General features: G+C 68.7%; 84 protein-coding genes and 14 pseudogenes. 63 read left to right on the forward strand and 35 right to left on the reverse strand.

The genetic code is table 11. The features are described from left to right. Positions 1–245: 245 nt before the first annotated feature. From ACZ5XS_RS33770 to ACZ5XS_RS33790, 5 genes and pseudogenes are all read left to right on the forward strand, one after another. Positions 246–821 carry a transposase domain-containing protein gene (locus tag ACZ5XS_RS33770; protein ID WP_468657961.1) on the forward strand — a complete coding sequence of 192 codons (576 nt, stop codon included), beginning with the start codon at positions 246–248 and terminating at the stop codon, positions 819–821. A 250-nt stretch (positions 822–1,071) separates the two neighbouring features. After that, positions 1,072–1,666: pseudogene (locus ACZ5XS_RS33775) on the forward strand (hypothetical protein). Positions 1,667–2,548: 882 nt separating this feature from the next. Then, a complete protein-coding gene (locus ACZ5XS_RS33780; RefSeq protein WP_468657809.1) occupies positions 2,549–2,923 on the forward strand; it encodes a hypothetical protein in 375 nt (124 codons plus the stop codon). A gap of 752 nt (positions 2,924–3,675) precedes the next feature. Beyond that, on the forward strand, positions 3,676–4,854 hold the full coding sequence (locus tag ACZ5XS_RS33785) for an NAD(P)/FAD-dependent oxidoreductase (protein WP_468657811.1): 1,179 nt from the start codon (positions 3,676–3,678) through the stop codon (positions 4,852–4,854). 73 nt (positions 4,855–4,927) lie between these two features. Then, entirely contained in the window at positions 4,928–5,821 is an 894-nt protein-coding gene (locus ACZ5XS_RS33790; RefSeq protein ID WP_468657813.1) for an RNA polymerase sigma-70 factor, read from the forward strand. Between the two features lie 1,368 nt (positions 5,822–7,189). Here ACZ5XS_RS33790 and ACZ5XS_RS33795 read toward each other — a convergent pair. Beyond that, positions 7,190–7,594 carry a hypothetical protein gene (locus ACZ5XS_RS33795; RefSeq protein ID WP_468657815.1) on the reverse strand — a complete coding sequence of 135 codons (405 nt, stop codon included), beginning with the start codon at positions 7,592–7,594 and terminating at the stop codon, positions 7,190–7,192. Between the two features lie 164 nt (positions 7,595–7,758). Then, positions 7,759–7,907, reverse strand: a pseudogene (locus ACZ5XS_RS33800) (SulP family inorganic anion transporter); the annotation flags it as partial. Between the two features lie 356 nt (positions 7,908–8,263). Here ACZ5XS_RS33800 and ACZ5XS_RS33805 point away from each other — a divergent pair. From ACZ5XS_RS33805 to ACZ5XS_RS33815, 3 genes are read left to right on the forward strand one after another with little or no spacing between them, the layout of a single operon-like run. Then, positions 8,264–8,881 (forward strand): hypothetical protein, encoded by a 618-nt coding sequence (locus ACZ5XS_RS33805; RefSeq protein WP_468657817.1) that lies wholly within the window; start codon positions 8,264–8,266, stop codon positions 8,879–8,881. Between the two features lie 30 nt (positions 8,882–8,911). Then, positions 8,912–9,268, forward strand: coding sequence for a hypothetical protein (locus ACZ5XS_RS33810; RefSeq protein WP_468657819.1), 357 nt, complete (start codon positions 8,912–8,914; stop codon positions 9,266–9,268). Further along, a complete protein-coding gene (locus ACZ5XS_RS33815; protein ID WP_468657821.1) occupies positions 9,265–9,438 on the forward strand; it encodes a hypothetical protein in 174 nt (57 codons plus the stop codon). The genes ACZ5XS_RS33810 and ACZ5XS_RS33815 overlap by 4 nt, the downstream gene beginning before the upstream one ends. A 539-nt stretch (positions 9,439–9,977) precedes the next feature. Here the strand turns inward: ACZ5XS_RS33815 and ACZ5XS_RS33820 are convergent. Continuing rightward, positions 9,978–10,652 carry a polysaccharide pyruvyl transferase family protein gene (locus tag ACZ5XS_RS33820; RefSeq protein ID WP_468657823.1) on the reverse strand — a complete coding sequence of 225 codons (675 nt, stop codon included), beginning with the start codon at positions 10,650–10,652 and terminating at the stop codon, positions 9,978–9,980. 58 nt (positions 10,653–10,710) lie between these two features. On the opposite strand from ACZ5XS_RS33820, the gene ACZ5XS_RS33825 reads away from it, so the two are divergent. Both ACZ5XS_RS33825 and ACZ5XS_RS33830 read left to right on the forward strand, forming a co-directional pair. Beyond that, entirely contained in the window at positions 10,711–11,037 is a 327-nt protein-coding gene (locus ACZ5XS_RS33825) for a hypothetical protein (protein WP_468657825.1), read from the forward strand. Between the two features lie 658 nt (positions 11,038–11,695). Beyond that, positions 11,696–12,037, forward strand: coding sequence for a hypothetical protein (locus ACZ5XS_RS33830; RefSeq protein WP_468657827.1), 342 nt, complete (start codon positions 11,696–11,698; stop codon positions 12,035–12,037). 219 nt (positions 12,038–12,256) lie between these two features. On the opposite strand, the gene ACZ5XS_RS33835 is transcribed toward ACZ5XS_RS33830, so the two are convergent. Then, entirely contained in the window at positions 12,257–12,619 is a 363-nt protein-coding gene (locus tag ACZ5XS_RS33835) for a hypothetical protein (RefSeq protein WP_468657963.1), read from the reverse strand. Positions 12,620–13,034: 415 nt separating this feature from the next. On the opposite strand from ACZ5XS_RS33835, the pseudogene ACZ5XS_RS33840 reads away from it, so the two are divergent. Continuing rightward, positions 13,035–13,253: pseudogene (locus tag ACZ5XS_RS33840) on the forward strand (transposase); the annotation flags it as partial. A gap of 22 nt (positions 13,254–13,275) precedes the next feature. Here ACZ5XS_RS33840 and ACZ5XS_RS33845 read toward each other — a convergent pair. Both ACZ5XS_RS33845 and pruA read right to left on the reverse strand, forming a co-directional pair. Then, positions 13,276–14,279 (reverse strand): annotated as a pseudogene (locus tag ACZ5XS_RS33845) (IS5 family transposase). A gap of 285 nt (positions 14,280–14,564) precedes the next feature. Next, positions 14,565–16,211 carry an L-glutamate gamma-semialdehyde dehydrogenase gene (gene pruA, locus ACZ5XS_RS33850; protein WP_468657829.1) on the reverse strand — a complete coding sequence of 549 codons (1,647 nt, stop codon included), beginning with the start codon at positions 16,209–16,211 and terminating at the stop codon, positions 14,565–14,567. Between the two features lie 384 nt (positions 16,212–16,595). Between pruA and ACZ5XS_RS33855 the strand changes: the two genes are divergently transcribed. The 5 genes and pseudogenes from ACZ5XS_RS33855 to ACZ5XS_RS33875 all read left to right on the forward strand — a co-directional run bounded on the left by ACZ5XS_RS33855 (position 16,596) and on the right by ACZ5XS_RS33875 (position 18,595). Further along, the gene (locus ACZ5XS_RS33855) at positions 16,596–16,985 is read left to right on the forward strand and encodes an IclR family transcriptional regulator (protein WP_468657831.1); all 390 of its coding nucleotides are present in this window, start codon (positions 16,596–16,598) and stop codon (positions 16,983–16,985) included. Further along, positions 16,982–17,377: an IclR family transcriptional regulator gene (locus ACZ5XS_RS33860; protein ID WP_468657833.1), complete on the forward strand. Its 396-nt coding sequence runs from the start codon at positions 16,982–16,984 to the stop codon at positions 17,375–17,377. The genes ACZ5XS_RS33855 and ACZ5XS_RS33860 overlap by 4 nt, the downstream gene beginning before the upstream one ends. A gap of 23 nt (positions 17,378–17,400) precedes the next feature. Next, positions 17,401–17,721: pseudogene (locus ACZ5XS_RS33865) on the forward strand (aldo/keto reductase); the annotation flags it as partial. A gap of 114 nt (positions 17,722–17,835) precedes the next feature. Next, positions 17,836–18,042 (forward strand): annotated as a pseudogene (locus ACZ5XS_RS33870) (aldehyde reductase); the annotation flags it as partial. 343 nt (positions 18,043–18,385) lie between these two features. Next, positions 18,386–18,595: a hypothetical protein gene (locus ACZ5XS_RS33875; protein ID WP_468657835.1), complete on the forward strand. Its 210-nt coding sequence runs from the start codon at positions 18,386–18,388 to the stop codon at positions 18,593–18,595. A 450-nt stretch (positions 18,596–19,045) separates the two neighbouring features. On the opposite strand, the gene ACZ5XS_RS33880 is transcribed toward ACZ5XS_RS33875, so the two are convergent. The 3 genes from ACZ5XS_RS33880 to ACZ5XS_RS33890 form a co-directional block, all read right to left on the reverse strand. Continuing rightward, on the reverse strand, positions 19,046–20,584 hold the full coding sequence (locus ACZ5XS_RS33880; protein ID WP_468657837.1) for a carotenoid oxygenase family protein: 1,539 nt from the start codon (positions 20,582–20,584) through the stop codon (positions 19,046–19,048). A 30-nt stretch (positions 20,585–20,614) separates the two neighbouring features. Beyond that, positions 20,615–22,078, reverse strand: coding sequence for an aldehyde dehydrogenase family protein (locus tag ACZ5XS_RS33885; protein ID WP_468657839.1), 1,464 nt, complete (start codon positions 22,076–22,078; stop codon positions 20,615–20,617). Positions 22,079–22,159: 81 nt separating this feature from the next. Then, on the reverse strand, positions 22,160–23,845 hold the full coding sequence (locus ACZ5XS_RS33890) for an MFS transporter (protein ID WP_468657841.1): 1,686 nt from the start codon (positions 23,843–23,845) through the stop codon (positions 22,160–22,162). Positions 23,846–24,074: 229 nt separating this feature from the next. Here ACZ5XS_RS33890 and ACZ5XS_RS33895 point away from each other — a divergent pair, with 229 nt between their 5' ends. The 14 genes from ACZ5XS_RS33895 to ACZ5XS_RS33960 all read left to right on the forward strand — a co-directional run bounded on the left by ACZ5XS_RS33895 (position 24,075) and on the right by ACZ5XS_RS33960 (position 38,130). Next, positions 24,075–24,569 (forward strand): VOC family protein, encoded by a 495-nt coding sequence (locus tag ACZ5XS_RS33895; RefSeq protein WP_468657843.1) that lies wholly within the window; start codon positions 24,075–24,077, stop codon positions 24,567–24,569. Positions 24,570–24,609: 40 nt separating this feature from the next. Continuing rightward, positions 24,610–26,382, forward strand: a complete 1,773-nt coding sequence (locus tag ACZ5XS_RS33900; protein WP_468657845.1) for a bifunctional 3-(3-hydroxy-phenyl)propionate/3-hydroxycinnamic acid hydroxylase — start codon at positions 24,610–24,612, stop codon at positions 26,380–26,382. Further along, complete coding sequence (locus tag ACZ5XS_RS33905) at positions 26,379–27,224, forward strand: fumarylacetoacetate hydrolase family protein (protein WP_468657847.1); 846 nt, start codon at positions 26,379–26,381, stop codon at positions 27,222–27,224. The genes ACZ5XS_RS33900 and ACZ5XS_RS33905 overlap by 4 nt, the downstream gene beginning before the upstream one ends. A 55-nt stretch (positions 27,225–27,279) precedes the next feature. Then, complete coding sequence (locus ACZ5XS_RS33910; protein WP_468657849.1) at positions 27,280–28,068, forward strand: IclR family transcriptional regulator; 789 nt, start codon at positions 27,280–27,282, stop codon at positions 28,066–28,068. Between the two features lie 393 nt (positions 28,069–28,461). Beyond that, entirely contained in the window at positions 28,462–28,887 is a 426-nt protein-coding gene (locus ACZ5XS_RS33915; protein ID WP_468657851.1) for a hypothetical protein, read from the forward strand. 162 nt (positions 28,888–29,049) lie between these two features. Beyond that, on the forward strand, positions 29,050–29,877 hold the full coding sequence (locus tag ACZ5XS_RS33920) for an ABC transporter ATP-binding protein (RefSeq protein WP_468657853.1): 828 nt from the start codon (positions 29,050–29,052) through the stop codon (positions 29,875–29,877). A 16-nt stretch (positions 29,878–29,893) separates the two neighbouring features. Continuing rightward, a complete protein-coding gene (locus ACZ5XS_RS33925) occupies positions 29,894–30,748 on the forward strand; it encodes an ABC transporter permease (protein ID WP_468657855.1) in 855 nt (284 codons plus the stop codon). A 109-nt stretch (positions 30,749–30,857) separates the two neighbouring features. Beyond that, entirely contained in the window at positions 30,858–31,982 is a 1,125-nt protein-coding gene (locus ACZ5XS_RS33930) for an ABC transporter substrate-binding protein (protein WP_468657857.1), read from the forward strand. Between the two features lie 79 nt (positions 31,983–32,061). After that, positions 32,062–33,123: an LLM class flavin-dependent oxidoreductase gene (locus ACZ5XS_RS33935; RefSeq protein ID WP_468657859.1), complete on the forward strand. Its 1,062-nt coding sequence runs from the start codon at positions 32,062–32,064 to the stop codon at positions 33,121–33,123. Then, on the forward strand, positions 33,123–33,782 hold the full coding sequence (locus ACZ5XS_RS33940) for a cysteine hydrolase family protein (RefSeq protein ID WP_468657861.1): 660 nt from the start codon (positions 33,123–33,125) through the stop codon (positions 33,780–33,782). Before ACZ5XS_RS33935 ends, ACZ5XS_RS33940 begins: the two co-directional genes overlap by 1 nt. Then, positions 33,761–35,113: an NtaA/DmoA family FMN-dependent monooxygenase gene (locus tag ACZ5XS_RS33945; protein WP_468657863.1), complete on the forward strand. Its 1,353-nt coding sequence runs from the start codon at positions 33,761–33,763 to the stop codon at positions 35,111–35,113. Before ACZ5XS_RS33940 ends, ACZ5XS_RS33945 begins: the two co-directional genes overlap by 22 nt. A gap of 1 nt (position 35,114) precedes the next feature. Continuing rightward, positions 35,115–37,085, forward strand: a complete 1,971-nt coding sequence (locus ACZ5XS_RS33950; RefSeq protein WP_468657865.1) for an MDR family MFS transporter — start codon at positions 35,115–35,117, stop codon at positions 37,083–37,085. Positions 37,086–37,099: 14 nt separating this feature from the next. Further along, positions 37,100–37,591 carry an NADPH-dependent FMN reductase gene (locus ACZ5XS_RS33955; RefSeq protein WP_468657867.1) on the forward strand — a complete coding sequence of 164 codons (492 nt, stop codon included), beginning with the start codon at positions 37,100–37,102 and terminating at the stop codon, positions 37,589–37,591. Beyond that, complete coding sequence (locus ACZ5XS_RS33960; RefSeq protein ID WP_468657869.1) at positions 37,588–38,130, forward strand: flavin reductase family protein; 543 nt, start codon at positions 37,588–37,590, stop codon at positions 38,128–38,130. The genes ACZ5XS_RS33955 and ACZ5XS_RS33960 overlap by 4 nt, the downstream gene beginning before the upstream one ends. Before the next feature lie 90 nt (positions 38,131–38,220). Here the strand turns inward: ACZ5XS_RS33960 and ACZ5XS_RS33965 are convergent. After that, positions 38,221–38,313, reverse strand: a pseudogene (locus tag ACZ5XS_RS33965) (IS5/IS1182 family transposase); the annotation flags it as partial. Positions 38,314–38,386: 73 nt separating this feature from the next. Here ACZ5XS_RS33965 and ACZ5XS_RS33970 point away from each other — a divergent pair. From ACZ5XS_RS33970 to ACZ5XS_RS33985, 4 genes are all read left to right on the forward strand, one after another. Next, positions 38,387–38,797, forward strand: coding sequence for a Rho termination factor N-terminal domain-containing protein (locus ACZ5XS_RS33970; protein WP_468657871.1), 411 nt, complete (start codon positions 38,387–38,389; stop codon positions 38,795–38,797). 158 nt (positions 38,798–38,955) lie between these two features. Further along, a complete protein-coding gene (locus tag ACZ5XS_RS33975; RefSeq protein WP_468657873.1) occupies positions 38,956–41,196 on the forward strand; it encodes an MMPL family transporter in 2,241 nt (746 codons plus the stop codon). A gap of 237 nt (positions 41,197–41,433) precedes the next feature. Beyond that, positions 41,434–42,639, forward strand: coding sequence for a sensor histidine kinase (locus tag ACZ5XS_RS33980; RefSeq protein ID WP_468657875.1), 1,206 nt, complete (start codon positions 41,434–41,436; stop codon positions 42,637–42,639). Further along, entirely contained in the window at positions 42,636–43,304 is a 669-nt protein-coding gene (locus ACZ5XS_RS33985) for a response regulator transcription factor (RefSeq protein ID WP_468657877.1), read from the forward strand. Before ACZ5XS_RS33980 ends, ACZ5XS_RS33985 begins: the two co-directional genes overlap by 4 nt. Before the next feature lie 118 nt (positions 43,305–43,422). Here the strand turns inward: ACZ5XS_RS33985 and ACZ5XS_RS33990 are convergent. Further along, positions 43,423–43,609: pseudogene (locus tag ACZ5XS_RS33990) on the reverse strand (response regulator transcription factor); the annotation flags it as partial. 167 nt (positions 43,610–43,776) lie between these two features. Between ACZ5XS_RS33990 and ACZ5XS_RS33995 the strand changes: the two are divergent. From ACZ5XS_RS33995 to ACZ5XS_RS34005, 3 genes are all read left to right on the forward strand, one after another. Beyond that, entirely contained in the window at positions 43,777–44,040 is a 264-nt protein-coding gene (locus ACZ5XS_RS33995; RefSeq protein ID WP_468657879.1) for a hypothetical protein, read from the forward strand. 523 nt (positions 44,041–44,563) lie between these two features. After that, entirely contained in the window at positions 44,564–45,991 is a 1,428-nt protein-coding gene (locus tag ACZ5XS_RS34000) for an FAD-dependent oxidoreductase (protein WP_468657881.1), read from the forward strand. A gap of 836 nt (positions 45,992–46,827) precedes the next feature. Beyond that, positions 46,828–47,397 (forward strand): DUF6328 family protein, encoded by a 570-nt coding sequence (locus tag ACZ5XS_RS34005; RefSeq protein ID WP_468657883.1) that lies wholly within the window; start codon positions 46,828–46,830, stop codon positions 47,395–47,397. Between the two features lie 91 nt (positions 47,398–47,488). Here the strand turns inward: ACZ5XS_RS34005 and ACZ5XS_RS34010 are convergent, their stop codons facing one another. Continuing rightward, a complete protein-coding gene (locus ACZ5XS_RS34010) occupies positions 47,489–47,674 on the reverse strand; it encodes a hypothetical protein (RefSeq protein WP_468657885.1) in 186 nt (61 codons plus the stop codon). A 579-nt stretch (positions 47,675–48,253) separates the two neighbouring features. On the opposite strand from ACZ5XS_RS34010, the gene ACZ5XS_RS34015 reads away from it, so the two are divergent. From ACZ5XS_RS34015 to ACZ5XS_RS34030, 4 genes are all read left to right on the forward strand, one after another. Next, positions 48,254–48,487 (forward strand): hypothetical protein, encoded by a 234-nt coding sequence (locus tag ACZ5XS_RS34015; RefSeq protein WP_468657886.1) that lies wholly within the window; start codon positions 48,254–48,256, stop codon positions 48,485–48,487. Between the two features lie 159 nt (positions 48,488–48,646). Next, positions 48,647–49,219, forward strand: coding sequence for an SMI1/KNR4 family protein (locus ACZ5XS_RS34020; RefSeq protein WP_468657888.1), 573 nt, complete (start codon positions 48,647–48,649; stop codon positions 49,217–49,219). Positions 49,220–49,652: 433 nt separating this feature from the next. Then, on the forward strand, positions 49,653–50,228 hold the full coding sequence (locus tag ACZ5XS_RS34025; protein ID WP_468657890.1) for a GNAT family N-acetyltransferase: 576 nt from the start codon (positions 49,653–49,655) through the stop codon (positions 50,226–50,228). Positions 50,229–50,321: 93 nt separating this feature from the next. After that, positions 50,322–50,570 (forward strand): DUF6207 family protein, encoded by a 249-nt coding sequence (locus ACZ5XS_RS34030; RefSeq protein ID WP_468657892.1) that lies wholly within the window; start codon positions 50,322–50,324, stop codon positions 50,568–50,570. Positions 50,571–50,607: 37 nt separating this feature from the next. On the opposite strand, the gene ACZ5XS_RS34035 is transcribed toward ACZ5XS_RS34030, so the two are convergent. After that, the gene (locus ACZ5XS_RS34035; RefSeq protein ID WP_468657894.1) at positions 50,608–50,748 is read right to left on the reverse strand and encodes a hypothetical protein; all 141 of its coding nucleotides are present in this window, start codon (positions 50,746–50,748) and stop codon (positions 50,608–50,610) included. Between the two features lie 212 nt (positions 50,749–50,960). Between ACZ5XS_RS34035 and ACZ5XS_RS34040 the strand changes: the two genes are divergently transcribed. After that, entirely contained in the window at positions 50,961–51,155 is a 195-nt protein-coding gene (locus ACZ5XS_RS34040) for a hypothetical protein (protein WP_468657896.1), read from the forward strand. 121 nt (positions 51,156–51,276) lie between these two features. On the opposite strand, the gene ACZ5XS_RS34045 is transcribed toward ACZ5XS_RS34040, so the two are convergent. Then, on the reverse strand, positions 51,277–53,049 hold the full coding sequence (locus ACZ5XS_RS34045; protein WP_468657898.1) for a family 43 glycosylhydrolase: 1,773 nt from the start codon (positions 53,047–53,049) through the stop codon (positions 51,277–51,279). A gap of 51 nt (positions 53,050–53,100) precedes the next feature. Here ACZ5XS_RS34045 and ACZ5XS_RS34050 point away from each other — a divergent pair. Next, a pseudogene (locus ACZ5XS_RS34050) lies at positions 53,101–53,589 on the forward strand (transposase); the annotation flags it as partial. A 130-nt stretch (positions 53,590–53,719) separates the two neighbouring features. On the opposite strand, the gene ACZ5XS_RS34055 reads toward ACZ5XS_RS34050, so the two are convergent. Further along, a complete protein-coding gene (locus ACZ5XS_RS34055; protein WP_468657900.1) occupies positions 53,720–54,343 on the reverse strand; it encodes a TetR/AcrR family transcriptional regulator in 624 nt (207 codons plus the stop codon). A gap of 135 nt (positions 54,344–54,478) precedes the next feature. Next, positions 54,479–54,643: a hypothetical protein gene (locus ACZ5XS_RS34060; RefSeq protein ID WP_468657902.1), complete on the reverse strand. Its 165-nt coding sequence runs from the start codon at positions 54,641–54,643 to the stop codon at positions 54,479–54,481. A gap of 108 nt (positions 54,644–54,751) precedes the next feature. On the opposite strand from ACZ5XS_RS34060, the gene ACZ5XS_RS34065 reads away from it, so the two are divergent. Continuing rightward, positions 54,752–55,003 (forward strand): DUF4982 domain-containing protein, encoded by a 252-nt coding sequence (locus ACZ5XS_RS34065; RefSeq protein ID WP_468657904.1) that lies wholly within the window; start codon positions 54,752–54,754, stop codon positions 55,001–55,003. Between the two features lie 306 nt (positions 55,004–55,309). Further along, positions 55,310–56,971, forward strand: coding sequence for a GH35 family beta-galactosidase (locus ACZ5XS_RS34070; RefSeq protein ID WP_468657906.1), 1,662 nt, complete (start codon positions 55,310–55,312; stop codon positions 56,969–56,971). A gap of 194 nt (positions 56,972–57,165) precedes the next feature. On the opposite strand, the gene ACZ5XS_RS34075 is transcribed toward ACZ5XS_RS34070, so the two are convergent. The 5 genes from ACZ5XS_RS34075 to ACZ5XS_RS34095 form a co-directional block, all read right to left on the reverse strand. Beyond that, positions 57,166–57,447, reverse strand: a complete 282-nt coding sequence (locus ACZ5XS_RS34075) for a hypothetical protein (RefSeq protein WP_468657908.1) — start codon at positions 57,445–57,447, stop codon at positions 57,166–57,168. Positions 57,448–57,843: 396 nt separating this feature from the next. Further along, positions 57,844–58,665, reverse strand: coding sequence for an SDR family NAD(P)-dependent oxidoreductase (locus ACZ5XS_RS34080; protein WP_468657910.1), 822 nt, complete (start codon positions 58,663–58,665; stop codon positions 57,844–57,846). Continuing rightward, on the reverse strand, positions 58,547–60,313 hold the full coding sequence (locus tag ACZ5XS_RS34085) for a glycoside hydrolase family 3 C-terminal domain-containing protein (RefSeq protein WP_468657912.1): 1,767 nt from the start codon (positions 60,311–60,313) through the stop codon (positions 58,547–58,549). The genes ACZ5XS_RS34080 and ACZ5XS_RS34085 overlap by 119 nt, the downstream gene beginning before the upstream one ends. A 55-nt stretch (positions 60,314–60,368) precedes the next feature. Beyond that, positions 60,369–62,993 carry a family 78 glycoside hydrolase catalytic domain gene (locus ACZ5XS_RS34090; protein ID WP_468657914.1) on the reverse strand — a complete coding sequence of 875 codons (2,625 nt, stop codon included), beginning with the start codon at positions 62,991–62,993 and terminating at the stop codon, positions 60,369–60,371. An 86-nt stretch (positions 62,994–63,079) separates the two neighbouring features. After that, complete coding sequence (locus tag ACZ5XS_RS34095) at positions 63,080–63,667, reverse strand: TetR/AcrR family transcriptional regulator (RefSeq protein ID WP_468657916.1); 588 nt, start codon at positions 63,665–63,667, stop codon at positions 63,080–63,082. A 102-nt stretch (positions 63,668–63,769) separates the two neighbouring features. Here ACZ5XS_RS34095 and ACZ5XS_RS34100 point away from each other — a divergent pair, with 102 nt between their 5' ends. The 6 genes and pseudogenes from ACZ5XS_RS34100 to ACZ5XS_RS34125 all read left to right on the forward strand — a co-directional run bounded on the left by ACZ5XS_RS34100 (position 63,770) and on the right by ACZ5XS_RS34125 (position 73,332). Next, positions 63,770–65,194, forward strand: coding sequence for an MFS transporter (locus ACZ5XS_RS34100; protein ID WP_468657918.1), 1,425 nt, complete (start codon positions 63,770–63,772; stop codon positions 65,192–65,194). Between the two features lie 32 nt (positions 65,195–65,226). Further along, positions 65,227–67,692 (forward strand): glycoside hydrolase family 2 TIM barrel-domain containing protein, encoded by a 2,466-nt coding sequence (locus tag ACZ5XS_RS34105; RefSeq protein WP_468657920.1) that lies wholly within the window; start codon positions 65,227–65,229, stop codon positions 67,690–67,692. A gap of 70 nt (positions 67,693–67,762) precedes the next feature. Next, positions 67,763–70,084 carry a glycoside hydrolase family 3 N-terminal domain-containing protein gene (locus ACZ5XS_RS34110; RefSeq protein ID WP_468657922.1) on the forward strand — a complete coding sequence of 774 codons (2,322 nt, stop codon included), beginning with the start codon at positions 67,763–67,765 and terminating at the stop codon, positions 70,082–70,084. Continuing rightward, positions 70,081–71,325: a family 1 glycosylhydrolase gene (locus tag ACZ5XS_RS34115; RefSeq protein ID WP_468657924.1), complete on the forward strand. Its 1,245-nt coding sequence runs from the start codon at positions 70,081–70,083 to the stop codon at positions 71,323–71,325. The genes ACZ5XS_RS34110 and ACZ5XS_RS34115 overlap by 4 nt, the downstream gene beginning before the upstream one ends. Positions 71,326–71,704: 379 nt before the next feature. Then, a pseudogene (locus ACZ5XS_RS34120) lies at positions 71,705–72,008 on the forward strand (transposase); the annotation flags it as partial. A gap of 196 nt (positions 72,009–72,204) precedes the next feature. Continuing rightward, complete coding sequence (locus tag ACZ5XS_RS34125; RefSeq protein WP_468657926.1) at positions 72,205–73,332, forward strand: PP2C family protein-serine/threonine phosphatase; 1,128 nt, start codon at positions 72,205–72,207, stop codon at positions 73,330–73,332. Between the two features lie 539 nt (positions 73,333–73,871). Here the strand turns inward: ACZ5XS_RS34125 and ACZ5XS_RS34130 are convergent. After that, the gene (locus ACZ5XS_RS34130) at positions 73,872–76,589 is read right to left on the reverse strand and encodes a SpoIIE family protein phosphatase (RefSeq protein ID WP_468657965.1); all 2,718 of its coding nucleotides are present in this window, start codon (positions 76,587–76,589) and stop codon (positions 73,872–73,874) included. Between the two features lie 465 nt (positions 76,590–77,054). Between ACZ5XS_RS34130 and ACZ5XS_RS34135 the strand changes: the two genes are divergently transcribed. Both ACZ5XS_RS34135 and ACZ5XS_RS34140 read left to right on the forward strand, forming a co-directional pair. Beyond that, positions 77,055–79,082 (forward strand): SpoIIE family protein phosphatase, encoded by a 2,028-nt coding sequence (locus ACZ5XS_RS34135; RefSeq protein ID WP_468657966.1) that lies wholly within the window; start codon positions 77,055–77,057, stop codon positions 79,080–79,082. A 60-nt stretch (positions 79,083–79,142) separates the two neighbouring features. Continuing rightward, positions 79,143–81,593 carry a SpoIIE family protein phosphatase gene (locus ACZ5XS_RS34140; protein ID WP_468657928.1) on the forward strand — a complete coding sequence of 817 codons (2,451 nt, stop codon included), beginning with the start codon at positions 79,143–79,145 and terminating at the stop codon, positions 81,591–81,593. A gap of 226 nt (positions 81,594–81,819) precedes the next feature. Here the strand turns inward: ACZ5XS_RS34140 and ACZ5XS_RS34145 are convergent, their stop codons facing one another. From ACZ5XS_RS34145 to ACZ5XS_RS34160, 4 genes and pseudogenes are all read right to left on the reverse strand, one after another. Continuing rightward, the gene (locus ACZ5XS_RS34145; RefSeq protein ID WP_468657930.1) at positions 81,820–82,464 is read right to left on the reverse strand and encodes a dihydrofolate reductase family protein; all 645 of its coding nucleotides are present in this window, start codon (positions 82,462–82,464) and stop codon (positions 81,820–81,822) included. Positions 82,465–82,806: 342 nt separating this feature from the next. Next, a pseudogene (locus tag ACZ5XS_RS34150) lies at positions 82,807–83,543 on the reverse strand (dienelactone hydrolase family protein). A 225-nt stretch (positions 83,544–83,768) separates the two neighbouring features. Continuing rightward, complete coding sequence (locus tag ACZ5XS_RS34155) at positions 83,769–84,368, reverse strand: lysozyme family protein (protein WP_468657932.1); 600 nt, start codon at positions 84,366–84,368, stop codon at positions 83,769–83,771. Positions 84,369–85,369: 1,001 nt separating this feature from the next. Further along, on the reverse strand, positions 85,370–88,495 hold the full coding sequence (locus ACZ5XS_RS34160) for an AfsR/SARP family transcriptional regulator (protein WP_468657934.1): 3,126 nt from the start codon (positions 88,493–88,495) through the stop codon (positions 85,370–85,372). 268 nt (positions 88,496–88,763) lie between these two features. Between ACZ5XS_RS34160 and ACZ5XS_RS34165 the strand changes: the two genes are divergently transcribed. The 3 genes and pseudogenes from ACZ5XS_RS34165 (at position 88,764) to ACZ5XS_RS34175 (ending at position 90,756) form a co-directional block, all read left to right on the forward strand. After that, complete coding sequence (locus tag ACZ5XS_RS34165; RefSeq protein WP_468657935.1) at positions 88,764–89,213, forward strand: DUF2690 domain-containing protein; 450 nt, start codon at positions 88,764–88,766, stop codon at positions 89,211–89,213. 324 nt (positions 89,214–89,537) lie between these two features. Continuing rightward, a pseudogene (locus ACZ5XS_RS34170) lies at positions 89,538–90,337 on the forward strand (maleylpyruvate isomerase family mycothiol-dependent enzyme). Positions 90,338–90,567: 230 nt separating this feature from the next. Beyond that, a complete protein-coding gene (locus ACZ5XS_RS34175) occupies positions 90,568–90,756 on the forward strand; it encodes a hypothetical protein (protein WP_468657937.1) in 189 nt (62 codons plus the stop codon). Between the two features lie 7 nt (positions 90,757–90,763). Here the strand turns inward: ACZ5XS_RS34175 and ACZ5XS_RS34180 are convergent, their stop codons facing one another. Beyond that, positions 90,764–90,946 carry a hypothetical protein gene (locus tag ACZ5XS_RS34180; protein ID WP_468657939.1) on the reverse strand — a complete coding sequence of 61 codons (183 nt, stop codon included), beginning with the start codon at positions 90,944–90,946 and terminating at the stop codon, positions 90,764–90,766. Between the two features lie 209 nt (positions 90,947–91,155). Between ACZ5XS_RS34180 and ACZ5XS_RS34185 the strand changes: the two genes are divergently transcribed. After that, positions 91,156–91,893 (forward strand): hypothetical protein, encoded by a 738-nt coding sequence (locus tag ACZ5XS_RS34185; RefSeq protein ID WP_468657941.1) that lies wholly within the window; start codon positions 91,156–91,158, stop codon positions 91,891–91,893. A gap of 745 nt (positions 91,894–92,638) precedes the next feature. Beyond that, complete coding sequence (locus ACZ5XS_RS34190; protein WP_468657943.1) at positions 92,639–94,699, forward strand: glycoside hydrolase; 2,061 nt, start codon at positions 92,639–92,641, stop codon at positions 94,697–94,699. Positions 94,700–94,830: 131 nt separating this feature from the next. Here ACZ5XS_RS34190 and ACZ5XS_RS34195 read toward each other — a convergent pair whose 3' ends face one another. Both ACZ5XS_RS34195 and ACZ5XS_RS34200 read right to left on the reverse strand, forming a co-directional pair. Then, positions 94,831–95,349 (reverse strand): hypothetical protein, encoded by a 519-nt coding sequence (locus ACZ5XS_RS34195; protein WP_468657968.1) that lies wholly within the window; start codon positions 95,347–95,349, stop codon positions 94,831–94,833. Positions 95,350–95,359: 10 nt separating this feature from the next. After that, positions 95,360–95,545 (reverse strand): annotated as a pseudogene (locus ACZ5XS_RS34200) (hypothetical protein); the annotation flags it as partial. Between ACZ5XS_RS34200 and ACZ5XS_RS34205 the strand changes: the two are divergent. Together ACZ5XS_RS34205 and ACZ5XS_RS34210 are read left to right on the forward strand one after the other, a co-directional pair. Beyond that, a complete protein-coding gene (locus tag ACZ5XS_RS34205) occupies positions 95,530–96,345 on the forward strand; it encodes a hypothetical protein (RefSeq protein WP_468657944.1) in 816 nt (271 codons plus the stop codon). The pseudogene ACZ5XS_RS34200 and the gene ACZ5XS_RS34205 overlap by 16 nt on opposite strands. Before the next feature lie 332 nt (positions 96,346–96,677). Then, a pseudogene (locus ACZ5XS_RS34210) lies at positions 96,678–97,070 on the forward strand (DDE-type integrase/transposase/recombinase); the annotation flags it as partial. A gap of 129 nt (positions 97,071–97,199) precedes the next feature. Here the strand turns inward: ACZ5XS_RS34210 and ACZ5XS_RS34215 are convergent. Then, on the reverse strand, positions 97,200–97,700 hold the full coding sequence (locus ACZ5XS_RS34215; RefSeq protein WP_468657946.1) for a peptidylprolyl isomerase: 501 nt from the start codon (positions 97,698–97,700) through the stop codon (positions 97,200–97,202). Between the two features lie 396 nt (positions 97,701–98,096). Next, positions 98,097–98,438, reverse strand: a complete 342-nt coding sequence (locus tag ACZ5XS_RS34220) for a lamin tail domain-containing protein (RefSeq protein ID WP_468657947.1) — start codon at positions 98,436–98,438, stop codon at positions 98,097–98,099. A 21-nt stretch (positions 98,439–98,459) separates the two neighbouring features. On the opposite strand from ACZ5XS_RS34220, the gene ACZ5XS_RS34225 reads away from it, so the two are divergent. Then, positions 98,460–98,666, forward strand: a complete 207-nt coding sequence (locus tag ACZ5XS_RS34225) for a hypothetical protein (RefSeq protein ID WP_468657949.1) — start codon at positions 98,460–98,462, stop codon at positions 98,664–98,666. Between the two features lie 310 nt (positions 98,667–98,976). Here ACZ5XS_RS34225 and ACZ5XS_RS34230 read toward each other — a convergent pair whose 3' ends face one another. The 3 genes from ACZ5XS_RS34230 to ACZ5XS_RS34240 form a co-directional block, all read right to left on the reverse strand. Beyond that, positions 98,977–100,197, reverse strand: coding sequence for an alpha/beta hydrolase family protein (locus ACZ5XS_RS34230; protein WP_468657951.1), 1,221 nt, complete (start codon positions 100,195–100,197; stop codon positions 98,977–98,979). A 341-nt stretch (positions 100,198–100,538) separates the two neighbouring features. Beyond that, positions 100,539–101,306 (reverse strand): alpha/beta hydrolase family protein, encoded by a 768-nt coding sequence (locus tag ACZ5XS_RS34235; protein WP_468657953.1) that lies wholly within the window; start codon positions 101,304–101,306, stop codon positions 100,539–100,541. 805 nt (positions 101,307–102,111) lie between these two features. Continuing rightward, on the reverse strand, positions 102,112–103,047 hold the full coding sequence (locus ACZ5XS_RS34240) for a dihydrofolate reductase family protein (RefSeq protein WP_468657955.1): 936 nt from the start codon (positions 103,045–103,047) through the stop codon (positions 102,112–102,114). 2,040 nt (positions 103,048–105,087) lie between these two features. Here ACZ5XS_RS34240 and ACZ5XS_RS34245 point away from each other — a divergent pair. Continuing rightward, positions 105,088–105,501 (forward strand): cupin domain-containing protein, encoded by a 414-nt coding sequence (locus ACZ5XS_RS34245; RefSeq protein ID WP_468657957.1) that lies wholly within the window; start codon positions 105,088–105,090, stop codon positions 105,499–105,501. Between the two features lie 505 nt (positions 105,502–106,006). On the opposite strand, the gene ACZ5XS_RS34250 is transcribed toward ACZ5XS_RS34245, so the two are convergent. Beyond that, positions 106,007–106,558, reverse strand: a complete 552-nt coding sequence (locus tag ACZ5XS_RS34250; RefSeq protein WP_468657958.1) for a TetR/AcrR family transcriptional regulator — start codon at positions 106,556–106,558, stop codon at positions 106,007–106,009. Between the two features lie 238 nt (positions 106,559–106,796). Between ACZ5XS_RS34250 and ACZ5XS_RS34255 the strand changes: the two genes are divergently transcribed. Continuing rightward, on the forward strand, positions 106,797–107,909 hold the full coding sequence (locus ACZ5XS_RS34255) for a glycosyltransferase (protein ID WP_468657960.1): 1,113 nt from the start codon (positions 106,797–106,799) through the stop codon (positions 107,907–107,909). The last annotated feature ends 232 nt before the right edge of the window (positions 107,910–108,141 follow it).

The raw sequence follows: 108,141 nt of genomic DNA on the forward strand, positions 1-108,141 counted from the left end.
CAGCCCGTTTCCGCACACGGGAAGACGTCGCCAGGTTCCTCGGCCCCGACAAGACCGAGATCAAACCGACGTGTTGATTCCCGGCAAGCCCTTAGATGCAATACCGGTGACTCTGGGCTTTCCGGGTCGTTGAGTGGGGTTTGCCAAGGCCCGGACAGGTGAAGTCGTCAGCAGGTGTGCAGTTCTCGGATCGGATCGCGCTCGGGGTGCTCACGCGAGCATTCCCGCCCGAGTTGGTCGATGAGGTGGTTGCGGAGTGCGGGCGGGTCGAGCAGCGCCGAAGGCTGCTGCCCGCGCGGGTGGTGGTCTACTTCGTGCTCGCGACGTGCCTGTGCTCGGGCCAGGGTTATGAGGAGGTCGCACGGCGTCTCACCTCCGGGCTTCACGACGAGCGGCGGTGGGAGGGGACCTGGCGGGTCCCGACCACGGCGGCGATCGGCCGGGCGCATCTGCGGCTGGGCCCCGAACCACTCAGGAGTTGTTCGCCCGGGTGTGCCGACCCGTGGCCACTGAGACGACGGCCGGGCCTGGTACCGCTCCTGGCGGCTGGTCACGGTGGACGGCACCACCTTCGACCTGCCCGATACGCAGGCCAACGACGCGTTCTTCGGTCGTCCCGGATCCTTGCGCGGGCCGGGGCGCGTTCCCGCAGGCGAGGGGGGCCGGGGTGGTCGAGTGCGGCACCCACGCGGTCTTCGCCGCCGAGGTCGGCCCGCTGGCCGAGCACGAAACGATCCTGGCCCGGCACCTGTTGCCCCGCCTGTCGGCGGGGATGCTGCTGGCCGACCGAGGCTTCGTCGGGCGCACACACTGTTCGATGAGAGCACGGCCTTCCCCATCGAACTCGCAGTCGCCGCTTGACCGTTAACCACCTGAGGTGTCTGATGCGGCACCAGGTGAACGGACTGGCCATGCAGCAAACGGGCACTGCAGTCATCCGCTGGTCGCACCACTTCGTCGGCCGTCAGACGGAGCCGAGTCGGCCCTCAGAGCGACGCTCGGAGCCCCCGTGACTGGGATCTTCATTACTGAACGGGCCGAACAGCAGTTCATCCAAGCCAAGGACCGCCAATGCAGCAGATCCAGCACGCCAAAGAACCCACCGTCCACCCCGGACGATTACGCGCCGCATGGCGGGCGGCCCACAAGCCCGTTGCCGGAGTGTCACGACGGATTCGACTCCTGGCTTACGCCGTGCCCTTGGCCGTCCTTACCTTCCAGTATCTGGCGGCTCCCGGCCGCGTTCGGCGACGGTCGCGGACTCGGCGAACGGACGTACGTCGTCTTCCTGTCGGTTGTGTCCGAAGTCTTCGCGTTCGCTGCGATCGGTCTGATCGCCCGCTGGGGTGAGGTGTTCCCGCGCTGGGTCCCGTTCCTTCGCGGCCGCCGGGTTCCGAAAAGGGCGGCCGTCCTCCCGGCCACCATCGGGGCCGCGAGCCTCACCCTCCTGTTCACCCTTTTGTTCATCGCCTCCGAGGTCAGGGGTACCACGATCCGAGGTGGCGACCTGCCGGCCGACTACCCCAGCCAAGCCGGCGGCTGGGAAGCTGCCTGGTTCCATTTCTGCTACGCGCCGCTGACCCTGTGGGGGCCGCTGCTAGGCGTGCTGACCGTCGCGTACTGGAAGCGCCGTTCCGCGGCCGAGAGGTCACCTGCAGCAACGTGAGATCGCCGTCGCCTTGATGCTCACTCCGGAGATCAGAGCCGTAGGCGAGCAGTGCCGAGAACTCGCTTCGGCAAGCGTCTGCTGGCGGATTACTTGTTTCCCGGCCTCCAGGGCCACGTGTGGCATCAGACATGACCGTCGCCAGCCACCCTGACGGTCGGCTGACTGTTCCGCGCTGGCGGCCACAACAGTGCCGTCATTTGTCGCCGCCATCCATGAGCCGGCTGGTCACCGACTGGCGACGCAACCCGTCGAAGCGCGAAACAGCTGGCACGCGCCTGCGCTTCTCAGTCTGCCGAGTCGGTGGTGGACCTTTTGCGGGCCCTGCACCGTGATGATGCTGCTTCGGAGGCAGGCTGGCTGATCGATGAAGCGGCCTGCCCGACTGCCGCCGTAAGGTCCTGGTCAGGCTTCTGCTGGAGCACGAGGAGCGCGCCTACGCCCGCCGTCACAAGCTGATGACCGGGCCCTCGACAAGAAGGGCCTCAAGGTCCTGGACACCGCCGACATCTACGCCGCCGGTGCCAGCGAGCGCATCGTCGGCACCTGGAATGCGACTCACCCGGACGCGGACGTCCTCATCCAGACGCAGACCGGCGTCACGGCCGAGGGCCCGAACCGAGTCGACTCAAAGGGGTGTCAGACGGGGCTTGAGTGGGTGTCAGGTCCATCATGCCTGTTCGGAGGCGTTTCAGGTAGGACGCATGGCACGTCCGTTCGACCTTGTGGCCGCTGGTACCACGCGCCAGACTCGTCGTCATCCACTCTCCGGCCAACCTGTCGGCAACCTTTATCGGTTGTCGGCGAGTTCGCTGTGCTGTCTCGCCGTGTGACGTGCACCGGTCGGGGATGGGGGGACGAAGGGGATCGATGGATCGGGACATGGTTGTACTGGCGAGGGTCAGGCTGCTCAGTGCCAACAGGCGGGTGGTGCGCGGTGCCGAGGGGCTGTGGATCTACCGCCTTCTGACACAGGTCGAGCCGGAGACGTACGGGTCGAAGCTGGCGTATGTCCTGGTGGAGGCGAGCGCGTCGCCCCTGGTGCGGGAGTTGCCTGAGCGACGGTTGGCCCTGTTGGACGAGGCCGTGGAGGTGGCGAAGGCCCTCGGTACGTCGAACCCCTACCGGGCGAAGATGCTGGCGAGGGCCCTGGCCGCCAGGCAGCGGGAATTGGAGGGCCGCCCGGCGCAGCCGCTCGCGTCCGATCGGCGGGAGCATCGGGTGGCCCTCCAAGAAGAGCCGCAAGAACGCGCATGACCCGGTGGGTGTCGGGCGTTGACTCCCTGGACGGTGAGGAAGGGAAGGGCCCAGCCCCGCTGTCTGGATGGAGCGGCGCCTGATTCCTCGGATGTGCAGCTCGGGGTGTGGGGGCCCGACCAGAGTCGGGCCCCCACACCCCCGATGCCTGGCACTGGGGGTAGGGGCCGTACTTACCTATCGGCAGGTACGGTTCGATGAACGTCCATTGCTCGTCGAGTCCTGTGGCGCGTCCTCCGCCGCCCTGGAAGTAGATCTTCTCCGGCAGCGGCTCCGGGTCGGGCACTGAGGCGGCAAGCATCGGTTCCGGCAGTGTCCACGTCACAGCCGCGTGCCATCCGCCCCGACCGGCAGGTCCGCAATTGGAGCGCGGGCACCCCCGACCAGGCCCGGCCAAGGCAGGTGAGCTCCCGGGGCGGCGCGATGCGGCCAGCATGTGAGGCGAGATGGACGACCTCGGAGCTCACTGGGCCAACGCGCGGTCTGCGCACTCCGAGATGGGGATGAGAGGTGCGTCGGGGCGTCGTCGGATACGCGCTGGCTTGAGCGGCAGTCGGAGCCTGTCTTCCTCGATGTCCTGCTCTGCTTCGGCCGGGCTTGGTACGGCGAGGCAACCTAGGGTTCCTGCCCGCACACTAACGGTGCGCGCGGTGTGATGTGGTTCACATCGGCAGCCTGTCACGTTCGGTGCGGGTTGCTTGTCCCATGGGCGTCACCGGTACCGAAGCCGGTGTTCGACCTTGGGAGATCCGATGAACAACGGCCACCACATCGTCGTCCTCGGCGCCGGCTACACGGGCTTGTTCAGCGCCATCCGGCTGGCCCGCCGCACTCGCCGGACCGGCGTGAAGATCACCCTGGTTAACCCCTCGAGCCGCTTCGTCGAGCGGCTGCGGATGCACCAGATCGCCGCCGGGCAGGAGCTGGCCGACCATCAGATCCCCGACCTGCTCGCCGGGACCGGCGTCACGTTCGTCCAGGGCACCGCCACCTCCATCGACCCCGAGGCCCGGCAGATCACCGTCGACGGTGCCGGGACCCTCGGGTACGACACGCTCGTCTACGCGCTGGGCAGCTCGACCGACACCGGCAAGGTCCCCGGCGCCGACACCCAGGCGTTCACCCTCGACAACCCGGAGATCGCCGGCCGGTTTGCCGCGCGCCTCACCGAGGTCGCCGCCTCTGGCGGCACGGTCACTGTCTGTGGCGGCGGCCTGACCGGCATCGAGGCGGCCACCGAGATCGCCGAGAGCCACCCCGGCCTGGACGTCACGCTGATCAGCCTGGACGAGCCCGGCGGCATGATGGGCGCCAAGGCCCGCACCTACCTCTACGACGCGCTGGATCGCCTCGGCGTCACTCTTGAGACCGGCGCCCGCGTCACCAAGGTGCTGCCCGACGCCGTCGAACTGGCCGACGGCCGGCTCGTCCGCTCCGACGCGTGCCTGTGGACCACCGGCGTCAAGGTGTCGCCGCTCGCCGCCAACGCCGGGATCGCCACCGACGACCGCGGCCTCATCCTGGTCGATGCCACCCTGCGTTCGGTTTCCCACCCGGAGATCCACGCCATCGGCGACGCCGCCGCCGTCCGCCTGGCCTGGGGACAGATCCACGGCACCTGCCAGAGCGGCCTGCCCACCGCCCAGTACACCGCCGACACCATCGCGCGGCTCGTGCGCGGCAAGGCCGTCAAGCCGTTCCGCTTCGGCTACTTCCACCAGCCGGTCAGCCTCGGCCGCCGTGACGCCGTCATCCAGTTCACCAAGGCCGACGAAACCCCCCGCCGCATGCACCTCACCGGCCGCAGCGCCGTCGCGTACAAGGAGATGGTCAGCGGCAGTCCGCTCACGACCTACCGATTCAGCAAGCGTCTGAACGTCACCACCATCGTCTCCAAAGGCGGCCGCGCCACCCGCAAGCCCGCCGCATGACGGGCGCATCGGCTCCCAGCGTCATGATCTCGGGGCCTTGCCGTCCTGGTTGCGGCGCTGGCAGCATGAGTTGATGGTCGACGCCAGGGACGAGCAGGACCCGTACATCGAACACCGCAGGCTCATGTTCGCCACCGCCTACCGCATGCTGGGCAGCGTCACCGATGCCGAAGACGTCCTCCAGGACACCTGGCTGAGCTGGAGCACCGCGGACCGCGACAAGATCCGCCACCCCAAGGCCTACCTGGTGCGCACGGTCACCAACCTCTCGTTGAACCGCCTCACCTCCGCACGGGCAACCCGCGAAACCTACATCGGGCCGTGGCTCCCCGAGCCCTTGCTGACCTCCCCCGACATCGCCGCGGAGGCCGAACTGGCCGACAGCGTCTCCACCGCGATGCTGGTCGTCCTGGAAACCCTCAGCCCCGTCGAACGCGCCGTCTTCCTGCTTCGCGAGGTCTTCGGCTACTCGCACGCCGAGATCGCCGAAACCCTCGAACGTCCCGAGCCGACGGTCCGCCAGATCGCCCACCGCGCACGCGAGCACGTCCAGGCCCGCCGCCCCCGCTTCGACGCCGACCAGACCCAGCGCCGGCAGGTCACCGCCCAGTTCATAGAAGCCTGCGCGGGCGGCAGCCTGAACGCCGTCATGGAGCTGCTCGCCCCCGAGGTCACCGCATGGTCCGACGGCGGCGGCAAGGTCACGGCCGCCCGCCGCCCCCTCCACGGCACCGACCACGTCGCGCGCTGGATCGTGGGTTTCCTGGCCAAGCCCGAACTGGCCGCCCTGACCATGGAGCCGGCCGTCATCAACGGTGAGCTCGGCGTCCTGGCCATCCTCAATGGACACACAGTCGGCGCCCTCTCGTTCGACCTCGTCGACGGCTGCATCCAGAACCTGCGCTTCCAGGTCAACCCCGAAAAGCTCAGCGGCCTGACCCCCGACAACAGCTTGGCGCTGCCCTGACGGTTTTCAGGGCTCTGGCCGCAGTTCCGTGAATCCCCAGGTCAGCGAAGTGAGCGAGCGAGCGTTTCGGCAGAGTATGTCCCGGCATGGCGAGCAAGACGGTCGAGGCCGTGCTGTTTCCTGGGATTGACAGCACCTTCCGATGGGCCCTGCACATCTGGCCCCGGACGTGTCCTGCTTCCAGTGGTCCCGGGCCGCTGTGGAGGCACTGGACGCCGACGCCATCTGGGCCGCGATGCCCTCCCCGCCGATCTCCGAGGGCTCGGCGGCGGACCGGATCGCCGACGCGCTCGGCACCCCGAACGTGATCGGTAAGAAGGCGAACGTGACGGCCTTCGTGGTCCGGCGGTTCGTCGGCCGGAAGCTGCCCACCGACCTGAGCGCGAACCCGGGCCGGCACGCTGCACCACCCTGGCCAGGTCACCGAGGTCTGCGCACGCAAGGACCTGGCGGACCTGGTCACCGCCGACACCCCGCTGGGACCGGAGCAGGCCGCCGCGCGACTCGGTCTGCGCAGGATGGAGTTCGACTGGGGGCAGCTGCGTACGGTCGGGAAAGGCCGGCGCTCCTCGCTCGCGACGCTGGCGAAGCAGGCCGCCGTGGCGTGACGACGACGGGCCCCGTTCGTTGAACGGGTCTGCGGAGCAAGAGACAAGCCTCCGGGGCCGGTTGAGCCCCGGAGGCTTCGTCGTCCCGTCGTCCCGTCGTCCCGTCGTCCCGTCGCCCCGCCGAAAGGACCGCCTGCCGCGCTCCGGGGCCGTTGAGCGGTACGGGCGCGGGTTATCCACAGGCCTCTACGCGATCAGCGGTTCCTTCGTACGCTGCCCGAGTCGATCACACGGGGATGCGGTACGGCGTAGTGGTGGAGGAGCTCGCGGTGGACGTCATGGCGCGGCTGCCGTACGACCGAGCCCGGAAGGAGGTGCTGGCGCTCCTGGAAGTCACGCTGATGGATCCGAGGGGCCTGGCCCGATGTCCACGATCCGGGCCTCGGTGATCTCCCGCAACTTTGGTGCGGTCAGCGAGGGTTGGGTGACGGCGTCGGCCGCCTGACTACAGTGTGGCCCACTGGAGGCCGCGATGAGGACGTCTGTCACTTCTGGGCATGACGCGACCGCCAGGACGCACGCGTGTGCGGTGGTCAGGCCCGGCCGGATGAGTCAACGATCTCAGGGTTCCGTGCATACCTGACCCGTGGAATCCCTGTGGATTCGTGCGATGGCGAGGATTGGCCGGAAAGAACCCCGGGGTCCCCGGCTTATCGGTCCGGACCATTGACCGACTGCCGCCGTGCCGGGACGCTGTTGCACGCTGCCGGACCGGACCCGGTGCGTGAATCACGTTCACTCATATGAACATCCGGCCCGTCTACACCGACACTTCAGCCCCACTGACCTCCCCAGCCCCCCACCTCTCGCGGACCAAGGCCTCGGACATCATGTCCCGGCGGACACAGAATGTGTAGTGCTTACGGTCCCGGCTGACCTTGACGCCGAAGGTACCAAGCGGCAGCAGGGCAGGGTCCACGAGTTCGTAGTGGGTGCGGAACTCTGGCTCGGCGGCCGCCAGCTCCGGGCGCAGCTCGAACGCCTCCGTATTGGACAGGTGCCGAAAGTATTCGTCCAGATCCTGCAGCAGGTCGGGATGGACGTGGCTGGCGACGATGAGTTGCTTGGCGCGGATGCCGCTGGGAACAGATGTCCAGCGCGTGAGTATCAGGTGCGCATCAGGCAGCTCATCAGCCTTCCCCCAGGAAGTGCTGAATCGCGGCATACGCATCACGCTGCGCTAATAGTTCATGTTTGTCCAGTGTGGCCCAACGCACGTGGGGCGGAGCCGGGCGCGGAGCGTTGGTGGTGAGGGCGATCTCCGGGCGGGGCTGGAGCGGCGCCGGTCCTGGGTGTCGTACTGGTAGGTGGTCTTGTACTTGGTGAGGTTGTCCCCTTCATCGGTTCGGCGGACGTGACCTTCACCGGCTCGATATCGACCACGCCTGCCGTTCGGCCCAGTTCCGCAGGGCCGTACGGCAGGCGTGGTCGAGGTGGTGCAGACCAGACAGGTCCAGTTCGATGGGGCGGTCCTGAGGTCTCCGGCATGCCCGGCCCTCATCAGTTCGGTCCCTAAAGGCTGCCCACTGCCTTCCGTGGGCCTTGGCTGGGTGAAACCGATCAGGAGGAGGAGCGGCGATGCGGCGGGACCTGTCCGTGTCCGGCGCCCCAAGGGCGGACACGCCTACGTTCGACGACCGACACACCCCTCCGGCTCGGGCCGCACGGCCGTGGTGACCCTGGTCGGCGGCAGTCGCCTCGGTATTCACCCTCGCCCAGCTACTGTTCGTCCCGCCGGGTCTGAGCCTGGGCTGGGACGAGGTCATCTACGTCAGCCAGCAGCTCGCACTCGCCGGCCACCGCTTTCAACGCCCCTCGTGCCCGGGGTGTGTCCGTGCTGGTGTGGCCGGTCGCCGCCTGGACCTCGTCGACCACAGCGCTGCGGGTCTACCTGACCGTCGTTTCCGGGCTCGCGCTCTTCCTCGTAATGCGGGTGTGGCGCGGAAGGCGTCCGCCTGGCGTTCCAGCGTTTGCCGGCCTGCTCTCCTGCAGCCTGTGGGTCACCGCCTTCTACGGCCCGCAGGCCATGCCCAACCTCTGGGTGGCCCTCGCCGGTCTGGGCACGGTCGGCTGTTTCCTGCGCGCGGGGGCCGACCGCGCCGCACTGTGGGGGCTGGCCGCGTGCGCCGCCGTCATGGCGTTGATGCGGCCCACCGACGCGGTCTGGCTCGCCGTGCCGCTCACCGCCGCCTCCCTGCTGGTACGCCGCTGGCGCCGCCCGGCACTGTTCGCGGCCGTTCTGCTCGGGCTGGTGGCGGGCGGGGCCCAGTGGGTCGTCGAGGCGTACACCAGCCAGGGCGGACTGACCGCACGGTTGGAGCGGGCCAGCGAGATCCAGGGCGGCCTCGGCTGGAACGTCGCGGTCGGTGACCGGCTGCGAACCCTCGCCGGCCTCAGCATCTGCCGACCCTGCAACGCGCCCTGGCCGAACCCCGCCCCGGTCGAGTGGTGATTCGCCCTGCCGGTCATCGCCGCGGGCGGCGTGGCGCTCGCCGTCAGGTACCGCAGAGCCCACGACACCCTGCTGCTCACGGCGTGCGCGGTGACGTCGGCCGTTCCGTACCTCTTCTTCGTCGGCTACGCAACCCCCCGCTTCCTGCTGCCCACCTACGCACTGCTCGCCATCCCGGTCGCGGACTGCCTGGCCATCGGCGCCGCCCGCCGCCGGTGGCGCCCCGTCACCCCGTCACTGGTCGCCCTGGCAGTGATCGGGCACCTGGCCATCCAGTACGTCGCCCTGTCTCACCTCGCCGTGCGCACCGAGGCCCGGCACCGTGACTGGGCGCACATCGCGGACGGCCTGCACCCGAGCTGGGCATCCGGCCTCCCTGCCTGGTGAGCGGCCCGGCGACGGTCCCGATCGCCTACTACGCCAAGCGCCTGTCCATCGCCACCCACGGGCCGAACGTCACCATCACCGTCGCCGGTATCCGGGCCGCCGCACAGCACCAAAACATTGCCGTACTGGTCCCTCCCACAGACAGTCCGCCCGGATACGCCGCCAACTGACCCTGGCGCCCACTGCCCGCGCCGCCGGCGCTCGCCGGATACCGCGTGTGTACGCCGCCGAAGACGACGGTCTCATCAGGCTCCTCCACCGGCTGACAGGTCAGCCAACTCACGTCACGGAGCAAGATCACCTCAGGGGTTCGGTGCGGCCTCGTCCTCTTCTGGCCGGCGGACCGAGGATTGCTACCGAGGATTGCTGTGCCCGGCCACAGTCGGGCCGTGCGGATCGCAGCGGCGAACCGGACGGCCTGGCCTTGATCTGGACGTGATCGCGTGGAGCCGCACGGCCACTCGGCCGTCGGACGCATTTTGGTGGGCGCTGTGCTCAGCAGACCTGGAGATACGCGGTGTCCTCCGCGTTCCGAAGCGTCACACCGTCACGGATGTCGTGGCATGAGAACCGCTCCGGTACCGCCGTCGCAGACCGCCGCGTACGCGTGCGGGATGTCGTCGCGTTCCATCGGGCGGAGACGACGTGCGCGTCCAGCCGGTGGACGAGGAAGTCGCCCACACTGGCAAGGAGTTGGTGGTAGCCCTCTTCATCCAGGTGTTCGGCCGCATGGCCGGGCTCCCAGACTCACCCCCACCAGCAGCAGCGCCGGGTCGGCGGTGACCGAGACTGGCCGGGACAGGCCTGCCTCCTCCAGTACCAGCTTCGACTCCTCATCGCGCGCCGTCACCTCGGTGGCGTCGGAGAGCGTCGTACGGACCCACGCGCAGTCCGCCTCGTCGGTGAGCGGACCGGCGCCCACGGCATAGGCGAAAGCGGGAGCGCCGAGATCCTGGGCGGTACGGGCCAGCCGCAAGTAGCGGCGCGCCTCGGTATCGTAGAGGATCCCGCCGCCCCCGAGTACGAGCACGCTGAGCCGGCCCAGATGCCCGGAGATCCGCTCCCGGCACACGCCTTCCCACCCGACAACCTCAATGTCCGGATGGACACTGCGGCTGTGCCCGGGGTCGCGGGAGAAACCCACGACGTGGGCGTCCGGGCGCCCAGTGATGGGGATCTCTGAACTCAACCAGTGCCGCTCGTCACCCCACTCGCTCCGTCGTTCAACAGAGTGGGGAAACCTTGGAGTCACCACCCCACTGCAAGGCAGTCGCCTGTTCGGCGGCCGCCAACGCCAACCTGTCGCGGGCGCGTTGCATGCGCGGAGCGGGCGGCGTGGGGGCATCGGCGAGGAAGTTCGGGTGTTACGGTGCGTTTGACGCATTTAGGGTGTAGTTACTGCAAATATCTCAGTACGAGCGTGCGAGTAAAGAGGAGGAGCCATGTCTGTGATCATGACGGTGGAGGTCACCGCTAGCGATCCGAAGGCGGTGGAGCAGTACGCCTCGGCCAACACGGAGAAGATGCAGGCTGTCCTCGAAGCGGCGAAGCGTCATGGCCTCATTGCCCACCGCTTCTACGGATCCGACGACGGCGGCAGCTTGATGGTGCTCGACGAGTGGCCTGACCGGCAGAGCTTCGAGTCGTTTTTCCGGGAGCAGGAGTCCGAGATCCGGCCGATGTTCGAAGCCGCAGGAGTAGCAGCGCAGATTGAGCCGGCATTCTGGCGGGAACTCACGACACACGACGCCTATGGTTGGGGCGTCTGACCTCGGCAGCACCATCCAGGCCCGTGCTCCACCAACTCGGCTGGCGGCCCCCCACGGCAGGTCAGCCAACGTGTTCGCCGTGGTGAGTGCGCTGACTTCCCTCAGCCGCCGATCCTGCCCTGTGTCTGTGTGGCGGTGAGTCCTCCGCAGCCCGTCGTACTTCTGCCAATTCGTGACGCCTTGTGGCGTCCGCTCGCGGTCAGGTGCCAGATGAGTGGGGTGATCCACTGAGCAGGTGTGGGTCATCCCGAGCAGCGGGTGGGCCGTACTCAACGAACCCCATCACCAGCCCGGATGCGGTCCAGCATGGCGGTGAGGATCGCCTCACCGCCCAGATTCCGCCCATCGTAGGACCCCGGAATCCTGCGGTCACACTGCTGCGGTCATCCATCTCATACCCTCGTGTGCATTCCTGCCACCAATAACGGCACCACAGGCGAAGCGACGGCCCCGACGGTTCCGTTCCTCCTCGAACTGGCCGGAGCCCAACATGTGCCATGTAAGGCCGAGTTGTTGAAGCTGCTGGCAAGCATCTGTTGGCGGCCGTCACCGCCGCGTTGTGGACCGCGGTCGGCACTGCCGCCTCCACCGGTTCCTTCCTGGTCTCCCAGGCCATTTTGGACGGGCGCCATACCGGCGTTCCGCTCACGCACCCCGGGTGTCCCGGGCGCTGGTGGCATCCGCGTTGCTGGCTCCGGTCTGCACCCTGGTCGGCCCGGGTCTAGGCGTTCTGCTCCGGCATGCCGCCGGGACCATGGTCACCAGCGTCTTCACCCTGCTGATGCTGCCCACCATGTTCTCGGAGAGCAACCGCTGGTCGGCAGACATCAAGCACGCGATGGTGTCGGCCGCCTGGAAGCGCCTGGTCCAAACCTGGGGGCCGGATCCCGGATCCCTGGGCTACACCACCACGGTCCCCGGCTCCTGGATTGTGTACACGCTGTGGCCGCTGATCACGGTCGCACTCGCCGTTCTCGTCGTGAGGCGCCGCGACGTGTGAGTGTGCCTCCAGGCCGCGACATGTGAGTGCAGCAGGCCGACGGCCCGCCGCCTCGTCCACGTCGCGTACTGGCCGGCCCACACAAACGGAAAAGTTGGCACGTCACCGACACGTGTGGTGTGGGTTGCCAACCAATTCGGGCTCCAGCGGCAGGGGCACCACGGGAGCGGAACAAGACGATCACCTGCCTCATCCTCGCGGACCAGAAGATGATCAAGGTTATTCGGCGCCGCCTTCCGCCTTGTTCAGCATCTGCGCCAACAGCAGGGCTCCCCCTGCCACCGCCCCCGCGGCCAGGAAACCGCGAGAGGAGCGCCAGGACAGCACCGACCACCGCGACTGCGCGGAGAACAGCGATCCCGTGCTGAGCCACGAGCCGGTTGAGACCAGCGACAGGGCAGATCCGATCGAGCCGACCGACAGAGCGCTTCCGATCGAGCCGATCGACAAGGCCGAACCGACGGACCCCACAGACAGTACCGATCCCACCGAGCCGATCGACAACACGGAGTCCTGGGACCACAGCGACAGCACCGAACCAGAAGAGGCACAACCGATCGACCGCTCGGGCGTATTTGTCATGAGGCCATCCTGCCCGATGGTCACCCTGTCTCGCTGTTCCGGCCGCCGTCCTCAGGTTCTGACCGTCAGGTACAGCCACCCCCCAAGTACTGACATTCGTCGTGTCCTGGGAAGCATCTTCGTATTCGGCGGGACTCAACCGCACCACATCGTCGACGACCCGTCCGACCCCTTCGGGGCCACCGTCTCCAGCCCGGCAAGCTTCCCCCGGGCCCGGAGCCCCACACTCAGCGTCCCGGCACCACCCGACCCACTGCACAGGAGGACCCCGTGGCATCGGAGGTCAACAAGCCCGCGTCAGGGCAGACCGGCTCAGCCGGGGTGGGAGGTTGGAAAAGGCTGAGTTCAATAGCAGCCGGCTCGGTGCTGATGGCCGTCTCCAGGGCGGCAGTTGAGCGTTCGGCCAGGTGGGGGGATGTCGCCGTGGATCGTGTCAGATGAGCTGTGGGAGCGTCTGGAGCCGCTTTTGCCGCAGCGCGGGCGGCGCTTTCGGTACCCGGGTCGCAAGCCGTTGCCCGACCGGGATGCGCTGCGCGGGATCTTGTACGTGCGGCACACTGGGATCCAGTGGGAGTACCTGCCACAGGATCTCGGTTTCGGCTCGGGTATGACCTGCTGGCGCCGACTGCAGGACTAGGGCCTGTGTGACGTCGTGATCAATCAGTCGTCTTCAGCAGGTCGTTGATCCAGATCATGGAGGCCCGGAGGTGGAGGCCGGCGAGGTAGCTCTCGGGTGTCTTGTCGTATCGGGTCGCGATGCCCCGCCAGGCCTTCAGCTTGTTGATCAGGCGCTCGACGGTGTTCCGCTCCTTGTAGAGATCGGCGTCGTGGCGTGTGGGCCGGCCGCCGCGACTGCCCTTCTTCTTCCGGTTGGCGGCCTGGTCCTTCTTCTCCGGGATGACGGCCTTGATGTTGCGTCTGCGCAGGTAAGAGCGGTTGGCACGCGATGAGTAGGCCTTGTCCGCGGCGACAGCGTCAGGCCGGGTCCGGGGACGACCGACCGGCAGAGGGATCCGCACCTTCTGCAGCACGGGGACGAACTGCGGGCTGTCGGCAGCCTGTCCCGCGGTCAGGACGAACGACAAGGGACGACACTTGCGGTCTGCGGCGAGATGAACCTTGCTCGTCAGCCCGCCACGGGATCTGCCGAGCAGGGCTTGCTTCAAGCGGAGCTTGCGCCGTCGTCTGATGTGCCGCCGCTCTTCCCCCTCGGGGTCGTGACCTGCTTCCTGTCCGTTCTGTTCTGGCGGGCCGCCCCCTTTTGCCGGGCCCGCTCCTGCTCGGCGGCGGCATCCTCGAGGGCGTCCATGACCTCCTTGCCGATGCACATCCCGGCGGCGTCGTGGTGGGCCCGGGCGGTCGTGGAGTCCACGCTGACGAGGGACAAGTCCGTCTGCCCCTGACGGGCGGCCTCAGCGATCACGCCTTCCAGCAGCGCGGTGAAGACCCCGGCGTCCCTCCACACCCGGAAACGACCGTAGACCGTCGGCCACGGGCCGAACTCGCCGGGCATCTCCCGCCACTGGCTGCTGGTGCGGAACCGCCAGATCACCCCCTCGAACTGCTCCCGCAGCCGCTCGGGGTACGGGCCGTACTCGCCAATCGGCAGGAACGGCTCGATCAACTTCCACTGCTCGTCGGTGAGTTGCCTGCGCGTCACGATTCTCTTCCTACCGGATCCGCCTTCCATGCGGATCCGGATCGGCAAGATTGATCACGACGTCACACAGACCTAGGCGGCGCACACGCGGCACCGGTGTCGCGCGATGACAATGCGGCGCTCGGGACCCACCCCCGGTGCGCGCCCCGCCGGACGGTCACAACTCGCCGGCGCGGTCATCAGGCATGGCCGGTTCGCATGTGCGACAGCAGGGACCACTGCGGCGAGGGCCACAGACGAGCGCCGCGGTGATGTGTCGTGGCCAGCCACCACGGGGCGATGGCGTCACCGCTGGAGGTACGGGTAGGTCCAGGCCGTGGCGGGGGTGAGACTCTCCTTGATGAACCGCGGCGAGATCCAGCGCTGTAGTGCCAGGCGCGAACCGGTTCGGTCGTTGGTGCCCGAAGCCCGGCCGCCGCCGAAGGAGACCTGGCCCATGAGCGCACCGGTCGGCTTGTCGTTGACGTAGGTCATGCCGGCCGTGTTGCGGAGCGCGTCGAGGGCGCTCGAGATCGCCCGGCGGTCGGAGGCGAAGACGGACAGCGTCAACGCGTAGCCGCTGGCACGGTCGACCTCGCGCAGGACCGTGTCCCACTCGCAGTCCTCGTAGACGTACACGGTAAGCAACGGACCGAAGAACTCCTCCGACAGGGTGAACGCCGTCGGGTCGGTCGTGGTGTAGATCGTCGGGTCGACGAACCAGCCTGTCGAGGTGTCAGTCCTGCCGCCCACCAGGAGCTCGTGGGTGTCGAGCGCGTTCGCGCGGTCGAAGGCCGACTGCAGGCGGTCTGCGGCAGTCCGGTCGATCACCGCGCCGACGTACGTCTCGTGCTTGGTCGGGTCACCGACAGGCAGTTCGCGGACGATGTCGACCAGCTCGTCACGGAGTTTGTTCCACACCGAGCGCGCGATGTACGCGCGCGAGGCCGCGGAGCACTTCTGGCCCTGGTATTCGAAGGCCGACCGGACCAGCGCGGTGCGGACAGCGTCGATGTCCGCCGTCGGGTGTACGAGGACGGCGTTCTTGCCGCCGGTCTCGCCGACCAGCCGGGGGAAGGAACGATAGGTGTCGATGTTGTCGCCGATGGCGCGCCACAGGCTCCGGAAGACCGCCGTGGAGCCCGTGAACGTCAGGCCGGCGAAGTCCGGGTCCGCGATGGCGGTGGACGACACCGTGGCGCCCGAACCGTGGACCAGGTTGATGACACCGGGCGGCAGTCCGGCCTCCCCGAGGACCCGCATCGTGACCTCGGCCGCGAGAGCCGCCTTCTCCGCGGGCTTCCACACGACGGTGTTACCCATGAGGGCGGGAGTCGTCGGGAGGTTGACGCCGATCGCGGTGAAGTTGAACGGGGTGATCGCGAGGACGAAGCCCTCCAGCGGACGCTGGTCGAGGATGTTGATGTCACCGGGGAGCGACGCCGGCTGGTCGGCGAAGATCTGCTGCGCGAGGTGCGCGTTGAAACGCATGAAGTCGGCGAACTCGCTTGCGGCGTCGATCTCGGACTGGTGGAACGTCTTGGACTGGCCCGTCATGGTCGCGGCGACCAACTCGTCGCGATACTTCCCCGCGGCCAGGTCACCCGCGCGCAACATGATCGCCGCGCGCTCCCACCAAGGAGTGCGGGACCACTCGTGCGCTGTCGCGAGGGAGGCCGCGATCGCCTTCTTCGTCACGGTTTCGTCCGCCATGGCCAGGGTGCCGATAACGCTCTGGTGGGCGTGTGGCTCGACGACGTGCGTGGTGTCGGCGGTCATGATCCGCTCGCCGTTGACGACGTGTGGGATCTCCCGCGGGTTGACGCGGATGTTCTCGATCGCGGCTGTTACCGATCGCGACTCCGGCGATCCGGGCACGAAGTCCCGCGACGGTTCGTTTTTCGGCGCGGGCATCTGCGGGTTCGCGGCGATGCTGACGGGTGTGGCGGACATGAGGGTTCCCTTTCAGGTGGGTTGCTTGGCCTACGGCCGGCGGTGCTGAGGTCAGTGAGCGACGAGCTGGTTCTCAAGACGCCGGCGAGCGCTCGCGAGCGACCGTCGGGTGATCGCGATCGCCGCGTCGAGGTCTCGCTCCTCGAGCGCATCGATCAGTGCCAGCTGGGGCTCGGCTGCTGTCTCGCTTTGCGAAACGAGTGTGCAATGCGGTACGCCGATGTCCCGGCACCGAGCGGTCCGTCCAGGCCCTCGCGAGGAGGAAATGGGAAATTAACCCCGGCCGTCATGGCAGGCCGACGCAGCGTGCGGCGGTAATGCCGGCGTGAAGACGGGCGGTCGGGGGCCCGGGGATGGCGTCTGCCGCTCGGCTACTCTTCCGCCATGACCAGCAACGGGAGCCGCCCACGTGACCACTCGGTGCAGTCCGTCGAACGGGCAGTGTCGATCCTGCAGGTATTGGCCAGCCGGGGCCCCAGCGGCGTGACCGAGGTCGCCGAGAACCTGGGCATCCACAAGTCGACCGTGTTCCGGCTGCTGGCGACCCTGGAGTCCCGGGGCATGGTCGAGCAGGACACCGAGCGTGGGCGGTACCGCATCGGCTACACGATGGTCGAACTCGCGGCCGGGGCGAGCAAGGTGAACGACCTTTCCGTGCTGAGCCACCCCATCTGCCAGGAACTGGCCGCGGCCGTGGGCGACACCGTGAACGTCGCGGTCCGAGACGGGGACGACGTGGTCACCATCGACCAGGCGATCGCAAGTCGATCATGAGCATCGACTGGCTCGGCAAGAGCTCGCCGATACATGCCACCTCGGCGGGCAAGCTCTTCATGGCACACATGACCCCGGACGAAGTCGCGGAAATCCTCGCGGAGCGACCGAAGAAGTACACCCCGCACACCATCGTCGATCCAGTGCACTTTGCGGCGGAGCTGGAAGCGGTCCGCGAGCGGGGATATGCCGTCACCAGCGAGGAGCACGAGATCGGACTGGCCGCCATCGCCGCTCCCATCCGCTCCCTCGACGGAAAGGTCATCGCCGCCGTGACGCTGTCCGGGCCGACCTTCCGCATCAACGAGGACACCATTCCCGACCTCGCCGAACAGCTGATGGGAGCCGGCACGAAGATCTCCTGGCGCCGGGGCTACGTCAAGCGCGAATGAACATCACAGAGAGCCGACACGAGCTCTACGCGCCGGCCGAGGAGGCATCCAACCGAGCGATCATCGACGCGGTCGGGCACGTCGCGAACGCCCACGGCGTCAGCCGCGCACAGGTCGCGCTCGCCCGGCTGCGGCGCCAGCCGGTCGTCACCGCGCCGCTGGTCGGCGCCGGCTCGATCCCGCAGATCGACGAGGCCGTGGCCTCCCTCGGCATCGAGCTCACCGACGACGATGTGCGCGCCCTTGAGGCCCCGTACGCCCCCCGCTACGGCTGGCAGGGCGTCTCGGACGAAGCCGAGATGGAGGCCATCCGCAGGCGCGTCCCCGGAATGGCTCTCCCGTGAACTCCATCGTCCGTTCCGATTTCGCTGCCCGCGCCGGAGCCCTCCTCATCCTTCTCGGCCCGCTCGTGTCCTGGGTCGCCGAGTTCATCACCGCCGCCGCATGGCAGGACCCCGCCATACGGCTGGGACGCTGCCGTCGCCGATTGCGACTTCGTCCTCCACGTCGCCTCGCCGACCCTGCGCCACACGCCGTCCAACGACGACCTGGTGGTACCAGCACGCGAGGGCGTCCTGCGGGTGCTGCGCGCCGCCCGCGACGCAGGCGTGCGCCGGGTCGTCCTGACCAGCGCCTTCGGTGCCATCGGCATCGGGCACCCCCCGCTGGGCGAGGCAGAGCACGGCCGCCGCGGCCGGCCCAAGCCACCGAAGTGGGTCCTCGAACTGGGCATCGGCACCGAGCACCCGCCTGTTCAGATCCACAAAGGCGACTGCTACATGGCGGGCAAGCGCCGCCGCCCCGTCGACCGCGACGAAGCCCGCCGGCTACTCACTGAAGGCCTGCGATCGTGCGTCACTGCCAGCCGGACACCGCGCTGGGCATCCTCGACTTATCCGCCCGCCCGGCCCTCTTCCCCGCGGCGCATTGATCGAACATTTGTGCCGTCCGATCCTTATGCTGCGTGCGGTGGTCCACCCCACATCACCAGAAACCAGGACCCTGCTCATGACCAGTACTCCCCCGCCACCGATCACCGAGCCGGACCCCTCCACCTTCGCCTGCCCTGGCAGCCTGGTCGGCCCCTGCTCCGGATGCCAGCGCCCCACCCACAAATACGGCAGCGGTGGCAGCCCCCTGTGCCAGTGGTGCATGGCCCCCGTGCAGGAGAAGTGGGGCAACGGCGTCCGCTACACCAGCACCCGCCCGCGGGGCTGACCGCGACGCCCGGCACAGAGCGCGGCACGAGCAGGAGCGATGCAGTACCCGGACGGCGGACTGCCGGCGGGGAAGGCATGGCGCGTGACGTGGACGCTGCCGGAACCGATGCCAACCGCCCCCACGCCCCGCACCGAGCTGAGGCCGGGGTGAGCCGCGGAGCCGAAGTGGGACGGATACCGGGCCCTGCTCTTGGTCGATGCGGGACGGGCGTGTTGCGCTCGCGGCGTGGCACCGAGATGGTGCAGTCGTTCCCGGAGGTCGCGGCCGGCGCCGCCCGGTTGCCGAATGCGAATCAAACGCCCTCTCAGAGGCCAGGCCGCTGGGCTTGCCGGGGCAGCCTGCAGCCATGCTGCTCGGCTGTCCGTTGATCACGGATTTCCATTGGACACCGACAGAACCAGTACTTGCCCACTGGCCACAGCCCCAGATCGCCAGTTTCCAGCCGATCTACCTCTCGGCCAAGGGCTGCCTGCCGTTCCGCTGTGCCGCTACAGCCCTCTCGAGAGTGAGGTTGTCGGCCCAGCTGCCGTGGAAGCCGAACGGCACCCGGCTGGGCAGCTTGACCCGGGCGAGGGGAGTCCGGCGCAGATCGGCGGCGTCGTGGACGAGCAGCTCGCTGAGTCCGGTGTCGCGGTTCCACCACAGGGAGAGCAGATAGCCGTCGTCCTCCGCGCATGCGTCCTCACGGGCCACGAAGACCGGCTCGCTCGGGCTGGTCAGCCCGTCCGGTCCCTCGATCACCGTGGTGGTGTCGAGCAGGTTGTCGTGGCGGGCCAGGCCGTCGGACATGGTGTCGTCTGTCAGTCCGCGCGTGGTGACGAAGTAGCCGTAGCGGTTCTGCAGGCCGGTGTACGCGTCGTTGATCTTGGGGAACTCACCGGCGATGCCGCTGACCATCTCCTCCTTGACGCGTCCGGTCGTCAGGTCGATCCGCCAGCGGTAGGGCAGCGCCGGGAGGAACCACTCGTGCGAGCTCAGGGGCGTGTCCGGTTGAGATACCGGGTTGCCGAGCCGTTCGATGCGATGCCCGTCGACGACGAGCTCGCCGGCGAGTTCATACGTGTTGAAGAAATGGGTGTTGGCGAACTGGCCGCCGGCCTCGTGCCAGGTGATCTCATGGGTGCGTCGGTCCATCAGCACGATCTGCACTCCGTGCGGCAGCGCGTTCTCGTCCCACACGACGCCCGGCCGCCCCTGCGCCAGGAGGTCGAGCCGGAACTGGGCGGGCGTGACGAAGAAGACGGCGTAGTTCTCACTGACCGTGAAGTCGTGCATCAGGACCGGCACACCGATGTCGAACGTGTGCGAGTCGATGACCCGGCCGGTCGCCACATCGGCCCGGTACCAGGTGATCGACGGTCCCATCGCGGCGAAGAAAAGCATGTCGCCGGTGTTCGGGTCGATTTTGTAGTGGGCGGCGCAGACCAGGTCGATGCCACCGTGGAAATCGTGGGTTCCCAGAGTCCTGAGGCTCTCGGGGTCCATCCGGTGCGGGAGCCCGCCCTCGTAGTAGACGAGCAGATCGTCGCCGAAGACGCCCACGTTGGTGTTGGCGAGGTTCTTCCCCTGCGGGGCATCCTCCGGCAGGCTGCCGGGGACACCACCGTTGACGAAGCCGCTGTAGAGAGCCTCCCCGGCCTCGACCTCGACCTTCATGGAGTCGGTCTCGACCCAGCGGGTGCGGTAGGCGGCCTTCCCCTCGCGCAGGTAGACGGCACACACCATGCCGTCGCCCTCCCACCAGTGGTAGCGGTCGAGGTCGCGGGGCTGGAAGCGCGGGTTGGACGCGACGCGGAAGAGCGCGCCGGCGAGGTCGGGCGGGATCTCGCCGGTCACCTCGAGGTCGTACGCATCGTTCTCCTCCGTCCACGGGGCGAAGGGACCGGCCAGAAACTTGTTGTCGGTTGACGAGGCCGCGCCCGGGGCTGGGCGTGCGTCGGCCTTCGCTGCCTGGTGGGCTACTACGTTCATCGGCTGCGCGGGCATGAATGTGCTCCTAACGAGACAGGGCCGGGGTCAGAACGGGTAGTGCGGGAGATCTCCGCGGACGGTGACCCACTGCTGCTCGGTGAAGGCTTCGAGGTTGGCGGCCCCGCCCCCGTGGCGGGAGCCGTTGCCCGAGTCTCCGACTCCTCCGAAGGGGATGGTGGCCTCGTCGTTGACGGTCTGGTCGTTGATGTGGATCAGACCGCTGGGGACCCGCTCGGCCAGAGCGAGGCCCTTCATGACATCACGGGTCAGTATGCCGAGCGAGAGTCCGTACTCGGTGCCGGCGGCCAGTCGGACGGCCTCGTCGAGGTCGCGGAACGGGACGACCGGGGCGACGGGACCGAAGATCTCCTCCATGTAGGCGCGTGCCGTGAGCGGGACGTCGGCGAGCACGGTGGGCCGATAGAACAGCCCCTCGTACGAGCCGCCCGCCGCGATCCGGGCACCGGCGTCGGCGCTGTCGGTGACGATCCGGTGGACTTGGTCGAGCTGGCCGCTGTCGATGAGCGGGCCCATGGCCACGTTCTCACCGACGGGGTCCCCGACCGGCAGCGCCTCGGCGTGCTCGGCAAGGAGAGCCGCGTAGTCGTCGGCGATCGCGGCATGAACCAGATGGCGGCTGCTGGCCATGCAGATCTGCCCGGAATGGACGAACGAACCGTACGCGCCCACCGACACGGCCTTCTCCAGGTCCACGTCGTCCATGACGACGAGTGCGGAGTTGCCGCCGAGTTCCAGGTGGACGCGCTTGAGGCGCTGCGCCGCCGCGGTCGCGATGGCGCGCCCGGCCCGGGTGGAGCCCGTGAAGGCGATGACCGGGATCCGCGGGTGCTCCACCATGGCCGCGCCCACATCCGCACCGCCCGGCAGTACATGGAGTAGGCCCGTGGGAAGGCCCGCTTCCTCGAACACTCGGGCGAAGGTGACCCCGCCGCAGACAGCGGTACGGGGGTCGGGCTTGAGGATGACCGCGTTGCCGAGGGCGAGGGCCGGGGCGACGGCACGCATCGCCAGGATGACCGGCGCGTTGAACGGAGCGATGACACCGACGACACCTACGGGGAGCCGGCGGGCGAAGGACAGCCGCTGCTGCTGGGAGCGCAGCAGTTCCCCGTACGGGGCCGAGGCGAGGGCGGCGGCCTCGTAGCACTCCTCCGCACCACCCCCCAGGGTCTGGAATGCGGCGAACGGGCGGATCGCTCCCGACTCCCGCATCACCCAGGACTCGATCTCCTCGTGGTGCTGCTCGAAGAGTCGCGCGGCACGGCGCAGGACCGCCGCGCGTTCGGAATGGGGCAGGGCGGCCCACTCCCGCTGGGCCTGCACGGCCCGCTCAGCCGCCTTGTGCACATCCGCGGGCGTCGCCGAGCCGACTCGCCCCAGAGTCTTTCCGGTGGCCGGCTCGACGGCGCTGTAATCCTCGCCCGAGCCGTTGAGCCACTCGCCGGAGAAGATCCGGCCTTCCCAGGTGCTGTTGTCCAGAAGAGTCACGATGTCCTGTCTCCGCTTGTGTGTGGTGAACCGCCGGCCCGTCAGGCACGTGGCGGCTGGTGTTCCGGTGGCGCCCGGACGTCATCGCGGCTTCGTGAGCGCCGTCGCCGGTGTGCCGGCCGGCACGGCGTCATCCGCCTCCGCATCAGAGCCCGCCGGTTCCGGCTGAGCGCCGCTCTTGGTGGCGGTGTGCGTCTTCGTGGGTGCGCCGGCGGCATGGCCGTGGCGCAGCGCGATCGCGGCGATGACCAGGGCGATCAGAGTTGCCCCGGCACTGAGGTAGAGGCTGAGGTCGAGGCCCTGTTCCATGGCGGCACGGGCGAGCGGGACGACGGTATCGGACAACTTCCCCAGATCTGCGTTGGCGACGGCCAGCGCACCGCCCTGGTCGTTGACCGTGTTCGCCACGCCGAGCGCTTCCGGGGGGAGTCCGGAGTGCGCGAGTTTCTGGGTGAGGGCGCCGCCGGCGGTGCCGAGGGTCACGGCACCGATGACCGCTGGGCCCAGGCTCTGACCGGTCTCGCGGACGAGGCTGGTCACGGCGCTGGCCATGCCGGCGTACTCGATGTCGACGGCGCCGACCGCGACGGCGGTCAGCGAGGAGAACATGGTGATGAAGCCGGCGCCGAGCAGCAGGATCGGGCCGGTCATGGAGGCCAGGTCGGTGGCGTCGCCGGGAAGCAGCGCCATCCAGCTCTCACCTGCGGCCAGCGCGAGGAGTCCCGAGACCAGCAGGGTGCGGGGGTGCACCCGCTGCAGCAGTTTCGGCAGGAAGGGAGTGAGCAGCAGCGGAACCGCCTGGATGAGCGCGAAGGGGAGAGCCGCGTCCAAGGGCGAGAGGTGGTACACCGCCCCAAGTTTGATGCCCAGGGCGTACGCCGTGCCCATGAATCCGAACAGAGCCAGCAGACCGATGGCGGCGGCAGCGGCGAAGGCCGGCACCTTGAACAGTTCCAGCCGGAGCATCGGCGCCCGAGATCTGCGCTCCGCCACGAGGAAGGTCACGAACGCGACCGCCGCGACGGCGAAGGCGATCACGATGTGCGGGCGCGAGTACCCGTCGTTGGCGCCCTCGATCACCGCGTAGAGCAGCGCGAGCAGGGACAGTGCGATGGTGATCTGTCCGGGCCAGTCCAGTCCCCGCCCGGCCGGGTGCCGGGAGTCGACGACGAAGCGGGCGCTGACGGCCGCGGTGACCAGACCGCATACGGCCAGTGGCACGAAGGCCCAGCCCCAATGGGCGTGCTCGGCGGTGAAGCCGCTGAGCAGCGGGGAGATCATGGCACCGAAGGCGAGACTGAGGGCCCAGTAGGACAGTGCCTGGGCACGCGCCACGGCCTCCGGTGTGCCGGCCACGATCACCGCGAGCGAGGAAGGGAAGATCGCCGCTGCGCCAAGGCCGGCGACTGCCTGTCCCGTGATCAACTGGGTCATCGATCCCGCGGTGGCGGCGACGAGAGCACCGACGGTGATCAGCAACCCGCCGATGACGAGCAGGCGCCTGCGTCCGAAGAGGTCACCGAGGACGCCGTAGTTCAGCTCCAGGATCGCCGTGGGCAGGATGAACGCGGCGGGGATCCAGGCCAGCGCCGCGGCCGACGCCCCGAGGTCCCGTTCGATCACCCCGATGATCGGGGAGACGAGCGGGACGCCGATCTGGGCGACACAGATGGCGAGACAGGCGGCGATCAGAGTGGCCCGGTTCAGTGGAACCGGGCCTTTCTCCGTGTCCGGGGATGCGGTTCTCCCGGCAGCGGAACGGGTCATGAGGGGTGCCTCCAGGAGAGCTCGGTGAGAGTCCACGGGGATGGGACCGAGTGACGCCGCGACGATGTCCTGCAAACTCGGACGTCAGTTTCGCTCCGCAGGACGTTGCACCCGTAGGGCGTTCCCGGTCAAGAGGGAGGACGTGAGACTTTTCGCTGCGTTGACGCATGCCGACGGGTCCACCTATTGTCCTGATGAGCAAAAACGCAGTCCTGAAATGGAGGACAACATGGCGATCATTGGCCTCGGTCACACCGGCTTCTGGGTCCACGACCTCGAGAAGATGCGCGACTTCTACACCCGGGTCATGGGACTGGCGGTGACCGACGAGGACGAGGAACAGGGCATCGTCTTCTTCTCCTCACGTCCCCAGGAGGAGCACCACGAGTTCGTGCTCCAGCGCGGCCGTACCGCGCCGCCCGGTGCCAAGCTCACCCACCAGGTGTCGTGGCGGGTGGACTCGCTGGAGACGGTCCTCGAGTTCCACCACCGGTTCCGCGCCGAGGGCGTCGAGGTGCAGCAGGAGATCACCCACGGCAACGCGATCGGCATCTACTTCTTCGATCCCGAAGGCAACCGCAATGAGGTGTATCTGCGGATCGAGCGCGACGTACAGCAGCCGTTCCGCAAGACCCTCAACCTCGACCAGGACCCGGCCGACGTGCTGCACGAGGCGCAGCGACTGCTGACCGACGGCGGCCCGGCGTACCAGCCGGTCCAGTAGCCGGCGTGCCCCGCATCCCCGCGATCGAGGAGATCCCCTCATGACCGAAGCGGCACCGGAACCACAACCGAGGTCCCCGGCAGCCGAGGCGCCCGCCGTGCTGGTCGTCGGGGCCGGTCCCACCGGGCTCGCGGCCGCCCATCTGCTCGGCTCCATGGGCGTACGCGTACTGCTGGTCGAGCGCAACGCCACCACGAGCGACGCCGCCAAGGCGATCAGCCTCGACGACGAGTCGCTGCGGACCCTTCAGCTGGCCGGTCTCGACGAGGCGATCTACCCGATCATCGTCCCGGGCACCGGCACGAAGTATTTCGGCAGCGGTGGCCGGCCGCTCGTACACGCCCGCGGTTCAGGCGACCAGCCCTTCGGGCACCCCTTCAAGAACCCATTCGCCCAGCCCGACCTGGAGCGGGTGCTCCGCGAAGAACTGCGGCGCTTGCCCAGTGTCGAAACCCGCTTCGGCACCCGGCTGTTCTCCCTGGCGCAGGACACCGAGCAGGTACGGGTGGCCATCGGGCCGGCCGATGAGCCGGGCCCCGCCGAGCAGTTCGACGTCTCCTACGTCCTCGGCTGCGACGGCGGCCGCAGTACCGTACGCGACCAGCTCTCCATTCCCATGCGGGGCCGCAGCTTCCCCGATGTCTGGCTGGTCGCCGACACGCTCGGGGACCCGCACGACCAGCGCTACGGCATGCACCACGGCGAGCCCGGCCGCCCGACCGTCATCGTCCCGGGCCGCGAGGGCCGGTGCCGCTACGAGTTCCTGCTGAAACCCGGCGAGTGCGAGCCCGGCGAACCGCCTCCGCACGAGCTGGTGCGCGAGTTGCTGACGCCGTACCGGGACATCAGCCCGCAGCAGTTGGAACGCGCGGTGGCGTACAGCTTCCACGCCCTGCTGGCCGACCGCCTGCGCGAGGGACGCTGCTTCCTCCTCGGCGACGCCGCGCACATGATGCCGCCCTTCGCCGGGCAGGGCCTCAACTCCGGTTTCCGGGACGCGGCCAACCTCTGCTGGAAGATCGGCGAGGTCCTGTCCGGCCGGGCCGCCGACGCACTGCTCGACACGTACGACGATGAGCGCCGCCCGCATGCCCGGGCCGTGATCGACCTGTCCGTACGCCTCGGCCGCATCGTCATGACCACCAGCCGCGGCCGCGCCCGGCTGCGCGACCTGCTGGTGCGCGCCACCATGCGTACCTCCCGCGGACGCCGCTACCTCACCGAGATGCGCTACCGCCCCGACACGCGCATACGGTCCGGCGCCGTCGTCCATCTGAACGGACGAAACCAGCCGCTGGTCGGCAGGCCGCTGCCGCAGCCGCGAGTCCTGCGCGGTCCGCACCACCGGGTCACCCGGCTCGACGACGTGCTCGGGCAGGGCTGGAGTCTCCTGGGGGTCGCCGTGACCGACGCCGACTGGGCGGCCGCCTCGCGTGCGGGTCTGCCCGTCGGCACCCGGGTGGACGTCGTTCTCGACGACCGCGCGCCCCGCGACGGCGCGGGCCGTGCCGGTGTCGCGGACGCCGACGGCCGACTGGACGCCCTGTTCAAGAAGCTGACCGGTCACTTCGTCCTGGTGCGGCCCGACCGACTGGTCGCGGCGGTCTTCCTGCCCGACGAGTCAGACCACGTCGGTCTCAGCCTCCGTCGCTTCGCACCCCGCCCTGACGCCGACAGCGGCTCGTGGGATTCCACCACTCCCGCCGCGGGACAGGACGCCACGAGCGCGGGCGGGCGCCCCGACCCGCGGCGACAGCCCGCTCCAGATCCTCTCCGTTCCGACACCCCCGATACCCAAGGAGTACACCGATGAGACTCAGCACCGTCCGCCTTGTCACTGACCACCGCACCACCACCGCCGCCGCGCGCCACGAGGGGGACGAACTCGTCCTGCTGGCGTACTCCGACGTCGGAGCGCTGCTCGCGTCCGGGGACGACTGGCGGGACCGCGCCGACGCCGACGGCGAACGCATCCCGCTCGAGGGCGCTTCCCTCGCCCCCGTCGTCCCGCATCCCAACAAGATCGTCTGTCTCGGGCTGAACTACGCCTCGCACATCAAGGAGATGGGCCGTCCCACACCGGCCCATCCCACGCTGTTCGCCAAGTACGACGGCTCCCTCATCGGAGCGCACGACGCCATCCGGATGCCCGCCGTCAGTGACGACGTGGACTGGGAGGCGGAGCTCGCAGTCGTGATCGGCCGTCCCGCACGCAATGTGACCGCCAGTGAGGCCCTGGAGTACGTCGGCGGTTACACCGTGCTCAACGACGTCACCGTCCGGGACTGGCAGCACCGTACCCGGGAGTTCCTGTCCGGCAAGACGTTCGAGGCAACGACGCCCGTCGGGCCCGCGCTCGTCACCCCGGACGATCTGCCGCCCGGCGCCTCCGGACTGACGATCAGCTGCAGCGTCGACGGCCACACCATGCAGAAGTCAAACACGGAGGACCTGTTGTTCGACGTCGCTCACACCATCGCGTACGTCAGCACCATCATCACGCTGCTGCCCGGCGACCTGATCGCCACCGGAACACCGGGCGGAGTGGGCGCGGGACGCGATCCCAAGGTCTTCCTGCGACCCGGGCAGACACTCCTCACAGTGATCGAGGGCGTCGGCGAGCTGCGCAACACCGTGGTCAAGGAACGGGTGTAAACGCTCAGTCCCGCGCAGGCGCGCCCCGCGGCGCCAAACCGATAGGGTGTCTCGCATGTCAGGAGCAGCGTCCCCCGCATACCGTGAACGTAACTCTACGGCCGATCGGGCACTGGACATCCTGATGATGTTCACCGACACCCAACTCGTCATCTCCGGCAGCGCCGTCGCGGAACGACTCGGTGTCGCACGCTCGACCGCGTACCGATACCTGCAGTCCCTCGTCAACAGCAGGTTCCTCGAAGAAGCCCCGGGCGGTGGGTTCCGTCTGGGGCTGCGCGTGATGGAGATCGCACGGCTGGCACGACGCAGCTACGGCCTGCCCGAGATCGCGCTGCCGGCGATGACGGCGCTGTCCGAGGACATACAGGAGACGGTGCTGCTGACCCGGCGCGCCGGGGATCTCGTGGTGTGCGTGGAACGTGCGGAGGCCGGGACACGCGCCGTGCGGATCTCCTACGAGCGTGGCAGCTCTCTCCCCCTCAACGCGGGCGCCTCCGCCCTCGTTCTCCTGGCCTGGAGCCCCTCGGACGAGGCGCGGCGACTCCTGGAGGCGACCGAGCTGCGCCGGTTCACCTCGGCCACGCTCACGGACGTCGACACCCTCATGGACCGCCTCTCCCGTATCCGCCGCACCGGGTACTCGGTCACCCGCGGCGAACTCGATACCGACGTGGTGGGAATCGCCGCACCGATCCATGACGAGAGCGGACAGGTGGTGGCGGCGGTCAGTGTGGCGGCCCTGTCCTCCCGGGTGTACCCCGAGGCCGAGGCGGAGATCATCGGAAAGGTGCTGACCACGGCACGCGACATCAGCGACCGGATGACCGCCCTCAGCGGGTGACCGTGCCGTGTCCTGACACCCCGGAGCGCCGCGCCGTAATCCTCCACCAGGACGCGGATCACGACCGCCGGAAAGGTCGGTGAAGCGCTCCCCGCGACACGAGCCGATCCGCTGGCCGTTGCGCAAGATGCGGTACTTCGAGCCAGAGTGGCCGCCCAGAGCAGCAGTCCCACCCGCAAGATCAAGACAACAGGGTAATGATCGTCAGACCCTTTTGAGGCGCGCCTGACCGTACGGGTACACACGCGGTGACTCGCCGTTACGGCCATTCAGCAGGCCCGGATAGCCGGTCACGGCAGTTCTGCAGACGGGGCAGGTGAAGCCGCGGCAACTGGTGGACGACACCGACAACATGAAACACGTGCGAAACGGGTGATTCGTAAACTCCGGAACGTGCGCCTGAGAGTACTTGAAGCCCCCAGCGAGTGGAGTCGGTTCACCGAGGGTTCCGTCGAACGCCGCATGCTGCTGGCCCTCGGCGACCGGCTCGGCACGAGTCTGCGTCCGAAGCCGCTCATGCTGCCCGACGGCAGCCGTGTCGAGGTCGAGGGAATCGACACCGCGGGCCGCGTGCTCGTCCAACTCGTCAGCAATCAGGGCGCCTACAAGCCCGCCTACCGCAACAAGGTCATGGCGGACATGTTCAAGCTGCTCTGGCTGCGGGACTCGGTGCCGACCGCCGAGCGCACGGTGCTCCTCGTCACCGAGCTGATCGTGCAGGCGCTCGGCGGCTGGGTGGCACGTGCGGCGGTGGACCTCGGCATCGAGGTCTACGTCTTCGACGGAAGCACGGTCGTAACTCTGCAGCGCAGCACGTAAAGCCCGCGAAACACAACAGGGCGGGGCGCCGAAACGCAGCATTCCTAGAGTCGGGAGCACCTAAGCGGATTTCCGCGTGGCAGCCTCCCCGCACTCGCTACGCACGCTCTCCGACTTCCAGGATCGGGCCTTCGTGCTCGCGACATGGATGGGAGCGTGAAGGTGACTGGCACGCCAGCACTTGAGTTGCGGTCGGTACACCGGGTCTACGGATTCGGGCCGTCCGCGACGAATGCCCTCGACAACGTGGATCTGACGGTGCCGCCCGGCCGCTTCGTCAGCCTCATCGGTCCCAGCGGCTGCGGCAAGTCGACACTGCTGCGCATCGTGGCCGGCCTCGAGCAGCCCGACCGGGGCGAGGTCCGGGTGCACGGCGTGCCCCCGGCGCAGGCATGCGCCGCCAAGATGATCGGGCTCGTGCCGCAGAGCCCGGCGTTGCTGCCTTGGCTGTCCGTGCTGCGGAACGTCTCACTGCCGCAGAAGATGAACAAGGGTGCCGCCGGCCGCCGCGAGCGCATCGCCGGCTTCGCCGGGCGGGGGGCCACAGCGGATTCCGACATGAGGGATCTCCTCGTCAAGGCGGGTCTCGGTGAGGCCATGGACAAGCTCCCGGCAGAGCTGTCCGGCGGCATGCAGCAGCGTGCCGCGATCGTGCGCGCCTTCGGCCTGCGGCCCGACGTGCTCGTCATGGACGAGCCGTTCTCCGCACTCGACGAATTCACTCGCGAGAGCCTCCAGGACCAACTGCTCGACCTCTGGGACGAGCTGAAGACGACCGTCCTGTTCGTCACCCACTCCGTCCCCGAGGCCGTCCGGCTCTCCGACACCGTAGTCGTCATGGCCCCGCGCCCCGGCCGCGTCGTGGACACCATCGACGTCGACCTGCCCCGGCCGCGCGGTGAGCGCCTCTTCGGGGAGCGCCGTTTCCACGAGTACGAGGACCTGATCCGAGACCGCCTTCGCCGTGCCTGGCACGGCGAAGCCGCCTGAGTGGGAGCGCGGAGAGATGACCGTAGCCGACGAACGCACCACCCTGGCGACCGAGACGGCGCCGCCCGTCGAGCCGTCGCGCTTCAGCCTCAGCCACCCGAGGTCCCGGATCGCGTGGATCCGCCCGTCCGTCTGGTCGCCTCTTCTCGTGATGCTGGCGATCCTCGCCGCCCTCTGGCAGTGGGGAGCCGACGAGCTGCCGTACCTGTTGCCGACGCTGCCGGACATCGGCCACTCGCTCGCCACACAACTCGGCTACTACGTCGACAACGCCCTGGTCACCCTGGGCGAGGCGGTGCTCGGCCTCGCGATGGGCTTCGTCGCCGCGTTCGTTCTCGCGGTGCTGACCAGTGAGCTCCCACTGGTACGCCGGGCGGTCATGCCGATCGCGGTTGTCCTCAACGTCACTCCGCTCGTGGCCATCGCACCGGCGCTGGTCGTGGCCTTCGGCTTCGGCCCGCTGCCCAAGCTCGTCATCGCCGGCCTGATCTGCTTCTTCCCGCTCCTGATCAACACCGCGATCGGTCTGCGGTCCGTGTCGCAGCAGGTGCTGCAGGTGTACCGGACGATGGACGCCGGCCGCGTCGAGTTGCTGTGGCACGTGCGCATCCCCAACGCGCTGCCGTTCTTGTTCGCGGGTCTGCGCATCGTCTTCCCGCTGTCGCTCGTCGGCGCCGTGGTAGCCGAGATGTCGGCGTCGGGATCGGCCCGCGGCCTCGGCACCGTGATCAGCGTGGCCTCGTCCATGAACCAGTTGCCGGTCGTATACGCGGCGATCCTCGTCCTCGCGGTCATGGGTGTGCTGCTGCTGCTCGCCGTGACGCTGGTCGAGCGCCGCGTTCTCCACTGGCACGACAGCGCCCACAACTGACTCGGTTCATCTCCCTGCACAGCCCGGGGCCCGCGATCGTCCGGGCTCTGGCGACCCATGCCCTCATCCGCACCGTTCCCCGGCGGCCACCGCCAGTTTGGAGTCACCCATGTCACCCTCGCAGTCCCGCCTCATCAGATCCGGGCTCGCATCCATCGCCGCGATTACGCTGACGACCGGCGTCGCGGGATGCGGCTCGGAATCCGACGCCAGCACCTCGACCGGCTCGGAAGGCTCCGCCATCTCCGCGAAGCGGTGCGCCGAGAACAAGGCCGCCGGCAAGATCACCTACCTGTCGGGCTACCAGTACCAGTCGTCGGTGTCGATCCTCGAGTACGTCGCCGCAAGCAAGCTCGGGTACTTCAACGACCTCTGCCTGAACGTGGCTCTCCAGCCCGGCACCGGCGATACGGCGCAGAACGCCAAGCTGCTTGCCAGCGGCCAGGCGACCGTGAGTCCCGTCGCCCAGCAGGACCTCATCCAGGCCCGGGCCAACGGGATCGACATCACGGGTATCTCCTCGTACTCGGACGCCGGCCTCGAGATCCTGATGACGAACAAGGACATCACCAAGCTGACCCAGCTCGACGGCAAGGTCGTCGGCCACAAGGGCCACGTACCCGCCACCGTCCAGGCGATGCTGGTCAAGGCCGGAGTCAAGTGGGACTCGCTCAAGCTGGTCAAGCAAGGCTACGACCCTTCCGTACTGCCACGCAGGCAGGGCGGGCTCGAAGCCCTCACCGGGTTCGTCTCCAACGAGCCCAACCAGCTCAAGGCGGCCGACGACGCCGTCACGGTGTGGAGGCCGATCGACTACGGCGTCCCGAGCTCGCTCGGCGCGATGGCGGTGAATCCGGCGTTCGCCAAGGCGCACCCGCACGCCGTCGAGGACATCCTGCGCGCCGCGCTGCACGCCTACGACTACTGCTCGGCCGACGACCAGCACATCGCCGAGTGCGTCGGGTATGCGGCCCAGCTGTCCGGACCGACGTACGACAAGAAGCTCAACACGGCCATCTGGAAGACCGAGACGCAGGTCGTCAAGGAAAACGCCACGGCCGGACAGCCGATGGGCGGCATCGATCTCAAGAACGTCGCGGCGCTCGTCGACATGCTGCACCAGTTCAAGACCGTGCCCGACAGCGTGACTTCCGCCCAGGCCAAGGGTTGGTTCGACGCTTCCCCCGTGAAGAACATCTACGCCGCCGACAAGCTCGTCTGGCCCGCCCCGTAACCGCATCGCGCCGGGCCGGCCCCGCTCGGTCCCCGGCGCCTGCCGCAGCATCAGCAACCTCATGGAAAGGCTTACCAACGTGCCCGCGAAAGAATATGGAGTGTTCCTCCCCATCGCGAACGGGGGCTGGATGCTGTCCACGACCGCGCCACACCCGGAGGCGGCCTACGGGTGGAACAAGCGCGCGGCCCTGCACGCGGAGGCCATCGGTCTCGACTTCATCATGTCGATGGCGAAGTGGCGCGGCTTCGGCGGCAGCACCGACCACTGGGGCCGCTCGCTGGAATCGATGACGATGATGGCGGCGCTCGCCGAGGCGACCAGCCGGGTCAAGATCTGGGCGACCGTGCACACCAACGTCCACAACCCCGCCATCGCGGCGAAGATGTTCACCACCCTCCAGGACATCTCCGGCGGCCGCGCCGGCATGAACATCGTCAACGGCGCCTACGCGGAAGAGTTCGAGCAGTACGGGGAGTGGGACCCGCGGCTCAGCCACGAGGACCGCTACCGGATGACGGACCTGTGGACGGAGGCGGTCACCCGGCTGTGGACCGAGGACTCCGTCACCATGCACACGCCCTACTTCGATCTCGTCGACTGTGAGTCACGCCCGCATCCGGTCAGCCGCCCGACCATCATCAACGCGGGCAAGTCACAGGACGCGCGCCGATTCCAGGCCACCTACGCCGACGGGGCCTTCCTCGGCGCCGCAACCCTCGACGACATGCGGACGCTCTCGGCAGACGTACACGGACGGGCGAAGGCCAACGGCCGGGTCTGCAAGACCTACTCGATGCTCACCGTCGTCCAGGACGAAACCGACGAGCTGGCCGCCAGGAAGGTGAAGGAGTGGGGCGCGGGTCTCGACCGCGAGGCACTCACCCACATGCGCCGCACCTGGGGCGTGCCCGAGGACCAGGCCCGTGCGTGGGCCGAGGGCGCCGACGGCGAGGCGGCGTTCCAGACCGCGTACGTCGCGGGATCGGCGCGAACGGTCACCGATCACATCGAGTACATCGTGCGCGAGGCCGACCTGGACGGACTCATGCTGATCTTCCCGGAGTACGACAAGGACATGCTGCTGTTCGGCGAGACCGTACTGCCGGCCCTGCGCGACCGCGACGAAAGGGCGGTCTGATGTCCGACCTGCGCGACAGACAACTCGCCCACCTGACCCGGCCCGGCAGCAGGCCCGCACTGGTCGTGGTCGACGTCCAGTACGACTTCGCCGATCCGGACCGCATGGGGGAATACGGCCTGACGGATGCCGCCCTGGTTGCTCTCGACCAGGCGGTCACCCGCATCGGCGACCTCGTCGACGCCGCCCGTGCGGCAGACGTGGCCGTCATGTGGGTCGAGTTGGGCAGTGCCCCCGCGCGGCCGTGGCGGTCGGGCAACTGGCTGCGCGGAGGCGACTACGACGCGCCCATGAGCCAGGCCGAGCCGTGCGTCCTCGGTACGCCCGGGGCCGAGTGGTACCGCGTGCAGCCTGCCGAGGGCGAAACGCGCGTAGTCAAGCGCGCGTACAGCGGCTTCCTCGGCACCGACCTCGACGCGCGGCTCCGCGCGGCCGGCTGCGACTGGCTCACCGTCGTGGGCCTGACGAGCGAGTGCTGCGTCCAAGCGACCGCCCTGGACGCCATGCAACTGGACTGGCCCGTCGTCGTCCCCCGGGACGCCACGGCCGCCTACGACCTCGACGTCAACGCCGCGGCCCTCGCGCAGATGGGACTCAACGTGGCCGTACTCAGCGACACCGACGAAATCGTCGAACTGTGGAAGAAAGGCGTGCGGTGAACGGCATGCACATCGGCTTCGACCTGTCCTTCACCCACACCGAGGGCGCGTGGGCCCGGCAGGGCTCATGGGTCGGGCGGGACTTCCCGGACGTACGCATGTACATGGAGCTCGCGCGGACGGCCGAACGCGCCGGCGTCGGCATGCTGTTCTTCGGCGACGGCAGCGGCATCCCCAGCACCTGGCGGGGGAACATCGAACCGGCCGTGGAGTGGGGCATCCAATGGCCGCGCCACGACATGTCACCGGTCATCGCGGCGATGTCCACCGTGACCGAGAAGATCGGCTTTGGACTCACCTACTCGTCGACGTTCATGCACCCGTTCTACGTCGCCCGGCTGCTGAACTCGCTCGACCACGTGACGAGTGGGCGCATCGCCTTCAACGTGGTCGCCTCGACGCGCGGCGCGGACGCGGCCAACTACGGATTCGCGGAGCTGATGGACCACGACCTGCGCTACGAGCGGATGGAAGAGTTCCTCGCGGTCTGCCGCGGGCTGTGGGACTCGGTGGCACCCGACGCCATCGTGCGCGACCGGGAGACGGGCCGGTTCGCCGACCCCTCGAAGGTGCACCCGATCGATCACCAGGGGCGCTTCTTCACCGTCAAGGGCCCACTCGCGTCGGTACCCAGTCCGCAGTACCACCCGCTCATCGTCCAGGCGGGCAACTCGCCCCGCGGCATCGCCGCGTCAGCCCGGTTCGCCGATCTGGTCTTCGGCTTCGGCGGCAACATCACGGCGCAGCAGAACCATCGCAAACTGCTCGACGAGGCACTCCTCGCCGAGGGGCGTGACCCGGCCCGCACCGGCATCCTCTGGGCCACGCAGGTCATCGTCGGCCGCACGGCGGCCGAAGCACGGGCACGCCGCGACGCTGTGCAGGAGTTCTGGAACGAGGAGGCCGTCGCCACCTACCTGTCGCACAACGCCGGCTACGACTTCTCCACGCTGCCGCAGTCGTTCCGCCTGGCCGAGCTGCGCGACGAGATTGTCGCGGCCAACGCCAGTCCAGGGGGCCTCATCGGCTCGCTCGTCGCCGAGTTCGGCGAGGACCACACGATGAGCCGCGGCGAGTTCTTCACACACGGCCGCGGGAGCGCGACGGGACTGGACCACAGCATCGTAGGTGACTCCGCCACTGTCGCCGACGCCTTGGAGGAGAACTTCGCCGCGACCGGATCACGCGGCGGCTACATGCTCTCCTGCCCGCTGGCCATGCCCTCGGGCTTCGCCGAGATCAGCGAGCTGCTGCTGCCTGAGCTGCGCCGCCGCGGCGCACTCTCACCGGCCTACACCGGCGCCACGCTGCGCGAGAACCTGGCGGTGTGAGATGACTGCAGGGAGCGAGCGACGTCACTGGCTCGCCCTCGGCAGCCTGTGCGCGGGGTTCTTCATGCTGTTGCTGGACAGCACTGTCACCTCGGTCGCGCTGCCCGCGCTGATCACCGGCCTGCACACCAGCGAGACCCTCGCGATCTGGGTCAACAGCAGCTACCTCATCGCCTATGCGGTGCCCCTGATCGCCGCGGGACGGCTGGGCGACCGCTACGGCCACCGGCGTGTCCACCTGCTCGGACTCGCGGCCTTCACGTTCGGTTCACTGTTGTGCGCGCTGGCCCCCACCGTCGAGGCACTCATCGGATGGCGGATGGCACAGGGCGTCGGTGCAGCGCTGATGACGCCGCAGTGCCTCACCCTCATCAAGGCGTTGTTCCAGCCGCCGCGTCTGGCCGTCGCACTCGGCATCTGGGGCGCGGTCGGCGGAGCTGCGGTGGCCGCCGGGCCGCTCGTGGGCGGCCTGCTCGTCGCCGTCGGAGGCTGGCCCGCGGTGTTCTGGGTCAACGTCCCGGTCGGCGTCGCGGCGATGGTCGCGGTGTCCGTGTTCGTGCCCGCCCTGCCCCGTCAGGAGGTGGGCATCCCGGTGTGGGCGTTCTGCGCGAACGCGACCGGCGTGGGCACACTCGTCCTCGGCATCCAGGGCACGGACGCCGCGAGCGCCTTCGTGCTGGGCGTCCCCCGCTGGCTGCTGACCGTCACCGGCGCGCTGGTCGTCGCGGCCGTGGTCTGGCTGCAGCGTCGCGACGGGCAGCGCGCGCTCGTGCCGGTCGCGTTGCTGCACAGTCGCGGATTCGTCATCGCGGCCTGGGGCGGCGCCGCCGCGGCCTTCAGCGCTGGCTCGGTCATGATCCCGCTGATGCTGTACCTCCAGCAGGAGCGCGGGCTCGCCCCTGGAGCGGCGGCGCTCACCCTCGTACCGATGGGCGTGCTGTGCCTGCTCGGTGCTCCGGTCTCGGCCCGGCTCAACAACGGAATCGGACCACGCGCCGTCGCCGTCATCGGATCGTCCGCGCTCGTCCTGTCCATCGGGGCCTCGGCGGTACTCGTCGCGACGGACGCACCGGTCCCCGCACTGACCACCGCCTTCGCGGTGTACGGAGTGGCCAACTCGTTCGTCTGGTCACCCTTGTCGATCGCGGCGGTGACCACGGTCGCTCCGGACGAGATTGGGGCAGCGTCGGGAACCTTCAACGCCATGAAGCAACTCGGCGCGGTGCTGGGCAGCGCGGCCTGCGCCGTTCTCCTGGCCGGGTTCGGCTACGCCCCCACCCTCGGCGGACTCGCCGCCGCCGGACTCCTCTGCCTCCTCGCGTCCGTAACCCTCCGAATCGACCACCCCGGGGCCGGATCCCCAGCAGCATCCGTTGCCGCCCCTCCCACCTACAGGAATCGCCTGATGAAAGCTGTCGCCGAAATCGGCAATCCCAAGGCCGGCTCACGCACCCACGATGCCGCGGAACGCCTCGCGGCGGGCTCACCTGAACATGGCGGTCCGGGGCCGGACTGCAGGCGCGTTGGGGAATCGAGCCCCAGCAGCGTCCTCTCCCGAGCAACCGGTCGAATCGTCCACGGCGCGGCCAGGGGGAAGGAACTGGGCTTCCCCACGGCGAACATCGATGTCGACCCAGCGGCACCGATTCCCGACGACGGCGTCTACGCGGGACGGTTCACGATCCTGCAGGGGGCCGACCCGGATGACGCCCGGGCTTTCGCCGAGCCTTGCCCAGCGCTCGTCTCGATCGGGCCGAACGTCACGTTCGACGCCACGACCCGGACGATCGAGGCATACGTCCTCGACTTCGACGAGGACGTCTACGGGTGCCTGGCCGAAGTCCGCTTCGAGTGGTTCATCCGACCCCAGATCAAGTTCCAGACCGCCGACGACCTCATCGCCCAGATGAAACAGGACGAGGCGCGTGGGCGCCAGTACTTCCAGTCGGACAAGATGCGAGGTGACCAATGAGTGAAGTCCGGATCGTGACCCTGGTCGGCAACCCCAAACCGGGTTCCCGTACGAGGGACGCGGCGCACCGTCTGGCCCAGGGGCTGGGAGGCGAAGACACGGTCATCGAACTCTCGCAGTTCGGCGCATCCCTGCTGGACTGGACCGACACGCAGGTGCAGGCGGCGATCGACATCGTGGCCGGCGCAGACGTGCTGATCGTGGCTTCGCCCACGTTCAAGGCGACCTACACAGGCCTGCTCAAGCTCTTTCTCGAACGATTCCCCGGCCAGACCGGACTCGCCGGCGTCGTCGCCATTCCGGTGATGCTCGGTGCGGGGCCCATGCACGCGATGGCACCGGAGGCGCACCTCAAGCCGCTCCTGGTCGAGCTCGGCGCGATCTGCCCCGCCCCGTCCCTGTACATGATCGACAGCACCTACCGAACCGACGGCTCCCTGGAGCACTGGATGGACTCATGGCAAACCGTCATTCTTCGCAGCACAGCTGGGAGGCAGCGCCCGTGACCAGGCCCTACAACGACGATGCCCAGGCTCTCCGCAGGGTGTTCTCCGGTTTTCCCTCTGGGGTCGCGGCACTCGCGGCTGTCGTCGACGACGACCCGACCGTCCTGGTGGTCTCCTCGTTCAGCGTCGGGGTCTCCCAGGATCCCCCGCTCGTGCTCTGCGCGGTCCAGCGGTCGTCGACGACCTGGCCCGTGCTTGCGAAAGCCCCGGTGATCGGCGTCTCCGTCCTCGGCGAGGGACACATGGAAAATGCCCGCCAGCTCGCCTCCCGTGACAAGGACACACGACTCGACGGAATCGACACCGTGGTGTCCGATTCGGGGTCGGTACTCCTGAATGGTGCCGTGATCTGGCTGGAATGCTCGATCGAAGATGCCCACGACGCCGGTGATCACGAGATCATCGTCCTACGCGTGCTGGGCTTTCAGGACGACTTCCCGCACAGGCCCCTGATCTGGCACCACTCGGCATTCACAACGTTGACCTCCCGCGGACCGAACACGAGCCGTGTCCTGACCGCGGGTGAGACCGTCAGCTGACCAAGAGCCCGAAGGAGAACGGCGACGGGTTCGGCGGTGGACGCCATCATGAAACGGGCAGTCGCTCCGGTTGAGCGCGGTCACGCGCTGCGCAAGGTTGTCCGGATGGGCAATGCCGGTCGTGTGCTGGACGCCCTCGCCCTTCAGTCGGCAGTCGTGGAGGATCTTCCAGGTCTTCATCCGCGGTGGCCGGTCGTGGTGGACCGGGCGAGACAGATCGTGGAGGGGTACGCGCCGCGACGCGCCTACGACGACGGTGATCATCGAGGCAACGCGCACCGTCCTGCGCGCGAGCGCGGACGCTGCTGAGGAGTGCAAGGGCACCCCGTACTTCGAACTGTCCGCGAAGGAGTGCCGCGAGACGGAACGGCTGCTGGGTCGGCTGGCCGAGCAGATGGGCTCGAGCGGCGCCGACGAGGGGTACCCCACGTCACCGCCCAGCGCGACGACGCCTGCCGGAGCCTCCATGGGCGGCGGGGCAGAGGCGTCTGGAACGTCCGAGGCGTCCCAGGAGGTCTCCGAGGAGGAACTCCGCGAGATGCACATGGACGAGCTGCGCGACATGGCCCGCGACAAGGGTCTCAGCGGTGTTCACGACATGCGCAAGGAAGAGCTCATCGACGCGATCAGCGGGAAGCGCGGGCGGGCATTCTTCCGCCCGATCTGATCGCGCCCCATGGGGCGTGTCATACCTGAGGAGGAGAAGCGACGGAAAGCCTCGTGCCGTTTCAGCAGGCCGGTTGCCAGCAGGCGCACGACGACCTGAGAGCCCTGTTCAGCGAGTGTTAAGTCCTACCCCAGACCAGATGTGGAGACTCCTGACTCGTGGCTACCATCCTCTATCGCCTAGGCTGCATGGCCTTCCGACGGCGCTGGACCGTGCTCCTGGTGTGGGCGGCCGTCCTCGTGGCCGTCGGCGCCGCGGCGGCTACGGCGCCCGCTGCCAAAGACGAGGGCTCGTTCATGCCCGGGATCGAGGCGCAGAGGGCCTTCGACCTCATGGAGCAGCGCTTCCCCGGATCCGACTCCGAGGGCGCCAACGCCCGGATCGTCTTCGTGGCACCTGACGGCCAGAAGATCACTGCGGCCGAGAACCGGGCCGCCGTCGAGGAACTGGTCGACGAGGTCGGCACAGGCTCCCAGATCGACAGTGCGGTGAGCCCGTTCAAGGCGAAGGCGGTGAGCGAGGACGCCTCGACCGCTTACGCGACCGTCACTTACAAGGTCCAGGCCGCTGACCTGACCGATGCCACCAAGAAGACGCTGGAAAGTGCCATCGACGTCGCTAAGGACAAGGGCCTGACCGTCGAGCTCGGCGGCACCGCTCTGGCGACCCAGCCTGCCGCAGGTGGCATGGCCGAAGGTGTGGGTGTCGCCCTCGCCGCGGTCGTGCTGGTGATCACTTTCGGTTCGCTGGCGGCCGCCGGGCTGCCGCTGCTCACCGCGATCATCGGTGTCGGCATCAGTCTGGCCTCGATCCTGGCCCTGGGCAGCACCTTCGGTCTGTCCATGACGACCGGCACCCTGGCCACGATGCTTGGTCTCGCGGTCGGAATCGACTACGCGCTGTTCGTCGTCTCCCGCTACCGCGAGGAGCGTTCCAAGGGACACGCCCCGCAGGAAGCAGCAGCATTGGCTGCTGGAACCGCCGGATCGGCTGTCGTCTTCGCCGGGCTGACGGTGGTCATCGCACTCGCCGGCCTCACGGTGATCGGCGTTCCCATGCTGACCAAGATGGGACTGGCCGCCGCCGGCGCCGTCGTCGTCGCGGTCCTCATCGCCCTGACCCTGGTCCCGGCGCTGCTCGGCTTCTGGCCCCACTCCGTCCTCTCGCGCGCCACGCGCAAGAACGCCACGCGTAAGAAGACGGGCAGGTACAGCGGCGGCGAGCAGCCTGATGGTGTGGCGCAGGAGAACGGTGGGACCCGTTGGGCCCGGTTCGTGCTGCGGCGCCCTGTTCCGGTTCTGCTGGCGGGTGTCGCGGGTCTGGGTGTGCTCGCTCTGCCGGTGACCGATCTGCAGATGGGCATGCCGGGTGACGAGGCCAAGCCCACCTCGACCACCGAACGCCGCGCCTACGACGCACTCGCCGACGGCTTCGGGGCCGGCTTCAATGGCCCGCTGACCATCGTGGTGGATGCCAAGGGCGCCTCCGACGCGAAGGCGGCCGTCGCCACCGTCACCAAGGAGATCGGCGGCACCCAGGGCGTCGTGTCCGTCTCCCCCGCGCAGTTCAACGTTGCGGGTGACACCGCGATGTTCTCCGCGGTACCCGCTGACGGCCCGAACGAAGCGACTACGAAGGACCTCGTCCAGACCATCCGCGACGAACGCCCCGCCACCGAGACGGCGACCGGAGCCACGTTCGAGGTGACGGGCAGCACGGCGATGAACATCGACGTCGCCCAGGCGCTGCAGAGCGCGCTGCTTCCCTACCTGGCGGTCATCGTGGGCCTGGCCTTCGTCCTGCTGCTGGTGGTCTTCCGCTCCGTACTCGTCCCCATCAAGGCGGCCCTGGGCTTCCTGCTCTCCGTCCTGGCGGCTCTCGGCGCGGTCGTGGCAGTCTTCCAGTGGGGCTGGGGCGCCGAGTTCCTCGGGATCGAGCAGACCGGACCGATCATGAGCCTGATGCCGATTTTCCTCGTCGGCATCGTCTTCGGGCTCGCCATGGACTACGAGGTCTTCCTCGTCGCCCGCATGCGGGAGGCCTATATCCACGGTGACAGGCCTGCCCAAGCCGTGGTCACCGGATTCCGCCACAGTGCTCGCGTCGTCGTCGCGGCTGCCCTCATCATGATCGCCGTGTTCTCCGCGTTCGTCGCCTCACCGGAGTCGATGGTCAAGACCATCGGATTCGGCCTTGCCATCGCGGTACTCCTCGACGCCTTCGTCGTCCGGATGGCCCTCGTGCCCGCCGTGCTCGCCCTGCTCGGCCACAAGGCATGGTGGCTGCCCCGATGGCTCGACCAGGCAATGCCCAACGTCGACGTGGAAGGCGAAGCCCTCCAGGCCCGGCCCGTCAACGACCAGCCGGACCACGACACCAAGCAGCTGACCCACTTGTAACCGACCGCTCGAAGGGTTGGGACGGCTGCACGCCGCTCCACCCCCCAGTTGCACCCGGCCGGCATGTGCGCGGCTCGAACGCCCGTGCCCCGGCATCGACTTCTCGATGCCGGGGTACGGGAGCGTTCAGCTTGCGGCCGGAGAGCAAGACTGTACGGCAGGATCTCGGAGTGGCCACCGCCTCCCTCACGGGCCACCTCTTCTCCCCGTGGTCCTCCCTTGACGAGAGAGAGAACGATGAGTGCTCCCTGGCGGGGCAGTATGGAGTCCCATCCCCGTGGGACGGACATCGGGCTGGCCCTGGTGCTGTTCGCCTTCTCCGCCGCCGGAAGCGTCTTCAGCAGCAACATGCTCGACGAACGGCTCGCGACCTGGCCCACGGTGCCGTTGACCGCGCTCTCCTCCGCAGCCCTGCTCCGGCGCCGGACCAACCCCCGCACGGTGGTGGCCGTGACCGTCTTGTGCGCGGTGGTGGAAGCGGCACGTGGATATGTACTCACTCCGCTCACGCAGGCCCCGCTGATCGCCGCCCTGTACTCCCTGGGCCTCTTCAGCGACCGCAAAACCACTCGCATCTACGCCACCCTCACCATGCTCCTGCTGGTCGCCACAGGTCTACTCACGTCACGGCACGACTACGGAACACTCCTGCTCACCGTGGTCAACCCCGTCGCCTGGGTTCTCCTGCCTGCGGTTCTGGGCGGTTCAGTCCAACTTCGCCGCGCCTACATCGACGCGGTGCACGCCCGAGCCGAACACGCCGAGCAGACCCGCGAGGAAGAGGCCCGCCACCGGGTGGCGCAGGAGCGCATGCGCATCGCCCGGGAACTCCACGACGTCGTCGCCCACCACCTGGCGCTGGCCAACGCCCAGGCCGGCACCGCAGCCCACCTGGTGCGGGCCCGCCCCGACCAGGCGAGTGCCATGCTCGACAATCTCGCCGAGACCACCGCGGCCGCGTTGCGCGAGATGAAAGCGACCGTGGGGCTCCTTCGCCAGGACAACGACATCGACACGCCCCTGAGCCCCGCCCCTGGGCTTGCCCGGCTCGCGGAACTGACCACGGCCTTCACCACCGCAGGCCTCGACGTCTCCACCGACATCGAGGGGAACCCGCGCCCCCTGCACTCCGGGGCGGACCTCAGCGCCTACCGGATCGTGCAGGAAGCCCTGACCAACGTCACCAAGCACTCCGCCGACAAAACGGCTCGCGTACACCTCGTCTACGCCTCGGACCGGCTGACTGTGACCATCAGCAACGACGGAGCCGCCACCGCCACTGCCTCCGCCGCCGGGCAGGGATTCGGTCTGGTCGGCATGCGGGAGCGCGCCCAGTCCGCCGGTGGAACCTTCTCGGCGGGCCCTCGCCCGGAAGGCGGCTTCGACGTCACCTGCACACTGCCGCTCCCCCCTCAACAACCCGAGAGAGAATGGGCCACATGAGCACCATCCGCGTTCTGCTCGCCGACGACCAGGCCCTTCTGCGAGCCACATTCCGCGTTCTGATCGACTCCACCTCGGACCTCAACGTCATCGGCGAGGCCGCCGATGGGGACGAAGCAGTCGAGCACGCACGCGCCGAACGCCCCGATGTCGTCCTGATGGACATCCGCATGCCAGGGACCGACGGTCTTGCGGCCACCGCGGCGATATGCGCCGACCCGGACCTGGCCGACACCCGCGTCCTGATCCTCACCACCTTCGAGAACGACGAGTACGTCGCCCAAGCTCTACGGGCCGGTGCCAGCGGCTTCCTGGGTAAGGACGTCACCGCCGACGTGCTTCTGGACGGCATCCGTACCGTCGCCGCCGGAGACGCCCTTCTCTCCCCTATCGCGACCCGCGCCCTGGTCACCCGCTTCCTGGCCGTTCCGGAACCCGAGGCCCGGCTCGTCTCCCCGGAGGGCTTAACCGTCCTCACCGATCGCGAGCGGGAGATGATGGCACTGGCCGCCCTCGGAAAGTCCAACGCCGAAATCGCCGACCACCTCTTCCTCAGCCCGCTGACCGTGCGCAGCCACATCCAGCGCGCCATGACGAAACTTCACGCCCGCGATCGCGCACAACTCGTCGTCATCGCCTACCAGAGCGGCCTCGTCCAAGCCTGAACGTCCACTGCGAGGCCTGCGGGACAACGACACCGCGCTCCCGACGCAGTGGGCTGCGAAAGGCGGAATACTCGCCAGGCGCCAAGCCGTTCGACCGGGCCGCGGCAGATCCGACCAGTCAGTGCTGGTCGGCAAGAACGACGATCTGAGTGCGACTCCGTGCGCCGAGTTTCGTCCGAGCGCGGTTGACATGGGTACGTACGGTCAACGGGCTCACGGCGAGGCCGGAAGCGATCTCCGTGTTGGTCTTCCCCGCTGGCTATGAGCGGGATGACCTGCCTCTCACGAGCGGTGAGGGCCCTGAGGGTGAACCGCTCCGGAGCCTCCATCAGACCCGGAGCGGTTCAGGGTGACCACCATCATTACGGCCGGGTCGGGGCGGTCGCCGACGGCTCATTCGTGGTGCTTCCACCTTGCGACTTGGTCCGGCGCTCGGTGTGAGCGGAGTGCGCTGCCGACCGGCCCTCCTGGGATGGTGCGGTTGCTGATCCGTACCACCGACGTCAACACCGCACCATTGTCGAATGCGTTGGCCACCATCACCGCATTCGCTCATCCAGCAAATGTCGACACCGTTTTCGTGGCCGGGCAGGTCCGCAAGTTCCGCGGCGAACTTGTCGGCCAGGATCTGGGCAGGATTCACGGCCTGATCGAGACGTCTCGCGACTACCTGTTCGCTGCAAGCGGCCGGCGGCCGGACGTCCTGGCCTGCCAAGGCAGCACCCAGGTCGGATAGCGACCGTCGGGCACCAGGCGCGGGTACCGTCTGCCCCCGACGGTACCCGCTTCGGCGCGGACCGCGCCGCAGCAGCGTGATTGCCGGCTGTGGGCCCCGGTGCCCCTCGGGTGATGAATGGAGAGGGGGCGGGAGTCGGCTGTCGCCGCTTTACCGTTCGGCGAGCGCGTCGAATCCATCAACAGCACCGCCCCGGCCTGCAAAGCCACGGGCGCGGCCGCCGCTCTCGACACGGACCGGCGGGTACGACCGCCTGCGCTGCTTCATCCGGAGGCGCTCATCCCTCGGCGACGAACAGGACCTCCGGCGAAGCTCATCGCCTCAGTTCAGAGGCAATTCTTCGCGCATGTGACCAAGCCTCGGACACCTACCTTCGCGAAAGCGTGCGGCTAGAGTCCTTGACCCACGCCAGGGGCGTTTCACCCGGCATTGGAGCAGTTGTTGGACAGGGAATGGCCTGGCTCTCATCGGTGCGGCCGCGTGAGTCTGGATCGCATCTGTTTCGCCTTTCAGGAGAACGACCATGACTCAAGTGCTGGTCCTCGGCGCCGGTCCCACCGGGCTCACGACCGCGATGCTGCTCGCCGCCGACGGCTACCGCGTCACCGTGGTGGAGCGGAACCCCGACGAGCCGCACGGCGACGCCGCCGGGCTGTGGGAGGGGTGGGAGCGGCGTGGGGTGAAGCAGTTCCGCATGCTCCACATGGTCATGCCTCGCTGGCGGATGGAGATGGAGCATGAACTCCCGGAGACGGTCTGCGAACTGGAGACCCTCGGCGGCACCCGGATCAACCTGATCCAGTTCGCGGACTTGCCGGCGGAGGCTGCCGGGGCCCGCCCCGGGGATGAGCGCTTCGACAGCATGGCGGCCCGCCGCCCGGTGTTGGAGGCGGCGATCGCGCGCGTTGCGTCCCGGACGCAGGGTGTCACCGTCTTGCGGGGCGTGCACGTCACCGCGCTGGTCACCGCCTCGGCGACGCAGAGCGCGATTCCGCGGGTGGGCGGGGTGGTGACCGCCAACGGTCAGGTGCTCCACGCGGACTTAGTGGTCGACGCGAGCGGCCGGAACTCCGCCGTCCCACAGATGCTGGACGCCATCGCAGACCGCGCGCCCGTCGTGGAGAGCGAGCCGAACGGATTCGTCTACTACTCCCGCTACTTCCGGGTGCCCCAGAACAACCGGCCGGCGTACCAGGGCTGGGTGCTGGAACATCACGAAGGGCTGACGGTCGGCAAGTTCGCCTGCGACAACGACATCTGGGCTGTGGGACTCTATGTCTCCTCCCGGGACCGGCAGTTGCGGGCCCTGCACGACACCGACACCTGGCAGCGGGCGGTCGCGCTCTTCCCCGATGTCGCCGAGTGGGCGGCCCATGAGCCGGTGGGCGGTGTGCGAGCGATGGCGGGCACCCAAGGCGAGTACCGCCGCCACGTCATCGAGGGTCGGCCGGTGGTCACCGGCTTCGTGGCGGTCGGGGATGCCTGGGCGACCAGCAACCCGGCGCGCGGAGCGGGCCTCAGCACGGGGGTACTGCACGCCCAGGCGCTGCGCGACACACTGCGTGAGGTCGGCCCCGCCGACGCCGAGAAGTTGGTGCTCCGGTTCGACGAGCTCACCGAGGCTCGCCTGACACCCATCTACCGGAGCATCACAAGCTGGAGCCGCCACCGGCTGGCGGAGATCGACGGGGACATCACCGGCGAACCGTACGAGACAGCGGACCCGAGCTGGGTGATCGGCAAAGCCCTTGACGCGGCCAAGCTCCGCGATCCGGACGCGCTCCGCGCGTTGGCCGACCTGGCGATGCTCCAACTCCCGGCCCAAGAGGTACTGGCCGCCCCCGGCCTGACCGAAAAAATCATGACCCTCGGCGGCAATCAGCCGCGGTACCACGCTCCCGGCCCCTCACGCCCCGAACTCCTGGCCGCCGTCGGCGCCTCGCGCGACTGAGCCAAGACACCTCGATTACCGGATTCACCGAGGCGACGGGGGCGGGTGCGATGACGGCCATGTCCGTGGTCACTCTGCCTCGGCCAGACTGTGCGCTGAGGGGCTGGTCGACTGATCACGTTGCCGCAGGCCGGACGCACGCGTGTGTGGTTCCCCATCTCGTACGGCGTACAACTCGCATCCGGGTCGCCCGATATGCGCGAGCACCGGCCCTCCAGGACCGTGTCCGATCCGACCGTCGTACGGCTGAAGGCTGGCAACACGATGACCGTGACCGAGACCGCCCTCGTGGTACCAAGCCGGCGTCACTCAGCTGCGTCTGGTCCGTCGTGCCGTCGGAGGACGAACCGGCTCGCCGTACCGCGACTTCAGAGGTGAACTGCCAGTAGCCGCACGACGACGGGAGTGGGCCCGCACGGGGAGCGTGGGCGGCGTTCGAGGACCGGCCCTCCCGCATTGCGTTCGGCGGTCAAGACGCGAAGTGCCAGTCATCGCCTGGCGTCCGACAGGGGCCGATCGCGCTGCGCTGGGTCATGTGTTCGCGTGAGCTGCTCGCCTGCTTCCTCTCGGGCTCCCGTACTGGGAGGCAGAACATCGATGAGAACTCGTACAGGGCTCGGGGAGGCGGCAGTCTTCTCGTGTGCGGCGCTCTTCGCCGCGGTCGGGGTAGGCCGTAACAGCGACGGCGATGCCGCGTCGTCCGTCTCCTGACGCCCGAAGTCGTCCCTCCGGTTGTCGTCCGCCTACGGGCCGAGGGACCGTCCCTTCCCTGCACCGGACGTGCATCGAAGAGGCCCCGACGGGGCAGCCGGTTTGCCTGGACCTTGGAGGATGCCATGACCATGACGGAGCAGCCGGTCGAGCCGGCGGGGGAGGACACCGCCTGCTGCGCGCGCCACGACAGCCGCAGCCCGAAAGGCGGTACTGAAGCGCCGGAGACAGCGCGTGAGCGGGTCAACCGCCGTTGGAACGAGATCCTGCAGGAGACGCGGGTCACCCAGACGGGTGTGCAGATCCTCTTCGGGTTCCTGCTCAGTGTGGCCTTCACCCCATTGTTCCGGGAGTTGGCAACGTTCGACCGCGTCATCTACGTCACCACAGTGGTGCTCGGCGGAGCGGCCACGGGAGCGCTCATAGCACCCGTCTCCATCCATCGCTTCCTGTCCGGCCAGCGCATGAAGGACGAGTTGGTGGAGACCGCCGGCCGCTTGATGATGTGCGGCATGGTCCTCCTCGCGCTGACCATCGGCGGAACTCTCCTGCTGATCCTGCGTGTGGTGATTCCCGGCGTCCTCGCAGAGGTACTCGCCAGCGCCGTCATGCTGTGGTTCGGCCTCTGCTGGTACGCGCTACCGCTGTACCTGCGACGCCGCGCCGCTCGGCGCTCCCGCACCGGTGTGGCATAGCGCGCCTGGGCGTGGGACGGGCACGACGTCGTGAACTGACGCGGACAACGGCGCGTACCGGTCAGCTGGAGCAAGCGCTCGACAGCAGGACTCACCCGGCCGGACCCCAGAAGCGCACGCCGACATCGCGACTGTGGCCGCGGGCTGCCAGCAGGACGTTCAGCCCGGCACAGTTGCTGAAGTCAGCGGCGGCGGAGTTCGTCGGACCTGTGCCGGAGCTGGTCTTTGGGGTGAGGTTGTCGCCGCGGGCCGCGGTCTGGCGCAGGTGGGCGCTCACAGGCGGTGTCCTCTTGGAGCAGCGTGCAGGCGTAGCGCGTGGCAGCGTCGAACCCTTCCGGAGCACGTCCCCAGCCCTTCCAGTCGAGAATTCTCAGCGGCGCAGTGACGTCTGCCCAGTGCAGGTCGGAGTGGGCGGCGCTCCAGCAGGTCACGGCCAGGGCCGGGATGCCCACGAACTCAGGGATCGCCCGGTCCATGTACTGCTGCCGTACGGCGATGCGGTCGGTGCCGGCGGCCGCCGCCTTCTCCAGCGTCCCGGTGAGGTCCTGCCGGCAGTAGTCCGGTAGCTCGAGGTCGTGCTGGAGGGCCGGGTCGTCGGACAGGACCGGCTGGTCGACGCAGGGTCGACAGCTCCGCCCAGTAGGCGGGGGTGTCGTCGACGGCGTAGTGGACAGCCAGGAGGGCGGGCCGACGCCCGTTTGTCCCCGAAGACGTGCTGGGCCTCGAGGACCGGGACCGTCGACGTCGCGCTCTCCCGGTGCGCCGACGTCGACGCGCTGCCAGCTCGAAGGCGGTCGGCCGTTCTTTCGTACGCTGCTGCCCGAGTCGATCGCACCCGGGGTATGCGGGATGCGGGATGCGGTACGGCGTAGTGGACGAGTTCGCGGTGGAGGTCATGGCGCAGCTGCCGGACGACCAGGCCCGCCAGGAGGTGATGGCACTCGTGGAGGTCCCGCGGATGGATCCGAGGGCCTGGCCCAATGTCCGCGATCCGGGCTCCGTGGAGGAGATCCGGGAGCCGTTCGGACAGCGCTGCTGGATCCAGTGCCTGCCACACGCCGGTGTGCTCGAGGTCCGTGACATCGGCTGATGAACATCGACGCCGCCGTCTGCTTCCACCACGACGGCGACACCGAGCAGGCGTGCCGCCGTACCGTCGCTGCCCTGAGAAACCATCCTTGAATTCCAGTGGGTGTCCTCGCCGTTGATGAGTGGGATCCTTGGCCTCCGGCCGGGTGGAGGAGGGCGCGTGAGTGTAGAGGAGTCGTGGGGCAAGATCGAGCGCTGGATAGCCCAGCATGCGCCGGAGGAAGACCCATTGCCGGCTCCGTGTACTCGCGCAGACCTGGAGGCCTTGTACGAGTCTCTCGGAGGGCAGCTGCCGGATGATGTCGAACGCTCACTGCTACGTCACAACGGGTCAGGCCTGACCGTGATTCTCCCGCCCGGGTTCACGCTACTGAGCGTCGAGGACATCCTCGAGAAGCGTGCGACCTGGTTGAAGTACGCGGCACCTGATGACTCAAACCTGGCAGAAGGAGACAAGCCCTTCCTCGTCCCATTCGCAACGTTGAGCGTTATCCAACTCCTGGTCGACATCAGGACAGGCCGTATTGGCGAGTGGGACATCCAGCAGGGCTTCGCCTGGGAACGAGATCCCCTCTGGCGCTCCTTCACCAGTGCCCTGGACTTCGTCGGGAACCTGCTGGCCTCGCCGCCTCCTTGGATCGCGATACTGCCGGGCGACGACGAGTGGGAAGTAACCGACAGGGACCCGGATTTTCCCGGGACGCTCGTATGGACCGAAGACCCCGTCGACTGACCTCTACTGACTTTATTGGCGTGATGTCATAGCTGGCGAGGGTAGTTGCTGCGACAGGCCGGTTGTATGAGGTACGCGCAATGCCTGGGCGATCGAGGTCCGTGACATCGGCTGGGCGGGCTGATCGACCCCCACCGGTCACCCAGAACAGGACCACCTCGTAACCACCACTCCCGCTCCCCCGATCACGGAACCGGACCCCTCCGCCTGACCTGCCCCGGCGGCCTGGTCGGCCCCTGCTCCGGATGCCAGCGCTCAACACACAAGTACGGCAGCGGAGGCAGCCCGCTGTGCCAGTGGTGCGTGACCCCGGATCTGGTCCGGGTGTTGGTCGCAGGCGTGCATGCTGGTAGGCGGTGCCTTGGCCGTGAGGACCGGACCGGGATCGGATAATCGGTGTTCTGCCCGCCCGTGAGGTCGCAGCATGGTGCGCATGACTCTGGCCACCCCCGTACTACACACCGCTCGACTGCGGCTGCGGCCTTTCACCGACGCCGACGCGGACTCCCTCTTCGCGCTGCACAGCAGCACCTACGTGATGCGCTACTGGGACTCCCCGCCGTGGACGGAACGGGCCCGCGCCGAGCGCTTCATCGCGATGTGTCGGAAGATGGCCGACGAAGGCACCGGGGCACGGGTGGCCATCGATCGTGCTTCTGACGGGGCCTTCGTCGGCTGGTGCGGCCTGACCGGATGGAACCCGGACTACCGCAGCGCGTCGTTGGGATACGTCCTCGACGATGCGGTGTGGGGCCACGGCTTCGCGACGGAGGCCGCGCACGCCGTGCTGCGGTGGGCATTCGACGCACTGGACCTGAATCGAGTTCAGGCCGAGACCGATACGCGCAACGTGGCATCTGCCCGGGTCCTGGAGAAGATCGGATTCGTGCGTGAAGGGACGTTGCGGGAAGACTGTGTGGTGAACGGCGAGGTATCCGACTCGTGGGTGTTCGGGTTGATCAAGCGGGAGTGGCGGCCGTCGGCTGTGCCGACTCCATCCCGCTATTAGAAACAGGTCAGTAACCAGGCCCGGGGCGCACTCGGTCGGGTGAAGGCGTCAAGATCAGAGAACTTCTGCCGCCGCCGGCACGTAAGGCCGTCCATGAGGCCGATCAGCGAAGCACATGTGGCAGTTCCGGGGCTGGCCGTGGTGGAGGTCGCCGCTGCCGATGACGCATCCGCGTTCGCGGTCGAGGAGCTGCTCGCCGCGTGGTGGGCCATCGCGGCGGCGGACCGCACGACCCGGGAGCCCGCAGAGCCGGTCGCGCGACTACGCTGCACCTGGACCTGCGCCAGGAGCCCGACTCGTAAAATCGGCGAAGCAGCTGCCCAGCGGCCATGGACCAGGTGAGCGGTCCTCGATCCGGGCCACAGCGCGGCCGCTGTGGTCAGGCGCTGCGCGGTCGGCGTCCCGACGTCTTCTTCGCCGCCGTCTTCTTGGTGGCCTTCTTCGCAGCGGCCTTCTTGGCCAGCTGCTGCTTCGCGGCCGGCTTCTTCTTCGTGGTCTTCTTCGCCGGCAGGTCGTGCACTTCGGCTTCCGTGCCTTCGCCACGTTCAGAGAAAAGCACGCTTGCATCACCCGCGCACGCCAGTTGGGGCTGGTCGGGCTCCTGGCTGGTGGGCCCGCGGTCGAGATCCTTGCCGATGCCGGTTACCAGGGGCTCGGCGCCCAGACCGGCGGACGTGTAGTGACACCACCGCACCGCAAGTTCAAGAAGAATGCCCGGACTGGTACGAGGAGATGTACGAGCGCCAGCGCAAGGCACATTCCTCACGCCGTATCCGGGTCGAGCACGGCATTGCACATCTCAAGAACCGGCGGGCACTGGCTCGCCACCTCGGCCGCCGCGAGCACATGAGCGACACGGTGCAAGCCATCGCCGGCCTGCTGTCCCACCAGCAGACCGCGGACCTGACATCGGCTCAGCAGATGTGAACCCCGGGCCCCACCGAAGTCCTCGATGTCTCACCGCCAACCATGCACGAGCTCGTTAGGCACGGAACATGCCTGCGCCGGTGCTCATTTCGGTATTCAGGGCGGGGCCGGCTTTTTCGACCTATTTCACAGACACACTCTCGCCCGATGCGATACCGGATTCGCCGAACGCGTCTACGGCGACCCAATACTCCGCGCCCGCGTTCAGTGACCGCAAGTCGAGTGCCGTTCGCTCGTACACCAGCCAGCTGTGATAAAGCTTTTCCGGGTGTCGGCCGTAGCGAATGTTATAGCCGATGGCCCCCGCGACAGCGTCCCACTCGATCCTGGCGGTGCGGTCATCCACACGGGAGGCCCGAGCGCGGACTGGGCACGGAGCGTCGCAGTCGCCCGCCCCGAAGACCCGCACACCGCTGATGGCGAAGACACCATCGAACGGCAGTCGGCCGCTGGTCACCCGAACGAACCGTGTCTGCTGCGGCGCGTCAAGGACGATGAAGGCGTGCGGAGCGTCGCCACCCGCGCTCCGGGAGTCCCGCACGACGGTCCACTCCTGACCGTCCTTCGAGATCTCGACCACGATCTCCGCCGGCTGATGGCTTGGAAATATGCCTCGCCAAGAATGACCCATGTCGGCTCCTTCGGAAGCCTGGGGTGCGACGCCGCTCAACTCATGATCTGCCAGATTGATCTGCAAGGAGTGCACGGTCTTGCACACGCGCAGGTCGACGGTCAGAGACTCGCCAGGTTCGCGGCTGGCGGCCGCCCACCAAGTGCGGACGTTTTCGTCAACGGCCGACGCCGGGTCGTGACCGGACGCCGAGGACGAAGCGACGACATCCGCCTTGTACGAGAGCAGCATCCAGGCGGGAGGCGTCCACGGATCGAACGGTCCGTCCGGGACCACCAACGGGAAGTCAGCAAAGTTCTGGTTGCAGAACAGCACACCGTCGTCGTCGAAGCCTGCAGGGAAAATGCCGATGCGTCGCTCGAACACGTCATTCACCGAGATGCGCATGGTCGCCGCATGCCACCAGTTTCCATGACGATCCTGGAAAGTGCTGCCGTGTCCTGCTCCGGTGATGAACCCTCCCGGTTTGGAGGAGAAAGGGCTGTCAAGCGAGTATTCAAAGGGCCCCAGGGGGGAGGTGGCCGTGTAATACCCGTCGGCATAAGTGTTCAGCTGTGTGCCGGGCGCTGCATACTGCAGATAATACGTCCCTTCATGCTCGGTCATCCACGGACCTTCGATGTACGGGTCAGTACCCACGACCAGGGCGACGCGTTTCTCCCGCTCCGTCTGTGGTGGTACGACAACATAGTCCTCGCCGAGTTGCTCCCAGCCGTGAGCAGAGACATCGGACCTGATCAGAGGCGACGGGTCGCCGATCGGGCTGAAGGTGTCCGAGAGCCGGACTCCGTAGAGGGGCGTCTTGTTGTCACATCCCCAGTAGAGGTACACGGAGTTGTCGGTGTCCTGGAACAGGTTCGGATCCCAGAAGGGAAAAGTACCGGGCGTGACCTCGACGAAGTCATCAGACAAGGGATCGGTGCTCCGGAAGAAAGGACAGTTGTCCTCCTTGCGGGACGCGCTGATGTAGAGCGCTCCGTCGATCTCCCGGACATCCGGCGCGTAGTCAAGGGCCGGCAGCTTGGATGTCGCGCGGTACTCCCACCGCACGAGGTCCTCAGAGTGCCAGAACCCTCCGGACATCGACACGAACATGTAGTAGCGGCCCCGGTACAACACGATGGACGGATCCGCTGCCTCCCGATGCACGCTTCGCCGCGGCTCACCGAGCTTCATGCCATTGACCGTGCCAGAGAAACGGATGTCCTGGTACCGGTAGGCAAGGTCGAGCGGATTACAGATCACGCGTTCAGCAGAGGCCATCGGGCATCGTCCTGTCGGTCGGTTTCTTCAACTCGGCTGCCGGGCTGCTCAGTTGTGTCTCGGGAGGACCGTGCCCAGAAGCTGGTACTCGACCCGGCCCACCTGCTCCTGGCGCTGGATGAACGGATCAAGGACAACGACCGAGAGATCCGCGACACTCTCCGCACGGATGACCGAGCCGAGATCATCGAGTCGGTGCTCGTCATGGGCCCCATTCTGGGCGCCGAGTTCGTCACCGTCGTCGGCGATCTGTCCGGCTACCGTGATGCCGGCTGCCTGGCCTCGCACGCGGTTTTGCTCCCCGTGCCCCGCGACTCCGGTCGCTCCACCGGCAACCATCACCGGCCCGAACGCTACAACCACCGTCTGCGCCGGCTGTTCTACAGGTCCGCGCAGTAGTACCTCAAGAAGCGAGCCGACGGGATGATCCGCACCCGGGCGATCGTCTCGCTCGCCCGTTGCCGCGCGAAAGTGCTCTGGGCAATGGTGCGTGACACGAGGCGGTTCACCTCCGCCCCGCCGGCCACGCAGGTGGGTTGACACGATCGATTCAGATTCTCCCTGACTGCGCGTGTCTGATCGGCGAACCGACCGCCTCAATCCTTGAGTTAGCTTCGTATTTCGAGATCGTTTTGGACGCTAGCACACGGCTCACGTCGGGTGGAAGCTCTCAGGCCACGTCGTCAACCACCCCTGCGAGGAAGGCCTCGATGCCTGTCGATATGTCCACCGCGCCTGGGTTGTACAGCCACTGGATCTGGAGTCCATCGAAGACGGCGACGAGCAGGTTCGCGAGGACGTCCGGCTTCGTGTCCACCTTCAGGCGTCCGCGACCGCGCAACTCTGCAAAGATCCGGGTCAGGTGGAGGCGCAGGTTGTCGTAGCGGGCCCGGTACAACTCGTGCGCGGGATGCTCGCTGACCGTGGCCTCACTCGAGATGATGCTGTGCAGCTGAATCAGCCCTGGTCGGGTCTCATTGGCGTGCGCGACCCGCAGTTGAGTCTGCAGTACGTCCAGGTCGTCGGCTTCCCGGACGATCGCGGCCGTCTCCCGTTCGTGTGCGGCGAGCACCTCGACCAGCAGTTCCGCCTTGCTGTCGAAGTGGTGCAGCAGTCCGGTCTGGCTGATGCCGGCTCGCTCTGCGATCTCTTTCATGGTGGCGCCGTGGAATCCTCCGGCCCCGAACGCCTCGATGCAGGCGTCGAGGATCTTCTGCCGCACCTCGGCGGTCTTCGCGTAGGCCCCCCGGGGGCCGCGGGCCCCGATGCTCGCTGCCTTCGTCTGCTTTGTCACAGGTCGAGCATAGGGCCGATCCCAGCACCTGTCTCAATTTAGAATCACACTTCTCTTTTAGGCGTAGGCGCGGCTACGGTTGGCGCATCCATCCGGTACCGACGTCGCAACCCGCGTGTGCCCCCAGGCGTCCGGTCATACCCGTCCCATGGAGACCTTGTCACCACGATCCAGCCCGAACTCCTTTTGGGGGTGCGACACGGCGAGCCAACGGGTGGAGGGCGACAACACCAGCAGCAACCGGGAGCTGGCGAAGAACGCACGCTCGGCGTCCAGCCCGGCGGCGAGGCCGCCGCTCACGACCACCGTTACGACGAGGGCGCGCCGCTGTCGGCCAGGGGCCCTCTCAACCCCCGTCGACGCGGTGGCGAATAGACCGGCGTCGGATGGTCGAACAAAGAGGATCCCGTGCTCCGCTCCGCATTCAACGACAACTGGCAGGCCCGCCCCAAGGGTGAGGGGCACCGCTTCCGCACCGCCTTCGAGACCGCCTACCAGCCGGGCGAACTGGAAGCCATCGCCTACCGCGGCGGCGAACCGGTCGGCCGCATCTCGTTGCGATCCGCCACCGGTCCGGTCCGGTTGCGCGCCGAGGCCGACCGGCCGACGGCCACCGCGGACGGCGGGCGACCTCGTCCATGTCCCCCTCGCCCTGACTGACGCGGACGGCACCCTCCATGCTGCCGCCGACCGGATGGTGAACCTCGAAGTCACCGGCGCCGGCACCCTGCTGGCGTTCGGCAGCGCCGGATCCCTGCACCGAAGAGCGCTGCGACGCCAAGGACCGCCGCACCTACCAGGGGCGCGCGATCGCCGTCATACGCCCCACCGGCGTCGGCGAGATCTGGATCACCGCTACGGCGCCGGGCCGCGACCGTGGCCCAGACCACTGTCACAGCCACATGACGAGCACCCCATGGCCGACCCCGATGCGCCGCTCCGAGTCCACCGACTGAGAGAAAGACCATGACTGCAGCTATCCCCGGACAGCCCACCCGAGTGCGACTGGAAGGGCTGGACCTGCTCATCGACGGTGCCCCCTTCGTTCTCCTCGGCGCCGAAGTACACAACTCCAGCTCCAGTACCCCGCAGGCCATCAGCACGGCCTTCGACAAGGTCAGCGCTCTGGGCGCGAACACGGTCCTCGCGCCCGTGGCCTGGGACCTGTGGGAGCCGTCGGAGGGAACCTTCGACACCGCCCTGCTCGATAGCATGATCACCGCGGCCCGGGAGCGCGGCCTGAAACTGGTGCCGCTGTGGTTCGGATCGTGGAAGAACGCCATGTCCTCGTACGTCCCGGCATGGGTCAAGCAGGACACCGACCGCTTCCCCCGGGCCCACACCACGACGAGCGGCCGGATCGAACACCTGTCACCGTTCGCCGCCGAGTCACGCGATGCCGATGCCCGCGCCTTCCACGCACTCATGGACCACCTGCGGGACGTCGACCAGCAACAGACCGCGGTAATGGTCCAGGTGGAGAATGAGGTGGGACTCCTCGGCGACTCCCGCGATCGCAGCCCGCTGGCCGAGAAGGCATTCCACTCCACGGTCCCGCCTGCCGTCGTCGAAGCCATCGCACGGTCTGGCCACATGCCGGTGCACCAGGACTGGCTCGCGGCGGGATCGCGCCGCGAGGGAAGCTGGCCCGAGCTACTCGGCCAGGGGCCCAACGCCGACGAGGCGTTCATGGCCCACGCCTACGCCGCCTACATCGAGCACGTCGCCTCCGCCGGGCGGAAGGCCAACGACGTGCCGCTGTACGTCAACGCCTGGCTCGACGCCCCCCTGGAACTGGACCTGCCCACAGGCCCGAGCCGCGAGCAACCCCCGCAGGACACCGCGCCCGAGACAGCCGGCACCGTCGCCCTCGCCGGCGGCCAGCAGCCCGGCACCTACCCCAGCGGCGGACCGCTCCCACGCGTCGCCCCGATCTGGCAGACCGCCGCCCCCACACTCGACTTCCTGGCCCCGGACATCTACTTCGGCGACACCAACGCGATCTGCCGCGACTACACCCAGGCGACCGGTCGGCTCTTCATCCCCGAAATGCGCCGCAGCCCGGCGGGCATCGGCCTGATGTTCACGGCAATCGGCGAGTACGGCGCGCTCGGCGTCGCCCCGTTCGGCGTCGACTCCCTGCCTGCCGACACCCCGGACGGCGTAGCTCTCGCCGACGCCTACCGCCTGCTGACCGCGGCGACCGACCGCACCCGCGCCGGAGCGAGGCGAGTCACGGGATTCATGCTCGACCACGAGCGCCCCACAACCCAGCACTCGGCCGACCCGTACACCCTGGCCTTCGACGCCCCAGGTCCGTTCAGGCAGTCCGGCGGCCCCGCCTACGGGCTGGTCCTGCAGGAGGAACGGGACCAGTTCCTCCTGGTGGGCCGCGGTTTCACGACGAGCTTCACGGCAGCTCAGGACGCCAGGGTCGGCATCCTGTCCGTCGAGGAACTGGACTTCGACGGCCGATGGACCGTCACCCGCCGACTGGGCGGCGACGAGACCTCGTCGGGCGCCTCAGTGCGGCTGCACAGCCTTGACGCTTCCCAGCCGGCCTTCTTCCCGATCCCTCTCCCGCTGGCCTCCACCGGGATCGTCCGCGTCCGTCTTTACACCTACTGAGCGGACAAGGCCGTCCCCGAGGGGCCTTGACCCTTGATCCTGGACACACGAGACACTGATCCTGGGGATCTGAGAACGGACATCTCGTGGTCGTGAAGAACTGTGCGCCGGAGTTCAAGGCGGACGCGGTCGCGCTGTACCAGTCGCGGCCCGAGGCGACGATCCGGCAGGTCGCTGCAGATCTGGGGATCAATTCACCGCGCGGTTGTCGGGGCCGCGGTGATCTTCTCTCCCTCCGGGGCGACGAACGCGATTCGGGCACTGGTGCCGTTCGCGGCGGTTCCAGGAAGCCGCTGTTCCATCAGGTCGAACGCCTTCTGCGCCTCGACGCCCGGCATGGAGTGCGAGTCCTCCGGGGCGTCGGCGGCCGTGGCGGCCCCGAAACCGGAGCCAGCGAGGACCGCCACCCACAGCAAGGTCACCGTCCAGCGCCGATGAAAGGCCAAACGGCCAATGCGATACAAGAAGTCGGCCACGGCAGGAAGCACGCTCCACATTCAGATTCGGGTACCGAACCGCCGTGCCAGCCCCGCCACGTCGTCGTGCACATGCTGGCTTTCTCCCGTAGTGCCAGCCCAGTACAGATCGGCCATCCACTGATGCGAGAAGACCACGTCGTGGCCCCTACCAGCGCGCCCGGCAGAGGACATACGAACGAGAAGGTCGTGCGGCTGTCGGCCACCCAGGGGCGACATCAGGAGGGCAGCGCCCTGCCTGGTCAGCGCACCGCCCGCGGCTTGAGCCACGGCGCCAATGCCGTCGATATCGCCGTGACCAGGCCTACCTAACCGTCTCGGCAACAGCACCGCCTCGGCTTGCGAGGCCCCCGGCCACCGCCCTCGACGCGGACACATGCGTACAACCCGATACGCTTACCCACCTGCAGAGCTGTCGTCAGCTGCGAGGTCGGCCAGCAGCCCCCCGATCCGGGCACGAGCCCGGTCGGCGACGCCGCTTCCGGGGGCGGAGTGCACGCGGTCGGCCTCGATGGCGGCAAGGGCGGCCTCGGCGACCGCCCTCGCGGACATGACCCCGGGCAGGCCCTTCATGGTTGAGCCGTCAACGCCGGGTGGAAGCGCGGCGACACCGAGCGTCGCCGAGTTCTGGCCCAGGGGGGTGTCGACCAGGCCGGGGCAGAGCACGGTGGCGCCCACCTTCCGAGCCGCGCGTCGCAGTTCGGCGTCGAGGGTCTCGGTGAGACCGACCACCGCGTGCATCGTGCCCGTGTAGGGGGTGCGGTCAGGCAGGGGAGCCAGACCGCCGGACGAGGCTGTGTTGAGGATGTGGCCGCTGCCCTGGTCGATCAGGTGGGGAGCAAAGCTGCGTACGCCGTGGATGACTCCCATCACCTTGATGTCGATCATGCGGTGCCACGTGGTGAGTTCCTGCTCCCACATCGGCGCGGCGGGCGATACGACGCCCGCGTTGTTGCAGACGAGGTCCACTCGGCCGTAGGCGTCGATTGTCTGCTCGGCGAGCCGGTCGACAGAGGCCGCGTCGGTTACGTCGGCGACGACGCCGATGGCGTCCACGTCGCCGGCGCCCAGCCGCGCGACGGCCTCGTTCAGGCCGTCCTCACGGACGTCGGAGAGGACGATGCGTACGCCGCGGGCCGCGAGCGCCTCGGCCAGGCCGTACCCGATGCCGCTGGCGCCGCCCGTGATGACAGCGACCTGTCCCTTGACGATCTTCATGCTGTGTCGGTTCCTTCCACCATGGGATTGTGCGGGGTTGGGGATGTGGGCAGATCAGTTGGGCTGGACGCCCACCGTCAGGACTGATGCGTCCGCGTTGGTGGCGGGCCGCGTGCACCGTGAAGAAACCGGCCTCGACCCGCCAGTCGTGATCTTCGGCCGACCAGTGCGCGAACAGCCGTCTGGGAACGGTGATGTGCGCGCTCACGGTCTCGCCAGGGGAGGCGTGGACGATGGCGCTGCCCGCGAACCAGCGCGGCGGACGGGCCAGTTGCGACTCGCGTCGGCTGAGATACACCTGCACGACCTCGCGGCCCGGCCGATCACCGACGTTGGCCACCTTGACGCGAATCCGCGCGTCCCCGCAAGGAGCGGTGTAACGCCACGTGGTGTAGCCCTGTCCCGCGCCGAACCAGTGAGCCGGTCGAGCCCCCGGAGCGCAGCCAGGCGCGGCAGCCGATGTCGCCGGCTCACCAGCAGCGCACGCGCACCGTCGGTGCACGCGGTGAGCACAGGAGCACCCGAGTTGATGACGAAGGCCGTGCTCGAGTTGGCCGCCACGACCGCCCGGACCAGCTCGTCCCTGGTCGGCAGGCAGCGACAGCGAGGTGCGGTCGAACCCCTCGTTCTCGACCGTCGCGTCCGTTCCCACCACCACGATCAAAGCGTCCGCCGAGGCGGCGAGTTCCACCGCCTCGGCCCGCTCGTCCGCCTCGCTCCGACGTGGCTCACGGGCGCAGACGGCGAGGTTGACGGCGTGCATGCCGGTGACCGCCGCCCCGGCGCGAGCTTCGTGGGTACGGGTGAGCACAAGCCGGTACGCGGCCTTCCGCCCGGCCGCCAGATCGCGCCCCACCCAGCGCTGCGGCGTGTGCGGCAACGCCTTGGTCAATTCGTCGGTGACCGGTGCGACCTCCTCATCGATGACCGTATCTCCGTCGAGTTCGACGCGGACCGGACCGACGTCGGCGAAGCCGATGCGCTGCACACCGGACTCGGCCGGCCGGTAGCGGCAGGTGACCTCGACCGCGTAGGTGTCGGCGAGTTGGGGCGCACCGATGTACAACAGCGGCCCGTCGGTGCGCACTTCGCTGTACACCTCGTCCCCGGATGCGCCGAGAAAGCACACGCGAGACCCGCTCTTGCCGGCGACCGGTTCGGTGAGCTGCACTTTCCTCACCACCATCACTTGGCCGGGCCCGTACACGCCCGGCGTGTGGACCACATCGACGCCGTGCGCGGCGAGCGCAGAGGTCAGCCCGCTCAGTGGCGCAACGGTGGAGGGCGCGTTCACGAAGGCGCTGCCGCCGCCCTGAGTGCGGCCTTCGCGCGCGTTGGGGCCGATGAAAGCGACGCGGCGGCCGGCACCGGTGTCGAGGGGCAGCAGATCGCCCTCGTTGCGCAGCAGGACGGTGCCGGCCGCAGCCGCCTCACGCAGCAGAGCGGCGACCTCCGTGTCCGTCACGGGGCGACCTCCTGTGGCTCGTAGCCCTTCAGCGCTCCGACGCGAGAGGCGAGCCGCAGCAGTCGAACTTGGCCCGCAGCACCCGGCGGACGCAGACATCCACGGCACGCTCGTCCACCGCGCCCCGGCGTACCTCCTCGACCAGGGTGCTGCCGTCCTCGCCTCCCCCGCCGCCGGCGACATCAACGGGGTCGTGCTGCCGGTCGACGACGGCTGGGCGGCCGTCTGTGGGACGGCGTCACAGCTTCCGCCGGTCCGCGAACCGGCCTTCCCCGGCGGTGACCTCCTCGCCGCCGGGGAAGACGACGGTCGCCCTCGACCCGGGCGGCACGTCGAGGATGATCAGCAGCTCCTCCCCCTCGATGTGCCACTCGACCGCGATGAGCCCCTGCGGACCGTCGAACGTCCCGCGTGCCCACGTGATCGAGGCGTGGGGCACCGGCGCGACGACGAACGACTCCCACGCCACCGAGCCCACGGCCTGCCGCAGGCCGAGGGTGTGGGTGTGCAGGAACCGGACGACCGCGCCCTTGCTGTAGTGGTTGAGCGACGCGTGCGCGGTGCCGTCGGCGTCGACGCCGTCCCAGTCTTCCCAGATCGTCGTCGCGCCGCGGTCGAGCATGCCGAGCCACGACGGGTACGTGCGCTGGAACAGCACCTCGTAGGCGACGTCGGCGTGGCCGTGGTCGGCGAGCACGGGCAGCAGGTCGGCCGTCGACAGGAGCCCGGTGCCCAGGTGCGTGCCCGCTTCCCGGACCAGTTCGACCAGCCGCGCCGCGGACGCCGTGCGCAGGTCGCCGGGCACGAGTCCGAAGTGGAGCGCCCGGACGTAGCTCGCCTGCGTGTCGGCGGCGGTGCGCCCGCTGTCGTCGAGGAATTCGGTGCGCCACGCGTCCTTCACCCGGTTCGCCAGTTCCGTGTAGCGGGCCGCGTCCTCGGTCCGGCCGAGGACCTGCGCGGTCGCGGCCAGCGTGGCCGTCGACCGGGCCAGGTAGGCCGTCCCTACCTCCCCCTTGTCGGCGGTGAACCAGCCGGCCGGGTCGGCCTGCACCGGGTCGATGAGCGAGCCGTCCTCCGCGCGCGCCTTCGGCTCGATCCATTCACCCCAGTGGAATGAGCCGTCCCAGAGGAATTCCTCGTGTGGCAACGGCTCGGCCGACCGCTCCACCCGCGACGGGTGCCGCGAAGTCCGTGCCGTCGCCAGTGCCCATTCGACCCAGCGGACCATGGCGTCCCAGTTCTCGGCCAATGCCTCGCGGTCGCCATACGTCTCGTACAGCAGCCACGGCACGAGCGCGATGGCGTCGCCCCAGCCGGACGAGCCCGTCATCCTCGCGAACAGGACGTCGGGGTGCTCCTTGATGCGGTGCCCGTCCGGGGAGAAGTTCGCGACGCGGCCGTCGGGCAGCTGGTCGTCCCGGACCGAGCGCAGCCACTTGCGCGTGAACCCGGCGACGTCGTAGAGCCGCACCGCGGTCGGGGCGAAGACCTGGTAGTCGCCCGTCCAGCCCAGCCGCTCCCGGTGCGGGCAGTCGGTCGGCACGTCGACGGCGTTGCCGCGGAAGCTCCAGCCGGCCGCCTCGTGCAGCCGGTTGAGGTCGTCGTCGCCGCAGGCGAAAGTCCCGGTGGGACGCAGGTCCGTGTGCACGACCTGCATGACGATGCCCGCCGGGTCGAGCGGCACGCCACCGCGCTCGAGCCGCGCGTACCGGAAGCCGTGCACGGTGTGCCGCGGCTCGAAGACCTCACCCGGCGCGCCCGAGGAGAGCACCTCGTCCCGCTGGACGAACGGGACCGGCGGCTCGCCCGGGCGGGCCGCGTCCAGGTGCGACGTCGTGAGATCGCCCGCAGGGTCGAGGTGCTCACCGTAGTCGAGCACGGTCCTGGTGCCCGCCGGGCCGAGGTCGGTGAGGGTGACCCAGCCCGAGGCGTTCTGGCCGAAGTCGGCGATCCAGGCGCCGGTGGGCAGCTGCGTGACCGACACGGGCGGCCGGCGTTCGACGCGCCGCACCGGCGGGGCGGGCGACCAGCCGATCGGTGGGGCGGTGACCGCGTCGAGGAGCACCGGGCGTTCCGGGCCTCGCGGGGCGACGAAGTCGGTGGTCTGCCCGGCCATCAGGTCGGCGCGGGTGATCCGGCCGGGGCCGCCGGTCCAGTGCTCGTCGGTGCCGGCGACGCGGGTCGAGCCGTCGGCGAGAGCCAGGTGGAGCTCGAGCCGGGCGCCGAGGCGCGGACCCCAGTCCGCGGGTTCGCGGAAGGCGCCGACCTGGCCGCGGAACCAGCCGTCCGACAGGACGATCTCGATCGTGTTCGCCCCGGGCCGCACCACCGCGGTGACGTCCGACGCCTGCGCGTAGAGGGTGCGGTCGTAGGAGGTCGAGCCGGGCGTGAGTTCGGCGGTTCCGGCGCGCTCGCCGTTGACGAACGCCTCGTAGACGCCCAGCGCCGTCGCGTAGAGGCGGGCGCGGGTCACCCCCGCGGGCACGGTGAACGAGCCGCGCAGGATCTGCGCGGGCCGGGCTCCGGGCTCGGTGTCCCCGGCTTCGGCCGGAGAAATCCAGCAGGCGGTCCAGTCCTCGTCGAACAGCCCGGCCTCGAAGGCGTGCCACTCGCTCCACGGCGACGTGCCCGTCCGGACCCGCCAGCGCGCCTGTTCGCCGCTGCGCAGCGGCCGGACCGGCCACGCGACCCACCGGTGTTCCCGGGTGCGGGCGACTTCGCGCACGCTGTCGCCGATCAGGATTTCCACGTCGTAGCCGGCGCCCGGGGGCACCTCCGCGGGCGGTTTCCACGACAGCCGCGGCCGCGGCCCGGACACCGGGAACCGGTCGCCACCGAAGTCGACCGACAACGCATAAGGCACTGAGCTGACCATGAAAGCAGTGCTCCGAGGATCGAGGTGTGCAGGGCGCGTCGCACGGCGACGTCGTGTCGTTCGTCAGGTGATGCTCAACTGATGGTGAAGAAGCGCTCGGCGAAGGCGTCCCACACTTCGAGCATGTCCACCGTGGGATCGGCGACCCAAAGCGCCTCCAATCCCGTCCAGAAGGAGTACAGCTCCCGCGCGGCGAGCATCGGCTTCGGTTTCCAGGACAGCGCCCGCGCGAAACCGTCGAGCGCCCGCTGCTCCCTCTCCAGGAAGTAGCCGTGCGCGGGGTGACCGACATCCAGAGCCTCAGCCCGGAGCACGACGTAGAGCCGGACCAACTCACGCTGCTGCTGGTTGTGCTCCACCGAGCTCCGGAACACCTCGTTCACCGCGGCAGGGTCGGCGAAATCCTCAACCTCGTGTCGCACGGGGTAGGACAGTTCGTCCCGGTGAGCGAGGACAGCCGCGAGGAGATCGGCCATGGACGGGAAATGGTGCAGCACCGACGGCTTCCGAATGCCGCACGCGTCCGCGATGTCTGCCAGGGACACCGCGTTGAAGCCGGCAGCAGAGATCAGCCGCGCTGCCTCCAGGACGATCTGACGGCGCCGCACTTCGGGCGCCAGCCGTCGCTGGGCGCGGGGAGCGCTGCCAGTTGCTGCATTCATCGATCTCCTCGGGTGGGTTGACGACGGTCTCCACGAATCCTAATCTACCACCCGGTAGGCGCAACCTATCGATCGGTAGATTAGCCGAACAAGGGAGTTCGCATGACCGAGCGTGAGTCCGCGGCCACGTCCGGCCACCGGAAGGCCGACACAGTTCCCACGCTCGTCAGCGAGGAGGGCGGCGAGCCGGTGGATGGTCCGGCGCCCGTCGCCTCCCCCTCCTCGCCTGCCTTCAACGAGGCAGCGATGATTGCGGAGCAGCCCACAAGTCAGACAACCCCGGGCGAGGACCGTCCCCGGGTGAGCGCTGCCTACATCTGGCTGGTCGTACTGGCGACGTTCGGCTCCATAGTGGCGCTCGTCGGACCGATCGGATACTCGCTCTCCGTTCTGCTCGCGCGCATTGCGCCCGAGAACCAGGAGTTCCTCGGCTACGTCACCGGAGTGGGGGCGCTCGTCGTCGTGCTCGCCGGTCCGCTCGTCGGCATTCTCAGCGACCGCACGCGCAGCCGGCTCGGACGTCGACGTCCCTGGCTCATCGGCCTCACCATGGTCGGCTTTTCCGGACTGCTGATCGTCTCCGTCTCCCCGAACGTCTGGATCGCGCTCCTCGGCTGGGGAGTCACGCAATTCGGCTTCGGGATCGCCGGCCTGCAGGTGACGAGCTCGATGGGCGATCGTCTTCCGGAGTCCCAGCGCGGCAAGGTGGCCGGCCTGACCGGGGTGGCGACGATGGTGGCCTCTATCGCGGGTGTCGGCCTGGCCAGCGCGTTCGCGTCCTCGAACCTCCTGATCTTCCTTTTTCCGGGTCTGGTCGGAGCGACCCTCATCCTCCTGTTCGCTGTCTTCGTCAAAGAGCCCGACCTCCGGAACGCGGCTGCGCCCGAGAAGGTGACGATGGGTTCGCTGCTCTCCGGATACGGCTACAACGTGAAGAAGTACAAGGACTTCTCCTGGAACTGGCTCGGACGGTTCCTGTTCAATTTCGGCGTCACGCTCTCCAGCACCTTCACGACGTTCTTCTTCGCCGCCAAGCTCGGCCGTCCCGTCAGTCAGATCGGAGGAATTGTCGCGATTGCCGGCCTGCTCGGCATCGTGTGCACCGTGGGAGGCGCGGCGCTCAGCGGATTCCTCTCCGACCGGCTCAAGCGGCGCAAGCCCTTCATCCTTCTCGCCGGAGTCCTCTTCGCGGTGGGCGCGGTCATCGCCTGGCTCGCTCCGGATCTGCCGGTGCTGCTGATCGGGCTGAGCGTCCTGCAGATCGGCCTCGGCATCTTCTCCGCCGTCGACCAGGCCCTCTACCTGGACGTGCTCCCCGAGCAGGACACCCAGGCGGGGCGCTTCGTCGCCATCACCCAGTTCTCGACGTCCATCCCACAGGTCGCCGCACCCCTGCTCGCGCCCGCTTTCCTCCTCCTCGGAGCCGGCTCCGCAAAGGACAACTACGGCCTCCTGTACCTGATCTCCGCAGGCTTCGCCCTCATCGGGGGATTGGTGATCCTTCTGCGCGTCAAGAGCGTCCGATGAGTAGTGGCCACCGCGGCAAACCGAGGAGCAGCATGACAAGAACGTCCTTCAACCGCGGCTGGCGCGTCCGACCCAAGGTGAGCCCGTTCGCTCAGCTCCAGGCCGGCGCCGGGAACGCGACATCCGTAACCCTGCCGCACGACGCCGTCGCAGCCCTTCCCCGCAGCGCCGACGCGCCTTCCGGAGGACGGACCGGCTACTTTCCCGGTGGCACGTTCGAGTACCTCAAGGACTTCGAGGTTCCCGAGCAGTGGCGTGGCAAGCGGGTCACGCTGGAGTTCCAGGGCGTCTACCGCGACGCCATGGTCTATGTGAACGGCACCTTCGCGGCTCAGCGACCCTCCGGCTACTCACCGTTCGACGTGCCCCTCGACCCGTTCCTGCGCTACGGCGAATCGAACACCATCCGTGTCGATGCCCGAACCCACGACGACTCCCGGTGGTACAGCGGCGCGGGCATCTACCGGAATGTGACCCTGCGCGTCACCGACCTCGCCCACCTCGGCGAAGTCCGGATCGCGACGCCTGACATCGACGCCGATCGGGCGGTCGTGGAGGTGGCGACAAGGGTGGTGAACGAGAGCGTCGAAACCCGCACGCTTCGAGTTCGCACCGAAATCCGCTGTCCTGACGGCGAGGTGGTCACGCGCGACTCCGCACCCATCACCCTGCGCGCGGGCGGGTCCGGGGTGGTCCGCCAGCGGCTGTACGTACCGAATCCGGCCCTGTGGAGCGTGGACAGCCCGACCCTCCACACGGCCCGCACCGAGCTTGAGAACTCGTATGAGCTCCTCGAGGAGGAGACCACGCCTTTCGGGATCCGTCGCCTTCAGCTCGATCCGATCACCGGCCTGCGCATCAACGGCGAATCCGTCAAGCTCCGCGGCGCATGCATTCATCACGACAACGGGCCTCTCGGCGCGGCCACCATCGCGCGCGCCGAGGAGCGTCGGGTCGAGCTTCTGAAGCAGGCCGGTTTCAACGCCCTGCGCAGTTCCCACAACCCGCTGAGCCCCGCAATGCTCGACGCCTGCGATCGCCTCGGCATGCTCGTGATGGACGAGACCTTCGACATGTGGGCGGAAGGAAAATCGTCGTTCGACTACTCACTGTCGTTCCCGGAATGGTGGGAGCGGGATGTCGAATCCCTGGTACGAAAGGATTTCAACCATCCCAGCGTGATCTTCTACTCGATCGGCAACGAGATCTTCGAAACCGGCGACGCGCTCGGTTCCGAATGGGGACGCGCACTCGCCGAGAAGATCCGCACCCTCGATCCGACACGCTTCGTGACGAACGGCATCAACCCGTTCGTCTCGGTGCTCAGCGAGGTGAAAGAGATGCGCGCCCGCTCCGCCGAAGTGCAGCCCGACGGGGAGGGCGGCGTGAACGCCATGATGAACGCAGGCGATTTCATGGCGAGAGTCAGCGCCTCGCCGATGGTCAGCGAAAAGACGGAAGCCTCCTTCTCGGTTCTCGACGTGGCCGGCCTGAACTACGGGGACGGACGCTACGAGTCCGATCGCGAGCAGTTCCCCCACCGGATCATCGTCGGCACCGAAACCTTCCCGCCGCGGATCGCGCACAACTGGCGCCTGGTGCTGGACAACGCCCACGTGCTGGGTGACTTCACCTGGACCGGCTGGGACTACCTCGGCGAAGCCGGCGTCGGCCGGCTCCAGTACGCGGATGTGAGCCCGGTCTTCGAGGCGCCCTACCCGTGGATCTCCGCGCGGGTGGGCGACCTGGACATCACCGGCCTGCGCAGGCCCATCTCCTACTACCGGGAGATCGTGTTCGGCCTCCGAACCCAGCCCTACCTCGCCGTTCAACGCCCCGAGGTATACGGGCGTGAGGCCTTCGGCATGTGGGCGTGGAGCGATTCCATCGCCAACTGGAGCTGGGACGTGCCGATCGGCACCCCGATCGCCGTGGAGGTGTACACCGTCGCTGACGAAGTCGAGTTGCTGCTCAACGGCCGCTCTCTGGGGCGGGCGACGCCAGGAGAGCCCAAGCCCTTCCTGGCCGGGTTCGATCTCACCTACGAGCCCGGTGAACTGGTGGCCGTCGGTTACCGCGACGGCGTCGAACAAGGACGCACGTCGCTCCGCTCGGCCACCGGCCCGACTCGGCTCGTCGCCGTCGCCGACCGGACAGAACTGCACGCGGACGACTCCGACCTCAGCTTCGTCACCATCGAACTCCGCGACGAGCAGGGCAACCCGGCGGGCGCACACGATCAGCTGGTGCACGTGACGGTCGAGGGCGCGGCCGTCCTGCAGGCCCTCGGCAGTGCCCGCCCGGACTCGGAGGAACGTTTCGACGCAGCGCAGTGCACCACGTTCGACGGCCGGGCTCTGGCGATCGTCCGGCCGAGAGGTGCCGGGGAGATCACGGTGACCGTCACCGCGGAAGGCCTCGAACCGGTCGTCCTCGAGCTGGAGTCGCTGGAACCCGACGACGAGCCCGTCACCACCGCGCTCCTGGCCCTGCGATGAAGACCACCCGCCGCACCCCTTCCACCACCATCCTCAGCGGGGCGAACCCCGCTGGACCAGAAGGAGACCGATGACCGACGTGGCCGCGGAAAGCGTCACCGATCCGGCCGCCGTCCGGGCGGGCGACCTCCCGTACCGGAACCCGGCCCTGCCCCTGGAACAGCGCGTCGACGACCTGCTCTCCCGACTCACACTCGAGGAGAAGGCAGGCCAGCTCACCCAGTTCTTCTACCTGGACATGAATGAACTGCCCGAGGACTTCGACCTGGAGACGCTCCCGCCCGAGCAACGGGCGTATGTCGGACAGCCCAAGATGGTCGAAGCCGCGATCGCCGCCGGCACCACGGGCTCCGTGCTGTTCGTCAAAGACCCCGCGAAGACGAACCGCCTGCAGCGCCTCGCCGTCGAGACCACCCGCCTCGGCATCCCTCTGCTGTTCGGCTTCGACGTGATCCACGGCCTGCGGACCATCTTCCCGGTGCCGATCGCACTCGCCGCGACCTGGTCGCCTGCCACGATCGAAACCGCACAAGCCGTGGCCGCCCGCGAAGCCCGTGCCGTCGGTATCGCCTGGACGTTCGCGCCGACGGTCGATATCGCCCGCGACCCACGGTGGGGGCGGATCATCGAAGGAGCGGGTGAGGACCCCGTGCTCGGTGCCGCCGTCGCGGCGGCCCAGGTCCAAGGCTTCCAGGGCAACCTGGACGCCGAGCACGTGCTCGCCGGCCCCAAGCACTTCGCCGGGTACGGAGCCGCTCGCGGCGGCCGCGACTACGACGACGCGGACGTGTCGGATTCCGAGCTGTGGAACGTGTACCTGCCGCCCTTCCAAGCGGCGATCGAAGCCGGGGCCGGCACTGTGATGAGCGCCTACATGGACCTCAACGGCGTGCCGGCGTCCGCGAATCGCCGCCTGCTCTCCGACGTGCTCCGCGACGAGCTCGGCTTCGAGGGATTCGTGGTCTCGGACGCCAACGCCGTCCGATCCCTGGAGACCCAGCACTTCGCAAAAGACCTCACGGATGCGGCGGTGCGAGCTGTCTCGGCCGGGCTCGACATGGAGATGTGCATGTTCGACCCCGCCTTCTCGCGACTCTCGCAGGCAGTCACCGACGGTGTGATCGGTGAAGAGGTGATCGACGACGCAGCGCGGCGGGTCCTGACGGCCAAGTTCCGGCTCGGTCTCTTCGAGAACCCCTACGTGTTCGAGGATGCCGCGGCCTCCGTCCTGGGTGCCCTCGAACACCGTGAGCTCGCCCGCACCACCGCAGAGCGCTCGATCGTCCTGTTGAAGAACGAGCCCGCCGTGCTTCCGCTTCGCGCCGGCGCTCTGAGAACGGTCGCCGTGATCGGGGAACTGGCCGACAGCAAGCGAGACACCCTCGGCCCGTGGGTGTTCGACCACGACACCGACGAGACCGTAACCGTTCTGGAAGGCCTGCGGAACCGTCTCGGTGACCGCGTCCACGTGACGCACGCGCCGGGAGCGGGCAGCCCGAGCCGGCGCTTCCCCTCCATGTTCGATCGGATGGACCCCACAGTGGTGGAGACCTCCCTGGACAACGACGACGACGAGATCACCCGTGCGGTGGAGCTGGCGGCCTCCGCCGACGTGGCGATCGTGGTCGTAGGGCAACGACAGAACCAGATCGGCGAGAACGCCTCGACCGCCACCCTGGACCTGCCGGGGCGGCAGCTGGAGCAGCTCCAGCGGATCAGCCGGACCGGCACTCCCGTCGTGCTGGTCGTCATGTCGGGCCGCCCCCTTGATCTGCGCTGGGCGGACGCCCACGTGCCCGCCATCGTGCAAGCCTGGTACCCGGGGACACGCGGCGGTGAAGCGGTGGCATCCGTCCTGCTGGGCGAGGCCTCGCCCGCCGGGCGCCTCCCTTTCAGCTGGCCGCGCCACGTCGGACAGGTGCCCATCATCTACTCGCACAACCGGACTTTCCAGCCCGAGAACCAGGGTGCGCGCTACTTCGAAGAGGAAAGCGTGCCGCTCTACCCCTTCGGTCACGGACTCTCCTACGCCGATTTCGAGTACGCGAACCTGAGACTGGACCGGCCCGAGATCCAGGTCGGAGAAACCGTCACCGTGTCCGTCGACGTTCGCAACCGCTCCGGCGTCGACGCCGACGAGGTCGTGCAGCTCTACACGCATCAGCGTTACGGCACGGCCTCTCGCCCCATCCGGGAGCTCAAGGGGTTCCAGCGGGTCCCCCTCGCGGCCGGCGAGATCCGCACGGTCACCTTCGATCTCGGCCCGGACATGCTGCGCTACTGGGCCGCGGCCACAGGCGGGTTCGTCCAGGACGCCACGACCATCGACATCTACGTCGGCGGAAGCTCCACCGCCGAGCTGACGACCACGCTTGAGGTGGCAAAACGATGAACGAGAACACGATGAGTGTCTTTCCCGCCAGGTTCCTCTGGGGCGCTTCGACCGCACCTCACCAGATTGAGGGCAACAACATCAACAGCGACTGGTGGGCCCGTGAGAGCCTGATGCCCGGGATGGAACCGAGCGGCGATGCGCTGGACAGCTACCACCGCTATCGGGAGGACATGGAACTGCTGGCTGACGCGGGCTGCACCGCGTACCGGTTCGGCATCGAATGGGCCCGCATCGAGCCGCTGCCGGGGCAGATCTCGCGCGCCGAGCTGGCCCACTACCGGCGCATGATCGACACAGCACTCGAACTCGGACTCGAGCCGGTGATCACCCTGCAACACTTCACGTCGCCACGCTGGTTCGCGGAGGAAGGCGGCTGGCTGGGAGAAAAAGCAGTAGCCCGGTTCGCATCGTTCGTGACCAGTGCCACCCATATCCTCGATGGCGTGCAGTGGGTAGCCACCATGAACGAACCCAACATGCAGGCGATGATGGTGATGCTGCAGGAAGCCATGCGCTCCGGGCAGCTCGCCGAATGGCAGAGTCCCACCGTCGACGGCGAGGCGCAGCGGGAACGGATCGCCGCGAATCTACCGGTGCCCGAACCGAGGTTCGGACACCGCATGGTCGAACTCCACCATGCCGTCCGCGACATCGTGCGCGAACGGACAGGAGCCAAGGTGGGATGGACGATCGCCAACGGCGCGCTCACCGCGACACCGGGCAACGAAGAGAAACTCGCTGAAGTGCGATACGCGTACGAAGACCTCTACCTCGAAGGATCACGCGGCGACGACTGGATCGGGGTCCAGTCCTATTCCAGCCAGCAGGTGGACGCGAACGGACTCGTCCCCCACCCCGAGCGCCCCGACAACACGCAGACCGGGGCGGCGTACCGGCCGAACGCTCTCGGCATGGCCGTCCGCCACGCGTGGGAGGTGACCGGCCTACCCATCCTCGTCACCGAGAACGGGATCGCAACAAGCGACGACGACCGCAGAATCGCCTACACGACCGACGCGCTGCGTGGACTGTCCGCGGCGATGGCGGACGGTGCAGACGTCCGTGGCTACCTGCACTGGAGCCTCCTCGACAACTACGAGTGGGGCCACTGGGAACCGACGTTCGGGCTGGCCGCCGTCGACAGGGAGACCTTCGAGCGCAAAGCGAAGCCGAGCCTGGCATGGCTCGGTAGCGTCGCCCGCACGAACGGCGCGGCTGTCACCGAATCCCTTTCCTGACCCGATCGCCTCCGAAGACCATGTCGTGCCTGCCTACCGCAGCTTCGCGCGAGTGGACGTTCTCTGCCGTGCGGCCTACCTCGGGACGCGTCCTTGCCGCATCCGGTAGTTCGCGCCTACTTGGTGAAGCCAAGGCCGCCACGGCGCAACGAGCGCATGCCCTGGTCCACGAGTTGCTCGCGCAGGGCCACTCGCGCCGGGCGATCGCCCGGCACCTGGGCTGGGGTCTCAACACCGTGCTGCGTTACGCGCGCGCCACGCACCGGCGGCGTCGACGTCGCCGGGACAGTCCCGGACGCCGGCGGCACCAGGCCCGCTGGTACCGCGCCCACCCCGACCCCCCGGGATCCTCATCGACGTCCGCGAGGGCAGCAGGTGCTCGTCCGCCGCCCACCTCGCCGCTTACGCCGGACTCGCTCCGGCGACCCGCAGTTCGGGCTCGTCGATCCGCTGCGAACAGCCCTCCCGCCGAGGAAACAAGCAGCAAAAAACGGGCCTTCTTCCTATCCGCGTTCGCGGCCATGGCCGACCGGGTCTCCCGGACCTACTACGACAAGAAGATCGCGCAGGGCAAACACCACACCCAAGCCCGCCTCTACCTCGCGAGACGACGAGCCGAGGTGCTTTTCGCGATGCTCCGCGACGGCACCTTCCAGGACCTCCAACCCTCCCCCACGGGCTAACGGGGACATCGTTCTCGACGGCTTGGAGTACGACACCCAGGACGCCGCAGCGCGTCCCGGTGCCCGTGGCCTGCCCGCCGGGCCGGCCCACGTGGGAGCGTCGCGCCGGGCGGGTGGGAGGTCCGTTCAAGCGGCCGATCGTCGCCTATGAGCGCCTGCTCTCTGACCACTCGAAGTCTGATTCATCCCGGATAGGATGCATTATGTGATCAGGACAGGATGGCTCCGGGGCCGCAACCGTCCGTACGGTGGTCGGCAGCAAGCCGCACTGCTGTCACCGTTGATGGTCACCGTCCTCATCGCCGGCCTGGCCTTCTCCACTCCGCGGGAGATCGCTTTCAGCCGCCTCCTGCCCGCAGCTCCGGCTCTCGCCGCCGCGATGTGGCCCGTGCTCCCGACGGTGCTGCTCGGGGCGTTCTGCCTGCTGATCATGATCGGTCTCAGCTTCGTCTATGCAGATCTGGGGACGCCGTACACGGCTGCCGCGATCATCGCGGTCACCTTGGCGGCAGCGTATGCGAGCCATCTCCGACTCCAGCGGGAGGAGACGCTCTTCCAGGTCCGGCTCGTCGCCGACGCGGCCCAGAAGGTGCTGCTGCGACCGCTGCCGGTCCGCATGCAGGACGTCGAGATCGAGGCGCTGTATCTGGCGGCCCAGGAGCAGGCCCGGATCGGAGGCGACTTCTATGAGGCGGCCGACACCCCGTACGGTGTCCGGCTACTCATCGGCGACGTGCGCGGCAAAGGCCTGTCGGCGGTGGGGGCGGCCGCTGCGGTGATCAACAGTTTCAGGGAGAACGCGTACGATCAGCCGGATCTGAGGAGCATTATCCATCGGCTGGAGATGAGTATCGCCCGCTACAGCGCGGGGAGCGTGGCCCGTGACCGGCTGGAGCACTTTGCCACCGCTCTGATCGCCGAGATCCCGTACGGCAGCGGGCAGGTCAGGGTTCTCAACTGCGGGCATCCGCCACTGCTTCTCGTGCGGCGCGGGAAGGTCCACGTCGTCGAGCCCACCACCGCCTCGACACCCCTCAATCTCGCGACGCTCCTCGGAGACGACTACTACGTCGAAACCGTCCCGTTCGGCCCGGGTGATCACATGCTGCTCTACACCGATGGGGTGACAGAGACCCGTGACCGCGCCGGCGAGTTCTTCCCTTTGGCCGACTGGCTGGGGCGGCATACCACGGCGCCGCCCCGGGAGCTGCTGGGCCGGCTACACCGGGATCTGCTCCACTACAGCAGCGGTCGGCTCGACGACGACATCGCAGCCCTCGCCGTGCGCTGCCGGCACGCCCCAGGTGAGGACCACTGCGCGTAGGTGCCCGGGAACCGTGCCGGGACTTACAGGTACTCCTGTGCGGCGCCGTCGGCGCCGTGGCCGGAGGCGGGTCGGGCTCCTGATCGGGCGATACGGCGGCGGGCGGACCCTGAGGCCCGCGTCTCGAACCACCGTGTGCCGGAGGCCGCGGCTCGGGCCGAGAAGCACCTGGCTACGGCAAGACTCTCATGATCGGCCGCATCGTCCCGATCCCCGCAGACGGTGCTGCACCCAGCGGCGCGTGCCCTCTCGGCGTGCCCACGCCGACCGTCACCGTCTGGCAGGGCGTCGGTAGCCTGCTCGGGTCGCAGAGCCTCGTCCTGGCCGGATACACCCTCGGCTCTTCTCTTCCCTACATCGAGAACCACCTGCTGCCGCTGATCACCGTCGTCACCGCGCTCTCCTGCTGCCGCTGCCGGCCGAGGGACGTCGCACGCGGCGCGATCGCGGTCGCCCTCGCAGTGAGCGGGCTCGTGGCGTGGGACAGGACAAGAAGACGGACGGCAGATCGCCCCTGGGGCACCTGGTGCCGTCCGGCCTCAAAGGGCGGCATCACCGAACTGCTCGAGGAGTACGTCGACCTGTGTGGAGGACGCTGGTGCGGATACGCCGTCGTGAAGAGTCTGTTCCGCCCAGATGACCTTGCCTCGGGGCGTGTGCCGCGTGCCCCAACGCTGTGCGAACTGGGCCACGAGGAACAGCCCCCGCCCGCCTTCGTCCGTGGTCGCCGCCCGCCGCAGATGCGGGGAGGTGCCGCTGGCATCCGAAATCTCGCAGATCAGGCAGCGTCCGTACAGCAGCCGCGCTTTGACGGGTGGCGATCCGTAGCGGATCGCGTTCGTGACCAACTCGCTGATGATCAGCTCCGTGGTGAACGCGAGGTCTTCCAGGTCCCACTCCGCCAGCTTCTCCCTGCACTGTGCCCGCACCGAGGGCACCACCGCGGGGTCCGACGGCACGTCCCACTCGGCCACGCGCGAGGGCGGCGGCCACAGTCGGGTACGTGCCACGAGCAGCGCGATGTCGTCGGAGGAGTGTGCGGGCCTCAACGCGTCGATCACCGCCTGGCACGCTTCCTCCGGTGTGCGCCCGGCGGCCCCGTCCAGCGCCCGGCGCAGCGAATCCAGCCCTACGTCCAGGTCGCGGGTGCGGTCCTCCACGAGGCCGTCGGTGTACAGCACCAGTTGTGAATCTTCTGGCAGGAACATCTCGGCGGTCTCGAAGGGGTAGCCTCCAAGCCCGAGCGGGGCGGAGGCCTGCACGTCGGCGAAGTCAACGGACCCGTCCGGCCCCACTACCACCGGGTCGGGGTGTCCGGCGCGGGCCATGGTGCACGTCCCCGCCACCGGGTCGTAGATCGCGTACAGACAGGTTGCGCCTGTTACGCCCTCTCCCTCATGGTGGTCCGGGGCGCCGTCGGTGCTCTCCTCCTTGTCCATGCGCACGACCAGGTCGTTCAGGTGTCCGAGCACTTCGTCCACGGGGAGGTCCAGAGCGGAGAAGTTGTGCACCGCGGTGCGCAGTCGTCCCATCGTCGCCGCCGCGTGCAGCCCATGACCGACGACATCGCCCATCACCAGCGCCACCCGTGCGCCGGGGAGCGGAATGATGTCGAACCAGTCCCCGCCCACCCCCGATTCCGCCGGGAGATACCGCCAGGCCACCTCGAGTGCGTCTTGGTCCGGCTGCCCCCGTGGCAGCAGGCTGCGCTGCAGCGTGACCGCCATCGTGTGCTCGCGGGTGAATCTCCGAGCGTTGTCGATGGCCACCGCCGCGCGCGCGGCCATCTCCTCCGCGAAGGACAAATCCTCCGGCTCGAACGCTGGGGAATCCCCCGTCCGGTAGAAATTCGCCACGCCCAGAGGCACACCCCGCGCCTGCAAGGGCACGGTGACCAGGGAATGCATCCCGCGGTCCAAGGCCTCACGCGCACGACCCGGGTCCTGCTCCTGCCAGCCGCGCGCCTTTCCCAGGTCCGCCTCCAGAACGCCCCGTCCCTGTTGCAGCGTCCACATCTGCGGAGTGTCCGGCAGAAAAGCGATCACTTCGCCGAGTGGGTACAAGGGCATCCCCTGCAGTTGGCCTCCGATCGCCGCCCGCCGTAGGTAGCGCCATCCCTCGGCCGTCGGCTCCCACCCTCGCAGCACCGCGTCCAGCAGATCCACCGCGACGATGTCGGCGAACTGCGGCACGGCCACTTCGGCCAGTTCCTGCGCCGTCCGCGTCACATCCAGCGTCGTTCCGATGCCCACCCCTGCCTCGTACAGCAGTTGCAGCCGATCCCGCGCCACCTCCGCCCGCCCCGAGACCGCGGCCAGCTCGGTGGTGTCCCGCAACGTCACCACGCTGCCGTCGCGGACCGCGTGCGGGAACGTTGGCCGCTTGTTCACCGAAAGCAAGCGGTTGCCCACGAGATGGACCTCATCGGTCACCACCTTCCACGACGTGAGCAGGCTTGTGATCGGCTCCGGCAGTCCCAATTCCCGGACCGGGCATCCCTGCGCCTGTGCCGACAGTCCCAGCAACTGCTGCGCCTCGTCGTTGGCCAGCAGCAGTCGCCCCTCGGCGTCGGTGATCAGCACCCCTTCCCGCACCGCGTGCAGGACGGCCTCGTGGTGCTCGTACATCCGCGCCAGCTCCGCCGGGGCCAGACCGTGCGTCTGGCGCCGCAACCGCCGGGCCACCAGGGTCGTCCCGACCATGCTGAGCACGAGCGCTGCCGCGCCGGCGCCGACGATGATCGGCACCTGTGGCATCCACAGTCCCGACACGTTCTTGACCGTGATCCCTGCCGAGATCAGGCCGACCACCGTGCCGCGCGAGTCGGTCACCGGTACCACCGCCTGCACAGCCGTTCCCTCCCCCGCGGGCAACGGCGGGCCGCCGGCCTGCTCGACGACGGTGCGGCCTTCCAGCGCCGGTGCGATGGTGCCGACGAACCTCTTCCCGATCTCCTCCGGGTAGGGATACGTGTGACGAATGCCCTCGGTGCTGATGGCGACGACGAAATCCACACCCGCTCGCCTCCGCGCCTCCTCGGCCCGCGGTTGCAGCACCGCGCTGGGGTCCCGGCTGCGGAACGCCTCGACAACACCGGGCGCACTCGCGAACGACTGGGCCGCGACGACCGACTCCCTTCGCCCCTCCCTCAGAGCGTCACGTGCCGCCTGGAGCACCAAGGCGGTCACCGCGGTCACGACCAGCAGCACCACGATCACGACCTGCAGAAGGAACACCTGCCCGGCCGCACTGTGCATGTTCAGCAAGGAGACGCGACGGTCAGGCGAACGTTCCGCGCGCGGATGACGCCACGGTGCCAGATATCGTCCGAGAGATACCCGCATACACCTTTCATAGCACCACCGTGCGAGCCCGGCCCGATGCCGTTGCATGACGGAAGTGCCACTGCCGGATTCCCCCGCCGTCACCGAGCGCCGGCCACGGCGGGGCCAAAGCCACGATGCCGCCGTCGCTCGCTCCAGAAGAGGCGAGGCCGCCCACATCCGGGGGCGAAGAAGCAGTGGATCGCTGGGCCGCCGCCGGCGCCTCAGATACGCTTATGTGGTAAATGCCCCGTATGGATCACCCGAGAGGCCGTTACCCGACGACGCTGACGCGTCGGCAGCGCTCGCTCGAATCGCCCGGAATGCTACGGCCCGAACAGGCCCCTGTGCCCCCGGGGTTAGGTCGCTGTGGTGGACACACACGAGTCGACAAGTGATGTGCCGGATCTGCCCCTGCCTACGGTTGGGTATGCGGGGCAACTGCGCGACCTGCTCTGGAGGACCGATACGCAAGGGCGCATCGTGGAATGGTCGCGCGCCGCACAGAACCTGCTCGGCTACCTGCCGGGCCAGTTGCTGGGCCGGAACGGATTCCGGATTTTGGTCCCTGGGCCGGACCGGGAGCGTGCCGACCAGCTGACGCGGAGAGTCCAGGCGGGCCAGGCCGTGCTCGAAACGCTGCCGGTGCGGCACCGCGACGGGCACCTCGTACCGATGGAGATGTGGATTTGTCCCGCCGAGGACCCGCAGGGCGGAACGGGCATCTTGACCATCGCCGCGGAGACGTCCGGCGTCCGGGCCATGCGGGATTCGCTGACGGTGCTGGAATCCCTTTTCACCCAGTCGCCGATCGGACTGGCCACGCTCGGCCCCGACCTGCGTTTTCTGCGGGTCAACGACGCGCTGGCGCGGATGAACGGAGTCCCCGCGGCCGAGCACATCGGCAAGCGGCTGGCCGAAGTGGCACCGGGGGTCAACGCCGCGATGCTGGAAGAGGTGATGAGGCAGGTCCTGGAGCGCGGTGAGGCGGTGGTCGACGTCCGCCGCACCGGTCGCACCCCTGCCGATCCGGATCACGACCGGACCTGGTCGTGCTCGTACGCACCACTGGTCGGCAGCACCGGCCGGCGGCTGGGACTGATCGCTTCCCTGATCGACATCACCGAGGGGCAGCGGGCGCAGGTCGAGGCCGACCGGGCGCGGCAGCGCTTCTCCCTGCTGGCGGATGCCGGCTCCCGTATAGGGACCACACTGGACCTGCGGCAGACCGCGGAAGAAGTGGTGCACGTACTGGTGCCCCGGCTGGCCGACTCGGCCGACGTGCAGCTGCTGGAAGAAGTACTGGAACCGGACGAGGCCGCCGGGTCCACCCACGGCGTGGTACGTCGGCTGGCGGCCGCGTTTCCCGAACCGTCGGCCCCCACCGCGCTGCTCCAGGTGGGCGAGACGTTCCAGGTTCCGATCGGCTCGGTGTACGAGCGGGTGATCATCGACGGGCGTCCGATGAACCTCTACCAGGCCGACATCCCGGCGCTGATCACCGATCCGAGCGCCGAGCCTCTGCGCGCGTACCTCAGTACCCGTCTGGGCTCGGCACGACTGGTCCCGCTGGTCGCCAGGGGCAAGGTGCTCGGCGCCGTGGTGGTGACGCGTGTCCGCAGTCGCGAGAGGTTCGACGACCAGGACTGCGTCCTCGTCGACGAGCTGGTCGCCCGAGCGGCACTCAACATCGACAACGCCCTCATGTACACAAGCCAGCGCGCCGCGGCCCTCACCCTGCAGCGCAGCCTGACGAACAGCACGCTCCCGCAAGTGACCGGCCTTGAACTCACCGGGCGCTACCTCCCCGCCAGCGACCACGAGGTCGGCGGCGACTGGTTCGACGTCATCACCCTGCCGCACGGCAGGACCGGCCTGGTCATCGGTGACGTCATGGGGCACGGAATCCACGCCGCGGCCGTCATGGGACAACTGCGCACAGCGGTACGGACGCTGGCACGCCACGAGATTCCACCGGCTGAGATGCTCATGTCCCTGGATGCCGCCGTGGCCGACCTCGGCGAGAACGAAATGGCCACCTGCATCTACGCGGTCCACGACCCGGATGCCGGCGGCTGCCTGATCGCCAGGGCCGGACATCCACCGCCGGCGATGGTCGACGCCCGGGGAACGCTCGCGTTCCTCGACGGTTCCACAGGTACGCCGCTGGGGGCGGGCGGAAGGACCTTCCAGACCGAGTGGGTCCCTCTGCCCGTCGGCGGACTGCTGGTGCTGTACACCGACGGCCTCATCGAGGCCCGCGACAGAGACCTGGACCAGGGCATGCGGGAGCTCGCCGAGGCGCTGCGGGATCTCGACCATCCGCTGGAGGAGATCTGCGGGCACATCCTGCGCCGTGTGCTGCCCTCCACCGTCCGGGATGACGTGGCGGTGCTTCTCGCCAGAACGGTCCTGGGAACACGGTGAACAGCCGCCCCGAACGGCCCCACTCGCGCCGCGCCGGCCGGAGGCGGAAGGTGAATAGCGATGGAGATACCGGTGACGACGTTCAGCGAAGGGCAGGAGGACCCTTTGGCGGTGCAGCGCGCTGCCTCAGTGGTGTTGGACGACGGGGGCAGGATCGTCGGCTGGAGCGAGCGGGCTCAGGCGTTGCTGGGCTACCCGTCCGAGGAAGCCCTCGGACGGTCGACCATCGGTTTCCTCGTCGACCCGAGCGACTACCACGTGGTCATGGAAGCAGTGGCGGCATGCCTCCGCGACCAGGGGTGGTTCGGGCTCGTGCCCGTACGGCACCGCGACGGCCGACGCATGGAGTTCGGGTGCTGGTCCCGGCCGATCATCAAGGGCGACTTCTCCCGGGAATGGTTTCTCCTCGGCGCACCCGCCGAGGAGGTTGTCCGGTGGAACACCGACCGGTCGGTCCTGGAGGGGTTGTTCCGCCGCTCCCCGATCGGTCTGTCGGTCCACGCCCCGGACCTGAGCATCCTGCGAGTGAACCGGGCGATATCACGATTCAGTCAGATACCGCCCGAGCAGCATCGCGGCCTCCGCACCAGCGACTTCCTGATCCAGCAGGACACCGACACGGTGGAGAGGCAACTGCGGGAGGTACTGGAGACGGGCCAGTCCTCGATTTTCACCGAGCAGCCCTGCCGCCTGAGGAGGGATCCCAGCCGTGAACTGATCGTGTCAATCTCGGCGTTCCGTCTGCAGGACCCCTCTGGGCGGATCCTCGGGGTGACACAGACGGTCGAGGATGTGACGGATCGCTATCGGGCCCGTCGTCGGCTCGCCCTCCTCAATGAGGCCGGTGCCCGCATCGGGACCACGCTCGATGTGGCCAGGACCGCACGTGAACTGGCCGATGTGGCTGCCCCTGACCTCGCCGACTGCGTCTCCGTGGACCTCCTGGAGCCGGTGATCCACGGCGAGGAACCCGGGCAGCAGACGCTGGGGACCCTGCGCAGGACGGCAGTCCGCAGCCCCCTGCCGTCCGACACGGACGTGATGTATCCCGTGGGCCACACCATCGACGTCCCGCCGGACAGCGTCCAGGCGCGGTGCCTGGCCGAGCGGCGACCCATCCTGGAAGCGCAGCTGCAAAGGTCCTCCGCGTGGCTCGCCCTGGACCCGGAGCGGGCCGAGCGCGCCCTCAGCTTGGGCACCCATTCGCTCATGGTGGTTCCGCTGGTCGCGCGGGGCCTCGTGCTCGGCCTGCTCAGTCTGTGGCGCTGGCGGCAGCTCGATCCGTTCGAAGAAGACGACCTCAGGGTCGCCGAGGAGTTCGCCTCCCGGGCCGCCGTCTGCATCGACAACGCACGCCGCTACACCCAGCAGTACCAAGCGGCGCTCACCCTGCAGCACAGCCTGCTGCCGCACGAGGTTCCGAGGCACCTGGCGGTCGAGATCGCCCACCGCTATCTGCCGGCCGACGCCGCGTCAGGCGTCGGGGGTGACTGGTTCGACGTCATCCCGCTCTCGGGGCTCCGCGTGGCCCTCGTCGTCGGCGACGTGGTCGGCCACGGCATCCACGCGGCGGCAACCATGGGCCGGCTGCGCACCGCCGTACACACCCTGGCCAACCTCGACCTCACCCCGGACGAGGTCCTCGCTCACCTCGACGATCTCGTGGACCGCCTGGCCGAGGAGCAGGAGCCGACCAGCGAGCAATCCCCCCAAATAGTGGGCGCCACCTGCCTGTACGCCGTCTACGACCCGGTCTCACGGCGCTGCGCGCTGGCCCGCGCCGGCCACCCGCCGCCCGCCGTGGTGAGTCCGGCCGGACAGGTCCACCTGCCTGACATACCGGCAGGACCGCCGCTGGGTCTGGGCGGACTGCCGTTCGAGGCCGCCGAGCTGACGCTGCCCGAAGGCAGCCTGCTGACCCTCTACACCGACGGCCTCATCCATGCCCGCAAGCGGGACGTCGAAGAGAGCCTGGCAGATCTGTGCGGGGCCTTGACCGCACCCGCCCGCTCCTTGGAGGAGACGTGCGAGGCGGTGGAGGGCGCACTGCTGCGGGACCGCGCCACCGACGAGGTCGCCGACGACGTGGCGCTGCTCATCGCCCGTACCCGCGTCCTGGCGGCGGCGAACGTCGTGACGTGGGAATTGCCCGTGCAGGCCACGGCTGCTGCAGGCGCCCGGGCGCTGACGGAATCCCAACTGGCCGAGTGGGAACTGGAGGAGATGGACTTCACCACCGAGTTGATCGTCAGCGAGTTGGTCACCAACGCCTACCGGTACGGCGGCGGGCCGATCACCCTGCGTTTCATCCGTGATCACCACCACCTCATCTGCGAGGTGTCCGACACCAGCAGTACCTCCCCGCACCTCCGCAGAGCCCGCAGCACCGATGAGGGCGGCCGCGGCCTCTTCCTGGTGGCCCAGCTCACCGAGCGGTGGGGCACCCGGTACACGCGCGAGGGCAAGACCATCTGGACCGAACAACTGTTGTCCTCCGCGTCGGCGCGGTGAGAGGGGCAACGCCAGCCCACCGTAGGCTTTCCCTCCGCTCTGCTCCTCCGCACCCGCGATGTCCTCCGGCGCGACTGGAAGGGAACGCCGACGGTGACCAGGGCGGCCGACCCCGGCGTGAGGTGCGCCACAATGCCTCCTGGGCCAACTCGATCGAAGCCCACTTCGGCCCGCTGGGGCGGACGCCCCCTCGCCGTCGCAGCCTGAACTCGAGTGGGCCCTCGCGTCACCTTCGCCAGAACAGGTGATGCGTCACGCCGCTCGGGCTGGGTACGACCTCCAGGTGGAACCGGTCGAGCAGTTCATCGGGGGACTCCCACAGGCGTAGTCCGGACCCGAGCTTTACCGGCGAGACCGCCACATGCATGGTGTCGACGAGGTCAGCATCAAGGAACTGCCGGATGGTGATGACACCGCCGCCGAGCCGGACGTCCTTGCCCTGCGCCGCTTCCCGTGCCCGTGCGAGGACCGTGGCCGGGTCGCCGTCGACGAAGTGGAACGTGGTGTCGGAGAGCGTGAACGACGGACGCTTGTGGTGAGTCATGACGAACACCGGGGTGCGGAACGGGGGCTCCTCCCCCCACCAGCCGCGCCACTCATGGTCATTCCAGGGCCCGCGCTGGGGCCCGAACTTGTTGCGGCCCATGATCTCGGCACCGATGTCGCGTGCGAAGTCTCGCGTGAAGTAGTCGTCGAGGCCCCGGCTCCCCCCGGCATCCGTGCGCATGGGCCAGCTCGCCGTGGCTCCGGCCCAGGCGAACAGCCTCTCGGGATGGTCGTGGCCGAACGGCCGCTCGAGACTCTGGTGCTCACCGGCACCGATTCCGTCACTCGAGACGTTGAAGTTCATGACTCTCAGCAGTTGATCCACGTGTTTCCTCGTCAGGTCCTGTCGCATCATCGTGTGGCGAGGCGCCGCACATCATGACGTCGAACGGGACGTGGCCGGATCGACAGCAGCCCGCCGCTTTTTTCCAAGGCGCGTCACACATGCGTCGCAACGGACGTCACCGCCCTTCCAAGGGGTCCAGCCGAGATACGCGCCAAAGGGGCAATGAGTTGATCTTGATGTGACTTCGCACGTGGTCAGCCCAGTGAGCCGCAGTAAATGCGTAGACCTCGCCCTGGCGGCCGGAACGGACCGCCGCAGGTCGCGAGGATCACGGCAGGGGCTCCGTCGCAGTAAATCCGGGCGCCAGGCTGTTCGCCGGGGTCATGCCCGCAGATCTTCCGTCACGGGCAGGCACTCGGCGAGCAGGTCGACGACGTCGCGCCAGGCTCGCTGCGCGTGCTGTGGGTGGTAGCCGACGCCGGGGACCGTGGGGTGGCCGACCGGCGGGTGGTGGAAGGCGTGCAAGGCGCCGCCGTAGACCGCGGGCGCCAGTCGACGCCCGCGGCCTGCATCTCGGCGGCGAACGCGTTCCGTTGTGCGGGCGCCATGATCGGGTCTTCCGATCCGACGCCGGCCCACACCGGGCAGCGAATGCGCGCTGCCTCGCCCGGTCGGCCCGTGGTAGTTGCGTTGACTGTCCCGATCGCGCGCAGGTTGACGCCGTCGCGCCCGAGTTCCAGCCCGACGGCGCCTCCGGTGCCGTAGCCGATGGCGGCGATCCGGTCGGGGTCGGCCCGCGATTCGGTGCGCAACACGTCGAGCGCCGCATGGCCGATGCCCCGCATCCGGTCGGGATCAGCGAGCAGCGGCAGGCAACGGGCCAGCATCTCCTCGGGGTCGCCCAGATAGCGCCCGCCGTGAAGGTCGAAGGCCAGCGCTACGTATCCCAGCTCGGCGAGAGCATCGGCCCGGCGGCGCTCGACGTCGCTGAGCCCCATGCCCTCTGGTCCGAGCAGCACCGCGGGCCGGCGGTCGGCACCGGCCGGGAGCGCGAGGTGCCCGATCATCGTCAAACCGTCGGCCGGATACTCGACCGTACGCGTCGTAATCGCCGTCATGAGACCGATCCGTACGCTGTGCGGATCATGCGGCCAGCCCTCGCCGACAGGTAGCCGGCTGGTGCGCCGAACAGCGATAAGAGCGGGCCCTGATGCTCGCGCAGGAGCGGTGCCTCCCGTCACCCGGTGAATCGGACAACTTCTCTTGGAGCATGAGACGACATCGTGGACGACCGGGCGAAGCACTGGCTCGGCAAGATCGAAACCATCCACGACCGCGACAGCTCAACCAGCCACGGCTTCGCCCGGCCTGCCGCGGTCCGCCAGGGCCTCGGCGGCCCGGTTCCGGTACGCACGGAAACGGCGCAGGTACGACCGTGCCAGAGGGCCCGGCGGGACCCCCCTCGCGAAGGCTCGCATGTTGCGTTCGCCCGCGTTGTAGCCCAAGGCGAGGAGTTCGTCGCGGGTATAGCGGCGCACGTGCCGCTGTGGAAGGCTCCGGTCGAGGTCCTTCAGGTGCAAGGCCGCCGCTTGGATGGCGAATGCGGGATCGTCGCGAAGGTCTTGCCACCGCTCCGACAGGCCGTGCGTTCGCCGAACCCGCTCGAACGCCGCACGGTGCATGTTGGCCACTCCGAAGGCCGCCCCGGGCTTCCACCACTGCCACAGCCGCTCCAGCAGCGGATGGTGCGGCTTGTACGCCTCATTGTGGAGCACGGTCATCACAAGCAGGGGCGACACTGCGGCCTCCTCCGCGCTGCGCACCACATACGCGGCGTAGTCGGCCGGATCGTAGCCACCGGGCCGCAACGGTGGCGTCCGAACGCCAACGCGGTCCACCGGTTGCGACCGTTGCTTCGACGCCGCCGTCGACCGCTCGGCCATCCCCACTCACCTCTCCCCTGCCGCCTGCCTCGCCTGAACAGCAGGACGTCTGCCATTCCGAGGTGCGCGTGCCCGCGCAGACCGGCCTCAATCCAGCACATCGGACCGCCGATCCGCATCCCCATCCCGAAGTCGCTTACCCACGCCGGAACTTGACCCACAGGCGAACTCATCCGCCAACGGCACTCGAAGACAGGCGCGCCAGCCCGCCCACCGTCATGCCCTGCCCCAGACACAGGCAGCTCGTCCAAGCGTCGTCGCACACAACGATCACCGAACGTGGTGCGGGGTCTGTTCGGCCCGGGCAGCCATCTTGCGGTGGCCGGTGGGCTTGGTGCGCCCCGGCGGCTGGCACTCGATGTCTCAGATCGGCAGCCACCCGAAAGTCCGGCTGACCAGGTGGCGGGGATCGAGGACCAGAAGCCGGGCCTCGGGCAAGCGGATCACGGGCCACTGCGGGAAGGGGTCGAAGGACCATGCGTTCGCTGAAACTCCACACCTGATGCAGGGTGTGGAGCCCAGCCCACTCAGGAGAAAGGACCGTCGGTCGTGAAGGCGTGGGCTGCAAAGCCCTTGCCCATTCGGCGGGATGCGGCGGCGGTGGGGTGAAGGCCGTCGGCCAGGTCATCTGCCTCGTCCGGGCCGAGCAGCTCGCGTCCGTCGAGAGAGTGGAGGTGGGGATCGGTGCTGCTGAACGCAGCCGGACGGCAGCTCCTGGCAGGCCTGCGCGGCGTCGAGGAAGACGTCCTGGCGCGGGCGTTGCCGTCCTGGGGACAGGAGTCTCCAAGCTGTCGGCCGGAAGGAACGGGGTGCCGGCGGCGGCGTGGCGGATCGGCGGCGCGGTCGCCGGGCCGGTGGCATTCGGCTGCCGCCTGCGCACGGCCCACGGCCCACGGCCCACGGCCCACGGCCCACGGGAAGACCGTTGATAAACCCCGACCTTACGATCCCGAAATCAACAAGGCGTATACCGAACGTGCCACTCATGACGCACCACTCCGTCAGCTCTCCTCCTCCGCCCCGGTTGCCTCGGCCGTCTGGGCCGGTGTGTCCAGCAGCAGGAGAGCCTTGCGCACCTCGTCGACGCGGGGCGAGTCGAGCGCCGTGTACAGCGCCAGCGCCGCCCGGAGGTGGTGCGCGGCCCGCTGCTGGTCCCGCAGCGCCTGCCGGACCAGGGCCATGCCGAGGTGGGCGCGCGCCTGTTCCTCCCGTTCCTCGATCACCGACGCCGTGTCCAGCGCTGAGGCGTGCGCGTCGAGGGCCTCGCTGGGCCGTCCGGTTCCGTGCAACGCCTCGCCCAGGCCGTTGAGGGCGCCGGCCTCGCCGTAGCGCTCACCGGTCCGGCGGAAGAGGTCCAGGGCCCGGCGCTGGTGCGCGGCCGCCTCGTCGTACCGGCCGAGACCGTGCAGCGCGTTGCCCAGGTTGGACAGCGCGTGCCCCTCCCCGCCGGTGTTACCGAGCCGTCGGAACAGGGTCAGCGCGCGCTCGAAGTACCCGGCCGCGGCCGGGTGGTCGCCCAGCCGGGCCACGACGATGCCCAGGTTGCCGAGCGCGCTGGCCTCGCCCAGCGTGTGGCCCGTCGAGCGGTAGAGCTCCAGTGCTCGGCGGTACTTCTTGATCGACGCCTGGTAGTCCTCCAGCAACTCGTGCACGATGCCCAGGTTGTTCAGCACGTCCGCCTCGCCGTGCGCGTCGCCCGCCGCGCGGAACAGCCCGACCGCCCGCTCGTGGTGCTCGGCGGCCTCCCGGTACTGCCCGCGCAGTTCGTGCAGCACGCCGACGTTGGTCAGGTGCCGGGCCTCGCCGGTCTGGTACCCGACGCGCCGGCACAGCGCGAGCGCTGTGTCGTGGTGTCGTTGCGCGCTGTCGTAGTCGCCGAGCCGCCGGTGCACCGCCCCCAGACAGACCAGCACGTCGGCCTCGCCGCGGGCGTCGCCGGCCGAGCGGGCCGCCCGCAGCGCGTGGGTGTGGACGGCCAGGGCGTCGGCGTAGTGCCCGGACCGCTCGTAGTGCCGGTGGAGGGTGGTGGCGAGGCGCACGGTGTGCCCGGACGGGCCGGGCTCCTCGGTCCGCGAGCACAGCGCCACCAGGGTGGGCTGGGCGGCGGCCAGCCAGGCGCGGCACTCCTCGGCCGTCCGCAGCGGCGGCAGTCCGGTGGCCGGCAGCTCGGCGGTGGGGCGCAGATGCCGTTCGGCCGGGTAGAGCAGGTCCATGGCCGCCGCGGACGCCGCCAGGCAGTGGTCGAGCAGCCGGGCCATGGCGTCGTACCGGTGCTGCGCCGGGTCGTGCCGGGCGGCCAGCTCCCCGGCGTAGGCGCGCAGCAGGTCGTGCATGCCGTGCCGGCCGGGACCGGTCCGCTGCACCAGGTGCGCGCCGGCCAGCACGTCGAGCGCACGCCGGGCGCGGTCGGCGGACTCGCCGGCCAGGGCGGCGGCGGAGTGGACGTCGACGTCGGGACCGGGATGCAGGCCCAGCAGCCGGAACAGCCGGGCGGGCAGCTCAGGGAGACGGTCGTAGGACCAGGAGAACACGGCGCGCACCGCGGCCCGCGGATCTCCGTCGCCGTCCAGCAGGTCGAGCCGCCGTCGGCGGTCCCGCAGTTCGGCGACCAGGCCGGCCAGCGACTCGGCGGGACGCGACAGCACCAGCTCCGCCGCCACCCGCAGGGCCAGCGGCAGCCGCCCGCACTGCTCCGCCAAGGCCGCGGCCTCGGCCTGCTCGGCGTCCACGCGCGGCCCGATCAGCGCACGCAGCAGCGCCGTCGCGTCGTCGGGGGACAGCGCGTCTAGGATCACCCGGTGCGCTCCATGCACCGACACCAGCGACGCCAGCGCGTCCCGGCTCGTGATCAGCACCCGGCAGTCCGGGCCGCCCGGCAGCAGCGGTCTGACCTGGGCGGCGGAGGCCGCGTTGTCGAGGAGGACGAGCAGCCGCCGTCCGTCGACGGCCGTCCGGTAGCGCGCCGCCCGCTCCTCGAGCCGCCGCGGGATCTCCGGCCCGGGGACGCCGAGCGCGGTGAGGAACCCGGCGAGGGCCTGGGCCGCGGACACCGGCTCCTCCGGGTCGTAGCCCCGCAGATCGACGTAGAGCTGCCCGTCGGGAAAGGCGTCACGCATCCGGTGCGCCCAGTGGACGGCCAGCGCGGTCTTGCCGACGCCCGCGGTGCCGGAGACGGCGGAGACGATCACCGCCGCAGTCCGGCGGACGTCCTGCCCGGCGAGCAGATGCCCTGTCAGTTCGACGAGTTGCTCGTCACGGCCGGTGAAGGGACAGACGTCCATGGGGAGTTGGGCTGGGATTGGCACGGGGGCGGCGGCCGGGGCGGGCGCGGGGCGCGGTTCGGCGGACGGCTGCCCGTCATCGCTCTCGCTCAGCACCCTCTCGTACATGGCCCGGAGTTCACGCCCCGGAGGCACACCGAGTTCGTCGGCCAGCTGCTGCCGGATCCCGGTGTAGGCGTGCACCGCCTCCGCCTTCCGCCCGGCCTCGCCCAGGGCGCGGATGAGCATCATGGCCAGAGGTTCGGACAGGGGGTGCTCGGCCGCCAGGGGGCGGAGCAGGGCGGGCACGTCCTGCGGCCTCCCCTCGTGCAGGAGGGCCCCGGCCCAGTCGAGCGCCGCCTCGATCCGCTCGTCGGTCCACGCGGTCCGCATGCGCTCGGCCCACACCCCAGCCTGCTCCGGCAGCGGCACACCCCGCCACAGCCGCAGCGCCTCCTCCAGCACACGGGCCCGCTCGGCCTCGGCGGGGCACGCCCGGCCCCGGGCGACGAGCGCGCGGAAAAGCAGCAGGTCGACGGCGTTCTCGTCCGCTTCCAGGACGTAGCCGCCGGAGGTCCTGACGATACGGAGCGCCGCGCCCTCCCCGTCCCGCGGGTCGCCTTCTGATTCGGTCGACGCGGCGTCCTCCAGGAGCCGTCGCAGCCGGCTGATGTGCGCGTACAGGACCGACCTGGCCCCGTCGGGCGGATCGGCGTCCCACACGCGGTCGATCAGGGTGTCCACGGGGACGGGACGCCCGGCGTCCGTCGCCAGCGCCGCGAGGACCGCCCGCCGGCGCGGCTGCCCCACCTCGCGCAGCCGCCCCCCGGCCCACAGCTCCAGGGGGCCGAGCAAGTGCAGTCTCACCGTTGACGCCGCGCTTCCACAGGTACTCCGATCGATCCGCCACCTCCGTGACCGGTCGGCACCACGCCGGACGTCACAAGGTTTTCGCAAGGTCCACCGTAGATCCTCACGGCGCAGGTCGTCAGGCGTTCCGCCGCACGAACCAGCCTCACGGCACAGCACCCTGACGGCGCGTCACATCGGCGGCCGCCGGGTCCCCTGCCGTACGGGGTTCGGCAGGGGCCCGGGTCGACCTGGACGCAGATACACCCCCAAGAGGAGACAGAACATGAATCTTCGGCGCTGGGCCGCGGCCGCGTCCGTCCTGTTGATGGCCGGGGCGGGCACCGCCGTCGCCGCCCCCGCGAGTGCGGCCCCGACCGCGGGCTGCTACGGCTCGTCCTGCGAGGGCAAGGACCCCAACACCTACTGCGCAGACGACGCGACGTCCCCCGTAGGCGGGGTGCGGCTCGGCCAGGCGTACCTGGAGCTGCGCTACAGCCCGAGCTGCCGGGCGGCGTGGGCGCGCATCTCGAACGCGAGCTACGGAAACGGCCAGTTCACCCCGTTCGCGACCGTCCACCGCAACTCCGACGGGCGCGAGTACACCTGCGCCGTGCAGCGCGGCGCCACGAGCTGCTACACCCGGATGGTCAACGACATCAACGTGACCTCGTACGCCAAGGGCGAGTGGGACAGCGGCGCGCAGACCTACAACGGTCGCACGTCGAGCTACTGACACGCACCGACCCCGGCAGGGGCCCGCCGCGACGCACGCGGCGGGCCCTGCCCCCGTCGTTCTGGCTGACCGTCACGAGACGAGTCACTCCGCGTGGTGGACCACGACGCAACCCCGGCCGTCACCCGCCTCGCCCGCCAGACGTGTACTGCGCCCTGCGGATCAGCCCGACTCCGCGGACAGGCCCCGGCGCCGTCCGCCTCGCAGCAGTGCGCAGCTTGTCACCCGAGCGGTGGGAGGCGAGGACGAGGTCCGCAATGGTCAACCGGCGGCGACTGTGGAAATCGCTGTCCGATCACCGGAGCACGGTGCTAGACATCCGGGGTGGATAAGAGTCTTGAGTTCCCTGACCTGCTGCGACTGATCGATGAACGGTCGACTGCCTTCCGCGCCGCGGTCGCCGCCGCGCCCAGTCTCGACGCGCAGGTGCCGACCTGCCCCCAGTGGACGCTGTTCGATCTGGTGAAGCACCTGGGTGGGGGAGACCGTTTCTGGGCCGAAATCGTCGGCGCGGGGCCTGCCGACGCTCCCCCGGCCGAGGCCACCGCTGAGCGCGCCGCTCTTGAAGTGCCGCGGGAGCGTGAGGCCATGCTGGCCTGGCTGGCCGCGTCGACGCAGCTTCTGCTGAGCGCCCTGCGCGAGGCAGGACCGGACGCCGGCTGCTGGGGGCGTGGTGGAGTGCCCTGCAGACGCCGCGGACCTCCGGCGGAGTCGCCCGGCACCGGGCCCAGGAGACTGCGGTGCACACCTACGACGCCCAGCTCGTCGCGGGCGCCCCGCAGCCGCTGCCGGCCGAAGTCGCCCTCGACGGTGTCGAGGAGTTCCTGTTCACTTGCGTCGCGACGCCCAGCGCATGGCCGCACAAGCCCACGGCCTTCGACTTCCACGCCGCCGAGGGCCCCTCCTGGCGCCTCACGGTCGACGGCGACGGCGCACGCTCCACCCGCATCCCCGCGCCCATAGCCGCGACCGGCGAGGACTCGGACGCAGTCGGCGCCTCCATCCATGGCACGGCCAGCGAGTTGGTCCTCTACTTGTACGACCGTATCCCGGCCGACTCCTTGCACGTTGGCGGAGACGCAGGGCTGCTCGACCTGCTCCGCGTCTGGGAGCCGGAGGAGTAGGACGTAGCGGGCTTCCGGCTCTACCTGACCGCCACTGCGCGCATCCTCGCCACGCCCCGGCCGCAGAGGGCGCGGACGGCCACGAGGTCGAGATCGCGTCGATGGGCCAGGACGGGCGCGGTTCTGGGCGCAGCGTGCGGTGCCCTGTATCGGCTGGGAGAGGCGTCCGGTGGCTTCGCGGAGGATGACTTCGGCGAGCCGGGGCCGTCGTTCTTCGGCAGGGCTGCGGCGTGGCGCTGGACGTCGGCGGCGACCGCGCGGGCGTGCCCGGTCAGTTGGAGGGCGACCTGCTCGAAGTCGCCGGTCGTGAGGTTCGGGTTCTGCCACGCGAGAACGGCGGAGACGAGCGCTTGGTACGGAGCGAGGCCCAGCGGGAGTTCGGCGTCGATCAGGCCGTGGGGTCGTGGAGCACGGTGTGAGCTCCGCTCATCGCTGCCTCGCCGCGTCGTCCTGGTCGCCGTCCCTCGGATCGGCGGGGACAGTGGTGGCGAAGAAGCGGGCGTAGCTGTGGTCGGCTCGGGCGATCAGCGCCGAGGAAGGCCGGCCGAAGGCGGGCGGCTGGAGTCCGCGTCCTTGTTCTGTGGGCCCGGCGGGTGTGGGTGCCCTCATGGGCACCGCCTCCGTTGCTGGGTGCGTCGGTGGCGCTAGACGCTGCGGAGCCCGCCGCTCCCCAACGATCTGCGGGCTCGTTGCGGGGTCGTTCGGCTCAAGTTGCCCTCCGGCTGAGGGCAATTGTGGAAACCTGACCTGTCAGGAGAGACTCTCTGCCCAGTCCGGGGCAGCCAACTGGGGGTGTCGGGCATGTCTGAGGTTAACCTGTGAACACCGCCCTGGCAGCTCTGGCAGCGGCAGCGACTTCGGTCGTAGTGACGGTGTGCTCGATCTTTCTGAGTGAACGTCAGCAGCGGCGCAGGGAGATGCATGGACAGCGTCAGGAATTGAATGCAAAGTACCTGAACCCGCTCCGGTTGCACTTGGTGGAAAACCACTTCAGGCTTTCGAGGATACGAAACCACACCTCGACCCGTGGACCGGACGCCGGGATGCTGGTCATCGAGGAGCCGGCAGACGTGTCCACGAAGGACGCCGCTTGGTTCACCGGACCCGGTTGTGCGCTGATGTCGTCGGTTTACCTGACGTCCTGCCTGTTTGCCCAGCTCAAGCAAGTTCGGGAGGATTTCCCCTACCTTCGTTTGTCCGCGATGGACGACACCCGCCTCGCGGCGCTGCTGCTGCGCGTGCAACGAGGCTTCCTCGTCAACGGCGGTGTCTACTACGTGACACAGCCGAGTATCGGCGAGTCGGTATGGGTCCGTGGCGACGAGCGTCTTCTGACCTACCGCGAGTTCTGCGAGAAACTCCAGGACCCAGAGTGGCGAGTATGGATCGACCGGTTGATCGTGTTCTACCTGGACACCGCACGTGGTGAGAAGACGCAGCGAACGGAACGCCTGCTTGCGGCACTTGAACAACTCTCGAAGTTCCTCGACGACTGCGTTGGCGGCGGTAAGTCGATCGAGAGCAGGGTGCAGGCTGAGAGCAACTCCCCGCTCTAGACGGAGCTATCAGCGGCGGTCGCACAAGGCGCGACGAACTACCCCGTTGGTACCGGCACCTGCCGCATCTCCGTGACCAGAAGTCCCAGCATGTGAGCACCGTCACCTCAGCGCCGCCACGACCACCTTGCCGTACCGGCCTCGCCCGCCGCTGTGCCGTGCCATGTCCGCCCCGCCTTCGCGCAGTTCGCACCGATCCTCGGTCGACCTGCGACCACCTGGCAGGACGAGCGACGGCCGCCTCAGAATGCGTTCGTGACCGATCACGGACGATCCCGGGAGAGTTCGCGGACAACTCGCGGAAACTCGACGAGCAGCGGCCGGGACCGCACACACGCCGTGCGGCCGGCCGGGCAGACAGGCGATCTCGAGGGACGCGAGGCACCACGGGGCTGGGCAGGGCCGGTGTGACGTGGCGGCCTTCGATGCCGAGGACTCGCACATGCACGTGTCCGACGGACCTCGCCCGCGTCCGACCGGCCTCGCCCGCGTCCGACCGGCCTCGCCCGCGTCCGACCGGCCTCGCCCGCGTCCGACGGCGGAGCGTCGCGTGACCGCGCGCGGTGGCTCGATACGCAACTTTCGGTCCCTGCAGACTCCTTGACCGCCGAGATCCGCACCGTGTAGACATCACGCCTACTGAGTGTTTACGTAAACATACCGCCTCCCTTACCCCCACCACGCAGGCCCCGATCTCTGTGTCCCGCCGGGACGCGCGGCGCACAGAAGAGCTGGAGTACTCGAGATGGCACACCCCACCCGTAGGAGAAGGCTCCTGGGCATCGGCATCACAGCCCTCGCCACCGGGACCGTCCTGGCCGCCACCTCGGTGCCGGCCGCGCCCGCGGAGCCGACCGCCACCGCCTCGGTCACCGTCCGGCCCGACCCCTCCTACCAGCAGGAGAGGTTCGAGGGCTGGGGCACGAGCCTGGTCTGGTTCGCCAACGCCACCGGCGACTACCCGCCCGCGGTACGCGAGAAGCTGGCCCAGCTCCTCTTCGGGGACGACGGCCTCGCCCTCAACATCGCCCGCTACAACATCGGCGGCGGCAACGCCCCGGACGTCAAGGACTACCTGCGCGCCGGCGGCGCGGTCGAGGGCTGGTGGAAGGCTCCGGCCGGCACCACCCGCGAGGACGTCGACTGGTGGGACGCCGACGACCCCGCGGACTGGAACAAGAAGGCCGACAAGACGCAGCGTTGGTGGATCGACCGCATCAAGAAGGACATCACCCACTGGGAGACGTTCAGCAACTCGCCGCCGTGGTTCATGACCGAGAGCGGGTACGTCTCCGGCAACTTCGACGCGGGCAAGGACCAGCTGAAGACCGAGTCCGTGGAGGACTTCGCCAAGTACCTGGTGGGAGCCACCGAGCGCCTGGAGAAGGCGCACGGCATCAAGGTCGACACGCTCGACCCGTTCAACGAGCCGAACACCAGCTACTGGGGCACCAAGCTCGGTGCGGACGGCGAGCCCGTCGGCGGCCGGCAGGAGGGGGCCCACATCGGCCCCGAGCTCCAGCAGAAGGTGATCCGCGCGCTGGCCCCGACCCTGGAGGCGTCCAGGACGAACGCGGAGATCTCCGCGATGGACGAGACCAACCCGGGCCTGTTCGCCACCAACTGGAACTCCTACCCCCAGGAGGTCCGCGACCTCGTCGGCCAGATGAACGTTCACACCTATGGCACCGGCCAGCGCACCACCGTGCGCGACCTGGCCAAGGCCGCGGACAAGCCGCTGTGGATGAGCGAGGTCGAGGGCGACTGGGGCGACGGCCAGAGCTTCACGGACATGCGGCCCGGCCTGGGCCTGGCCCAGCGCATGGTCGACGACCTGCGTGAACTGGAGCCCAGCGCCTGGGTGTTCTGGCAGCCCGTCGAGGACTACGACAACATGAAGCCCGGCGGTGAGTCCGCGAAGGGCGGCAACTGGGGCGAGATCCAGCTCCCGTTCAGCTGCACGTCCGCGGACACCCTCAAGACCTGCCCGATCTACACGAACACGAAGTTCGACACGGCCCGCAACTTCACCCACTACATCAAGCCCGGCGACCGGCTGATCAAGACGGACGACACCTCCAGCACCGCGGCCATCTCCAAGAAGGGCAACGCGGCGACGGTCGTCCACGTCAACAGCACCACCGATGCGCGCGATGTCACGCTCGACCTGTCGAAGTTCGGCCGGATCTCCTCCCACGCCACCGTCACCCCGGTGGTGACCAGCGCCGACGGCAAGCTGGAGAAGCAGAGGCCCGTCCGGGTCACCGGCAAGCAGGCGACCCTCACCGTGCCCGCCCAGTCGGTGACGTCCTTCATCGTCAAGGGAGTCTCCGGCGTCGCCAAGGACGCGGCCGAGCTGCGCAAGGGCCACACCTACCGGCTGACCGGCGTCCAGAGCGGCAAGGACCTCACCATCGCCGACAACGGCACCGGCCTCGTCATCAAGAGCGCCGACTCCACCGACCCCAGCGGTCAGCAGTGGCGCCTGGAGCGGATCACCGGCACCGACAACCGCAAGCGGTACACCTTCAGCGAGGCCGCCGAGGACAAGCGGCTCGCCGTCCGGGACGGCGCCCTGGTGGCAGAGCCCGCCGAAGGCCGCCCCGACAGCGCCGCCCAGTGGATCATGTCCACCACCGGCGACGGCACCTGGACCCTCGTCAACGCCGCCACCGGCCGACTCGCGGACGTCAACGGCCAGTCCACGAACGAGGGAGCCGGCGTGGGCGTATGGCTGGCGAACTCCGGCACCAACCAGCGCTGGAAGGTGACGGACGTGACGACCGCCGCCGCGCAGACCGAGTAACACGCTCGCCCACCGGCACCCACCGGCCACTCTCCACCCCTCACCTACGACGCCCCCGCCCCTCGCCGCCGTGTCCCGGCGGCGGGGTCTCGGGGGCGTCGTCCCATCTGGGGGAGGCTGTCACGAGAAGTTCAGCCGTGCTGGAACTCAGGGGGCTGGGTGAGGGGTGCGAGCAGGCGGGCGGTGCGTGGCACGCCGGGGAGTTGCAGGTCCACGTTGCTGCGCGACGCAGTGGCCGCGGCAACAGCTGCCGCTGACGCGAACACCACGTTGATCATGCCGGTCTCACCCTCGAGCGCGCCGAAGGCGACGCCGTTGGCGGTGGGTGGGCGTTGCAGGTATTTGGCGAGGCCGCCGAGCCGGATGCGGGTCTGGTCGGCCAGGGCGCGTACGGCGGCCGCGGGCAGGGCGCCGTGTTGTTCCAGGTAGGCGCGGACGTGCTCGATGTGGTGGGTGGTGGCGCCGGCGCCGGTGGTGGCCAGGTCCGCGCCGTCTGTGCGGCCGGGGTCATGGCGGGAAGGTCGGGGGCGGGTGCGAGGGCGCCGAGCCCGGGGGTAGGTGGAGCTGGTGGCTGCGGGGGAAGGCGCCAGCCGTCCACAGGGCGGTGCGGCGGTGCTCGCCGAAGCCGTCGAACGCCCCGGCCGTGGCAAGGCGTTCCATCAGCCGCGCGGGCAGTCGAGTGCGGCGGGCGATGTCCTCCAGGTTCGTAAACGGCTGATCAGCTTGTTCTACCAGGTCGGACCGGGCAGTGGCGACATGCGGCAGCGGGTCACCAACCGCCCCGAGCAAATCCGATGGCACCGACTGCCTTCCGACGACAGACTGCACCGGTGAACACCCTGCCACCGCCGGCCGACCCGCTCCTCCTGCCGGTACGGGACCCGCGCGCCCGCGACCTCGTTCTCGACTATGCGGACATGCAGGCTCTGGTTGCCGACCTGGTTCTGCCCGGCGCTGCGTCGATGTACGTCATGAGCGCGATGGAAACCTCACGCGAGCTCATCCGGCACTCCTACTACCGGTACGAGTTCGCCACCGTCGCCGTCACGCACTCCCTGTTCGCCCTGGAGCACGTCCTTGCCGAGCGTCTCGCCACGAACGAACCACTCCATGACCTGATCGACCGGGCCACCGATGCAGGGCTCATCACGGCCGGACTCGCCGCCGAACTCGACCGCAGCCGACTGCTCCGCGACAAACTCACGCAGGGCGCCGAGTCAAGTGCCGCCCTCCACCCGATCCGGGCCGTCACAATGGTGCGTGCAGTCTTCGATGCCGTCTCCCTGCTCCTTCGCCCACCGTCCGCGGCAGGGACGGCAGCGCCCGACGTGGGCGGAGCACGACCCGAAGACGGACTCGCCCGGCTGTGGGAGGACCACCTGCGCGCACTGTTCCCCGACGGCTTCCGTGGCGTGGACTTCGACGGCGTAGATCTGGTCCTCCTGGACGCCGACGTCGCCGGCCTCGTACAGAGAGAGCTGAACGGCGGACTCGACGACAGTGGCATCGCTTACCTCTGGGGCTGCATCACCGACCTCGACAAGATCGTGCCCCTGATCAACGAGGAGTACTGCGCCTCCTACTTCACGAAACTTCGGACGATGGCTCAGGTCGCAGCAGCGCCCTACATCCCCACCGCGACCTGACCACCGGGTGAAACTCGAGGCCTCCCACGACCCTCGTCAGGGTCTGGCTCAGTCACGTTCGATCAGACTCTCTGGGCGTTGGACGGTTTTGCCCACGTCGTAGTGGATGGCGCCGAGCGGGCGTCCGGGGCCGGGCCGGTCAGGTTTCGGCGCACGGGCCGGACAGGGGTGTCCAGCCCCTTGGCGACGGACGGCACGAGCTGAACGTTCACCGAGGGCTCGACCATGACCAGCAGTCCCTCGTCGGTGCCGACGGTGCCTGGTCGAAGATCCGTCCGCTGCTCTCCGACGCGGAATCCGAGTACATCCGCACGACGTCCGTCGAGACCTAGAGCCGGCGGGACAAGGCCGCGGCCAGGCGTTTCTTCCGCAGGCTGATGAAGAGGACCGGATGCGGTGCCGGGGGTGGTCGTCACAGACAAGCTCCGCTCCTACGGCGCTGCCCACAGCGAGGTCATGCCCTGCGTCGAGCACCGCAAGTCGAAGTACCTGAACAACCGGAGCCGAGAACAGCCACCAGCCGACCGGCAGCGTGAACGGGCGATGAAGGGCTTCCGCTCCGTGGGCGGGGCCCAGCGGTCCCTGTCCGCGTTCAGCGGTATCTCGACCCACTCTCCGGCCCCGCCGCCATCTGATGCCCGCCCACGACTCGAGCCGAGATGACCGTCCGCTTCGCCATCTGGGAGCAGATCGCCGGCTTCGCCGGCCTTGCCACCGTGGCCTGAGCACAGACCCGGCTCCCAAGCCCACCCTGCCCCGAGGCGCCGTCAGGCAGTCAGGCAGTCAGGCAGTCAGGCCCAACAACATGACAACGCCGTTTGGGGCGCTGGACAGGCGCCCCAAACGAACGGTGATCAGACGGTGGGGACGACGCCACTCTCCTCAATGACGACCTTCTTTGCGGTGGCACCTGAGGAGCTGCCGAGCGCCTCGATCGTCTTGACGATGTCCGCGCCCTCGACGACCTCGCCGAAGACGACGTGCTTGCCGTCGAGCCACGGGGTCACCACGGTGGTGATGAAGAACTGCGAGCCGTTGGAGTTCGGCCCCGCGTTGGCCATGCTCAGCAGGAACGGCCGGTCGTGCTTGAGCTGGAAGTTCTCGTCGGCGAACTTCTCACCGTAGATGCTCTTGCCGCCCGTGCCGTTGCCGTTGGTGAAGTCGCCGCCCTGCAGCATGAAATCGGTGATGACCCGGTGGAAGGGCGCACCCTTGTAGCCGAACCCGTTCTGGCCGGTGGCCAGCTCACGGAAGTTGCGGGCGGTCTTCGGCACGACGTCGTCGAACAGTCGGAAGACGATGCGGCCGAGGTCTTCACCGTTCGCGGAAACTTGGAAGTAGACGTTCTCACTCATGGCAGCGATTCTCCACCATGGTTGGAGACCCGCGGTATTCGGCCTCGGCTCCGTCACCTCCGGCACCACCATCGCCTCCCGCACCGACCGGGCGGGGCAGCAGCGGGAAAGGCTTGAGGGGTCACGCTGGTACGGCCCGAACGGATGGTCAACGCCGGTGTGGACGCCGCCCGGGACAGCTCCGGCCGTGTCGTCATCCCGCACGGAGGTCGGCGTCAAAGAGGTGCCGTCGTTCGGAAGCCGGAAGCGACACCTGGCCATGCCATGGCTGGGCGTGGGCGAGTTGACCGCAGGGCGCCGGCCCCTTCGGCCCCTTCCGACCCTTCGGCCCCCGTGGAGCGTCATGCCTCACGCCGGCGGCTCGCCGGGCCGTTGTGGGGCGGGCGCGCCGCCTTTTCACGTGGAGGGGGGGATGGTCAGCCGACTGCTCCCGGTGGGTGGTGGTGTCAGCGGCGGGTGTCGCCGCGGTCGTGGTGACGGTCGCGGTCCCATGACTCGTCGTCGAGAAGCGGCCGTGGTCTTGCGGAGGGTGGCGGTGTCGGAGTCGTTGTCCCACACGTAGTGGCGGCGCTCCTGGTAGAGGCCAGTTCGGGTGTCGCGGCCCTCACCGGTGTGGATACGGATCGTGGCCCGGCCCGCCAAGCGGCAGTGGTCGAAGGTGTAGGTGCGGCCGGAGGCGTCCTGGAGGGTCCAGCCGTCGAGGTCGACCGCCCGGCGGGTGGTGTTGGTGAGTTCCACCACTCCCTGTTCAGCGAACGGTTGGAGCGGTCGTCGCGTCCCGGGGAGTCGTACTGGACGGCCGAGATCTCCACCCTGGTGTGGTGCGGGCAGGCGTGGCTGGACGCGAACGTCGGCAGCGCCGCCACCGAGACCAGAGCGGCGGCCGCGTGCGCGGAGATGGTCGCCGCCGACCGGGATTTCAAACTCAGGGGGTACGAGTTCTTCCGCTTCGGCCACACGAGCTGAACCGGCCCGAGGACGCCAAGGAGCTTCTCCTCAAGCTCGTCCCGGACCTGTTCAGCCGCTTCAAAGCCAGACCCTGAAGCCACGGGGTCGCAGCACTCCGCACCTCCTGCGGCACCCCCACGGCTATCGGCTGCGCTGGACAGCTGCCCGGAACTCCGCCAGGACGATGCCGGTCACCGAATCCCGGGCACAGGGATGTTCAGGCCGTCCTACGGCGCGCTGAACGCGAAGCGGTTCGGGTAGGACTCGGCCCAGTCGTCCTGCTCCCTCATGCGCCTGCCGCGGACAGCGGCGCTGTGGTCCCGGGACCTCATGGGAGGAACGTCACTGCCGGGAAGGCTGGGGACGGCCCGTCGAGCAGGTGCCCCCGACGGTGGCGCAGGTGCTCGTCGAAGAACGCGAGCGGGTACGCCTGCTGGATCTTCACCGCCTGGTCAGGGTCGAGGGTGCCGATCACGTCCTGGAGCTGCTGCCCGCTCCATTCAAACAGCTTCGCCACCTGTGGGAACAGCGCCTCATTGTCGCCGTACGAGATGTGGACGGCGCCCTCGGCCTGGATGTTCAGCCGCCAGCCCCGCAGGTGCGACCAGAACGCGGCGGCCTCGGGATCCGTGGCCCGGGTGAACTCGGCCGACATCATCATGAAAGGCCGGTCCAGGTCGCCTGCCAGCGGCGGATTCATCTGCATCGGGCCGTCGAGGCTCAGCCCGGCCCGGATGCGCTCGTCCGCGAGCATGGCGCATGCGGTGGCCGTCCCGCCCTTCGACCAGCCGAACGCACCCATGCGCCGCGGGTCGAGGGAGCCGAGCAGCCCGGCCGGCAGCTCCCGCTTGTCGGCGTCCGGATTGCATCCGGCGGCGAGCTGCTCGACGCCGTCAAGAACGAAGCGCAGGTCCGCGGCGAAGTCCCCAGGCAGCGTCGGCGCCTTCCGGTCGTAGAGCGGGACGGCGACCCGGCCGTCGGGGAACTCGGTGTACGTGTCGTACTGGTGAGCCACCGTCACAGCCACGTACCCGTGGCTGGCGAGCTCTTGGACCATCATGGTGTGGTCGCCCTGGTGGCTGTGCGCACCGTGCGAAAACACGACGACGGGCAGCCGGCGGCCCGACCGCCGCACCGGAGCACCCACGTGGCCGACCGTGAACGGCGCCAGGGGCTGCAGAGCGCTGAACCCCGCGTCAGCGAGGAACGCCTGAAGGGCGCCGGCCGGCATCCAGGGCGCCACTGGGTACCGCTCGACGTCCCGGGCGGGGTACCAGATGGTAGCCATCAGCTCGCGGAAGTGTCCGGGGCCTGCGATGTTGTCCGGGCGTGACCGGTCGACGAGGTGCAGTTGCACCGTGCCCACCGGGTGCGGCCCGGTGGGCCCGGGCAGCGTGAGCCGCGTCGGGGCGGGGACGGGCGAGCCCGGGTCCGCCCACGCGGGTCTGGCCATGGCGCCAAGTGGCACCGCGGTCCCGGCGGCCAGCGCGGCTCCCAGCATGCGGCGGCGCGTCATGCCCTTCCGGCTGATGAACGGCGTGGTGGTCATGGTTCCTCCCGTGGTCACGGATCGTCAATCGTGCCGGGACGGCCAGTCCGTGGGCACAGAGGAACGCTGTCAGTGCCCTTCCTGTGTGGCATCGGCCCACCGATTGATACTCGCGCGGGCATCAGCCCACGGGTTTACATCCCGGGGCCGATGCGGTCTGCGGCCGTCCTCCCGGTGCCAGGTCAGTGGCCGGCTCACCGCACCACAGCAGAGACAAGACCACCGGCTGCACGAGCAGCGGATCACCCGCCTTCGCCACCCCTGACCGGGTCGGCTACGCCGCAACCCGGGCCCGCGGCCGCGGCGCCCGGCTGGCAGGCCGGACGCCGCAACGGCTCACCTCAGACCAGTGAGGTGACCGCTCCGCCGAAGTGCCGGGCGAAGAACCGGACCGCGCTGTCGACCTCGAACCGAGGCAGCTCCTTGTGTTTGCCCGAGTTCACGTGCAACGACTTATCCTTCGACGCGAAGGCGTCGAACAGCGCGAGACCCTCCTCGCGCGAGATGTACTCGTCGTCCCACTGCAGGTCGAACTCGATCGGAATGGTGATCTGCTTCGCCTTCTCGGCCAGGACATCGGGCCAGTGCTGACCGAAGACCGCGGCGGTGATCCTGGGCTCGATCGCCACGAACGGTACGCCGATCGCGGTGCCCATGTTGATGCCCCAGAAGCCGACCAGCCCGTCGGTGCCGATCTCCGGGAGTTCCTGGAGGGCATTCAGGGTCGCCTGGTACTCGGGTACGGCGAGTTGCGCCAGGTGGTCGTTGTAGCGCACGACGATCGGGCCTTCCGGCTCGCCCGCCGCCCTCGCCCGGAATAGCTCGGCGATCTCCGCCTCGTCGTGCGTCGTGCGCGGCCGGTCGCCGTGACCGGGAGCGTCGATAACAGCGACGTGGAAGCCGCAGCCGGTCACGAGGCGCTGGGCACGGCCGGACATCGCCGGGTGCTTTTTGTGATTGCCGCCGCCATGGGCCATCAGGATCAGGGGCGCGCGACCGGCCGCATTGGAGGCCGGCGACCAGAGGACGCCGGGGATTTGGCCCACGGTGAAGACGCGTTCGAGCATGCCGTTCAAAGACGACACGGCGGTGAACTGCAGAGAGTGCACAGGTGTTGCCTTTCGGGAGTGCCGTTTCGAGACGCTCCCAGCGACACCTATGTCAATCGCCAGCCGTGACGGCAAGGGGGAGCACCCACATGGATACAGCGTTCATGGGTCTCACCTCCTCGGACAGTGTCACGGTCAACTGGAAGCTGCCAGAACGATCATCATTCCTCCAACCCTTTTCCCGCCAGGTGATCACAACTCCGGACAGGCCCTGGCTAATGCTGGATTCCCCAAACGACGTACATATATCGGCTCGCACGAGGCGAGTTGGTGGTGCTGGTGTTCCCCATATCCAAGGCCGGCTCGGGCGTTGAGCTGGGACGTTGCGAGGCGGTGGTCTGTTCGATCTCGGGTGGGTCGGCGAAGGACTGGCCGGTCCCGGAAGGCGTTCTGCATCGACCCGCTCAACGACATGCCCGTCCTGCGCACCCCCGGCGACGACGGCAAACAAGTGTGGCGGTTCAACGCATGCTGTCCCTTGCGGCCGGCGGCGCGGAACTCGAGATGGTCCTACCTTCCAAGCGTGGGTCAGACCTGGTCATTCGTCAGTTCGGCGGACCCAGGGGTTCTGGGTATGGCTGTGAGCTTGTCGCCGTTCGATGGCTTGCACAATTTGGCCGCCCGGAGCCCCGCGACGGCTCGACCGCCACACAAGGAGGCCCTGCTCTGGGCCATGATCCGCGACGGAGAGTGCTCCCAGGTCCTACCGACCGTCACAGGAGGAAAAATCAAGACCTGTAGATCTAGTGCCCCCGAGCCGTCGTTCCGTCGCGAGGGAGCGGCCAACGCGCCAGAACAAATCGCATCAAGCCGTAACTCTCGTGGGCCGGTATCGCTGGGCTACCGCCCCCGACCGGAACTCTTGGCGGCCCACGAGCTCGAGCTGGATGCGCTCACGCAGACCGGCGAGCAACGTTGGCCCGTGTCCGGCAAGGACCGGCTGAACAAGGAACTCGTACTCGTCGATCAGTCCCAGATCTGCCAACGCCAGGGGGAGCGTCACGCCACCCACCCACAGGCCCTCGCCTGACTCCTGCTTGAGCCGCTGAACCGCTTGCCCCAAGTCGCCTTGCACCAGGTCGGCATTCCAATCGACCCCGCTCAGCGTGCTCGACGCGACGTACTTCTTCGCCCGGTCGATGGTCTCGGCGAACGGGATCTGCCACTCAACCATCCAGTCAGGCCACGTGCCCGTGGCCGGCTTCCGCCACGCCGACTCCATCATCTCGTAGGTCACCCGGCCGAATAGCAGGGCATCGGCTCGCTCCATCTCAGCGGTCCAGTAGCGCATCGACTCCTCGTCCGGGGGGAGCCCTGCCTCGTGATGGCAGCAGCCGTCGAGCGTGACGTTGATAGAGTATCGAAGTGGTCTCATCTCGTTGCTCTCCCTTGATGCGCGCCCCGCGTTCACCGGACCGTACTCAGACGATTGCCGGCGCCATTTCTCATCGGCGCCCCGATCGCACCTACTTAGACGCCGTCGTGATGCGAACTTTAACGTCGTCGTGATGCGAACCAGACCGCAGACCGAGCGTGCGACCGATTCGGCGCTCGGAGCGTTCAGGTTCGCAACGGGACAGCGCCCATAACGCTCGACTTCGATGCACGGTGCCGCGTCACCTACCGTCGGCTCAGAGTCAACGACGAACGTCGCAAAGTTGGCCTGGAACGTCTCACCGCGCTCACCCGCACCACCACCGTCCTGGGCATCACCGAACTCTGTGACCGCTTCCTGCACCACCAACCCGACGCGGCATCCACCGATGACCGGGCCCTGCTCGCTGCCCGATTCCCCGCACCGGCCTGACGTCCACCGAGCAGGTCCGGTCCTTGCGCCGCAGCAGGCCAGGGCTACATGCCACTAGCGACACTGCCTCCCGATGCCGAACCCAAGCCTGTGCCGGGCCGGTTCGTGCTGCCCGTCGATCCCCTGCTCGGGAACCGAGCCGCAGGAAGTCGTCGCGCGACTGTGGAAGCAGCGGCAAACAGAATCCGGCTGGGCCACGGCGAGGCCGGCCGATCATTAACCGTCCGGTCACGATGGACCGCATGGACGTAGCTGACCGTTGGAACTGTCGTTGGACTTGCCATGACGATGTGGGAAGAGGGCGGGCCTCCGGTTGTTTACGCCGGGCTGACGGGTGCGTACTGGCTGGGCAGCGATGAGAGTGACTGCGGATGGTGCCGCATCCTCCTTGGTCCCGGCTCCACCGACGGGATGCGTCCCGCCCGGACACCACCCCGGGGCCGCGGTGAGCGCTCAACAACCAGGTGCAAGAGCGTGCAAGCCCGGGTGGAGCGGGCGCGGATGGTCGTGGTTCCCGTGGTGGTGATCACCGCATTGGCCGTGCTGACGCTGGTGGCAGTGGGCTGACCCAACGCCATCGACCTGCCTCGGGAGATGCCATGTACTGACCGGCGCCCGCGAAGGGGCAAAGCCCGCGGTCGGGAAGCGTCCAGGGCAATGGCCGCCGCCGTGGTCGGCGACGGCGGCGGCCATCGCCGTGAGACAAGGTGTCTGGGTGGGCCGAACGCCCCGCTGCCACCTGGATGGGACGTGCGGGTCTGTGCGCGAGGTCCGCCTTGCCGAACAGGACGGGCGTAACTGGGGAGCAGTTGGCTGACGCCGGGGACACGGGTCATGCAGGCCCATCCGGCAATTCAGCGGCACTGCTGCCGGCCAGGTGATGGCTCGCCCTCCGGCCCGACGGCCCCCGCTCCACTCACACGGCCGGGCGCGTGCGACAGCATCACCGCGGTCTGCCAGCGAAGGGAAGCGATCGCCTCGGCCAGCTGCTCACGCAGGCACACACCCGTATCTGACCCGGCTGCCGCCACAGGCGGGCCCGGGCCGCCCGGCGTCCTGCCCTGACCACCCGTCTCTGGATCTCTCAAGGGAGCCGGTCCGTAACGGCAAGCACCACAGCGGCCGCAACCAGCGCCCCTGAGTAGATGACCATCACGGCCCGGCTCCACCCGCTCCCCCGCCTGCGGCCGACGCTCAGGTCGTCCCGCTCGGGCCGGGAGCCGGAAAGCCCGAAGGGTGCCGCGTACGGCACAGCGTCGTCCACGCGAGGATTCACACCCGGACCAACGCGTGATCAAAACTTTCGACACAGCACAACCGCCATCACCACCCGTTCAGCCCACCACCCCTCACACCGGCACCCACCCCCGGGCCGCCAGGCCAGAACCCGGTCCACTACCTGCCTTCCCCACCTGCTGCCAGGGACCAGCAGGGCAGCACGGCAGCACGGCGGGGCAGCACGGCAGGCCAGCACGGCACCAGGGCAGCAGGCGAGCAGGAACGAAGGGCCAGCCGGTCACAGCCGTACGGACGCGAACGGGCCCAGCCCTCCTCCAGCCGCATATCCCATGGCCAAGACTCGGGGTCAAGGCCCCTCGACCGCCCAAACCGGATCAGGATTGAACCGCCGCCGACAACGCGGCAGCCTCTTCGCCGAGTTCGGCGAAGAGCCAAGCCGACGGCCTCGGCACGGGCGCCGACAAGCCCCTTGGGATCAGCCTGCGTCCAGGCTTGCGGTATGAAGTGGCAGTTGTGCTGAAACCTTGGCCGTACAGGAATGGACACGAGTGAGCACCTATTGAGCACCTCGTGTTGTGGTGTCGGGGTGGCCACTCTTGCCAGACTCCGACTGCGGTGGGCGGCACCCCATGGTGTGCCCGCCGTTTCAACGTCACATGAGTCAAAGGATCACGCGTGTCCCTACACATTCCCCCCGTGCATGTTCCGCCGGACGGTGGTGAGCCTGTTTACCTCGTGGGTGACACGTACACCACACTGCTGAAGGCGACGCACACCAATGGTGAACTCTCCCTGGTGGAGGCGATCATGCCCGCGAACGCCGGGCCCCCTCCGCACACGCATCACGGCGAGTCGGAGACGTTCATCGTCATGGACGGAGAACTCGTCATCACCGCCGGGGACGACATGTACGAGGTCGAGGCGGGCGGTGTGGTCTACGTACCCAAGGGTGTACGGCACTCCTTCAGTAACCTGAGCCGGACCAAGCCCGCGCGCATCTACTTCCTGTACGCCCCGGGCGGCATGGACGCGATGTTCACGGAGATAGGTACTCCGGGCGTGCGCGGACAGGTGGGCCCGCCGCTCAACGAGGTCGATGTGAAGGCGATGGCCGCCGTTGCCGACAAGTACGGATTCACCTTCGACTGACGCCGCACCGCGGTACAGCTCATTGCTCAGGTCATTGCTCAGGCCAGGCATTGGGGCAGAACCACTCTGTTCCCCCAAGCCTGTCCCTCGCCCGCCCCGCCGGAACGGGCTGCCGTGGGCAAAGGACGCTGGCCACCGTCGTCGGTCCGATGCTCTGGGCTCGGACCGCCCACGGCCAGCACACGGGTCCGCCTGAATTTCCAAGTCGGGGCGCAGGACAACTGGTTGGGGTTATGGGCCAAGTCCCCCGGACCCATGCTGTGCACACACCATCGGTGCCGGCCGTGCTTCGGTCGGCGCCAGTGGCGTTTCGTGGTCGCATGCACATACTGGGCGATCTTGATGCTGAGTTGACAGCCCAGCTCTTCTAAGCCCCACGCGTCGGCAACACGCCGCTGCCACAGTGGCGCGCGCTCGGACGACGAGCCTACGGATGGCCAGCTCCCGTGCCTCATGACCGCGATCTGGGCCGACGTCGACGCATGCAGGGTGTGGTCAGGAGGCGTCAGTCGAGCAGCCGGGACAGCACACGCCCGAATCCGTCGTGGTCGACGTGCGCATCGACGGCCACAAGCGCGGCGTATCCGATGAGGGCGGCGAGGATGACTTCGGCTTCGTCGGGCGGCGTCCGGTGCTCACTGTCTCCGTCCTGCTTCTGCGTGATCAGGTCGGCGAGCTGGTCGCGTACGCGGGTGTGCTGTCGCGCGACGACCGAAGCGAGGAGAGGGTCGATCGCGGCGTTGCCCCAGATCTGAGCCACCAGCCGGGCATGCGTGCGCCCGTTGTGCTGCGGGTCCACGTGGCGGCGGAGTTGCTCGGCGGCCTCGGTTGCGGTGTCGCCCGGGATCCGTTCGCCTTCACCTTCGCTGCAGACAGCGAGGACCAAGTCACCTTTGCTCGGGAAGTATCGGTACACCGCTCCGATGGAAATCCCGGACGCGGCGGCGATGTCCGCCATGGAGGTGTGCTCAAAGCCCTTCTCAGCGAACAGCGTGAGGGCGGCCTTGAGGATTTCCTGGCGCCGCGCCTCGAGGTAAGCCGCTGTAACCTTCGGCAAAATGAATCATCCTTCACTTTTATTGCTAGGGTAGTCACCGCCCCAGCCGCTCACCGACGTTGCTGGGTCAACACCCTGTCGGAGTGCGAGTTTCGGCAGCCTGGGTCGGTGGGCTGGGCGGACGAGTGGTCCGTCCGGTCCGGGCGGACCGGTAGTTCTGCCCCACCCGCCGGCCGGCGTTCTGCGCTCGCCTTCGAGCGGCCGATGACGTGGCCGCCACATTACGTTGAGGAGTTCCGTGCGAATCCTGTTCTCCAGCACGCCCGCCTTCGGACACTTGCTGCCCGTGCTGCCGCTTGTTGCGGCTGCCCGCCGTGCCGGTCACGAAGTCGCCGTGCTCAGCCATGCGTCGATGGCCGCCTCGACCGCTCCGACGCTCTTACTCCCCGCCGGCCCGAGCATCCCGGAGACCCTGCAGGATGTCACCCGACGCGCCGAGATAGACGCTATGCAGGACATGGCGGCCGGACCGGTCGAGTTCTTCATCGAATCCCGAGTGGGCCTCGGTGCGGAGTCCGCGCTGGCCGCCGCCACCGCCTTCGCCCCCGACCTCATCGTCGCCGACATGGTCGACTACCTCGGCCCACTTGCCGCCGCCTCGCTCGGCGTTCCCTGGGCAGCGCATGGGGCGGCCCTGCCGCTCGACGCCGGGCTGGCCGCCGTGCTTGACGAGGCTGCCGTCGCTCGCTTCGCCCACTACGGGGTGACCCCCACGGCGCCCGTCGCCTACGTCGACCCGTGGCCCGACAGCCTGCTCCGGGACGGCTACACGTTGCCCGCCGAGCGAATAGCCATCCGCCCCGAGCCGCACTCCCACGAGAACAGCACCTGGTCCCGGCCGCAGTTCGCCGACCGCGAGGACCGCCCGTTGGTCCTCGTGACTCTGGGCACGGTTGTCGAGGATCCCGCCACCCTCGCCGCAATACTGGACTCGCTGGCCGCCTTGGATGTCAACGTTCTCGTCGCTCCGCACTCCGCAACGGACTTCGGGGACCGGCCGGTCGACTCCACGCGGGTGCACCTGGCGGGCTTCGTTCCGATGAAGTACTTGCTGGAGGGGGTGGACGTGGTGGTGTCCTCTGCGGGAGCGGGCAGTGTGCTGTCCGCGTTGAGCGCTGCCCGGCCGATGGTCCTGTTCCCCATGGGCCTGGACAAACCCGTCAACGCCGCGCGCGCCGCCGAAGCGGGCGCGGCCGTGGTCATCGATACCGCGGATCAGGTCGCCGACGCAGTCGCGCGAGTGCTCGCCGACCACGCGGTGGCCGACGGCGCCGCGACGGTGGCCGAGGAGATCGCCGGGATGAACTCGGCCGATGATGTTCTCGGGCTCCTGTTGAAGCGCCTCGGGTAACCCGCCTGCGAGACGTTCTCGACCTGGACTTCGCCCCCCTTAGGCCCTGTCCGATGGGTCGTGTGACGCCGCGACTTGCAGCTCGTTCCGTGGCATATGGGACTCGTTCCGTGGCATAGGGGACGGGGGGATCTCTCAGTGGGCGGTTCGTGAGTCTATGAGCGGTTCTGGTGTCGCCTGATGGTGTGGGCGAAGCCGGAACGTTCCGGTCCGGTGCCGGTGGCCTGCTGGG

It is taken from the genome of Streptomyces sp. NPDC033131 (genome assembly GCF_055578365.1).

Excerpts from the sequence above, each read along its gene's own strand:
- ACZ5XS_RS33780 (WP_468657809.1), top strand. The coding sequence starts at position 2,549 with ATGGTTGTACTGGCGAGGGTCAGGCTGCTCAGTGCCAACAGGCGGGTG.
- ACZ5XS_RS33785 (WP_468657811.1), top strand. The coding sequence starts at position 3,676 with ATGAACAACGGCCACCACATCGTCGTCCTCGGCGCCGGCTACACGGGC.
- ACZ5XS_RS33790 (WP_468657813.1), top strand. The coding sequence starts at position 4,928 with ATGGTCGACGCCAGGGACGAGCAGGACCCGTACATCGAACACCGCAGG.
- ACZ5XS_RS33795 (WP_468657815.1), bottom strand. The coding sequence starts at position 7,594 with ATGCCGCGATTCAGCACTTCCTGGGGGAAGGCTGATGAGCTGCCTGAT.
- ACZ5XS_RS33820 (WP_468657823.1), bottom strand. The coding sequence starts at position 10,652 with ATGCGTCAAACGCACCGTAACACCCGAACTTCCTCGCCGATGCCCCCA.
- ACZ5XS_RS33825 (WP_468657825.1), top strand. The coding sequence starts at position 10,711 with ATGTCTGTGATCATGACGGTGGAGGTCACCGCTAGCGATCCGAAGGCG.
- ACZ5XS_RS33835 (WP_468657963.1), bottom strand. The coding sequence starts at position 12,619 with ATGACAAATACGCCCGAGCGGTCGATCGGTTGTGCCTCTTCTGGTTCG.
- pruA (WP_468657829.1), bottom strand. The coding sequence starts at position 16,211 with ATGTCCGCCACACCCGTCAGCATCGCCGCGAACCCGCAGATGCCCGCG.
- ACZ5XS_RS33855 (WP_468657831.1), top strand. The coding sequence starts at position 16,596 with ATGACCAGCAACGGGAGCCGCCCACGTGACCACTCGGTGCAGTCCGTC.
- ACZ5XS_RS33860 (WP_468657833.1), top strand. The coding sequence starts at position 16,982 with ATGAGCATCGACTGGCTCGGCAAGAGCTCGCCGATACATGCCACCTCG.
- ACZ5XS_RS33875 (WP_468657835.1), top strand. The coding sequence starts at position 18,386 with ATGACCAGTACTCCCCCGCCACCGATCACCGAGCCGGACCCCTCCACC.
- ACZ5XS_RS33880 (WP_468657837.1), bottom strand. The coding sequence starts at position 20,584 with ATGCCCGCGCAGCCGATGAACGTAGTAGCCCACCAGGCAGCGAAGGCC.
- ACZ5XS_RS33890 (WP_468657841.1), bottom strand. The coding sequence starts at position 23,845 with ATGACCCGTTCCGCTGCCGGGAGAACCGCATCCCCGGACACGGAGAAA.
- ACZ5XS_RS33895 (WP_468657843.1), top strand. The coding sequence starts at position 24,075 with ATGGCGATCATTGGCCTCGGTCACACCGGCTTCTGGGTCCACGACCTC.
- ACZ5XS_RS33900 (WP_468657845.1), top strand. The coding sequence starts at position 24,610 with ATGACCGAAGCGGCACCGGAACCACAACCGAGGTCCCCGGCAGCCGAG.
- ACZ5XS_RS33905 (WP_468657847.1), top strand. The coding sequence starts at position 26,379 with ATGAGACTCAGCACCGTCCGCCTTGTCACTGACCACCGCACCACCACC.
- ACZ5XS_RS33910 (WP_468657849.1), top strand. The coding sequence starts at position 27,280 with ATGTCAGGAGCAGCGTCCCCCGCATACCGTGAACGTAACTCTACGGCC.
- ACZ5XS_RS33925 (WP_468657855.1), top strand. The coding sequence starts at position 29,894 with ATGACCGTAGCCGACGAACGCACCACCCTGGCGACCGAGACGGCGCCG.
- ACZ5XS_RS33930 (WP_468657857.1), top strand. The coding sequence starts at position 30,858 with ATGTCACCCTCGCAGTCCCGCCTCATCAGATCCGGGCTCGCATCCATC.
- ACZ5XS_RS33940 (WP_468657861.1), top strand. The coding sequence starts at position 33,123 with ATGTCCGACCTGCGCGACAGACAACTCGCCCACCTGACCCGGCCCGGC.
- ACZ5XS_RS33950 (WP_468657865.1), top strand. The coding sequence starts at position 35,115 with ATGACTGCAGGGAGCGAGCGACGTCACTGGCTCGCCCTCGGCAGCCTG.
- ACZ5XS_RS33980 (WP_468657875.1), top strand. The coding sequence starts at position 41,434 with ATGAGTGCTCCCTGGCGGGGCAGTATGGAGTCCCATCCCCGTGGGACG.
- ACZ5XS_RS33985 (WP_468657877.1), top strand. The coding sequence starts at position 42,636 with ATGAGCACCATCCGCGTTCTGCTCGCCGACGACCAGGCCCTTCTGCGA.
- ACZ5XS_RS33995 (WP_468657879.1), top strand. The coding sequence starts at position 43,777 with ATGGTGCGGTTGCTGATCCGTACCACCGACGTCAACACCGCACCATTG.
- ACZ5XS_RS34000 (WP_468657881.1), top strand. The coding sequence starts at position 44,564 with ATGACTCAAGTGCTGGTCCTCGGCGCCGGTCCCACCGGGCTCACGACC.
- ACZ5XS_RS34005 (WP_468657883.1), top strand. The coding sequence starts at position 46,828 with ATGACCATGACGGAGCAGCCGGTCGAGCCGGCGGGGGAGGACACCGCC.
- ACZ5XS_RS34015 (WP_468657886.1), top strand. The coding sequence starts at position 48,254 with ATGCGGTACGGCGTAGTGGACGAGTTCGCGGTGGAGGTCATGGCGCAG.
- ACZ5XS_RS34025 (WP_468657890.1), top strand. The coding sequence starts at position 49,653 with ATGACTCTGGCCACCCCCGTACTACACACCGCTCGACTGCGGCTGCGG.
- ACZ5XS_RS34030 (WP_468657892.1), top strand. The coding sequence starts at position 50,322 with ATGAGGCCGATCAGCGAAGCACATGTGGCAGTTCCGGGGCTGGCCGTG.
- ACZ5XS_RS34040 (WP_468657896.1), top strand. The coding sequence starts at position 50,961 with ATGTACGAGCGCCAGCGCAAGGCACATTCCTCACGCCGTATCCGGGTC.
- ACZ5XS_RS34045 (WP_468657898.1), bottom strand. The coding sequence starts at position 53,049 with ATGGCCTCTGCTGAACGCGTGATCTGTAATCCGCTCGACCTTGCCTAC.
- ACZ5XS_RS34070 (WP_468657906.1), top strand. The coding sequence starts at position 55,310 with ATGACTGCAGCTATCCCCGGACAGCCCACCCGAGTGCGACTGGAAGGG.
- ACZ5XS_RS34080 (WP_468657910.1), bottom strand. The coding sequence starts at position 58,665 with ATGAAGATCGTCAAGGGACAGGTCGCTGTCATCACGGGCGGCGCCAGC.
- ACZ5XS_RS34085 (WP_468657912.1), bottom strand. The coding sequence starts at position 60,313 with ATGTCGCCGGCGGCGGGGGAGGCGAGGACGGCAGCACCCTGGTCGAGG.
- ACZ5XS_RS34095 (WP_468657916.1), bottom strand. The coding sequence starts at position 63,667 with ATGAATGCAGCAACTGGCAGCGCTCCCCGCGCCCAGCGACGGCTGGCG.
- ACZ5XS_RS34100 (WP_468657918.1), top strand. The coding sequence starts at position 63,770 with ATGACCGAGCGTGAGTCCGCGGCCACGTCCGGCCACCGGAAGGCCGAC.
- ACZ5XS_RS34105 (WP_468657920.1), top strand. The coding sequence starts at position 65,227 with ATGACAAGAACGTCCTTCAACCGCGGCTGGCGCGTCCGACCCAAGGTG.
- ACZ5XS_RS34110 (WP_468657922.1), top strand. The coding sequence starts at position 67,763 with ATGACCGACGTGGCCGCGGAAAGCGTCACCGATCCGGCCGCCGTCCGG.
- ACZ5XS_RS34115 (WP_468657924.1), top strand. The coding sequence starts at position 70,081 with ATGAACGAGAACACGATGAGTGTCTTTCCCGCCAGGTTCCTCTGGGGC.
- ACZ5XS_RS34125 (WP_468657926.1), top strand. The coding sequence starts at position 72,205 with ATGCATTATGTGATCAGGACAGGATGGCTCCGGGGCCGCAACCGTCCG.
- ACZ5XS_RS34130 (WP_468657965.1), bottom strand. The coding sequence starts at position 76,589 with ATGCACAGTGCGGCCGGGCAGGTGTTCCTTCTGCAGGTCGTGATCGTG.
- ACZ5XS_RS34140 (WP_468657928.1), top strand. The coding sequence starts at position 79,143 with ATGGAGATACCGGTGACGACGTTCAGCGAAGGGCAGGAGGACCCTTTG.
- ACZ5XS_RS34155 (WP_468657932.1), bottom strand. The coding sequence starts at position 84,368 with ATGGCCGAGCGGTCGACGGCGGCGTCGAAGCAACGGTCGCAACCGGTG.
- ACZ5XS_RS34165 (WP_468657935.1), top strand. The coding sequence starts at position 88,764 with ATGAATCTTCGGCGCTGGGCCGCGGCCGCGTCCGTCCTGTTGATGGCC.
- ACZ5XS_RS34180 (WP_468657939.1), bottom strand. The coding sequence starts at position 90,946 with ATGAGGGCACCCACACCCGCCGGGCCCACAGAACAAGGACGCGGACTC.
- ACZ5XS_RS34190 (WP_468657943.1), top strand. The coding sequence starts at position 92,639 with ATGGCACACCCCACCCGTAGGAGAAGGCTCCTGGGCATCGGCATCACA.
- ACZ5XS_RS34215 (WP_468657946.1), bottom strand. The coding sequence starts at position 97,700 with ATGAGTGAGAACGTCTACTTCCAAGTTTCCGCGAACGGTGAAGACCTC.
- ACZ5XS_RS34230 (WP_468657951.1), bottom strand. The coding sequence starts at position 100,197 with ATGACCACCACGCCGTTCATCAGCCGGAAGGGCATGACGCGCCGCCGC.